The 115,343-nt window shown below is 38.7% G+C and carries 93 protein-coding genes, 1 tRNA gene, 1 other RNA gene and 1 pseudogene (1 of these 96 cut by a window edge); 51 read left to right on the forward strand and 45 right to left on the reverse strand.

The window, feature by feature from the left end:
* Nucleotides 1-141: 141 nt before the first annotated feature.
* The 17 genes from ZPR_RS16340 (at nt 142) to ZPR_RS16415 (ending at nt 18,924) form a co-directional block, all read left to right on the forward strand.
* Nucleotides 142-414: a DUF4134 domain-containing protein gene (locus tag ZPR_RS16340; protein ID WP_233421434.1), complete on the forward strand. Its 273-nt coding sequence runs from the start codon at nt 142-144 to the stop codon at nt 412-414.
* 12 nt (nt 415-426) lie between these two features.
* Nucleotides 427-855, forward strand: a complete 429-nt coding sequence (locus tag ZPR_RS16345) for a hypothetical protein (RefSeq protein WP_013072859.1) — start codon at nt 427-429, stop codon at nt 853-855.
* 86 nt (nt 856-941) lie between these two features.
* A complete protein-coding gene (locus tag ZPR_RS16350) occupies nt 942-6,464 on the forward strand; it encodes an Eco57I restriction-modification methylase domain-containing protein (RefSeq protein ID WP_041579026.1) in 5,523 nt (1,840 codons plus the stop codon).
* Nucleotides 6,465-6,482: 18 nt separating this feature from the next.
* A complete protein-coding gene (locus ZPR_RS16355; protein WP_013072861.1) occupies nt 6,483-6,797 on the forward strand; it encodes a DUF4133 domain-containing protein in 315 nt (104 codons plus the stop codon).
* Nucleotides 6,798-6,831: 34 nt separating this feature from the next.
* A complete protein-coding gene (locus tag ZPR_RS16360; protein WP_013072862.1) occupies nt 6,832-9,300 on the forward strand; it encodes a TraG family conjugative transposon ATPase in 2,469 nt (822 codons plus the stop codon).
* A gap of 6 nt (nt 9,301-9,306) precedes the next feature.
* Nucleotides 9,307-9,996: a hypothetical protein gene (locus ZPR_RS16365; protein ID WP_013072863.1), complete on the forward strand. Its 690-nt coding sequence runs from the start codon at nt 9,307-9,309 to the stop codon at nt 9,994-9,996.
* A gap of 8 nt (nt 9,997-10,004) precedes the next feature.
* The gene (locus tag ZPR_RS16370; protein ID WP_041579027.1) at nt 10,005-10,661 is read left to right on the forward strand and encodes a hypothetical protein; all 657 of its coding nucleotides are present in this window, start codon (nt 10,005-10,007) and stop codon (nt 10,659-10,661) included.
* Nucleotides 10,658-11,290, forward strand: coding sequence for a tellurite resistance TerB family protein (locus ZPR_RS16375; protein ID WP_013072865.1), 633 nt, complete (start codon nt 10,658-10,660; stop codon nt 11,288-11,290). The genes ZPR_RS16370 and ZPR_RS16375 overlap by 4 nt, the downstream gene beginning before the upstream one ends.
* 20 nt (nt 11,291-11,310) lie before the next feature.
* A complete protein-coding gene (gene traJ, locus ZPR_RS16380) occupies nt 11,311-12,525 on the forward strand; it encodes a conjugative transposon protein TraJ (protein ID WP_041579028.1) in 1,215 nt (404 codons plus the stop codon).
* Nucleotides 12,526-12,555: 30 nt separating this feature from the next.
* Nucleotides 12,556-13,167, forward strand: coding sequence for a conjugative transposon protein TraK (gene traK, locus ZPR_RS16385; protein ID WP_233421316.1), 612 nt, complete (start codon nt 12,556-12,558; stop codon nt 13,165-13,167).
* A 71-nt stretch (nt 13,168-13,238) separates the two neighbouring features.
* The gene (locus ZPR_RS16390) at nt 13,239-13,718 is read left to right on the forward strand and encodes a hypothetical protein (protein ID WP_013072868.1); all 480 of its coding nucleotides are present in this window, start codon (nt 13,239-13,241) and stop codon (nt 13,716-13,718) included.
* A 2-nt stretch (nt 13,719-13,720) separates the two neighbouring features.
* Nucleotides 13,721-15,022 (forward strand): conjugative transposon protein TraM, encoded by a 1,302-nt coding sequence (traM, locus tag ZPR_RS16395; RefSeq protein WP_013072869.1) that lies wholly within the window; start codon nt 13,721-13,723, stop codon nt 15,020-15,022.
* Between the two features lie 23 nt (nt 15,023-15,045).
* On the forward strand, nt 15,046-15,921 hold the full coding sequence (gene traN / locus ZPR_RS16400) for a conjugative transposon protein TraN (RefSeq protein WP_013072870.1): 876 nt from the start codon (nt 15,046-15,048) through the stop codon (nt 15,919-15,921).
* A 17-nt stretch (nt 15,922-15,938) separates the two neighbouring features.
* Complete coding sequence (locus ZPR_RS16405) at nt 15,939-16,739, forward strand: hypothetical protein (protein WP_013072871.1); 801 nt, start codon at nt 15,939-15,941, stop codon at nt 16,737-16,739.
* Between the two features lie 5 nt (nt 16,740-16,744).
* Nucleotides 16,745-17,038 carry a hypothetical protein gene (locus ZPR_RS16410; RefSeq protein ID WP_041579029.1) on the forward strand — a complete coding sequence of 98 codons (294 nt, stop codon included), beginning with the start codon at nt 16,745-16,747 and terminating at the stop codon, nt 17,036-17,038.
* Between the two features lie 66 nt (nt 17,039-17,104).
* The gene (locus ZPR_RS23465; RefSeq protein ID WP_013072872.1) at nt 17,105-17,263 is read left to right on the forward strand and encodes a hypothetical protein; all 159 of its coding nucleotides are present in this window, start codon (nt 17,105-17,107) and stop codon (nt 17,261-17,263) included.
* Nucleotides 17,264-17,325: 62 nt separating this feature from the next.
* Entirely contained in the window at nt 17,326-18,924 is a 1,599-nt protein-coding gene (locus tag ZPR_RS16415) for a recombinase family protein (protein WP_013072873.1), read from the forward strand.
* Nucleotides 18,925-19,227: 303 nt separating this feature from the next.
* Here the strand turns inward: ZPR_RS16415 and ZPR_RS16420 are convergent, their stop codons facing one another.
* Genes ZPR_RS16420 through ZPR_RS16455 form a run of 7 tightly spaced genes read right to left on the reverse strand, consistent with a single transcriptional unit; the run spans nt 19,228 to nt 30,484 of the window.
* Entirely contained in the window at nt 19,228-20,850 is a 1,623-nt protein-coding gene (locus ZPR_RS16420; protein ID WP_041579030.1) for a sulfatase family protein, read from the reverse strand.
* An 11-nt stretch (nt 20,851-20,861) separates the two neighbouring features.
* A complete protein-coding gene (locus ZPR_RS23060; RefSeq protein WP_148211757.1) occupies nt 20,862-23,078 on the reverse strand; it encodes a glycosyl hydrolase in 2,217 nt (738 codons plus the stop codon).
* An 11-nt stretch (nt 23,079-23,089) separates the two neighbouring features.
* The gene (locus tag ZPR_RS16435) at nt 23,090-24,577 is read right to left on the reverse strand and encodes a glycoside hydrolase family 30 protein (RefSeq protein WP_041579031.1); all 1,488 of its coding nucleotides are present in this window, start codon (nt 24,575-24,577) and stop codon (nt 23,090-23,092) included.
* An 11-nt stretch (nt 24,578-24,588) separates the two neighbouring features.
* Nucleotides 24,589-26,250, reverse strand: coding sequence for a carboxylesterase/lipase family protein (locus ZPR_RS16440; RefSeq protein WP_013072877.1), 1,662 nt, complete (start codon nt 26,248-26,250; stop codon nt 24,589-24,591).
* A gap of 1 nt (nt 26,251) precedes the next feature.
* Entirely contained in the window at nt 26,252-27,457 is a 1,206-nt protein-coding gene (locus ZPR_RS16445; protein ID WP_013072878.1) for an AGE family epimerase/isomerase, read from the reverse strand.
* Nucleotides 27,457-28,650 (reverse strand): glycoside hydrolase family 130 protein, encoded by a 1,194-nt coding sequence (locus ZPR_RS16450; protein WP_013072879.1) that lies wholly within the window; start codon nt 28,648-28,650, stop codon nt 27,457-27,459. The genes ZPR_RS16445 and ZPR_RS16450 overlap by 1 nt, the downstream gene beginning before the upstream one ends.
* Before the next feature lie 13 nt (nt 28,651-28,663).
* A complete protein-coding gene (locus tag ZPR_RS16455) occupies nt 28,664-30,484 on the reverse strand; it encodes a sodium:solute symporter family protein (protein ID WP_013072880.1) in 1,821 nt (606 codons plus the stop codon).
* 289 nt (nt 30,485-30,773) lie between these two features.
* Here ZPR_RS16455 and ZPR_RS16460 point away from each other — a divergent pair, with 289 nt between their 5' ends.
* A complete protein-coding gene (locus ZPR_RS16460) occupies nt 30,774-31,646 on the forward strand; it encodes a helix-turn-helix domain-containing protein (protein WP_013072881.1) in 873 nt (290 codons plus the stop codon).
* Nucleotides 31,647-31,702: 56 nt separating this feature from the next.
* Here ZPR_RS16460 and ZPR_RS16465 read toward each other — a convergent pair whose 3' ends face one another.
* The 7 genes from ZPR_RS16465 to ZPR_RS16495 all read right to left on the reverse strand — a co-directional run bounded on the left by ZPR_RS16465 (nt 31,703) and on the right by ZPR_RS16495 (nt 44,828).
* Nucleotides 31,703-33,298, reverse strand: a complete 1,596-nt coding sequence (locus ZPR_RS16465; RefSeq protein ID WP_013072882.1) for a DUF5060 domain-containing protein — start codon at nt 33,296-33,298, stop codon at nt 31,703-31,705.
* 108 nt (nt 33,299-33,406) lie between these two features.
* Entirely contained in the window at nt 33,407-34,552 is a 1,146-nt protein-coding gene (locus ZPR_RS16470) for a PKD domain-containing protein (protein WP_013072883.1), read from the reverse strand.
* 21 nt (nt 34,553-34,573) lie between these two features.
* Nucleotides 34,574-35,110, reverse strand: coding sequence for a DUF1735 domain-containing protein (locus ZPR_RS16475; protein ID WP_148211759.1), 537 nt, complete (start codon nt 35,108-35,110; stop codon nt 34,574-34,576).
* A gap of 55 nt (nt 35,111-35,165) precedes the next feature.
* Complete coding sequence (locus tag ZPR_RS16480) at nt 35,166-36,851, reverse strand: RagB/SusD family nutrient uptake outer membrane protein (RefSeq protein WP_013072885.1); 1,686 nt, start codon at nt 36,849-36,851, stop codon at nt 35,166-35,168.
* Between the two features lie 16 nt (nt 36,852-36,867).
* Complete coding sequence (locus ZPR_RS16485) at nt 36,868-39,747, reverse strand: SusC/RagA family TonB-linked outer membrane protein (protein ID WP_013072886.1); 2,880 nt, start codon at nt 39,745-39,747, stop codon at nt 36,868-36,870.
* A 27-nt stretch (nt 39,748-39,774) separates the two neighbouring features.
* Entirely contained in the window at nt 39,775-41,592 is a 1,818-nt protein-coding gene (locus ZPR_RS16490; RefSeq protein ID WP_187288239.1) for a RagB/SusD family nutrient uptake outer membrane protein, read from the reverse strand.
* A gap of 20 nt (nt 41,593-41,612) precedes the next feature.
* A complete protein-coding gene (locus ZPR_RS16495; RefSeq protein ID WP_013072888.1) occupies nt 41,613-44,828 on the reverse strand; it encodes a SusC/RagA family TonB-linked outer membrane protein in 3,216 nt (1,071 codons plus the stop codon).
* A gap of 634 nt (nt 44,829-45,462) precedes the next feature.
* Between ZPR_RS16495 and ZPR_RS16500 the strand changes: the two genes are divergently transcribed.
* The 5 genes and pseudogenes from ZPR_RS16500 to ZPR_RS16520 all read left to right on the forward strand — a co-directional run.
* Complete coding sequence (locus ZPR_RS16500; RefSeq protein ID WP_041579033.1) at nt 45,463-45,684, forward strand: hypothetical protein; 222 nt, start codon at nt 45,463-45,465, stop codon at nt 45,682-45,684.
* A 242-nt stretch (nt 45,685-45,926) separates the two neighbouring features.
* Nucleotides 45,927-46,469: a gluconate 2-dehydrogenase subunit 3 family protein gene (locus ZPR_RS16505; protein ID WP_013072890.1), complete on the forward strand. Its 543-nt coding sequence runs from the start codon at nt 45,927-45,929 to the stop codon at nt 46,467-46,469.
* A gap of 2 nt (nt 46,470-46,471) precedes the next feature.
* Complete coding sequence (locus ZPR_RS16510) at nt 46,472-48,184, forward strand: GMC oxidoreductase (RefSeq protein ID WP_013072891.1); 1,713 nt, start codon at nt 46,472-46,474, stop codon at nt 48,182-48,184.
* A 32-nt stretch (nt 48,185-48,216) separates the two neighbouring features.
* The gene (locus ZPR_RS16515) at nt 48,217-49,044 is read left to right on the forward strand and encodes a sugar phosphate isomerase/epimerase family protein (protein WP_148211760.1); all 828 of its coding nucleotides are present in this window, start codon (nt 48,217-48,219) and stop codon (nt 49,042-49,044) included.
* A gap of 326 nt (nt 49,045-49,370) precedes the next feature.
* Nucleotides 49,371-49,893 (forward strand): annotated as a pseudogene (locus tag ZPR_RS16520) (IS256 family transposase); the annotation flags it as partial.
* A 772-nt stretch (nt 49,894-50,665) separates the two neighbouring features.
* On the opposite strand, the gene ZPR_RS16525 reads toward ZPR_RS16520, so the two are convergent.
* A protein-coding gene (locus ZPR_RS16525; protein ID WP_086026153.1) for an IS3 family transposase occupies nt 50,666-51,870 on the reverse strand; the annotation gives its coding sequence in 2 pieces (ribosomal slippage) (nt 50,666-51,591 and nt 51,591-51,870; 1,206 coding nt in all).
* Nucleotides 51,871-51,999: 129 nt separating this feature from the next.
* Here ZPR_RS16525 and traN (ZPR_RS16535) point away from each other — a divergent pair.
* From traN (ZPR_RS16535) to ZPR_RS23065, 5 genes are all read left to right on the forward strand, one after another.
* Entirely contained in the window at nt 52,000-52,869 is an 870-nt protein-coding gene (gene traN / locus ZPR_RS16535) for a conjugative transposon protein TraN (RefSeq protein ID WP_013072894.1), read from the forward strand.
* Between the two features lie 17 nt (nt 52,870-52,886).
* Entirely contained in the window at nt 52,887-53,687 is an 801-nt protein-coding gene (locus ZPR_RS16540) for a hypothetical protein (protein WP_013072895.1), read from the forward strand.
* A 5-nt stretch (nt 53,688-53,692) separates the two neighbouring features.
* Complete coding sequence (locus ZPR_RS16545) at nt 53,693-53,986, forward strand: hypothetical protein (protein WP_013072896.1); 294 nt, start codon at nt 53,693-53,695, stop codon at nt 53,984-53,986.
* Nucleotides 53,987-54,052: 66 nt separating this feature from the next.
* Nucleotides 54,053-54,211 carry a hypothetical protein gene (locus ZPR_RS23470; RefSeq protein WP_013072897.1) on the forward strand — a complete coding sequence of 53 codons (159 nt, stop codon included), beginning with the start codon at nt 54,053-54,055 and terminating at the stop codon, nt 54,209-54,211.
* A 62-nt stretch (nt 54,212-54,273) separates the two neighbouring features.
* Nucleotides 54,274-55,833: a recombinase family protein gene (locus tag ZPR_RS23065; RefSeq protein WP_013072898.1), complete on the forward strand. Its 1,560-nt coding sequence runs from the start codon at nt 54,274-54,276 to the stop codon at nt 55,831-55,833.
* Here ZPR_RS23065 and ZPR_RS16550 read toward each other — a convergent pair.
* The 3 genes from ZPR_RS16550 to ZPR_RS16560 form a co-directional block, all read right to left on the reverse strand.
* A tRNA-Arg gene (locus ZPR_RS16550) sits at nt 55,787-55,860 on the reverse strand. The genes ZPR_RS23065 and ZPR_RS16550 overlap by 47 nt on opposite strands.
* Before the next feature lie 3 nt (nt 55,861-55,863).
* Complete coding sequence (locus ZPR_RS16555) at nt 55,864-56,100, reverse strand: GIY-YIG nuclease family protein (protein ID WP_013072899.1); 237 nt, start codon at nt 56,098-56,100, stop codon at nt 55,864-55,866.
* A 122-nt stretch (nt 56,101-56,222) separates the two neighbouring features.
* Complete coding sequence (locus tag ZPR_RS16560) at nt 56,223-56,669, reverse strand: GatB/YqeY domain-containing protein (RefSeq protein ID WP_041580072.1); 447 nt, start codon at nt 56,667-56,669, stop codon at nt 56,223-56,225.
* A 117-nt stretch (nt 56,670-56,786) separates the two neighbouring features.
* Between ZPR_RS16560 and ZPR_RS23765 the strand changes: the two genes are divergently transcribed.
* From ZPR_RS23765 to ZPR_RS16570, 3 genes are all read left to right on the forward strand, one after another.
* A complete protein-coding gene (locus ZPR_RS23765; RefSeq protein ID WP_233421317.1) occupies nt 56,787-57,305 on the forward strand; it encodes an alpha/beta hydrolase in 519 nt (172 codons plus the stop codon).
* 118 nt (nt 57,306-57,423) lie between these two features.
* Nucleotides 57,424-57,684 carry a hypothetical protein gene (locus tag ZPR_RS23770; protein ID WP_013072902.1) on the forward strand — a complete coding sequence of 87 codons (261 nt, stop codon included), beginning with the start codon at nt 57,424-57,426 and terminating at the stop codon, nt 57,682-57,684.
* Nucleotides 57,685-57,700: 16 nt separating this feature from the next.
* Nucleotides 57,701-60,316, forward strand: a complete 2,616-nt coding sequence (locus tag ZPR_RS16570) for a glycoside hydrolase family 2 (protein ID WP_041579034.1) — start codon at nt 57,701-57,703, stop codon at nt 60,314-60,316.
* A gap of 164 nt (nt 60,317-60,480) precedes the next feature.
* Here ZPR_RS16570 and bglX read toward each other — a convergent pair whose 3' ends face one another.
* The 7 genes from bglX to ZPR_RS16605 all read right to left on the reverse strand — a co-directional run bounded on the left by bglX (nt 60,481) and on the right by ZPR_RS16605 (nt 74,157).
* The gene (bglX, locus tag ZPR_RS16575) at nt 60,481-62,775 is read right to left on the reverse strand and encodes a beta-glucosidase BglX (RefSeq protein ID WP_013072904.1); all 2,295 of its coding nucleotides are present in this window, start codon (nt 62,773-62,775) and stop codon (nt 60,481-60,483) included.
* A gap of 28 nt (nt 62,776-62,803) precedes the next feature.
* Nucleotides 62,804-64,438 carry a sulfatase family protein gene (locus ZPR_RS16580; RefSeq protein ID WP_013072905.1) on the reverse strand — a complete coding sequence of 545 codons (1,635 nt, stop codon included), beginning with the start codon at nt 64,436-64,438 and terminating at the stop codon, nt 62,804-62,806.
* Nucleotides 64,438-65,169: a carboxylesterase family protein gene (locus ZPR_RS16585; protein WP_013072906.1), complete on the reverse strand. Its 732-nt coding sequence runs from the start codon at nt 65,167-65,169 to the stop codon at nt 64,438-64,440. Before ZPR_RS16585 ends, ZPR_RS16580 begins: the two co-directional genes overlap by 1 nt.
* A gap of 42 nt (nt 65,170-65,211) precedes the next feature.
* Complete coding sequence (locus ZPR_RS16590; RefSeq protein WP_013072907.1) at nt 65,212-66,597, reverse strand: glucoamylase family protein; 1,386 nt, start codon at nt 66,595-66,597, stop codon at nt 65,212-65,214.
* 68 nt (nt 66,598-66,665) lie between these two features.
* Entirely contained in the window at nt 66,666-68,144 is a 1,479-nt protein-coding gene (locus tag ZPR_RS16595; protein ID WP_013072908.1) for a RagB/SusD family nutrient uptake outer membrane protein, read from the reverse strand.
* Between the two features lie 12 nt (nt 68,145-68,156).
* Nucleotides 68,157-71,165: a SusC/RagA family TonB-linked outer membrane protein gene (locus tag ZPR_RS16600; RefSeq protein ID WP_013072909.1), complete on the reverse strand. Its 3,009-nt coding sequence runs from the start codon at nt 71,163-71,165 to the stop codon at nt 68,157-68,159.
* A 223-nt stretch (nt 71,166-71,388) separates the two neighbouring features.
* On the reverse strand, nt 71,389-74,157 hold the full coding sequence (locus ZPR_RS16605; RefSeq protein ID WP_013072910.1) for a sensor/regulator hybrid: 2,769 nt from the start codon (nt 74,155-74,157) through the stop codon (nt 71,389-71,391).
* Nucleotides 74,158-74,277: 120 nt separating this feature from the next.
* Here ZPR_RS16605 and ZPR_RS16610 point away from each other — a divergent pair, with 120 nt between their 5' ends.
* From ZPR_RS16610 to ZPR_RS16625, 4 genes are all read left to right on the forward strand, one after another.
* Complete coding sequence (locus tag ZPR_RS16610; protein WP_041579035.1) at nt 74,278-75,549, forward strand: putative DNA modification/repair radical SAM protein; 1,272 nt, start codon at nt 74,278-74,280, stop codon at nt 75,547-75,549.
* Complete coding sequence (locus ZPR_RS16615; protein ID WP_013072912.1) at nt 75,539-76,306, forward strand: TIGR03915 family putative DNA repair protein; 768 nt, start codon at nt 75,539-75,541, stop codon at nt 76,304-76,306. Before ZPR_RS16610 ends, ZPR_RS16615 begins: the two co-directional genes overlap by 11 nt.
* 96 nt (nt 76,307-76,402) lie before the next feature.
* On the forward strand, nt 76,403-76,591 hold the full coding sequence (locus tag ZPR_RS16620; protein ID WP_233421318.1) for a hypothetical protein: 189 nt from the start codon (nt 76,403-76,405) through the stop codon (nt 76,589-76,591).
* A gap of 86 nt (nt 76,592-76,677) precedes the next feature.
* Nucleotides 76,678-76,920 carry a hypothetical protein gene (locus ZPR_RS16625; protein ID WP_013072914.1) on the forward strand — a complete coding sequence of 81 codons (243 nt, stop codon included), beginning with the start codon at nt 76,678-76,680 and terminating at the stop codon, nt 76,918-76,920.
* A gap of 61 nt (nt 76,921-76,981) precedes the next feature.
* Here ZPR_RS16625 and ZPR_RS16630 read toward each other — a convergent pair whose 3' ends face one another.
* The 14 genes from ZPR_RS16630 to ZPR_RS16695 form a co-directional block, all read right to left on the reverse strand.
* Nucleotides 76,982-77,959: a polyprenyl synthetase family protein gene (locus ZPR_RS16630; RefSeq protein WP_041579036.1), complete on the reverse strand. Its 978-nt coding sequence runs from the start codon at nt 77,957-77,959 to the stop codon at nt 76,982-76,984.
* 42 nt (nt 77,960-78,001) lie between these two features.
* A complete protein-coding gene (gene rlmN / locus ZPR_RS16635) occupies nt 78,002-79,048 on the reverse strand; it encodes a dual-specificity RNA methyltransferase RlmN (RefSeq protein ID WP_013072916.1) in 1,047 nt (348 codons plus the stop codon).
* A gap of 102 nt (nt 79,049-79,150) precedes the next feature.
* The gene (queA, locus tag ZPR_RS16640; RefSeq protein ID WP_041580076.1) at nt 79,151-80,200 is read right to left on the reverse strand and encodes a tRNA preQ1(34) S-adenosylmethionine ribosyltransferase-isomerase QueA; all 1,050 of its coding nucleotides are present in this window, start codon (nt 80,198-80,200) and stop codon (nt 79,151-79,153) included.
* A 356-nt stretch (nt 80,201-80,556) separates the two neighbouring features.
* Entirely contained in the window at nt 80,557-81,780 is a 1,224-nt protein-coding gene (gene aroA / locus ZPR_RS16645; protein ID WP_013072918.1) for a 3-phosphoshikimate 1-carboxyvinyltransferase, read from the reverse strand.
* A 20-nt stretch (nt 81,781-81,800) separates the two neighbouring features.
* Nucleotides 81,801-82,064 carry a hypothetical protein gene (locus ZPR_RS16650; RefSeq protein WP_013072919.1) on the reverse strand — a complete coding sequence of 88 codons (264 nt, stop codon included), beginning with the start codon at nt 82,062-82,064 and terminating at the stop codon, nt 81,801-81,803.
* A 1-nt stretch (nt 82,065) separates the two neighbouring features.
* A complete protein-coding gene (locus tag ZPR_RS16655; protein WP_041579037.1) occupies nt 82,066-82,392 on the reverse strand; it encodes a nucleotide pyrophosphohydrolase in 327 nt (108 codons plus the stop codon).
* Nucleotides 82,393-82,445: 53 nt separating this feature from the next.
* Nucleotides 82,446-84,362, reverse strand: coding sequence for a transglutaminase domain-containing protein (locus ZPR_RS16660; protein ID WP_013072921.1), 1,917 nt, complete (start codon nt 84,360-84,362; stop codon nt 82,446-82,448).
* Nucleotides 84,363-84,374: 12 nt separating this feature from the next.
* Nucleotides 84,375-86,285: a DUF3857 domain-containing protein gene (locus tag ZPR_RS16665; protein ID WP_013072922.1), complete on the reverse strand. Its 1,911-nt coding sequence runs from the start codon at nt 86,283-86,285 to the stop codon at nt 84,375-84,377.
* Between the two features lie 50 nt (nt 86,286-86,335).
* On the reverse strand, nt 86,336-86,788 hold the full coding sequence (gene dtd, locus ZPR_RS16670) for a D-aminoacyl-tRNA deacylase (protein WP_013072923.1): 453 nt from the start codon (nt 86,786-86,788) through the stop codon (nt 86,336-86,338).
* Nucleotides 86,785-87,732, reverse strand: coding sequence for a ribosome small subunit-dependent GTPase A (rsgA, locus tag ZPR_RS16675; protein WP_013072924.1), 948 nt, complete (start codon nt 87,730-87,732; stop codon nt 86,785-86,787). The genes dtd and rsgA overlap by 4 nt, the downstream gene beginning before the upstream one ends.
* A 92-nt stretch (nt 87,733-87,824) precedes the next feature.
* A complete protein-coding gene (locus ZPR_RS16680; protein WP_013072925.1) occupies nt 87,825-88,907 on the reverse strand; it encodes a bifunctional 3-deoxy-7-phosphoheptulonate synthase/chorismate mutase type II in 1,083 nt (360 codons plus the stop codon).
* A gap of 12 nt (nt 88,908-88,919) precedes the next feature.
* Nucleotides 88,920-89,768: a prephenate dehydrogenase gene (locus tag ZPR_RS16685; RefSeq protein ID WP_013072926.1), complete on the reverse strand. Its 849-nt coding sequence runs from the start codon at nt 89,766-89,768 to the stop codon at nt 88,920-88,922.
* The gene (locus tag ZPR_RS16690; protein WP_013072927.1) at nt 89,765-90,910 is read right to left on the reverse strand and encodes a pyridoxal phosphate-dependent aminotransferase; all 1,146 of its coding nucleotides are present in this window, start codon (nt 90,908-90,910) and stop codon (nt 89,765-89,767) included. The genes ZPR_RS16685 and ZPR_RS16690 overlap by 4 nt, the downstream gene beginning before the upstream one ends.
* Nucleotides 90,911-90,912: 2 nt before the next feature.
* Nucleotides 90,913-91,737 carry a prephenate dehydratase gene (locus ZPR_RS16695; protein WP_013072928.1) on the reverse strand — a complete coding sequence of 275 codons (825 nt, stop codon included), beginning with the start codon at nt 91,735-91,737 and terminating at the stop codon, nt 90,913-90,915.
* 795 nt (nt 91,738-92,532) lie between these two features.
* Between ZPR_RS16695 and kdsA the strand changes: the two genes are divergently transcribed.
* From kdsA to ZPR_RS16755, 12 genes are all read left to right on the forward strand, one after another.
* Nucleotides 92,533-93,351: a 3-deoxy-8-phosphooctulonate synthase gene (kdsA, locus tag ZPR_RS16700; protein ID WP_013072929.1), complete on the forward strand. Its 819-nt coding sequence runs from the start codon at nt 92,533-92,535 to the stop codon at nt 93,349-93,351.
* A gap of 241 nt (nt 93,352-93,592) precedes the next feature.
* Nucleotides 93,593-95,512, forward strand: a complete 1,920-nt coding sequence (locus tag ZPR_RS22660) for a TlpA disulfide reductase family protein (RefSeq protein WP_013072930.1) — start codon at nt 93,593-93,595, stop codon at nt 95,510-95,512.
* Nucleotides 95,513-95,677: 165 nt separating this feature from the next.
* Complete coding sequence (locus ZPR_RS16710) at nt 95,678-96,832, forward strand: hypothetical protein (protein ID WP_013072931.1); 1,155 nt, start codon at nt 95,678-95,680, stop codon at nt 96,830-96,832.
* A 142-nt stretch (nt 96,833-96,974) separates the two neighbouring features.
* Nucleotides 96,975-98,135 carry a hypothetical protein gene (locus ZPR_RS16715; protein WP_049771472.1) on the forward strand — a complete coding sequence of 387 codons (1,161 nt, stop codon included), beginning with the start codon at nt 96,975-96,977 and terminating at the stop codon, nt 98,133-98,135.
* A gap of 17 nt (nt 98,136-98,152) precedes the next feature.
* Complete coding sequence (locus ZPR_RS16720; protein WP_013072933.1) at nt 98,153-99,769, forward strand: BCCT family transporter; 1,617 nt, start codon at nt 98,153-98,155, stop codon at nt 99,767-99,769.
* A 1-nt stretch (nt 99,770) separates the two neighbouring features.
* The gene (locus ZPR_RS16725; RefSeq protein WP_013072934.1) at nt 99,771-100,628 is read left to right on the forward strand and encodes a universal stress protein; all 858 of its coding nucleotides are present in this window, start codon (nt 99,771-99,773) and stop codon (nt 100,626-100,628) included.
* Nucleotides 100,629-100,761: 133 nt separating this feature from the next.
* On the forward strand, nt 100,762-101,376 hold the full coding sequence (locus tag ZPR_RS16730; protein WP_013072935.1) for a hypothetical protein: 615 nt from the start codon (nt 100,762-100,764) through the stop codon (nt 101,374-101,376).
* A 21-nt stretch (nt 101,377-101,397) separates the two neighbouring features.
* Nucleotides 101,398-101,703 carry a winged helix-turn-helix domain-containing protein gene (locus ZPR_RS16735; protein WP_041579038.1) on the forward strand — a complete coding sequence of 102 codons (306 nt, stop codon included), beginning with the start codon at nt 101,398-101,400 and terminating at the stop codon, nt 101,701-101,703.
* Nucleotides 101,704-101,751: 48 nt separating this feature from the next.
* The gene (locus ZPR_RS16740) at nt 101,752-102,069 is read left to right on the forward strand and encodes a hypothetical protein (RefSeq protein WP_013072937.1); all 318 of its coding nucleotides are present in this window, start codon (nt 101,752-101,754) and stop codon (nt 102,067-102,069) included.
* Nucleotides 102,060-102,833 carry an oxygenase MpaB family protein gene (locus tag ZPR_RS16745; RefSeq protein ID WP_013072938.1) on the forward strand — a complete coding sequence of 258 codons (774 nt, stop codon included), beginning with the start codon at nt 102,060-102,062 and terminating at the stop codon, nt 102,831-102,833. The genes ZPR_RS16740 and ZPR_RS16745 overlap by 10 nt, the downstream gene beginning before the upstream one ends.
* A 66-nt stretch (nt 102,834-102,899) precedes the next feature.
* Nucleotides 102,900-103,400, forward strand: coding sequence for a hypothetical protein (locus ZPR_RS16750; RefSeq protein WP_013072939.1), 501 nt, complete (start codon nt 102,900-102,902; stop codon nt 103,398-103,400).
* On the forward strand, nt 103,397-103,906 hold the full coding sequence (locus tag ZPR_RS16755; RefSeq protein ID WP_013072940.1) for a hypothetical protein: 510 nt from the start codon (nt 103,397-103,399) through the stop codon (nt 103,904-103,906). The genes ZPR_RS16750 and ZPR_RS16755 overlap by 4 nt, the downstream gene beginning before the upstream one ends.
* Before the next feature lie 368 nt (nt 103,907-104,274).
* Here ZPR_RS16755 and ZPR_RS16760 read toward each other — a convergent pair whose 3' ends face one another.
* From ZPR_RS16760 to ZPR_RS16770, 3 genes are all read right to left on the reverse strand, one after another.
* Nucleotides 104,275-105,099, reverse strand: a complete 825-nt coding sequence (locus ZPR_RS16760) for an endonuclease/exonuclease/phosphatase family protein (RefSeq protein WP_041579039.1) — start codon at nt 105,097-105,099, stop codon at nt 104,275-104,277.
* Nucleotides 105,100-105,233: 134 nt separating this feature from the next.
* Nucleotides 105,234-107,252, reverse strand: a complete 2,019-nt coding sequence (locus ZPR_RS16765) for a M13 family metallopeptidase (RefSeq protein WP_041579040.1) — start codon at nt 107,250-107,252, stop codon at nt 105,234-105,236.
* 72 nt (nt 107,253-107,324) lie between these two features.
* Entirely contained in the window at nt 107,325-108,524 is a 1,200-nt protein-coding gene (locus ZPR_RS16770; RefSeq protein WP_013072943.1) for an NAD(P)-dependent oxidoreductase, read from the reverse strand.
* Nucleotides 108,525-109,036: 512 nt separating this feature from the next.
* Between ZPR_RS16770 and ssrA the strand changes: the two genes are divergently transcribed.
* The 3 genes from ssrA (at nt 109,037) to ZPR_RS23950 (ending at nt 110,998) form a co-directional block, all read left to right on the forward strand.
* Nucleotides 109,037-109,439, forward strand: a transfer-messenger RNA (tmRNA) gene (ssrA, locus tag ZPR_RS23075).
* 249 nt (nt 109,440-109,688) lie between these two features.
* Nucleotides 109,689-110,276, forward strand: coding sequence for a phage integrase SAM-like domain and Arm DNA-binding domain-containing protein (locus ZPR_RS23945; RefSeq protein WP_083759788.1), 588 nt, complete (start codon nt 109,689-109,691; stop codon nt 110,274-110,276).
* 23 nt (nt 110,277-110,299) lie between these two features.
* Entirely contained in the window at nt 110,300-110,998 is a 699-nt protein-coding gene (locus ZPR_RS23950; RefSeq protein ID WP_013072946.1) for a site-specific integrase, read from the forward strand.
* Nucleotides 110,999-111,004: 6 nt separating this feature from the next.
* Here ZPR_RS23950 and ZPR_RS16780 read toward each other — a convergent pair whose 3' ends face one another.
* Nucleotides 111,005-111,463, reverse strand: a complete 459-nt coding sequence (locus ZPR_RS16780; RefSeq protein WP_041579041.1) for a hypothetical protein — start codon at nt 111,461-111,463, stop codon at nt 111,005-111,007.
* A 111-nt stretch (nt 111,464-111,574) separates the two neighbouring features.
* On the opposite strand from ZPR_RS16780, the gene ZPR_RS16790 reads away from it, so the two are divergent.
* Nucleotides 111,575-112,734 (forward strand): IS3 family transposase gene (locus tag ZPR_RS16790; protein WP_086026154.1). Its coding sequence is split into 2 segments (ribosomal slippage): nt 111,575-111,815 and nt 111,815-112,734, totalling 1,161 coding nucleotides; the frame shifts between segments, so codons are not numbered across the junction.
* Between the two features lie 214 nt (nt 112,735-112,948).
* Here the strand turns inward: ZPR_RS16790 and ZPR_RS16795 are convergent.
* Nucleotides 112,949-114,442 carry a calcineurin-like phosphoesterase C-terminal domain-containing protein gene (locus ZPR_RS16795; RefSeq protein ID WP_187288240.1) on the reverse strand — a complete coding sequence of 498 codons (1,494 nt, stop codon included), beginning with the start codon at nt 114,440-114,442 and terminating at the stop codon, nt 112,949-112,951.
* Between the two features lie 62 nt (nt 114,443-114,504).
* A protein-coding gene (locus ZPR_RS16800) for a hypothetical protein (protein WP_013072950.1) crosses the window boundary here: on the reverse strand, nt 114,505-115,343 show its 3' portion. The gene runs 607 nt beyond the window's last position; 839 of the gene's 1,446 nt are visible here — the last part of the coding sequence; its start codon lies off the right edge, out of view; its stop codon occupies nt 114,505-114,507.

Below are 115,343 nucleotides of genomic sequence, written 5' to 3' on the forward strand. Positions count from 1 at the left end.
AAAAGATGGGTAGGTGACGGCGAAAGCGTTCCGCTTTTTTTAAAAATTTTAAGTGTAACCTAAATATGATGAATGATGAAAATGTGCAGCAAGAAAACAACAAAGTTTAACGGAAAAAAGGTGATCACCATTTGTGCCGCTATGGCATTATTAACCATTCAATACAGTGCCTATGCTCAGGATGGTATTGAGGGAATCAACGAAGCCAACACCAAAGTACGCAGCTACTTTGCCGCAGGCACCAACCTGATGTATGCCGTGGGAGCTATCCTTGGCTTAATTGGGGCAGTCAAGGTGTATCAAAAATGGAATAATGGCGATCAGGATACCGGCAAAGTGGCTGCCGCCTGGTTTGGCAGTTGTATTTTCCTGGTGGTTGTGGCTACCGTGATCCAGTCATTCTTCGGTATCTAAAATCCCTGAAGTATGCAGACACAATTAAAAGAAAAGTTGTGGGCGTTTATCGTCCACAACAATCCTGAATTGATGTTCAATTTGCAGGAAGACTATTCGGTGACCACTTATCTGGATTCAAAAGTAAAGGACATTATGCCTTTGGCGGAACAATTACTTTCTGAAAACCGACCCGTGTATGTTGTGGAAGAATTATGTCTGGAGCAGATGACTGAAGAGCTTAAACCTTCCCGTTACCACTACCTCCTTTCCATACTTGAAGAAGAATTTTCTGCCGACTATGAGCGGTTACGGGAAAGCGGCACGCTCACCTATGAAGTCGTCAACCTGATTGTTTACTGCAAGGACATCTTTGACGGATACGGATTTAATACAGTAAATGAAGACGACAGGCAATTGAGATATACTGTTATTGGTCAGATACACGAGTATCTCAATTAACTACTGAGAAGGAAAAAGCCGGTCATCAGCAGAAGGTGACGGCTTTACAGCCATAAAGGAATTGTGAGAATGAAAAATGTGTGGATATGGCTTACAATATTTCAGAAAAACTACAGGACAACATCAGGGCGATCCGAATCGCCCTGAGCCATCAAGACGGAAAGGAACTAAGTCCAGATGAAGTATCGAACCTGAAAAAATTCTCAGGTTTTGGAGGGATCAAGGCTATCCTATACCCTTATGGTACACAGGAAGAATGGTCAGCCAATGGGGCTACCAAAGAAGACCTGAAACACCACGCAGGTATTATGGATCTGCATGACCTGTTGAAAGAGAATTATGGTGAAACTCAATATAGGAATATCATTTCTTCCTTACGTAATAGTGTGCTGACCGCCTTTTATACCCCGCAGGTAGTTCCCGAAACTTTATATACTGTCCTTGCAGCCCAAAACCTGCAACCCAAACGCTTGTATGAACCTTCGGCAGGTTCCGGTGTTTTTATCAGTGAAGCGGTAAGGGCTTTTCCTGAATTGGAACAGATTACCGCCGTAGAGAAAGATACCCTTTCAGGATTGGTACTCTCTGCTATCAACGGTACGCTTACTGTTCCGGCAGAAACCCATATCACCGGTTTTGAAGAAGCTCCTGTTGCGGACAATTCCAGCTATGACCTTATCGTCAGCAACATTCCGTTCGGCAATTTTTCGGTATATGATGAGGTTTATCCCGATAAAGCACTCTCGGGAAAAATACACAATTACTTTTTTGCAAAAGGCTTGGACAAACTGGCTGATGGTGGTCTCATGGCTTATATTACCACGGATGCTTTCCTAAATAGCCCATCCAATCAAAAAGCGAGGGAATACCTATTCGAAAAAGCAGATTTTATAAGCCTGTCCGTTATGCCTGATAACCTGATGAAGGATACCGGAAATACCGAAGCTCCCAACCACCTGCTGATTGTTCAAAAGAATGCAACAAAAGAGACCCTGTCCGAAGAAGAAGCCTTACTGATAACTACCGTACCATTAGAGAATGAATACGGAACTTACCATAGCAATAGCTATATTCAACAGCATCGGGACATTATTACGGGCAATATCCTCCAACCGGGTAAAAATCAATACGGACAGGCACACGAAACCGTATGGCAGCAAGGCGACCTCAATGCCATTCGTGAAAAACTTGGACAGACTCTTACCGAAGGTTTTAATACCCGTTTGAATCGGGAACGATATTTCCAAAGTCAATCCCTGCCAAAAGAAAAACAGGAATTTGGTGGCAGGAAGCTCACCTATCTTCCGATGCCCGAAAATAAAGCAGAAACCGTTTCGGTACAGTTAGGGCTTTTTGATACCGCTCCGGCAGAACAGATTAACCGTGCCATAGCCTATATCAATCCTTTGGATGCCACCGTGGTTCGAAAAGAAAGTGCACGGATGATCAGTACGATTCGCACTACTGATAAACCTACGCACGAGAGTATTGTACTCTTGGCAGCCAAACAACAAAAATCCAATCGCTATCTGTATAAACTCTATTCCAATGTCAGGGAGATTGATCATTTCTCCGCCAATTGGATGGATGCACGCTTATTGGGGCATGAACTGCAAAACCTGTCCGGGGAGTTACAAGGATTTGCCCATACGTTTACCTATGAGGGCGACCAAACCTTAGAAGGGATATTTCAATTAAACGGGCAGGCAGCACGTCCCTTTACCGATATACAAGCCTTTCATAAAGAAGGTACACTGATCGTTTATCAGGGACAAGTAGGAACACTTTCCGAAATTGACAATGATTTTAAAAATGCGGTGTTCCAACCCCTGGGGATGCAAACCGACAAACATTTCTATGAACGCTATACCAGCCTTCGGGATCAGTACCTGGAAATCTCCGAAAAAGAAAACACAGGAACTTCGGTTCCCCAAACCGAACGGGATGAGTTGAACCAGCGTTATGACCGGTTCATTTCCCAATACGGGCAGTTAAATAGCCAGGGTAACCGCAGGCGAATACTGGAAGATACCGCTTTCGGTTTGACCATGTTATTCTCCCTGGAACGCAGGGAAGGTGAACGCTTTGTCAAGTCCGATATGTTCACCGGCACTGCTCAGGCATCCACAAAACGCTTTGTCACCGATGACCCGATTGAAGCTCTGGCACATAGCCTGAATGATACAGGAAAGGTGGATGTCGGCTTTATTAGCGCGGCTATGGGATTGGAAGAACCGGAAACCGTTGCGCGTTTGGGCGAACATATTTACCTGAACCCGGTAAGCAAAGATTGGGAAACCGCAGATCAGTTCCTGAGTGGTAACGTGGTGGAAAAATTACGCCAAGCAAAACAACAAACGGATACCGAAAATGATACCCCACAAGCACAGCGAAGCCTGGCCGCTTTGGAAAAAGTTCAACCCGAACGCATCCCTTTCGAACTATTGGATTTTAATCTGGGGGAACGCTGGATTCCCGTGAGCTATTACGAACGTTTTGCAGCAGAACTTTTTGAACAACATACGGATATCAATTATTTTCCTTCCCTGGATGCCTTTAAGGTGACCACCGGGATGAATACCAAAGTAGCCCGGGAATTTGCCGTCACCCCGAAAAGCCGACGGACGACCTACGGCTATACCTTGCTCGAACATGCTTTGGAAAATACAACACCGTTTTTCACCTATGAGGTATTCGTTGGGGATGGCAAAAGCATACGGGTTCCCGATAACGAAGCCATTCAACTGGCACACCAAAAGATCGACCAGATACGACATGGCTTTATAGACTGGCTCAAGGAACTGCCGGATACCGATAAAAAGCATCTCGAAAACCTTTATAACGATACCTTCAATTGTTATGTATTACGGGAGTTTGACGGTAGTCACCTGAACTTTCCAGGACTGGACAAAAAGGCTTTGGGCATTGAAGATTTGTACAGCAGTCAAAAAAATGCCGCCTGGCGCATCATCCAGAACCGGGGCGCACTCATCGATCACGAGGTGGGATTGGGGAAAACCCTTACCATGATCGTTTCCGCCCAGGAAATGAAACGGCTCGGTATTGTCCAAAAACCGATGATCCTTGCCCTGAAAGCCAATGTCAATCAAATTGCAGAAACCTATCGCAAAGCCTATCCCCATGCCAGGATATTGTCCCCGGGGCAAAATGATTTCACCCCAGCTAAAAGGCTGCGCTTATTCCACGAAATCAAAAACAACAACTGGGATTGTATCATCCTGACCCATGACCAGTTCGGTAAAATACCACAGTCTCCGGACATGCAGCAACAGATCTTCCAGACGGAACTGGATCACATCGAGCGTGACCTGAATACCGTAAGGGAGTTGGGCGGGGCAATTTCCAAAAAGATGCTCAAAGGGCTGGAAATCCGCAAAAACAACCTCGAAGGAAAATTAAAAACGGTACTCAAAGACATTGAAGAAAAGAAAGATACGGGCATCAACTTTAAGGAAATGGGTGTTGACCATTTGTTTGTGGACGAATCCCATAAATTCAAAAACCTGACCTTTACCACACGTCATAACCGAGTGGCCGGACTGGGGAATATGGCGGGGAGCCAAAAGGCACTCAACATGCTTTTTGCCGTGCGCACCTTGCAGGAACGCTTCAATTCCGATCTCTGTGTGACCTTCTTATCAGGCACACCGATTTCCAACAGCCTGACGGAAATGTACCTTCTTTTTAAATACCTGCGACCTAAAGAAATGGAACGTCAGCGTATTGAAAATTTTGACGGCTGGGCAGCGGTATTTGCCCGTAAAACCACGGACTTTGAGTTTAGTGTCACCAATGAGATCATTGCCAAAGAACGCTTCCGTCATTTTATCAAAGTCCCTGAACTGGCTTTGTTCTATAACGAGATTACCGATTACAAAACCGCCAGGCACATCAACCTGGATAAACCGGAACTGAGTGAAACCCTGGTCAATATTCCGCCTACACCGCAGCAATCGGTGTTTATAAAAAACCTAATGCAATTTGCCAAGACCGGGAATGGAGAACTGATCGGGCGTGGCAGGCTGACCCCCGAAGAAGATAAAGGGCGTATGCTTATAGCAACCAATTACGCCAAGAAAATGGCAGCCGATATGCGATTGGTAGATGACTGGAAATACGGAGACCATCCGGATAACAAGGTGAATACCGCAGCAAGAAAGATCGCTGAAATATATACCAATACCCAACCTCATAAAGGGACGCAGATTGTTTTTTCAGATATCGGTACCCCGAAACCGGATCGGTTTAATATTTATGATACCCTGAAGGAAAAACTGGTGAGGGATTTCCACATCCCTGCCACGGAAGTCACTTTTATTCACGACTGGACGGATCGCAAGAAACCGGAACTCTTCCGTAAGATGAACTGGGGTGAAATCCGCATCCTAATCGGAAGTACGGAAAAAGCGGGAACCGGTTTAAATGTACAGGAACGTGTGGTGGCGATGCATCACCTGGATATTCCCTGGAAGCCTTCGGAACTGGAACAACGCAACGGCCGTGGGGCACGACAGGGTAACCGTATTGCCAAAGAACATTACGGCAATCAGGTACAGAATTATGTCTATGCCGTGGAGCAATCGCTGGACAATTACAAATTCAACCTGCTTAAAAACAAGCAGACCTTCATTTCACAAATGAAGAACAGTGAACTCAATGTCCGTACCATTGATGAAGGAGCGGTGGATGAAAAAAGCGGTATGAACTTCTCCGAATACATTGCCATCCTTTCCGGAGACACTTCCCTCTTAGAGAAAAGCAAACTGGAAAAGAAAGTGGCGGTGATGGAAAGCCTGAAACATTCCTACTTTAGGGAACTCACCCGTCATAAATACCAGTTGGAAAAACTGCAAAACGATCATGCTTCCACGGAAAAAATACTCGGAAAGCTCTCTGCCGATGCAGCCGTGTATAAAGACCGTCTCCAGATGACCAAAGAAGGTACGAAAGCCAACCCCATTCAATTGGACGGAATAACGGTTCGGGACAGTGAAGCTATTGGTAAACATATTATCCAGTTGTATCAAAACTGGAAGCCAAAAGCCGGGCAGCACGAAGAAAAATTTGGCAACCTATACGGTTTTCAGTTATACATCCGCAGGCAACAGGAAGCCTACGAAGAAAACGGACTCTTTGAATACCGGTATTCCAATAGTTTCTATGCGCAAAGGGAAGCTGAGGGGATCAAATACACCTACAATAACGGGTTGCCCAATACGGATAATCCGAAGCTGGCAGCACGGCATTTTTTAAATGCCATTGACCGGGTGGAGCATCTTAAAGAGCGGTATAAGCGGAACCTTTCCGACCTGAAAAACGAGCTTCCCAAGATTGAAAAACTAACCGCCAAACCTTTTACAAAGGAGAGTGAACTGCGGGAGCTGAAAACGGAACTTGCCAATCTGGAGCGACAGATCGCTATTAAAATTCAGGAAAACCAGTTAAAGCAACAGCAACCCAATGAACCGGATGAAGAACAAACCCCGGTTATCAAACTCGGGGAACATCAAACAAACGGGCATGCCGTCAAAGAATCTGTAGTAGCTGCTTCAGCATCCGAGCGTCCCCGTAGCAGGATGCGATTGTAACATTAAAAAAAGAAACATATGGCAAATAGTGTATATCAGGTTAATAAAGGAATTAACCGCAGTATCGAATTTAAGGGATTAAAAGCCCAGTATATCTGGTATTTGGGTGGCGGTGTGGTGGGATTGCTCATCGTATTTGCCATCATGTATATCATCGGCCTGCCCACACTGGTATGTATCGGTGTTATTCTCGGCTCAGGCACCTTGCTGGTGATGAAGATCTACCGGATGAGCCATCAATACGGGGAACACGGACTTATGAAAACCCTGGCACGAAAACAGGTTCCCAAAGCAATCCACTCTAGGAGCCGCAGGGCTTTTTTAAAACGATAAAAAAATAAGTAACAACTCGGTAAATACTATAAGAATGGAAAAAATGTTGAATGATCTATTACCGATTATGGATGTGGAACACGACTGCATCCTGAGCAAACAAGGCGATGTCACCGTAGTGTTTAAAGCAGACCTGCCGGAGATATTTACCCTTTCCGATCAGGAATACGAAGCTTTTCATCAGGCCTGGGTAAAAGCCATTAAGGTATTGCCCAAATTCAGTGTACTGTATAAACAGGACTGGTTTTTGCAAACCGGGCATCAGCCTGATTTCACCAAAACGGATACCAGCTTTTTAAGCCGGGCAAGTGAGCAGTTTTTTAATGAACGTCCCTTTCTGGATCATAGCTGTTATATCCTGCTGACCAAAAAACCGAATAATCGCAAAACCGCAACTTCTGCCTATTCCAGCCTGCTACGCAGAAGCATCGTACCGGAAGAAACGCTGAAGCCCTCCTTGTTACAGGATTTTCTGGACGCTGCCGGTCAGTTCAAACGTATCATCGAAGACAGCGGCTTTGTAAAACTGACCCGGTTACGGAAAAAGGAACTGTGGAGCGGTAAACGCACAATGGGTATCATTGAAAAGTACTGCTACCTGTCCGAGCGTGCTGATAGCTACCTTATGGGAGATATCAATTTCCAAGAAGGCTTACAGGTGGGCTCCAAACATTGCCAACTTTATACCTTGGGGGATGCTGCCGACCTGCCGGCACTTTGTGGCAGTCGTATCAATTACGATAAGTACAGTACGGACAAAACCAAATTCAGTATCGGTTTTGCCTCTACGCTGGGTCAATTACTGCCCTGTAATCACATTTACAATCAGTACCTCTTTATCGAGGATGCCCAGAAAACGATCACTAAATTGGAATCCAAAAGATTACGGTTGCAATCCCTGTCTGCTTACAGCAGGGAAAATATGATTGCCCGTGATGCGACCAATGATTTTTTAAATGAAGCCATCAGTCAGCAACGCCTTCCGGTAAAAGCCCATTTTAATGTATTGGTATGGATGGAAGATAAGGAAGAACTCAAAGACCTGAAAAACAAAGTATCCTCCGCACTGGCACAAATGGATGCGGTTGCCAAACAAGAAACCATAGGTGCCCCTCAGATATTTTGGGCAGGCATTCCCGGCAATGCCGCTGATTTTCCGATGAACGATACCTTCGACACCTTTGTCGAACAGGCTACTTGTTTTCTGAACCTGGAAACGGGCTACCGTACTTCCTTAAGTCCCGTCGGGATTCGTTTGGGAGATCGGATGACAGGCAAACCTGTGCATGTAGACATTAGCGATGAACCTATGAACATGGGAATTTGCACCAACCGGAACAAATTTATATTGGGTCCCTCCGGGAGCGGAAAATCCTTTTTTACCAACCATATGGTACGCAGCTATTACGAGCAGGGAACCCATATTGTTCTGGTGGATGTAGGACATAGCTATAAAGGCTTGTGTGATATGGTAAACGGCTACTATTTTACCTATAGTGAAGAAAACCCGATCCGTTTCAACCCCTTCTTTATCGGGGAGGGCGACAATCTGGACACGGAAAAGAAAGAAAGTATCAAAACACTGCTGCTCGCCCTTTGGAAAAAGGATGATGAAGCCTTTAAACGCAGTGAGTATGTAGCGCTTTCCAATGCCATTACCGGGTATTACCAGCACCTTGAGAAGAATCCATCGGTGTTTCCTTGTTTCAATAGCTTTTATGAATTCCTGCGGGATGAGTATGTAACGGTACTTCAACAGGATCGGGTAAAAGACCGGGATTTTGATATGGATAATTTCCTGTATGTACTCCGCCCGTATTATCTGGGCGGGGAATTTGACTACCTGCTCAATGCTACGGAAAACCTGAACCTTTTACAGGAACGCTTTATCGTATTTGAACTGGACAATATCAAAGATCATCCCATCCTCTTCCCGGTAGTGACCATCATTATCATGGAAGTCTTCATCAACAAGATGCGTAAAATGAAAGGCATCCGTAAGATGATCTTAATTGAAGAAGCCTGGAAAGCCCTGATGAAAGAAGGCTTTGCGGAATACATCAAATACCTCTTTAAAACGGTACGGAAATTCTTTGGTGAGGCTATCGTGGTGACCCAGGAGGTGGAGGACATTATTTCTTCCCCCGTGGTCAAGCAGGCAATCATCAATAACAGCGATTGCAAAATACTGCTAGACCAGAGCAAGTACCAAAACAAATTTGATCAGATACAGGAACTTTTAGGATTGACGGAAAAAGAAAAAGCCCTCGTGTTGTCGGTCAATAAAGCCAATGACCCTGCCCGAAAATACAAAGAGGTCTTTATCAGTCTGGGTGGAATGCTCAGCAAGGTATACCGCACCGAAGTGAGTGTGGAAGAATACCTGGCGTATACGACCGAGCAGACCGAAAAGGTAAAACTGATGGAATATGCGGCAAAATTTGGCGGGGACATCCGCAAGGGCATTGCCGCAATGGCGGAAGATCTAAAACTTAAAAAATGATGAACCATGAAAAAATATGCAAGAATGTTACTGCTTGTCCTTTGTATCTCCTTTACGGTACTACCGGTACAACAGGCGAATGCCACCCCGATAGCCATACTGGAAATCATCAAGGCAGGCATCAAAAAAGTAATCAAAGCCGTGGATTTAAAAATCCAGCGTTTACAGAACAAGACCATCTGGTTACAGAACGCCCAGAAGACCTTGGAAAACACGCTTTCCAAACTCAAACTGGATGAAATTTCCGAGTGGACGGAAAAACAAAAAGAGCAATACCGGGAGTATTACGAAGAGCTGGCTAAGGTAAAGGCAATTATTTCTTATTACCAGCGTATCCGGGATATTACCCAAAAACAGGTTCGGCTGGTCAATGAATACCAACATGCCTGGCAGCTCATTCAGCAGGATGACCACTTTACCTCACATGAGATTGAATATATGTCAGAAGTCTACTCCGGCATCCTGGAAGAGAGCCTGAACAACATCGACCAGATCACCCTAATCGTCCAATCCTTTACTACCACTATGAGTGATGCCAAAAGGTTAGAGATTATCAATAATGCTGCCGATCAGGTCGATACCAATTATGATGACCTGATGCGCTTTAATCAGCAAAATGTATTGCTGAGCCTTTCCCGGGCAAAGACCTCCATTGAAGTACAAACCGTGAAAAAATTATATGGACTTCCTCAATAACACGAACTATGAGAAAGATAATTTTAATAGGACTCATGCTGTTTCTGGCAGCAGGAACCGTTCAGGCACAGACTTTTTCAGAGTGGTTCCGCCAGAAAAAGACACAGAAGAAATACCTGCTTCAGCAGATTGCCGCTTTACAGGTATATATCGGATATGCTCAAAAAGGCTACCGTATTGCCAAAGAAGGTTTGACCACCATCGGAGGGTTTACCAAAGGGGAATTCGACCTGCACAGTGATTTTATAAATTCCTTAAGTACAGTCAACCCTGAAATCAAACATTATGCAAAGGTCGCAGACATCATTGCCCTTCAAATACGCATTGTAGAGGATTACGGGCAAACCTACGGACAGCTTGACAATAGCGATGCTTTTACCGAAGCAGAACTCAGCTATATCGGGCGGGTTTTTACCCGGCTCTTGGAGGATTGTGAACAGGTACTGGATGAACTTATTGCAATAACTACGGATGCCGAGTTGCAAATGGAAGATAATGAGCGTATGAATCGCATCGACAAACTTTACTTGCGGATGCAGGACAATTACACCTTCTCCCAAAGTTTCGGCAATGAAGCCAAGGTCATGGCAGCCGTTCGGATCAGGGAATTCCATGAAGTACAATACGGCAAAACACTCAGGAACCTTCAAAACGAAAACCCATGAAAAAAACAGGAATACTTATAGGACTTGTGATCTGCGGGCTCTTCTGCTCGTTTAGGGCATCAGCGCAATCCGCAGAGATACAACAGCTCTTGCTCAATGTAGAAAAACTGACCCAGTTCAAACAGATATTGAGCGATATGAAAAAAGGCTATCAGATATTGGAAGGGGGTTACAATACCATCAAGGATATATCGGAAGGGAACTTTAGCCTACACAAAGCTTTTCTGGACGGGCTGATGGAAGTAAGCCCCACCGTTCGCAACTACAAACGTGTGGGCGATATTGTGAATTATCAGGTGATACTGGTCAGGGAATACCGGAATGCGCATGACCGATTTCAAAGTGACGGGAATTTCAATCCGCAGGAACTGGCGTATCTCGGACAGGTGTATGATAACCTCTTTGATGAAAGCCTGCGAAATCTCGATGAATTACTGGTCATCATTACGGCAGGTAAAGCCCGTATGAGTGATGATGAACGTTTACAGGCCATTGACCGGATCTATGCCGATATGCAGGACAAACTAATGTTCCTCAGACACTTTAATAATAATACGACCATTCTTGCGGTGCAAAGGGCAAAAGAAAGAAATGATGCCCGCACCATTCGCAATATATATATGGTATAAACAACTAAAAATCAAAAATTATGGCAACATATAGAAAAACCGCATGGCTCGCGGTTATAGGACTCCTATTGCCTTTTATGGTTAGTGCACAGGGCATTGCCGGTGAGATAAGCGGCTTGCATAGCGTATTAGAACAACTTTATGATGAAATGATGCCACTGTGCAGTCAGCTTATCGGCGTGGGACAGGCACTGGCGGGATTTGCCGCCATGTGGTATATCGCTTCCAGGGTCTGGGGACATTTGTCAAGAGCGGAACCTATCGACTTTTACCCGCTTTTTCGCCCGTTTGTCATCGGGTTTTGTGTGCTGATATTCCCTTCCGTTCTGGGATTGATCAACGGGATCATGAAACCCACGGTGACCGCTACCGCTTCGATGGTGGAAGGCTCCGACAGGGCAATTGCGGTGCTTTTGGAAAAGAAGGAAGAAGCTATCAAAAAAACGGATGTATGGCAGATGTATGTAGGTGAAAGCGGTGACGGTGACCGGGACAGGTGGTATAAATACACCCATGATAATGCCAGTTCTTCCGATGAAGGCTTTTTTGAAGGGATTGGCAACGACATCAAGTTTGCCATGTCCAAAGCCTCTTACAATTTCCGCAATTCGGTCAAGGAATGGATGAGTGAAGTACTTCGAGTGCTTTTTGAAGCCGCAGCCTTATGTATCGATACGCTACGCACCTTTCAGTTAATAGTGCTTGCCATTTTGGGGCCGCTGGTATTTGGGATTGCCGTCTTTGATGGGTTTCAGCATACCCTGACCGTTTGGATTGCCCGATATATCAATATTTTTCTCTGGCTTCCGGTAGCCAATATTTTCGGGAGCATTATCGGAAAAATCCAGGAGAAAATGCTGGAAATGGACATTGCCCAGGTACAGGATTACGGGGATACTTTTTTCAGCCGGACGGATATGGCGTATCTGGTCTTTATGATTATTGACATTGTGGGATACTTTACCGTGCCTTCGGTAGCCAATTACATTGTCCATGCAGGAGGTGGTGGTGCTTTGGGACAGAAAGTCACCAGTATCTTCAGCAGTTCCTCCAGAGCGGTTATGGGAGCAGCTACAGGCGGAGCCAGCATGGCGGCGGATGCAATGGGTAATGCTGCAAGTCGTATTTCCCAGAGTATGGCCAGCAATGGTACAACCAATCCTTATTTCAAGGATGGCAATTCGGATGGCGGTGGCTCCGGCTATATGAATGACAAACTCAAAGGTAATTCTTAACCCCAAAAAGGAGAAATCATGTTTAAAAAAATGAAAAATATCGATACGGCTTTTCGGCATATCCGGGGATTTACCATGCTCATTATTGCAGGCTCAGTGCTATTATCCTGCTTTGCCCTATATAAGAGTTTTAGTCTGGTATCCGAAATGCAGGACAGGATTTACATTCTTGCCAATGGCAAGGCACTGGAAGCCTATTCCGCCGGACGTAAGGACAATATCCCAGTGGAAGCACGGGATCATGTGAAAACCTTCCACCAATTGTTCTTTACCCTTGACCCGGATGATAAAGCAATTGAAACGAATATCACTAAAGCTTTATACCTGGCGGATGGCAGTGCCAAACGGATTTATGATGACCTGAAGGAGAACGGATATTATGCCGGGCTTATTTCCGGAAATGTTAACCAGACCATCCATGTGGATAGCGTGGCGGTGGACATCAATAAATACCCGTATAGATTTCGGTGCTATGCTACCCAGCGTATCGTCCGTCCCACCAGTATCACTACCCGCAGCCTGATTACCGAAGGGGCGTTGCGTAATGTGTCCCGCAGTGATAACAATCCGCATGGCTTTCTGATAGAACGCTGGGCAACCATCGCCAACAAGGATTTGAAAACGACCGCCAGACGGTATTAAGCCCATAATGGACATTTATTCAAAATTAATACAAACAAAGTCAATTGAGTGGCTTATAAAACTTTGTACAAATGAAACAAAACGTAAAACAGAAAAAAGAGGCTCCTAAAGACGGACTCTTAATCCTGGGGTTATTTGCCTTATACAAATGGCTGCAAAAGGCATGGGCACAATGGATGTCGAATAAGACAAAGCGTATTTCCAAGCGGGCAGTAACCATAGCACTGGTCATTTTTATAAGCCTTACAAGCAGTTACTGTATCTATCTCGGGGCACACGCCATCACAGGGAAAAGTAAGGGCAATGCCTTTACACTAACCCCGATCAAACGTCCCCGGCATCTTTCGGAATCCGGGACTATAGAATCACCAATCCCACCGGTATCCAAACAGGATTACAGGCGCATCCAAAAGTTCCGGTGGTATATGGATAGCCTTGCCCGAAGTCCATCGGGCAGAAAGATCTATGACAGTATTATAGCAACCCGTCCGGGACTGATGGATTCGGTTCGCTATATCGAAAAAGAATATCAAAACTTTAAAAATCAATAACCATGGAAAAACAGGTAATAACACCAAAAATGAAAAGACAGCGCAAGTTCCTATTGGTATTGCCGCTACTCGTACTTCCTTTCACCACCCTGATATTTTGGGTATTGGGAGGTGGACAGGTGCAGGAACTACAGGCACAGGAAACTCCACAGAACGGGTTTAACCTTCACCTGCCGGAAGCAAAACTGACCGATGACAAGCAAATGGATAAGATGAGCTATTACAACCGGGCAGAACAAGATTCGGCAAAATTCAGGGAACTCCGTAAAAATGATCCGAACTATAAAAACAGTGTGATTTCAGATATGGATGATGTATTACCCCAACAGGAAGTAAAACCCGGTCAACTATCTTCCGGTGGACTGAAAACTTCCCTGTACGGAAGCGGTCAAGGCAACGATCCGAATACGGATAAAATTTACAAAAAGCTGGAAGCTTTGAACAGGGAATTGAACAAACCTGTGGAACGAACCCAGCTTCCTGAAGATTCCCCGAAACAGGAAACAAAAACCAATTATGGTAATACATCGGTGAGTTCCAGTGATGTGGACAGGCTGGAAGAAATGATGCACACCATGACCCAGCCGGAAGCACCTGACCCGGAACTGGAACAGCTCAACAGCATGCTGGAAAAGATTCTGGATGTACAGCATCCCGAGCGGGTTCAGGAGAAATTAAAACAACTATCGGAGGCTCGCAGGGAACAACTGTACGGAGTATCCACTAAGCAGGAAGATGATAGTATTTCCCTGATGCAAACCGGACATTTTGTTACTCCTACGGCAAATGGATTTTATTCCCTGAACGATGACCAAATTGCTGAACAGCCGGAAAATGCCATTCAGGCGGTTATTCACGAATCACAGACCGTAGTGAACGGATCTACCGTAAAGCTTCGCCTGGTCAATGATGTGTTCATTAACGGGGTACATATTCCCAAAGACAACTTTGTGTTTGGAATTGCTTCCCTTAGCGGGGAAAGGCTGCATATCAAGATCAACAGCATTAGAAGCGGTAATTCCCTTTTCCCGGTAGAACTCTCCGTGTACGATATGGATGGATTGGACGGGGTTTACATTCCCGGCGCCATTACCCGGGATGTCGCCAAACAATCGGCTGACCGCTCCATGCAAAACATTGGACTAACCTCCCTTGATCCTTCCTGGCAGGCACAGGCCGCAGGTGCCGGTATAGAAACGGCTAAATCACTGTTCAGTAAAAAAGTAAAACTGATAAAAGTAAGCCTGAAAGCGGGCTATCAGGTATTGCTCCGTGATGAGAAACAAAAACAAATCAATAAGTAATAACCATTTAAAATTCCATAAAGATGAAAAAGATAAATGCACATATAGTGATGGGATTTTTCCTGTTCCTTTTCGGATTGAATGTAAATGCTCAGAGCATCGCTAAGCTTGAGCCCAAATCCATCGCTCCCTATCCTTTGGAGATTACCTATTTTAAAACGACCAATATTATATTTCCAAGTGCCATTGTGGGTGTGGACAGGGGTAGTAAAGATGTGTTGGCGCAAAAAGCTAAAGGAGCTGCCAATATTCTACAGCTCAAAGCGGCAAGGGACAGTTTCCCGGAGACCAACCTGACGGTAATTACCGCAGACGGAAAATTAAATTCCTTTGTGATTAACTATACCCTAAAGCCTTCCGTATTAAATGTTTCCATGAAGGAAAGGGATAACAAAAACAGTATTTTCCTTTCACCCGGATCGGTTAATGAGGTTGAAGTCACTACTTATGCTACACATGCCTTGTATTCCAAATACAAAGGGCATAAGGTAAAGCGCAGCAAATATGGTATCCGCTTCGGATTGAACGGCATATTCATTCGGGACAACCTGATGTACCTGAGGTTAACCATTACCAACACATCCAATATCAGCTATGATATTGACCAATTGCGTTTTTTTATCCGTGACCAGAAAAAGGCTAAACGTACAGCTTCACAGGAAATCGAGATTACCCCGGTACACATCCAAAATAAGATAACAAAAATTGACGGTCAGTCTTCACAGACCTTGGTAGTTGCCGTTCCCAAGTTTACCATTCCCGATAAGAAATATTTCGCTATTCAATTGTTTGAAGCAAACGGGGGAAGGCATATCGAACTCAGTGTAAAAAACAGGACGATTATTAAAGCGGCAGTACTTCCCACATTGCAAATCAACAGGAAGTACACCTATCAATAACTTTTAAATCAATTATCATGAATCAGAAGAATTTAGAATACCTGAAAGATCAGATTAAATATACCGGTTTCGGGGAAGGTTTTGAAGCTCCCTTAAAACGAATGATGGAGATAGAAAAGCCAGCCTTTAAGCTGGTACATGAAACGCAATTTGGTACCGATAAGGTGGAAGCCCGAATGAATTTTAGCAAATCCAAGCAAACGGATATGTATTTCTTTAACTCCTATCAGGTGAGTGTACAAAAGGAAAATAATCCCGATGAAGCGATGAAACAAACCTTCTATATCAACAAAGGGAATAACATTACCCTCAAAGAAGCCTACAACTTAATGGAAGGCCGGTCGGTCAATAAGGATTTGACCAACAAGGAGGGGCAACTCTACAATGCCTGGTTACAGATGGATTTTAAACAGAGTGATGACAATGGAAATTTCAAAATACAGCAGTATCATCAAAACTATGGGTATGATCTGGAAGCAACACTCTCCAAACATCCTATTAAAGAACTGGAGAACGAAACCTATAAATCCAACCTAATCGATTCCCTGAAAAAGGGAAACCTGCAATCGGCAACTTTTCAAAAGGAAGGTTCGGAGCAGAAACAGTACATCGAGGCGAATCCCCGGTTTAAGACCATCAATATCTATGACAGCAATATGCAACGGGTGGATAACCGCCAGTCCAAGACGGAAAAACAATCGGAAGCACAAAGCCGCTCTGCTAAACAGAAGCATAAAGGCCAGGAGCAGCCAATTAACGACGAGGCTCCGGACATACCGAAGGCTAAGAAGAAAAGAAAGAGACCCACCATAACCTAAATGATATGGAAGAGTTAAAGCCTTTATCTGATTTTTTTACGGCTATTGAGCAAGATGGCCGTATCAGTATTACACATATAGGGATATATGCTGCCCTGTTAGAGTACAGGGCAAAGATGGGCAATAGCAATCCGATAGTGGCATTCAGTTATGACATTATGAAGATTGCAAAAATATCATCTGCCATGACGTATCATAAATGTGTAAAGGATCTCAATGCCTACGGGTATATACGGTATGAACCCTCATTCAATAAAAACAAGGGGAGTAAAATTTACTTTCCCGAAAGCGATGGGTAGAGAATAAATTAATATTTCGGTACAAAGCCCTTCGGGGCTTTTGCTGTTTTAAAGCGGAGGTGTAAGATGAAAAATGAAGTAAAGAGAATTCCGCCGGAAAAAGCAATAGCACTATTGAAAGAAGACGGTATAGAAGTAACAGCGGAACAAGTGAAAGTCATCCTGGATTTTATGTATGAGATCGCGGATATTGTTGTAGATCAGTATCTGGCAAAACCTGTCTGAATTTCGTATATTTATAAACGGAATCAGGCTGTTAGATGGAACAACCTTAATACTTTGGAACGATGAAAATTGCAGATTTATATATACGGGTAAGCACGGATGAACAGGCCGACAAAGGCTACTCACAGCGGGATCAGGAAGAGCGTTTGCGAAAGTATTGTGAAATCAACCATATTCAGGTACGAAAAGTGATTTATGAGGATCATTCGGCGAAAACCTTTAAACGTCCTTCCTGGACAAAACTGCTAAATATCCTTCGTAAATCTAGAGGGCAGTCCGATTTGATATTGTTTACCAAATGGGACAGGTTCAGCCGGAATGCAGGAGATGCTTATCAGATGATCGGCACTTTGAGAAGATTGGGGGTAGAACCGCAGGCAGTAGAACAACCACTTGATTTATCAATCCCTGAAAATAAAATGATGCTCGCCTTTTATCTGGCTGCTCCTGAAGTGGAAAATGACAGAAGAGCTCTAAATACCTTTCATGGGATGCGAAGGGCTAAAAAAGAAGGACGCTGGATGGGCCTTGCTCCAATCGGTTATAAAAACAAAATTGATGAGAGTGGTAGAAAATATATTGCGCCAAGGAAAGTCCAGAGTGACATAATGAAATGGGTATTCAAAGAATTGGCAAAAAACACTTTTAGCACCGAACAAATATGGAAAACAGCTAGAGAAAAAGGGCTTAAATGCAGTAAAAATAATTTCTGGACAGCTATCCGTAATCCTATGTATTGCGGTAAAATATTTATTCCTAAATACAAAGATGAAGAAAGTCAACTGGTGATGGGGCAACACGAACCCTTGATATCTGAAGCTTTGTTCTATGATGTTCAGGATGTGCTCGACGGTCGTAAAAAAATAATGCGGACTAAAATAAAAGTAGATGACCGCTATCCCTTACGCGGTTTTGTCGTTTGTCCAGACTGCGGGCGTATGTTAACTAGTAGTAAATCCAAAGGGCGTTCCAAATATTACTATTACTACCATTGCTCCGGTGGCTGTAAATTCAGACAAAAAGCGGAGTATATGAACGATAGGATGGTTTCTGAAATCGAGAAATATGTGTATTCCATCCCTAGGCTCAACCTATTTAAAGAAGTCATTACTTCCGTATATAAATCAAAAACCAGAGACAGGATCGGAAATATACAACAACTCAAAATCCGTTTACAGGATGAAAATAATAAACTGAGTAAAGCCAGGGAACTGCTTTTATGTGGTGATATTGAAGCGGATGATTACCGAATTATGAAAGCGGATGCCGATAAAAAAATAAACAGGCTGGAAGCCAAACTCACAAGTTCGATTACAGACACGCAAAACGTGGAACCCCTGTGGGATAAGGCTATCAGCAATCTATCCAAGCTTAATATTCTCTATCAATCTGGGAATACTATACAGAAAAGAAAGATCATTGGTTCGGTCTTTCCTGAAAATCTGACTTTTGACGGATTTGAATATCGAACCACCCGAGTTAATGAAGCAATCAAGTATATCACACTGATAAACAAAGACTTAAAAGGAAATAAAAAAGGGACAAATTCATCATTTTTGAATTTGTCCCATCAAGTGACCCCGGAGGGATTTAAACCTTTTCACGATCTTCCCAGTAATAACTGTCTGTTCAGCTGTTTTAATTTTATAGGTAACCTTTAAGCTATCCTTAAATTTAAACTTGTATAGTTCTGATTAACTTCAACACTATAAAAATAAGATGAATAATTCTTATTAAAACGTTTAAATTGAATAAAAGGTCTCGAAACAAACAAAAGGAATGGATTTAATTATTTGTCTTGTATAAAATTTAAAATCCCATATAAATGTTCCAACTGAGCCTGGATGGAGGTTCAAAACCGTATAGTCCCCGTCATATTGTACCTTGAAAGAAGTATTTCTGAACTTAATTCTTCCATTTGCTTCCTAAGAAAGATCTTCAAAAGGTCTTGTTTTGATCCCCTCCTATTCCATATAATTTCTGGAGTAGACATTTTCTTTTTTATCACTTATCACACCAAAGTTTTTTTCGGTTATTCTTCGATAATCATCCAAATCATTGTTGGGATCATATTTTTGCTGTAGTAAACTTAGTTGTTTTTTTAAATCCACGAGCACATCCTTATATGCCGGGTTTCCTACCAGGTTTTTAATTTGTTCTGGATCGTTTTGGAGATCATAAAGCTCCCATTTATCCATATTATAATAAAAATGAGCAAGGGTGTAGCGCTGCGTCCTTATTCCAAAATGGGGTTGTACATGATGCCAAAACGGGAATTCATAATAATGATAGTAATGTTCATTCTTCCAACTCTTGGGATTTTCTCCCTTCAGGAGCTGGGCAAAACTTCTCCCCTGCATTTTATGATCCTCTTTAATATTTGCTAATTCCATCAGCGTAGGAGCAATATCAATATTTGAGATTATATTACCATTCTGGCTACCAGGCTTTATATGTCCTGGATATTTTACTAAAAATGGCATGGTTAGCGATTCCTCATAGATAAACCTTTTGTCAAAAAAACCATGTTCTCCTAAATAAAAACCTTGATCAGAAGTAAGAATAATTATGGTATTTTCAGAGCGCTTAGTACTTTCTAAATAATCCAGAAGCTTTCCGATATTGTCATCTATGGATCGTACACATGCCAAATAATCCTTGATGAATTTTTGATAGCGCCAGCGCCTCCCTTCCTGATAAGTCATTTTTTCCGGCTGAACAATCTCCTCTTTTCCAGCTCCATAAAATTCCCAAGCTATTTTTTCTTCTCCTTTCAAAGTATCCGGAGTCTTAAATTTTAAATCTCCCCGGGTGAGGTAGTCCATTGTCATCTCTGTATCCCCGGCAGTCTCTTCTCTACCTTTGTAAAGATCATTGAAGGTCTTTGGATAAGGCATTTCAATACTATCCCACAAGTGTTCATATTTTTGATCAGGACGCCAGGGACGATGGGGAGCCTTGTATTGCAATAACATTAAAAATGGCCTTGCGCTGTTTTTTTGCTTATCCAGCCACTCTAGCGCAAAACCTGTTGTTAAATTCGTAGCATATCCTCTTTGCTTGACATCCCTTCCATTTTCATTGTAAACGGGATCCCAATAGGCCCCTTGTTGAACAACAGAATTATGATATTTGAAAGTATCGAAGCCCATGGGCCGTGAACCCAAATGCCATTTCCCAAATAAAGCTGATTCGTAGCTTGCTTTTTGAAATGCCTGGGGAAAAGTCCATTTGGAAGAATCAAATTTTCCACCACTTTCATTCTTATAATATCCATTTACATTACTATAATCCCCTGTTAATATTGCGGCCCGGCTTGGACCACAAATCGCATTTGTACATAACATACGATGGAAAAGCATCCCACCCTCTGCTATCCTATCTATATTGGGGGTGGGAGCAATATCCTTATATATTCCTCCATAAGCGCTAATGGCTTGTATAGTCAGGTCATCTGCCATTATGTAGATGATGTTTGGTCCTTTTTGAAGCTGTGTTTGTTCTTCCTGCTTACAAGAGAATCCCAAAGAGGTAAATAGAGCTATGACTACATATAAGAGAAATTTTTTACAGTTTATAAGATCCATATTTCGTTTTTTCAGGGGCTCACTACACTAATATCCTTTGGCATAGTATACATATCCGGCAGATCATCTTCAAACAGTGTATCTGGATCATTATAGAATTTTAAGAAATCTGCCGCGGACACGTCAGATGGATAGGGACCAAAAGCATGGCTTGTTTTTTCATTTCGCCAGGCTACTACCATTGTACAGTTCTGTCCCTGGAAAGCGGGAAGAACGCTATTTGTCCAGTAGTCAGCTGTATGGTTATTCTCCAACCCTGTTTCTGAAACCGCAACGGGTTTTTGAAGGATGGTTGAAAGTTGTGATAATGCCTTCACATTATCCACAAAGGCAGCCGTATTTCTCCCGTGGTAGCAATCCATTGCCAGGATGTCTACATACCTGTCACCAGGCCAGCGATAAAGCAATCTCCCCTGGGGATCATTATATACTTCATCCATTTGAGGAGAGATTGCATAAATCACATTATGCACCCCTTTTTCATCTCTAAGATAAACTATGATAAACTTCCAGAAATCTATAAATTCTTCCTTACTCGTGGCTTTACTACCCCACCAGTTCCATGACTGTGTATGTTCATGAAGAGGCCTGAAAATTACCGGAATCGGAACCCCATTTTCATCCTTCATGGCATGAAAAGCTTCTGCTACCTTATCCAGCCTTCTTTTGTATTTAATATTCATGGGACTGCCTTCAGTAAGAATTTGATCCACCACCCTGGTATTATCCCACGCAGTGCCTACCGGATATTGAGCATCTTCTGATTTCGTCAAAGGGTTGTTCTGGTGCCAGACCAGCATACTTACTCCTCCTCTTTTATATACTTCCTTTATAAATTCAATTTTCGTGTCTTTGATGTTATGCATATCCAGGCTGTAAACCGCCGGATGTGCTCCAGTAATATTCTTAACATCACTCCTGCCGGGATCACCTCTCCAACCTACTCCATAAGAAGGATAGTCATGGTGTCCAAACATCACACCTTGTTGCTGAATCTTCCATAGATTGGCATACAAGGCTTTTGTACGAACGGTGGCCTTTCGATCAACCATTTTAAGCTGGAGATCATTTTCCTGAAACAATTCTTTTGAAAAATCCCTTAGTTGGTTTCTCCAGAATTGCCATTCATGACCATATTGTCCTTCATGGAATTCAGCTTGAATTCCATTGTTTTGCAGTAGTGAAACAAAATTCTTGTGCCCCTGATACCTGGGATCTTTGCTTCCACATGCAATCCACAATATTTCCAACTGATCATTTATGGATGTCGAGTTATCAAATAATTCCGGGACATAGGTATCAATTTTAATTTCGGGATCACTAAGGATCCCAGCACTGAAATCACCAACATAAGAGAATTTATCCGGATTTCTTAATCCTATGACTACCGATTGCCCCCCACCCATAGATAGTCCGGCAATGGCTCTGTCCTTTTTGTTCTTACTCACATGGTATCTTTTCTCAACCAGGGGAATGACATCGCTTAGCAATTCGTCCTCCAGGTTCTTTATACCTTCCGGGGTGCTGCCACTGGACCAGGAACCATCAATGAGTCCATTTGTCATCACTATAAGCATAGGTTTGGCCTGACCTTTATGGATAAGGTTATCCAAAATTACATCGGCACGGCCATCATTTACCCAGCTACTTTCATTGTCACCTCCCCCATGACGAAGGTATAACACCGGGAATTCCTTACCCGAAAGCTCCTGGTATAACCTCGGCACATAAACATACATCTTTCGGGTACGATTTAAGGCGGTCGATCTGTAAGTAATAATATCTACTTCTCCATGGGGCACATCCTGAAGTTGATCAAATCGCGATGGAGTTCCAAGAACCTCTACGAGACTACCATAGACATTGGTTCCCACCTTTACCTCCGGGTTTACGGGATCCAGTTTTTTAATATGACCATCCACTAAAAAATTATATTGGTAAATACCTGGCTCCTTCTTGTCAATTGTCACTGTCCAATTTCCACTTTTGTCCTTATTCATCTGCTTTTTTTCAACATCCCATTCTCCAAAAAGCACAGCTACTTGTTTTGCATCAGGTTCATTGAGCCTAAAAGTAATGCTGTTATCCTGGTGAACCACCGGTGAAAATTTCTCCGCGGCAGGTTTCCACCAGCCCTCCGTACTAAAGGTTTTTTCCTGGGCATAACTTTGGAAAATCCCTAAGGTGAGCACAGAGATGACAAATATTTTAAGTATATTATTTTTCATAAGAGTCTTTTTTATAAGTTCCATGAATATGTGCCCACAGATCCCGGATCGAGCTCCAGTAAAGCATAGGCGCCTTTATATTGTACCTTAAAGGAATACCTGTCACGGCTGGTATTGGCAACAATCAGTACAATTCTATTATCAGGGGTTTTAAAAGCCACATTTGGTAACAGGTCACTGTTCTCCCGGATTCCTGTCCTGTATACCATAGGACGTTGTTCATCCTGATAAAGAAAGATACTGGGTTCATCGCCCTGGGTAGAATAAATTCTCCTGGAGCCAGGACTTACGAGCTTTGAGGCATGAGCGACTGCATAATAGGCGATATTCCGGGATACATCGTTCCCGTCTATGGTTATTGCTCCCTGGCACATGGAACAGCCTCCATTATCGGTATGAGGATCATTTAGAGGGTCTGCCGCAAGGTTCCACAGGATGATATTTCGACTCCAGTTATTTGTTCCGTCTATAATCAGTCTTTTTACCGGCTCCGTGATTTCGATTGCTTCACTTTGAGGATTTTCTGTTACCATCTGCTCGGTAAAATAAATATTTTTATCAGGACGGGCGCGGTGAACCATTGACATGCTCTCCATGTTACCGCGATAATTATGAAAACCTGAACCGTCGATAAATCTGCTTGCTGCAGTATCGCGGAGGATGCTCAACGGGTAATCCGGACGATCTGTATTATGATCGAAAATGACTATCTTAGTGTTGATATTGTTTTTTTCAAATGCCGGTCCGAGGTGATTTTTTATAAAATTTGCCTGTTCAAACCAGAACCATGACATACTCGGGGTATTACGGGAATTCATAGGTTCATTCTGAACGGTAATCGCATCAATGGGAATACCCTGCTTATCCATTTCCTGGATATACTTCACAAAGTATTTTGCGTATACCTCATAACAATTCTCCTTTAATTTCCCTCCCCGGATATTGCCATTTGTCTTCATCCAAACAGGCGCTGACCAAGGAGACCCCATGATCTTTATTCTGGGATTTATAGCCAGAATTTCCTTCATAACAGGGACAACATCCTTTAAATCCTGGTCAAGGGAAAACTTATCGAGCTCATAATCCGTTTCCCCTTCTTCAAGATCGTTATATGAAAAGGTGAAACTGTTAAGGTCGGATGAACCAATACTAAGCCTTACATAGCTAATCCCGATATCCTCTGGCCCGGTACCATATAATTCCTTTAAAATTTTCGTGCGCTCCCTGGGATCCATTTTCATTAGATGTTCTGCACTTCCCCCGGTAACCGCAAACCCAAAACCATCAATAGTCTGCATTCCTTGTTCCGGATCTATGATAATAGCGGGATACCTCGAATTATTATTTGAAAAATAAACAGGTTCTTTCTCCTTCTGAAAAAGCATACTGCGATCCTGATTGGTTATCCAGGATGCGATCTTCCTTTTTTCCTGGTCGTTTTGCGCAAAGGTATATTGCCACACCTGAAGACATAGTATAAGAACTAATATTTTTTTCATTTCTATAAATTTTAGGAATTAGATAATGCTGCCCTGGCTTGTTGATCAGAATTGTTGCTTACCGAACATTTATTGTTTAAGATCATAGTCTCCACATCTTTAGCGGTGTATCTTGGCCATAATGGTAGAGCATCACAATTGGGATCTCCTGTTCGCATAAAAGACAGCAAAGATTTGGACATTTTCTGTGATAACTGTCGTGGAATGGCACCCCCGCCGGTATGTGTGATCATCAGGTCCGTGTTAAGGAGCCAGAAACTTATATCAATACAGTGAAAAGCCCGGTGACGACCGTCAAACAAAGGAGACTCCCATCCAAACCAGGCTAAATAAACCGGGCTTTCCTGTTTTAACTTGGCATTTGCTGCTTCTATACCGCTTTGGCGATTGGAAACTATAAGGGCCCAGATTTCTATGGGACGTGCTTCTGGAAAGTTTTTTGAAAAGGCCCGGACTACTTCTTGTGTATGATCACCGTAGCGATCCCTTAATTTTTCGACGATTCCTTCCAGGCTAATGTTTTCCAGTTCCGGGTTATCCCGGTTCGGGTTCCATTCATGAAAGGTTGAACAAAATAATAAAGGGATATCCGGTTGATCTGCGTTTGCTGAAAAATATTCTCCCTTTGGAATGGAGATATCGTTCGCAATAGGTCCGAATCCACCCCTTACAAGACCTAAATCACCTTCCTCCAGTTCTAACTGATTGGCAGCTTTATAAGCGAGGTTGAGATATTCCTTCCAGGGCATGTTTTGAAGTTTCTCTATGTTATTATTCTCAAGACCAGCTTCCTTTAAAATGTACTGCCCAAGTTTCTCGGTATATCCGACATCCAGTCCATGAGTGGCCGAACCACTAAGGGCTACACCTTTGTGAACTAATCCCCTGGCCATTGGCATGCTTGCAATATTGCACACTTTTGCTCCACCTCCGGACTGTCCCATAATCGTAACATTTTCGGGATCACCTCCAAAGGCGGAAATATTTTCATTCACCCACCTGAGTGCCGCAACGATATCTAGCATGCCTACATTTCCTGAGTCCTTAAATTTTCCATCAATTCCAGCCAGGTTGGTAAAGCCAAGAGGCCCCAACCGGTGATTTATGGAACAGTAAACAATATCTCCCTCCCGAGCGATATTTTCCCCGTCATAGCCATCCTGTTCTATCCCATTGCCCCTTGAAAAACCTCCCCCGTGCAACCATACGAGTACCGGTCGCTTTGCTGAATCGAGCTTTGGGGTCCAAATATTGAGACGCAGACAATCTTCACTGAGCACATCATAGTTCCAATGATCCACAAATGCTGAATAGGATTCCGGGCTCCTATCATAAATATCCTGTGGAGCCGAATTGCCATAAAAAACAGCCGGTCTGACATCCTCCCAGGGTTCAGGCGGCTGGGGAGGCATAAACCTGTTTTTTCCGGAGGTATCAGCACCATAGGGTATCCCCCTAAAGACATTTATCCCCCTTAACACGAAACCTTTCACCTTTCCATAAGCAGTTGGAGCAACAGCTATATCTTCCCCTATAAACAACTGCTGGCCTTCCATCGCTGTATCCTTGTCCTTCTTCTTTTCGTGCCCGATGTGTCCTAAAGGGGAGAACATACCCACTCCACATGCGGCCATGCCCATGCCTGTTTTACCAAAAAAATTCCTGCGATCCATACTATTCAGTTTGTTTTTTATAATGTTCTAATAATACAATTAAGGCTCTGGAATTGTGGTAAGGACACTTCCACATCCCTAACTTGTCCTCTTCCTTGTAAGGGTTCATGTTTTTATCAATACGAAAAAACCATTCCCCATTATCTTTATCAATCTGATGCTTTAGAATAAATTCCCAAATATCCTTCAGTGCATTTTCAAACCGGGCATCCTTATCTATTTCGTAAGCATATAACAGGCCAACCATGGCTTCGGCCTGAGGCCACCAGTGACGATCCTCATCTATAACTCCAGTTCTTCTATCCAGCTCATTGAGGACACCCTTTTTAGGGATATAGGCTTTTTGCAGAAAGCATTTTGCTACGGTCACACAAGCCTCGGATGTTTTTCTCAGCATTGCCGGTTCGTTTATGGCTTTAGCAGCCTCCACCAGTAGCCATGCCGCCTCTATGTCATGGCCAAAGGAGACCGTGGAACTCTGTAAATTCCATTTTGTATCAAAGAAAAGCTCATAATGGTTGTCTTCATTTAAAAACTTTGTGTGAAAGAGATGAATCAGTTTCCTGAGTGCCTGCAAAACCCGTGGATCCTTCCATACTTTGCTTAATTCGGTATAAGCCTCCAGAATATGAAGATGGGTATTCATCGTTTTTGAGCTATTCATATCTTTCTTGCTTAACCTCATATCCTCTATTGGAGACCAATCTTCAGCAAAGGCTTCCAGGTAACCGTCAGCCTCTGAATCATATGCGTGCTCTTCGAGCATTTCAAACAATTCTTTTGCCCAGGATAAGGCTTCTACCTTCCCAGTGTATAAATAAAACCTAGAGAGTCCGTATATAGTAAAAGCCTGAGCATAAACCTGTTTTCGTTTATGAAATGGATTTCCTTTATAACCGAGTTCCCAGAACACCCCGCCAAATGCCTGATCCCTGAAATATTTTTCCAGATAATGGAAGGATCTTTCTGCATATGTTCTTAAACTGCTATCATTTTTATACATCCCAACAGCGGAAAACGACCATAAAATACGTGTATTGAGAATTACTCCTTTTGAAGCCTCGGGGATTACCTGATTAGAGTGGTCACGCCGGCCAATGAAACCGCCGTATTGTTCATCAACGGCATTGTTTTTCCAATATTCCGTAATATTTTGTAGCTCGTCCTCCAGGGTTTTAAACATCTTTGTAGATTCCAGGGCATTCATTAATACAGACCTTTGTTTTTTTCTATCAGGTTAAAAATATTATTGACGGAACCAGCAGATTTGTAAGTATCCTGGGGGGTGTTCATAACATAATCCACCAATCTTTCAACCGACGAAACTGCCAGGTGAATACGGGTATCTGAAGATGCATAATAAATAAATACTTCTCCATTGTTCTCTATCCACCCATTGGCAAAGAGTACGTTGGGAACATCTCCCACAGTCTCTTCATAATTAGGAGCCATAAAGTATCCTGCAGGCTGGTAGGTGATTTTAGAAATATCCTTCAGCGAGGTCATGAACATATAAAGGGTGTATCGCAATCCTCCCGCTGTGTTTCTTACTCCATGAGCGAGGTGAAGCCAGCCTTGTTTGGTTTTTATTGGCGCAGGTCCAAGCCCGTTTTTAAGTTCAAAAACGGTATGGTAAATTTTGGGGTTAATGATAGTTTCATTCTGAACTTCAGGAAACTCCATATCATCTATGTATCCCAACCCGATTCCCCCTCCTTTACCCACGGTAATAAATCCATCTTGTGGTCTGGTATAAACTGCATATTTCCCATCCACGAATTCCGGATGCATCACCACGTTGCGCTGTTGACCGGATGTACTGATAAGATCTGGCAGCCTTTCCCAGGTTTCAAGGTCCTTAGTGCGCACTATTCCGGCATTTGCTACTGCAGAGCTGGTATTGGTCTTTGGTGCAGAGGGATCTTTCCGCTCGGTACAGAATATCCCATAAATCCAGCCGTCTTCATGTTGAGTCAGCCGCATGTCATAAACATTCACATCAGGATCTTCCAGCTGCGGTAACTTTACCGGTTCATTCCAGAATTTAAAGTTGTTTATCCCATCGGGACTTTCTGCTACGGCGAAAAAAGATTTCCTGTCACTACCTTCTACCCTTACCATGAGCAAATACCTGTTATTGTACTTTATAGCTCCGGGATTAAATGTTGCGTTGATCCCTATTCGTTCCATCGCAAAAGGATTAGCAGCTTCATCAAGGTCATACTTCCAGTGGGGCGGAACGTGATCAGCCGTCAGGATAGGGTATTTGTATCGCTGATATACTCCATTACTGCGGTTGAGAGGAAAATTTTTGCGATTAATAAGAGAATTGTATTCACCAAATATAGTTTCATGGGTAGCAATTGGCACCTTGTCATCACTTTTTTTCTTTATTTTCATGTTAACCTTTTGTTTAATATTTTAATTTATTCCACCAGTTCTTTTTTAATATGACCACGCATACCGCCAATATTGCGATAGAAATCAGCAGGTTGATATTTTTGTGCATAATCAGGTACAGGGGGATCACCACAAGTATGGTCTGCCCTATCACCCCTATAAATACATTGAACATATCTCTTTTGAAATCCTTGTTTCCCTCAAAAGAGGGATCTTCCTTTAGGATCATATCCCGCACCGGACCCCAGAAACCCCATGGCATGGTCTTCTGATAAAAATTCACCAGGACCGCTTTCCTTGTAGGCGCCGCACGATAGGTCCCGATAATACATCCGGCAAGAGAAGAAAAAAGAATCAACGGAAAATAATACAGGTCGAGAGTATCCAGGAAAAGTGGGAGAATCAGGGCGGGAAGTATACCCGCGAGCATCCCCCAGAAGTACCCCTCTCCATTGAACCTCCACCAGTGCCATTTCAATACATTTGAGACTACATAGCTACCGTAGAGTGCAGACACGATCCATTGAAGTACCGTATTGACATCCTGCACAAAAAAACCGAGAACAATACTTATTAAAACAGTAACTATTCCGATGGAATAACTAACGGTCTTTATTTTCTCTGCACTGGCGTCAGGATTTTTGTATCTTAAATAAATATCGTTAACCAGATAAGCCTGGGCAGCATTGAGAGTTCCTGCGAAAGTGGACATGAATGCAGCCAAAAGACCAGCCAGTAACAGTCCCATAAGACCCACAGGTACGAATTGAAGTATCGCAGATGGCAAGATTTGTTCAAAATCTATAACCCCGGCAGTAGAAAGGTTTAACTTATCGTAAAACAGAACAGCCAGTACCGAAAATCCTCCGACCATTAAGTACCTGGTGGGAATAAGGGCAATAATTGCTGCCAGGCTCATTTTAGTTGCTTCCCGGGGCGTTCTCGATGAAAGTATCTTTTGCATATCATAATTAGGGGCTGGACCAGCAATACTGGCCAGGATACCCTTAAATAGCATTAAGGAGAAGAAGATGGAAAACAGGGAGTAACCATCAGATTTTATTTTATCATTTACCTCTTCAATTAATCCACTCCAATCTAAATTTAGTTCTCTTCCGAACCAGGGACTCATCCACCCGTCTGGTACGTTCAATCCGGAATCTCCGACTGCATTCCAGGCAATAACTGCAATCGCTATGGAAGAAATGGTCATTATGCCGTATTGCAGTAAATCCGTCCATACGATTCCGGACATTCCTCCAATAACAGAATAGAAGACAGCGAATAAGGTAAAAATAACACCATAAAAGTGAGGCACATACTGGGCTGGTACCTCAAAAGGAATATATTCCTGGATGCTGTACCAGGGTACAAAAATTTCAACAAACTTGCCTAATCCAATAAACCCGTAGGCCAAAAATCCCAGGCAGCTCAAGATTGCAAAAAAAACGATAATAGAATGGGCCAGCTTGCCCCCACGGCCATTGTCAAACCTAAAAATCATCCATTCTGCCCCTGTTGTGACATTTGATCTTCTTAGCCAGGCCGCCAGGTAAATCATTAAAAAAACCTGATTGAACACCGGCCATAACCAGGGTATCCATATACTCTTAAATCCATAAATAAAGGTAAGGGTGACCAGCCACATAGTGCCTGAAATATCAAACATCCCTGAAGCATTGGATAATCCCAGGAGATACCAGGGCAACTTGTTTCCTCCCAACAGGTAATCTTCTTTACTTTTCTGGGCCTTCTTTTTTAAGGCAAGACCAATAACTATTGTCCCTAAGAGATAGACTAAAATGATGCTTATATCAAGAATGTGAAGTTTCATTTAAAAAGTTCTAAGTCGATTTTAAATATTCATTTTTATTAATAATACAAGTCAATAACATTATATATATCACTGATTTACGTACATTTTCAATACCTTATCCAATAAAAAGGAATAAATATTATATTAATCTGAAAAAATATTTTATAATTAAATTATTAATATTAATTTTATATTAAATAATGAGAATTATTCATATAAAGCACATCAAAATTAATAACATCCAAAAATAATAGTTCTCTACTCATTAAATTGATATAATCTTTTCAATTACTGATAATATTCTTTCATGAACAATCTAGCCCATAGGGAAATTACCCCTTTATCTCTGCAAGACAGTTTTCTGGTATTCGACCGGATTAAAAGTGAATTTGACTTTCCTTTACATTTTCATCCTGAGTTCGAGATTAATTTTATTGCTAATGGCAGGGGAGTCAAACGAATCATTGGAGATCATTTCCATGAAATTGATGATTACGAGCTGGTACTTGTCGGATCAAATTTAATTCATGGATGGGAACTCCATCACTGCAGGAATAAGGATATACACGAAATAACCATCCAGTTCCATAATGATCTGCTAGATGAAAAACTCCTTAACAGGCATATTATGGCTCCTATAAAAAATTTATTTCAAAGGTCATCAAGAGGAATTTTGTTTTCCCAGGAAACAGCAAAAAACATTGCACCACGTATAAAGAAAATCTCCAAAATAAATGGAATAGATTACTTCTTCGAATTAGTTTCTATCCTTTATGATCTTGCCATATCAAGAAATCAGCGACTGCTTTCTACAAACTCTTCGGAGCTTGAAAATTTCGATAATAGCGATAAGATCAAAACGGTATACGATTATATCCAGGAACATTTTGGAGAAAAAGTGACCCTTAAAGAAATCTCTGATCTTATAAATATGAGTGAAGTTTCTTTTAATAGGTTTTTAAAAAAACGAACAGGAAAGACTTTTATAGAATTTTTAAACGATACAAGGATTGGCTATGCTTCAAGGTGGTTAATTGATAAGGATTTAAGTATAGCCGAAATTGCCTATATGAGCGGTTTTAATAATATAGCAAATTTTAACCGGGTGTTTAAAAAATGTAAAGCCTGCACACCTACCCAGTACAGGAATGAATTCAGTGGCATAAAGAGGATACTGTAAAAAGGTGAACCGACAGTTTTGCAGGTTCACCTTTTACATATTATTACTAAAATAAGTTAATCAAAGTCTATGATAAGCAGGATTTCTTTGCCCGCATCCAAAGACTTACCTGCGGCAACTTCGATCCCTTCCCTTGTTTTCTCCTGGCTGAATTCTAAATTAAGGGGATGAAAAGATTGCACCTCATAACTTGCATCTCTTAACTCGGGAACCTCAACATGATAATTCAGAGCTTTATCTAAGGGGTTGTATAAATAAATAAATATTTTATTACCACATTTGACCCCAAATGACTCCAGCTGGTTCCCCGTTTTAAAACTAACCTTTTCGAATTTCCCGTTGCCGGCTTTTAGCATCATATCGTTGATCTTGCTGACTCCTCTAAAATAGGAAGTCATTCCCCGCTCATCAAAATACTCCCACCACCAGGAAAGCGGCAGAATGGGCGTAGATGTGAACATCCCATACCATAATCCTCTTTTAAAATCCGAATCCATTTCTTCGGGGAATTCATCAAAATTTTTAGACCAGTCCCATTCGTAGCTGAACTCTCCAATGACATATGGTTTCCCAAACCTCTTTTCATAATCTATTATTTCCCCAGGAATATCTTTTGTTCTATTATAAATATGCTTTTGGTTAATGTCAATGGCCGGTAAGGAATTTAGACCTTCAAGGTCTCTATGGGAGATACTGGTGGTAATAATATGATTATAAGGATCAATTTTATCAATGTAATTACTCATCTCTTCATGCCAGTCTACAATAGTTTTGGCATCGATAGGATTGTCCCTGTTTCGGTATTGTACATTATCTATTTCATTGAAAAGTTCCCAGGCCGCAATACTGGTACTGTACCCCCACCTGGCAATAATATATCGCAACCTGTTTTTATAACGCTGTCTGGATTTCGGATTGACAAAAAAATCAGCGGTTGATTCTGCAAATCCTCCATCTTCTTTACTGTAGTTCCCGGGTCCGAGAGTTAGCATCATATGAAGATCAAGCTTCTTTGAAAGATCCACCAGGCTGTCAAGTTTGGCAACCGCACTGGGGTTATAATAAGCATCTGATGCCGTGTACCTGGAATTGTTAAAGTTATCTTTCCAATCCAATGGTAAATTCCAGCTACATATCCATGTCCTAAAGAAATTCCCTCCATTTCTGGAGAGCTCTCCCAGTAAATAGTTATAATTATATTTTTTCTTTTCGTGCAGTTCATGAAAAAATTTAGAGTCGTCGTTGGTTCTTGATTCCCAACCGATATTTTCACCTATCCCCCGAAAGGGATCGCCGTTGTCATAGCGCAAGATCCAGTTATTTTCAGCATGTAAGAAGCCTTTATTCTCTGAATTTTCAACAGTAAACTCATTTTCATCAAAAACCATTTCCTCCCCTTTCTTTGAAACCACAAGGTGGTAGGTATACCTGCCAATTTCCTGAGGCGCAAATCGTGCCTCCCATTCAGAGGCCTCACCACTTTCACCGGAGACATAGAAGCATGGCAGCAGGATTTCTTTTCCAGAGGGAGATTGCATTTTAATATCTACAGCAATATCTTCGGCCAGGTAAGGATTTTCCCATTGCTCATTCAGCGAAATGTTGAAATCTGTTCTTTCATACAACATAGGTTGGGCTGTTTTTAATTTCACGGATTTAATACTCGAGGCACACCCCGTTATCATTAAGACTAGTATTAAAAAACCAGATCGTGCATGTGTTTTCATATTTTCCAGATAATCTTTAAAAAATTATTCACTTTATTCAACTCGTATGAATTTGACTTCATCTACTAAAATATCCCCGTTGGAATAGCCAGACCAGGTTCCAACCTGGATTCCTATGTATAATTTTCCGGTTTCCGTGGCTGTATATATTCCTCCTGTAGATGCTCCAAGCCCATATCCTCCATTTGCCTGTACAGCCTGGTAAAGATCTCCGTCTACCGGTCCCATCCATCCGTGCCAGGTGTTAAGAGCCAGAAAATGATTAGTATCTGGATTTGAAACATCTTCAATCCAGGTATTGGGATCTTTGGAAATATAAAACTGAATATAGGTTTGATAGGCTCCTTCGGGTGCTTTCACTTTAGCCTCCAGGCGATATTTACCACCTGCAGTTACATTTACTTCCTGATAAATTAACTGATTTACGGAATTATCCTGGGGAGCCGTAAAATTATTAAATCTTAAACTGGCACCCTCGCCTTCCTCAGGACCATCCCCGGTATATCCGAATTCTGGCGGATTTGAATTTTGACTGGACCAGTTTGTCCAAAACGCTTTTGCTGAATTTTCCATATCCGAGCCTTCTAAAAGATTGATTTCTTCTTCATAAACATCGATAGTCTTGATAAGCACCTTAGTATCTCCCAGTAAACCGACAACGGTAAGACTCACCTCATAAGAACCTTCAGCGGGAAACTCGTGTGTCAGAACCATTGCCGTTTCGTGTGCACTTCCATCCCCAAAATCCCATGAAAACGAGGCTGCATTTTGTGAACCTGAAGCATCGAACCTTCTAATTAATTTAAATTCATTTTCAACGCTAAAAGCAGCTGAAGAGGGTCCGGCTACGAATAGCTCTTTACTCATTGAATCTGAATATCCTGCAGCACTTCTGGCATTCAGCGTTACGTTGTAGGTGCCTGCATTTGCATAGATATGTGTTGGTGAATTCTCTGATGAGGAACCACCATCGCCAAATTCCCAGTAGTAGGAGTCTCCATCTTCCGATAGGTTGGTAAAATTAACTTCCAGTGATCCAGATGAACCGGAGAAATCTGCACTTGGCTCAGCACCTTCCACAATTTCATTTTCAAATACCTCGTCTTCCTGGCAGGCATTACATACCACTAAAATACCCATCAGACCGGTAAAATAGAGCTTCTTGATAATAGCTTTCATTTTGGTAAATTTTTAATTTGTTCATTCTAAACCAGACAAAAACGGCCTGATTGCCTCTACATCAATTATAACAACAGTACTTGCATACTCCTCAAGGATCTCATAGCCTTTCGGGTTGGACAATCCTACAGTTACAATGGCCTTTTTCCCTGCATATGCTTCCTCTTTTAACGCCTGTGCATCAATTGAGAGATAAAAAGCAGCGCTTGACTCCCCTGCTTCCACAGAGACGGTTTCGGGTAGCTCATAAAGTCCTTCCGGAAGTACAATCCCATTTTCTATAAGTCCCTGCTCACTGATGTAGGCAGTGGTATCGGTGCGTGATATTATATCGACACTATAGGCCTTTGCAGGAACTTTTCCTGACCTGATCACCCCTAAAACAATATCTAAACGCTGAGAGGCAGCATCATAATTGAAGTTATAGGTGTTTTCTCCTCCCCCGGAGGGGACCTGGTAATCGGCATTTAACCCCCCTGATGTTGTAGCCTGAGGCATGTACAGGTAAGCATAACCATAATCTTCATCAGCATCATTACCCTCACATGATGCCAGCAAAAGGCCGATTAGAAAAAAAAACAAAGTCTTTACTGTAATATTCATAATATTATTTTTAATATCCATCATTTTGAATTATTGTCCCACCGGAATTTACTATTTCAGCCCTGGAGAAAGGCAATCGGTAATTCCGTTCGTTAAAGCGCCTATCCGCGACATCTATTACCTGATAGACATAATTCCCGGAACCTGTTTTTGAAACTTTAACTCCCTCTACCGGTTGATTCAGTACGGTTTCAGCATCTTTCCACCTCAAAAGATCCCAGTAGCGATGACCTTCAAAGGCTAATTCGATTCTTCTTTCATGTTTTACAACATCTCGAAATGCTTCAACGGAAACCGCAGTGATATCCGGAAGCTGCGCACTCGCCCGATCCCGGATCATTTCAAGTGCCTGCCTGGCGCTCAATGCATACCCGGCGGGAACGACATCCGGTCCATAGGCTTCATTCATGGCTTCTGCATAATTCAACAAAATTTCTGCATAACGGTATTCCACCCACTGGTTCTGCACTGTGGAACCTTGTACGAGATTAACATTGTCTGTAAGGAACTTTTTTAAATAATATCCTGTTCTACTGGTATTGGGTTGATCCATATCATCAATTCCTCCGTCTGATTGGTCTATCACTCTACCATTCCATTCACTACCATTTGTCACTATAGAGGCTTTTAACCTTGGATCTCTGTTTTTATAGGGATCTGCAGGATCCGGTTCTGCAGTATACTCATAGGAGCTTACCAGATTTTGTGTTGGAGTGATACCACTTGCACCGCCAGGGGTGGCAATGGGATAGTTATTTGCTTCTACCAGATTATTGGGATCACGTCTTATGGCATAAATAGTTTCAGGGCTGTTCAAGGGTGTATTACCAGTAAAATAGTTATAATACCCTCCCTGGTCGAGACTGTAATTCAGTATGTCAGAGTTAATGATATCATTAGCTGCCTCAGCGGCTTTTTTCCACTTTTCAATATCATTTTCAGGGTTATTCAGGGGGCTGGCGGCGTACAGGAGAGCTCTGGATTTGATGGCCAATGCAGCGCCCAGGGAAAATCGTCCATCCTGATTTGAAAAATTCGTGCTATTCCAGTTCAGCTGTAAGGAATCTTTGTAAGAATCAATTTCCTGTACGATATAATCTACCACTTCATCATATGGGGTTCGGGCAATGAATTCATTTTCTTCTCCAAAAGTAAGGTCCACTACAGGTACCCCACCATACATCTTCAAGAGTTCCGTGTAGTAATAAGCCCGTGCCACATGAGCCTCTGCCCTGTACCATTTCAAAAACTTAAGATCCCGCTGATAGTTAACCGCATCCGTTATGGTATCCCTGTTTAAAGACAAAAGTTCCTTGCCGTCTTCCGAATAATCCAGATAGAAATTTGCGGCTCTTATTCCTTCATAATAATTTTTGTATAAATAAGAAATAGGATTAATATTTTCATTTATAGTTCCATTATTGAAATAATTCACATTTGCCGAGTAGGAAGTCTGTTGTGCTTCATCACTGGCAGCAGCAAAGAGGTTGTTATCAATTACTGAAAAGCCGTAGGTCATGGGAGCATAAAATGCGTTTCCGAAAGTCCATAGGGTTTCTCTGTCCGAAGCAGCTGCTTCCGGAGTCTTGAAGGTGTCTATTTTGGTATCCAGAAATTCCTCTTCACATGCAGTGCAAAGGATGATAAGGACTAACCAAAAATAATTGCTGGTTTTGCGTAAAGATATATTGTTCATTCTCCTTTCTATTTAATTAAAAACTAACCGTAATTCCAGATACAATGCTCTTAAGTCCGGGGTACCCCGAAGTCGTTTCAGGATCGATATTATAATTTTTCAACAGACTGCTCCAGGTCACCAGGTTGGTAGCACTTACATAAATGCTTAACTGAGACAGGTTCAGCTTATCCAGTAAATTTTGTGAATTGAAACTATATGCCAGTTCAATGTTCCTAAGCCGTAGATAATCTGCACTTTTTATCCAGTAGGAACTATTTTGATAATTATTGTTGTTTTCCCGGGTGGTCAGACGCGGATAAGTTGCTGTTGCACGGGTGTCAATTCCCTGTTCCGGATAATATGCCCAGGCACCTTCTGCTATTTCATGAATGTTCCCATTGTTGACGAAAGCAACTGTTTCACTCCAGTTATTTAAAAGATTGAAAGAAGCCCCATGCACTCCCTGGAATAGAACATTCAGTTCCAAACCTTTAAATCCGAGGTTGCCTCCAAATGAATAAACCATCTCCGGGAAAGGAGATTTTCCTATAGCCGTGAAATCAGTTTGGTCTATAAAACCATCATCATCCAAATCCATGTACCGTACATCCCCGGGCTGAACCAGGCCAAAGGCGGGTTGTGGAATATTAGCCTTAAGGCTTCCATCTGCATTAAAATCATTAAGTTGATACAAGCCCTCTGCTTTTAGACCTATTGGGGTTCCAAAAGATCTTCCCGTTTGGGCATTGTAAGGATAGGCGGGGGCTAATTCTGCCATATAATCTATAGTATTTTTACTGTAGGAAAGCATGCCGTTCAAGGCGTAGGTGAATTCTCCTATCTTATCCTTATAAACAGCTGTGGCTTCAAGGCCTTTATTTGTCATTTTCCCGATGTTACTGTAGTAGTAATTATTACCATAATAGTTTGGTATCGAATTATCTACCGTTAGAATATCACTCCTCTTATCGAGAAAAATATCTATACTGGCTTCAAGTTTATTCCAGATATCCATATCCAGCCCAACGTTATACTTCAGACTGGTTTCTGCAAAAACATCCCTGTTGGGAATAAAAAGAGGTGCCAGTGTATTTTGCCAGGTTGGCGTGGAATTGCCTGTATAAAAAGATCCGGTACTGCTTCCATTGTAATATTGCTGGTATAAATAACGACCATTAGAAGAAAAATTACCCAAAGCTCCGGTAGCGTCGCTATCGGCACCACCTAATTTCCCTACAGAGGCTCTTAGCTTTAACAGGGATATATTATCCCCAGAGAGAAAGTTTTCATTTGATATCAGCCATGCAGCGGAAACAGCAGGATAAAAACCCCAGCGATTTTTTGGCGCATACGCATCATTACCAAAATAGGAAAAGGCAGCTGCCAAAATATACCTGTTATCGTAATCATATTTGAACTTCCCATTCAGGTTGAGATAATGGTATTTATATCCAAAAAGTCCATCTGCCTTATAATCGGAACTGTGAAAGCCTATAGCAGCATTTATATCGCTTTTATCAAAGCTGTTTTTATATCCAATAGTAACTTTCGCCTGTTTCCAATCTTCCATGCCGGCAGAACCGTATCCACTTGCAACAATTGAAGAGGGTTGATCTGTGGTAGTTAGCTCCCCATCCTGATATCTTCCATAATTACGGGTTTTACTATAGGTGCTTAATGCGTACGAATTAAAAGAAAAAGCCTCTTCTGCGTATAACCCGTCCAGAATAAAATCAAGATTTTCCCGTAAAGAAAAATTCCCCTGAAGAATCCTTCCCTGAGAAGAAAACCATCCCAGACCGATCGATGATGCCACCGGGTTATTGGGAAATAGATTTGTACCTGAAAAATATCTTAAATCTTCATTATCGTATACAGGATAAATATTGGAAGGATACCGCGACAGATCTTCAAAAAGATCTGAAGTCTGGTAATTTGGTCTTTTTTGCTTTTGTAAACGCCCTCCTATATCTACTTTGGCATCAAAAATTGAAAATAATTTAAAATCAAGATTTGCCCGTAAGCCCATTCTATAGAATCTATTATTCGAGGTAGTATCTGTATTTGTTGCATTGTAAAGACCTTCTTTATTTGCATAATCAAAAATTACAGTATACTTCGCATTTTCATCACCTCCATCAAAGACCACATCCCCTGAATAGTAGGTCCCTGTCTGGCTTATGGTTTGATCATACCAGTCAACATTTGTTCCCTGCCCATTTCTATATCCTTCAATTTCATCCTCATTGTAATATGGAGACCAAAGCATTCCATTATCATTGCTTATAGCTTCATTATAGTACCTGGCATACTGATAGGCATCTAGTGGCTTATTGATATTAATGGCCGTTTGAATACCGGATTTAAAATTTACCTTCATCCTGGATTTGCCTTCTCTTCCCCTTTTGGTAATCACCCATATAATACCATTCGAGCCCCGCATTCCAAAGGGAGCCAATGCCGCCGCATCCTTGAGAACTGAAATACTCTCTATTTCGGCCGGTGAGAGGTAATCAAAATAATTCGCATTTACCTCAAAGCCATCGACAAAAATTTTGATATTATTATACCCCCCTACTCCGTAAGTCCCGTTACCTCTTATTAGTAACTGGGCCCGGTCGTTTCCAGGTTCTCCAGAAGCCTGCGTTACAGTAAGACCTGCCAGGCGACCATATAAGGTATTGGTAATATTCATCGTAGGGATACGCTCCAGTTCGCTACCCTTGACAGTGGAAATAGCGGCAGTACTAGTGCGTTTTTCAACCTTTAATAATGTTCCAGGTATACTATCTGTTTCAGGATAACCAATTTGTAAAGTATCAGCAATCTCCTGGCTATCCTGAGCCCGAACATAAGCAAACGGACCTAATAGTATCGCTATTAAAAAATTTCGAATAAAGAACTTTTTATTCATGATATCTATCTTTCAATTATATTAATATTAATATCCCGGATTCTGGACAATAATTCCTTTGTTGACTTCCGATTGTGGTATGGGTTCGAGGAACATTTTTGGGTTCCAGTAGGCTATATAGGCGTTACTATCCCAGTAATATATCAGTGATGAAGCCAGGTTTTTATTGGAAGCCGTAGGTTCCACTTCAAATTGCATTTCTCTCATCTGTCCTCCTATAATACCATCTCCAATATCTTCAAGCATCCAATGCTTAACATCGTAATAGCGTTGGTTCTCCATATAAAATTCAATTGCCTTTTCTCTTTGAATAATTTTGCGCAATGCACCCTGATTGGTCTCAGTGATAGCCGGTAAGCCCGCTCTATTATGTACCACATTGAGGTTGCTTAGTGCTTGTGAGCTATTGCCCACTTCATTATAAGCTTCAGCTAAATTGAGATAGGTCTCCGCAAGCCTAAAGAGAGGGGGTTCAAACCAGGTTCTTGAGCCCGCCTGGTAGAAAAATTTCACCGAAAATCCACTACCTTTTCCGAATCCACTACCGCTTGGAAATTGAGCTCCATAGTTTCCAAGAGAACGACCCCATCCCTCTACAGAGTAATTAAAATCCCCTGGATTATTAGCTGCATCAAAACCTGGCCCTATATGATCTGCTTTAAAACGTGGCTCCATAGCATCAATTCGAGCTAACCAATCACTTGCCGGCCTTGCCGCATCATCTCCGACCTGTGGCCAGGATTGGTCCGTTCCGTCTTCACGATAGTAGTTGGAAAGAAAATTACTGAGAAGGCCCAGATTATCTGTGTCCCAACGATTTGCAGTCCAATAAGGGGAATAGTTAAGATAATAGCTTAGATAATTGTTCCATTGGTTCGTTTCATCGTACTTATAGGCGAGGATTACCTCTTTATTGCCTGGTGTAGATGTTGCAGTAGCATAATCTTTGAAAGCATTGGGATTAGGTTCTCCGGAACTTCCTCCGGAATTAATCAGCTCAAAACCATTTAACTGTGCCCATTCCAGAACCTTTTCATTAGCTGAAATAGCATCCTGCCAACGGTCTTGATCAGCAGTCCCAAAAGAAATCAGTTCGTTATGATCATAACTTAAATAAGGGGTGGTGGAATTAAACAGTGGTCTTGCAGCATACATAAGAACCCTGGCTTTCATGGCCATAACAGCACCTTTGGTTAAACGTCCTGTTTGATCGGCAGGCCATTCGGAAGGCAAACCTGCGATAGCCTCTTCACATAGTTGTAAAGTATAATCCAGAGTCTCCTGCAGGCTGGCCCGTGCTATATTCAAGTCATCATTTGAAGTCAGACTTTTTGTTACGATAGGAACACCTCCATACCTGTAAAACATTCCCATGTAACGATATGCTATCAACCCGGTACATTCTGCTTTAATAATGGTTTTGGTATTTTCGTCCATATCTGGAACCATGTCTATATTCTCCTTTACCAGAAAGCATTTCCGTATAACATTCCAGTTGTTTCCGAAATTATCGGCTCCTCCACTATCATTGCCATCCAAAGGATTTGGACTTAAACCGGAATCAGAAATTACCCAGGTACCATGCCAGTTATATCCTTTGGAATGGATTCCCGATATTGAAGCCAGAGCCCCATGTCCAATACCGATTCCACTGGGCCAGCCTTGAACCAGAACCGATCGGTAACAATTCATAAGCGCATTTCGTGCATTTATGGCAGAGGAATAAACCTCGTTCAGATCTACGGTTCCGGATGTATTTGGCTTTTCCAGAAATTCTTCTTCACATGAAGACAAAAGTGAAACAAACCCAATCCATAGTAGTACTAATAAACTTCTCCTTATCATAGTTCTCTCGTTTATCATAATTAAAATTGAATATTTACTCCCAGGGTATACAAGGAGGTAAGGGGGTATATATAGGTATTCCCATCTGGAGATTCTGGATCTATCCCTTTGTCACTGAGTTCATTATTGAAAGTAAACAGGTTGTTACCATTAGCGTAAACCCTGAAGGAGTTAATTTTCGCTCTTTCAAAAAATCCTCCCTGGGAGAAAGTATACCCAATCTCTATATTTTTAAGACGTACATAATCATTTGAAACAAGCCAGAAATCGCTAGTCAGCCAGTTATTATCTGAAGAGGTAGCATCAAAAGTTGCCCGAGGATAGGTGATTTCCTCTCCTGCTGCTACCTTTTCAGGAGTCCACCTTCCTTCATACATCCATTCCCATACATTACCAGCCCTTTTATAAAAAGGCAGTGTATAACCTGTGTTTAGGTAGTATGAACCATTATGGGATCCTACCAGTAAAGCACTCAGATCGAATCCTTTATAGTCAACACTGAATCTCAAATTCATGTGATACAACGGATTGTTGGGAAAGCCTATTGGGCTGATGTCTTTATTATCGATCATGCCGTCGCCATTGATATCTACATATTTTATATCCCCAAGAGTTGCCTTATTACTTGTGAAGGTGTTATATGGTCTGTTGGCCAATTCCTCCTGGTTATCAAAAAACCCATCACTTGTCAAACCAAATTTCTGGCCTATACTAAAACCCGTCTGATTCATCCATGGATAGGGATTTGGAGCTTCAGCTCTATAGACGATCTTATTTTTTGCGTAAGTGACATTGCCAGCAATCGAATACCCCACCTCCCCGATTCTGTCATCCCACTTTAAAGAAAGCTCGAAACCTTTATTTTCAGTAATCCCGATATTTGCCGGGGGAACAGAAGAGGATGGAACGCCATATACTGCAGGGATGGTTCCTATAGTAGTTAGAATGTTGTCCCTGCGTTCCTCAAAGTAATCATAGGTAAAATTCAACTTATCTTTGAAAAACCTGGCCTCGATACCAAGGTCATATTTTTTAGCCTTTTCCCAGGTGACAAAGGGATTTCCTAATGTTCCTTCCGTTACTCCGGGATAATAATCATTGGTAGAAGATCCATTGCTATCGCCTAACCAATACCCGCCTTGATTAATATTATAGGTATTGGGAAAATACAGATATCTTCTTCCGGTTCCGGCCAAAAGGTCATTCCCTACAATTCCATAAGAACCTCTTAACTTAAAAAATGTTAAATAATCATTTTCCGGAAAGAAAGGTTCTAAGGAGGGAACCCATCCCACAGAATATGCTGGAAAAAATCCAAAGCGCTCACCTTCGGCAAACTGCTCCGTTCCATTATACCCCAGGTTAAACTCCAACATGTACTTTTCGAGATAGTTGTAAGTCACCCTTCCTACCAATCCCATTATACCTGATGGAGTATTATTTGAATCATTGGGTAAGGTATATTTTGAAGCTTTACCAAGAAAAAGCATACTATAGTTATGATTTTTATAGGAACCATTATAATTTATGCCTGCATCCACGTAAATTTTATTCCAGTTCCCATAACCGTAGGAATTGAAAGTGTTATTATATATGGCGCCTCCAAAGAAATCGAGTTCATTAGGATCGTTTGGATTCCGCTGCACAGTATAGGCCGGCAGGGAAGGCACATAAGTAACATAGCGGTTATAATTGTCCTGATAATTTACAGTCCCATGAATTTTCAAACCTTCCAGTAAATAATCCATAGTATGTTCAACTCTTACCGTGTTATCAAGTAAGGTGTTATACAGGCTGCCAGTTCCGCTGTTCAATAAATTGAATACCGCATTCTGATTTCCTATTTGGCTATCGGTTTTAAGAGCCAGAGGATTTTGAGGGGTACCAGGAACACCAGCATATCCGCTGATCAAATGCCCATTCATGATACCGGGGGTCATAAAAGGATTCCCATCATAGATATATTGCATAATAACCTTATATCTTCCCGACAAATCGTACGGATCAGCATTAGTTCCAGGCCCCTGGGTTTGGCCGAACTGGCCCGCCAGATTAAGTGATATCTTGAGATTTTTTACTACATCAATATCAAAATTTGACCTAAAATTATAACGTCGGAAGTTGGATCCGGTATTGGCCCCGTAATAATCAGTAGCTGATGTTATTCCTTTTTGAGAAAAATAGCCCAGGGACACAAAATAGCGGACTCTCTCCGTACCTCCGTTTATATTAAAATTCAATTGAGTTTGAGGTGCCAAATCTCCAAATTGCTCTGCATATAAATCCCGATTTCCATAGTATACGGCAGGGCTATTTTTTAAAGCGTTTTTTTGTTCCAGGGTCAGATTAGCCATGGCATCAACCTCTTCAGGAGTAAAATCCCTATTGTTCATGAACTTCCATAAGTCATCCTCATTATATATATAAGCTGATAAACCATCAGTACTGGGATAACTGTTCATCTCATTTTCAATACCCTCGTTGCGCATAAGCGCCCATTCATAAGAGGACACTCCTTCCTGTACACTTGTTGCCCTTGTAAGACCGTAATTGGCTGAAAAATTAATTTTCGCTTTTCCTACCCTACCTCTTTTAGTGGTCACAATGATGACCCCATTGGCTCCCCTGATCCCGTAAACTGCAGTGGATGCAGCATCTTTAAGGACACTTATACTTTCTATTTCATTGGGGTCAATGGCATTCAATTCGTCAAATGCTCGCTCTACGGCCTGTTCCACACCATCAATCACAATAAGAGGCGTGGTATTACCATAGGTTGCCAACCCTCTTATTCTAATATTAGTTGAATTTCTCCCAGGCTCGCCACTCGTCTGTAAGCCGGTAATTCCCGCTCCGCTACCAACGAGTGCATTGGTTATATTCCCTACCCTGTTGTTGACGATCTGTTCACCTGAAATTTCTGAGATGGCCCCGGTCACATTGATCTTTTTCTGAGCCCCAAAAGCTGTTATGACCACTTCATTTAAACTCTCGGCTTCAGCTAGAAGCGTAACATGGATAGGCGAAGATGTAGCCATTATTTCCTGAGGGCGAAACCCAACATAGGAAAATACCAGGGTTGTATTTTCATCAGAAACAGAGAGTGAAAAATTCCCATCAAAATCAGTGATCGTTCCTTGATTTTTACCTTTTACCGAAACCGTAGCCCCAGGAATAGGAACACCTTTTTCGTCCTTCACAGTTCCCGTCACCGCAGTTGCTTGTGCATAACTCACTAATGTAAAAAAGCAAAAACAAAAAACTTAATAAGAACCTAAATAGTTTCATCATTATATAGTTGATTAGCATATTCATTACAATATTAGCACTCATAACTATGTTTTTTTAATACTTTTTCATCAAATGGTAATATAAAATAAACATATGGTATTAATGATAATATAAAACGTTATCGTAGAGCTAGCAGCAGGAGTACCTACTTGAGTTTTTCAATAAAGACAAATTATTTAAAAAGGCTTTTGTCAGCTCTAGCTAAACGGTATTTTTAATATTCAACGATAACTGCCGACTTTCCACTTTATCCATTATCCAAATGCTTTCTGGATCCAACAAAAGCAGGCAATGTTGAAAAAACACAGCTCCTTTAATTTCTTCTTTATAGTGCGATAAAAAAATTGACGCCTAAAATAAAGCATCCTTGTATCTTAATGGAGTTTTCAATATTACCTAAAAAATCGGAAAGGGAAATTCTGCTTTAGCTGTTTGAAGAATATAGGTTAAGCCTTTCATAGCTTCTTTTAGCTAAATAGTGGTCCCTAGAAGTTGTTTAACAGCAAGTAAACCAATGAAACGACCTTCCCGTAATGCGGAACGTCATTTGTCATGGCCGTTCCATTTTCCTAACAGGAAGTGAAAAATAAGAGGAAAGCCAATTTTCAACATCAATCACATAAAACCGCTTTGTATTTGGGGGAAATGATCAACGGGAATTCCGGCAGCGTGCAGAAGAAAGGAACGGGAACTGCACATGCTTACCATAAAGTAGGACTGGCCAATTATGGAATCCATGGTAGCATTTTTATAGTGGAACTCCCGGTATCTCCCTCTCCTTCTTCGGTTTTATCTTTTTGATCCTGTATCTTTTATGCAAAATTCTGATTGAATTGTGGTGCCGAGTTACTCTCATCTCCAATTTCCGGATTGTTTGTTAAGCCTTCTAAATTTATATTTTACATCAGTAAACCGCTGATTTAAAATTATTACCATTAGACAAAATTGTATTATTCATTGAGAACATTTAGTTCTATTATTGGATATAAAAATCCGCGTAAAATTTCCCATGAGTTTAGTACAGTCCGATTAAATAAAGAAGCATGAACAGAAGAAACCTTTTAAAAGTAATAGGCATCTCCGCAGTTGGAGTAGCCACTGTTCCTTTATGGTTGAATGCCTGGTCTACAGAAGATCTGCCTCAGGATTCTCTGGAATTAAACGAGGAACAGAAACTTATGTTATCAGAAATTGTTGATACTATAATTCCAGCCGGGGAAATTCCGGGAGCAAAAGACCTTGAAGTGGATAAATTTATACAGGTAATGGTTGCCGCTTGTTTCGAAGAGGACGTGCAAAAGCAATTTTTAGCAGGTTTTAACGACCTGAAATCTCTTGCAAAAGACAAATTTGATCAACCCTTTACAAAACTTTCAGATAAAGAACGTATCACCCTTCTGGAGACAATGTCAGCTTTTGACGACCAGGAAAAGAAATTCAATTTTGTGGCTTTCATAAAAGAACTCACTGTTACTGGATATATGAATACACGATACGTAATGGAAAACCTATTGGAATATGAATTCATACCTGCACGGTTCGATGGAAGTTTCCCTGTGGAGAAAACGGTTTACAGCAATACATAAACATGGCAAACTTAAATTTAAATGCAGCGAAGCAGCAAACCTATGACGCAATAGTAATAGGCTCCGGAATTAGTGGAGGATGGGCTGCAAAAGAATTGACCGAAAAAGGATTAAGAACCCTTGTTCTTGAAAGGGGAAGAAATGTAGAACATATTAAAGATTACCCCACCACCCAACTGCGCCCCTGGGAATTTGAATTGCATGGAAAATTGTCTTTGGAGGTAATTAAGGAAAATCCTATTGTCAGCAAGTGCTATGCTTTCAAGGACGATGCAGACCACTTTTTTGTAAAGGACAAAGAACATCCTTATGTTCAGGAAAAACCATTCGACTGGATAAGAGGATACCAGGTTGGTGGAAAATCTTTACTATGGGCCAGACAAGTACAGCGCTGGAGCGATTTTGATTTTGAAGGACCTGCCCGTGATGGATTCGCTGTAGATTGGCCTATCCGATATAAAGATTTGGCTCCCTGGTATAGTTATGTGGAAAAGTTTGCAGGTGTTTCGGGAAATAGGGACGGACTTAAAGAACTACCTGACGGGGAATTTCTGCGTCCTTACCCTTTAACCAAAGTAGAAAATTATTTTAAAGAGCATGTTGCTGAAAATTATAAGGACCGGCACGTGATCATTGCCCGGTGCGCCCATATTTCTGAACAAAAAGATATACACCGAGAACAAGGCCGTGGCCAATGCCAGAACAGAGTAATATGTCAACGAGGCTGTCCCTACGGCGGATATTTCAGCAGTAATTCCTCAACTATTCCTTGGGCAGCGAAAACGGGAAATCTCACACTACAACCGGATGCTGTAGTAGAATCCCTGATCTATGATGACCAAAAGGAAAAGGTGACCGGCGTTCGTGTAATTGATGCAAAAACTAAAGAAACTTCCGAATATTTCTCTAAAGTTATTTTTGTCAATGCATCTGCTATCAATACTAATTCCATCCTTTTAAATTCTAAATCCAGTCGATTTCCAAACGGGCTTGGCAATGATAGTGGTCTTTTAGGTAAATATGTAGCCTTTCACAATTATCGAGCAAAAATACAAGCTGAATATAATGGTTTTCTTAATTTCACAACGGATGGAAAAAGGCCTACCAGTGGATATATTCCGCGGTTCAGGAATGTTCATAAACAGGAGACAGATTTCCTCAGAGGCTATGCTTCCAGTTTGGGTTCGTACAGAAGAGTGATTTCCAATACCGAAGGTATGGGATCTACTTTAAAAGAAAATTTATTTAATCGTAAATTGGGGCCATGGCAAGTAGGCAACCATATGATGGGAGAGACTATCCCGAAGGAGTCGGGTTGCGTCAGTTTACACAAGTCTGAAACTGATGCATGGGGAATGCCTCTGATCAATTTCTCTGTAGATTATGACGAGAATGATGAAAAAATGATTCAAGATTATTTTGAGCAAATGACCGAAATGTTTGAAAGTGCCGGGTTTACTAACATTAAGACCATGGATAGTCACCAGGCCCCGGGACTGGATATACATGAAATGGGCGGGGTTCGCATGGGAAAGGATCCGAAAACTTCCCTACTCAACCAATGGAACCAAATGCATCATTCTAAAAATGTCTTCGTGACAGATGGCGCCTGTATGACCTCAACTGGAACACAAAATCCATCGTTGACCTATATGGCCCTAACTGCAAGAGCCGTGGATCACGCGGTAAAGGAAATGAACAAAGGAAATTTATAATAATGAGTAATATTAATCTAAACAATAAAAACATGAAAAAGATTCACCTGTTGCTGTTATTACTGATATTAGTAATGCAGCCCATTTCCGCACAACAAAATCCCGAGGGTGAAGACCTCGACTGTAAGTTAGGAGTTCAGGCATATACATTTAAAAATTTTACTTTTTCAGAAGCACTCGACAAGATCAAAAGCATTGATTTAAATTATGTTGAAGCTTATCCTGGACAGAAAATAGGTGGTGGAATAGAAGGCACAATGCATTATGATATGGATGCACAAACCAGAAATAAAGTACAGCAGTTGTTGGATTCAAAAGGGATAGAAGTGGTAGCATATGGCGTGGTCACGGGGAAAAATGAGCAGGATTGGAGAAACCTGTTTGAATTTGCCCAGGATATGGGAATCGGAATCATCAATTCCGAACCTGCACCTGAAGATCTTGATTTGGTGAACAAATTAGCCGGGGAATATGACATTACGGTTGCCCTTCATAATCATCCTCTGCCAAGTACTTACTGGAATCCCGATACAGTACTCAAGGCTGTAAAAGGAAGGGAGAATATTAAAGCCTGCGCAGATGTAGGTCACTGGATACGTTCCGGGATGAATTCTGTTGAGAATTTGAAAAAACTCGAAGGACATATTGCCAGTCTTCACTTCAAAGATCTTAATGAGAAGTCAAAAGAAGCACATGACGTACCCTGGGGAACAGGAATTAGTGATGTGGAAGCATTAGTAGAAGAATTAAAACGGCAAAGTTTCGAGGGGGTCATTTCAGTTGAATATGAGTACAACTGGGACAACTCCCTTCCTGAAATAGAAAAAAGTGTGGAATTCTTTAAGAAAATTGCAAAATAACTTTCTAAATTATCGAAGGTTACCGGAGCTTTATTTTCAAGCTCTTCTTCCTTTTCATGTGGAAGAGAATATTTTAAAAGTTTAGAGACAGTTTCTATAGGTACTTCATTGGAAAGTGTAATGGTTGTAGCAAAAGTATGCCTGGCCCATATGAAAGGTTAAATTCTTCCTGATGTCGCAAAGATCAGCTACCTCATTTATAAAGATTAACCTTAACATTGGTTATAACGGGTAAAAGACTTTGGTTCATTTCAGTCATTGGATGTCCTTAGTATTTACTGATAATCTCTAGCGCCTTATATAATAACGGAATCTTAACTTTCGTTTTGTTTCTTTGTACTGATAACCTCAAAGGCTTTACAGAGGCGATCTTAAGTGTGTATCCAAAAACCCAGGTTCAGCTTTGTATTGTACACCAAATCCGTAATTCGCTGAAGTATATCGCCTCTAAAGATCAAAAAGAGTTTATGAAAGACCTGAAAAAGGTCTATAAAGCCGTCACTAAAGATGTAGCCGAAGATGAGTTATTGAACCTGGAAGAGAAATGGGGTAGTAAATATCCCGTAGTCATTGAAAGCTGGCAGCGCAATTGGGAGCAGCTATCACAGTATTTTCAATACACTGAACCTATTAAAAAAATCTTTTACACCACTAACGCAGTGGAAGGATTCCACCGCCAGATCCGGAAAATCACCAAAACAAAAAGGAGCCTTCACCAATGATATTTTCCTGCTCAAGCTGATTTACCTGGCCACGAAGAATATTGTGAAGAAATTGACAGCTCTCTTGCATAATTGGAGCCTTACAATCCTGAAATTTTATATTAAATTTGGAGACAGGATACCCTAGACCATAAATGCCAATTCCCCTGGGGCTAGCCCCAGGGGAATTGGAACATCAGACAGAGTTTAATTACAGATCCTTAAAAGCACCCCTAACTTTCACTTAATAAATTTCAAATTCCGGATAAGATGGGTTTGGGTTGAAATCAATTTTAGATAAAACCTACCTTCCCCATTTAAACATTGTTTTTATACATTTTTATTTTAAACCGGAATTTTTTAATTAAGTCCTATACGTTTTATTCTCATTACTGCTACCAGTCCGGCAGCTACAGTTATTCATAAAAGCACCAAAATAAACCACCAGTATGGCAGTATCTAAAGAAAGAAGCGTTCCAAAGTCCGCGGCAGGATTTCTAATTGATTTCCGTCCAAATTTTATATATTTCCTTCCCTCACTAATAGCAAATACAAAATCTATAGTAAGTTCCTTTCATCATTAGAAAATGCGATTTTTTACCTTCATTTATTCAGTTTGATTTAAAAATCTTTTCTTTCTTCCAGACCATATCTAAGTGGATTTATCAATCCCAAGAAGTTTTTAATCTTTTAAAATAAGGTTGTTCATTCCAATTATCCCTCAGCACATTTCCCTTCCGTTCCTCCAGGAAAAAGCGCTTCCTTGTAAAAAGTCCCGGACACAACTGCAAAAGCAGCAGCAGATCATTTATGAATAACGTGTCCTTGTACGAAAAGATACTGACTCTTCTCCTACTCCTGCTATGCTTTTCCACTTAAGTCTGGACTTGCAACAAAAAACTGGACAAATAGTTGAATGACTACGCTGCTAGTTTAAGGTTATACATGTCTAATTCAAATTCTCTTATAGTTCTATTTCCTAAAAAGGAATGTCTTCTTCTATTATTATACCAAGTTTCTATCCATCCAAAGATGGATAACTCCGCTTCAGATCTCAACTTATAATTGTGCCTATAAACCCATTCTACCTTTAATGATTTAAAGAACGATTCAGCAATGGCATTATCCCAGCAATTACCTTTTCTGCTCATAGATTGGTTTACTAAGCCATTGTAACTTTTAATTAATGAGGTAAACTTATGGCTGGCATATTGTATACCTCGGTCGGAATGAAAAATTAAAGACTGGGTTAAAGTAGTTTTCTTTATAGCCATATGCCAAGCCTTAATAATAGTGTCTTCTGTACTTAGATTATCGCTTAGAGCCCATCCAACAACTTTGCGGTTAAACAAATCAATAATGACAGTAAGGTATAACCAGCCCTGTTTGGTTTTGATATAGGTTATATCGCTTACCCAAACTTGATCCTGTCGGCTTACTTCAAAGTTTTGGTTTAATAAATTAGGAGCTATGGGGTAATTATGTTGACTATATGTGGTTGCTTTAAACTTACGTTTTCGTTTTGCAAACAAATAATTAGCACTCATAATACGTGCAACTCTAGGCTTTGATATTTTATAGCCTAATGTCTCTAGTTCTGTTTTTATTCTAGGTGAACCATAGCTTTGAAAGCTATCTTTAAATATAGATTTAATAAGCCCAGTTACCTTTTGATTTTCTAACCATAATTTACTTGGTCCCGATTGTAACCAATGGTAATAGCCACTTTTGCTTACTTTCAATATTTTACACATCGTCTCGACAGGAAATCTCATAAGGTGTTGTTTTATAAACCTGTATTTTTCTTGTCGCTCGCGGAGAAGATGCTGATGGCCTTTTTTAAGATGTCTCGTTCTAACTCGGCTTCTTTTAATGCCTTTTTTAATCGGGCTATCTCTTTTTCTTCATCGGTCATTTTAGGATTACCACGGCCAGGGAAACTGTTGTTACCGTAATCTTTTAACTCTCTACGCCAACGGTAAAGTACAGATGGAAATATATCCAAGTCTTCACATACTTGTTTTACATTGCCTTTAGCATAACTTAACTCGACTGCTTTTTGTTTAAATTCTAAGGTGTAATGTTTAGATTTTCTTCTCATAATTGCTAAGGTAATAACTAGCAAAAATATTCTCTCAACTTAGTGTCCGGTCTAATGTAGTAATTCCACCCTGAAAGCAGGCTATCAGGTATTGCTCCGTGATGAAAAACAAAAGCAAATCAATAAGTAATAACTATTTAAAATTCCATAAAGATGAAAAAGATAAATGCATGTATGGTGATGGGATTTTTCCTGTTCCTTTTCGGATTGAATGTAAATGCTCAAAGCATCCTTCAACCCAAATCAATCGCTCCTTATCCTGTGGAGATTACCTATTTTAAAACGACCAATATTATATTTCCAAGCGCCATTGTAGGTGTGGACAGGGGCAGTAAAGATGTGTTGGCACAAAAAGCCATAGGAGCTGCCAATATTCTACAGCTCAAAGCGGCAAGGGACAGTTTTCCGGAGACTAACCTGACGGTAATTACCGCAGACGGGAAATTAAATTCTTTTGTGATTAACTATGACCCCAAGCCATCTGTCTTGAATATTTCCATGAAGGAAAGGGATAACAAAAACAGTATTTTCCTTTCACCAGGATCGGTTAACGAAGCTGAAGTCACTACTTATGCTACACATGCCTTGTATTCCAAATACAAAGGGCGTAAGGTAAAGCACCGTAAATATGGTATACGTTTCGGATTGAACGGGATATTCATTCGGGACAACCTGATGTACCTGCGGTTAACCATTACCAATACCTCCAATATCAGTTATGATATTGACCAATTACGCTTTTTTATCCGTGACCAGAAAAAAGCGAAAAGGACGGCTTCACAGGAAATCGAGATTACTCCGGTACACATCCAAAATAAGGTAACAAAAATTGACGGTCGGTCTTCACAGGCCTTGGTGGTTGCGGTTCCCAAGTTTACCATTCCCGATAAGAAATATTTCGCTATTCAATTGTTTGAAGCAAACGGGGGAAGGCATATCGAACTCAGTGTAAAAAACAGGACGATTATTAAAGCTGTAGTACTTCCCACATTGCAAATCAACAGGAAATACACCTATCAATAACTTTTAAATCAATTATCATGAATCAGAAGAATTTAGAATACCTGAAAGATCAGATTAAATATACCGGTTTCGGGGAAGGCTTTGAAGCTCCCTTAAAGCGGATGATGGAAATAGAAAAGCCAGCTTTTAAGCTGGTACATGAAACCCAATTCGGTATTGATAAGGTGGAAGCCCGAATGAATTTTAGCAAGTCCAAGCAAACGGATATGTATTTCTTCAACTCGTACCAGGTGAGTGTGCAAAAGGAAAACAATCCTGATGAGGCTATGAAACAGACCTTCTATATCAACAAAGGCAATAATATTACGCTGAAAGAAGCCTATAACTTAATGGAAGGCCGGTCGGTTAATAAAGATCTAAATAACAAGGAAGGACAACTCTACAATGCATGGCTACAGATGGATTTTAAACAGAGTGATGACAATGGAAATTTCAAAATACAGCAGTACCATCAAAACTATGGCTATGATCTGGAAGCAACACTCGCTAAACATCCCATTAAAGAACTGGAGAACGAAACCTATAAATCCAATCTGATGGATTCCCTGAAAAAGGGAAACCTGCAATCGGCGACTTTTCAAAAGGAAGGTTCGGAGCAGAAACAGTACATCGAGGCGAATCCACGGTTTAAGACCATCAATATCTATGACAGCAATATGCAACGGGTGGATAATCGTAAGTCCAAGACGGAAAAACAATCGGAAGCACAAAGCCGCTCTGCTAAACAGGAGCATAAAGGTCAGGAGCAGCCGATTGCCGACGAGGCTCCGGATATACCGAAGGCTAAAAAGAAAAGAAAGAGACCCACCATAACCTAAACGATATGGAACAGCTAAAGCCTTTATCTGATTTTTTTACGGCTATTGAGCAGGATGGCCGTATCAGCATTACACATATAGGGATTTATGCTGCCCTGTTGGAGTACCGGGCGCAGATGGGCAATAGCAATCCAATAGTGGCATTTAGTTATGACATTATGAAGATTGCAAAAATATCGTCTGCCATGACCTATCATAAATGTGTAAAGGATCTCAATGCCTACGGGTATATACGGTATGAACCCTCATTTAATAAAAACAGGGGGAGTAAAATTTACTTTCCCGAAAGCGATGGGTAGAGAATGAATTAATTTTTCGGTACAAGGCCCTTCGGGGCTTTTGCTGTTTTAAAGCGGAGGTGCAAGATGGAAAATGAAGTAAAAAGAATTCCGCCGGAAAAGGCAATAGCACTATTAAAAGAAGATGGTATAGAAGTAACAGCGGAACAGGTGAAAGTAATCCTGGATTTTATGTATGAGATCGCGGATATTGTAGTAGATCAGTATCTGGCAAAACCTGCCTGAATTTCGTATATTTATAAACGAAATCAGGCTGTTAGATGGTACAACCTTAAGACACTCAAAAGATGAAAATTGCAGATTTATACATACGGGTAAGCACGGATGAACAGGCCGACAAGGGATACTCACAACGGGATCAGGAAGAGCGTTTGCGCAAGTATTGTGAGATCAACCATATTCAGGTACGAAAAGTGATTTATGAGGATCATTCTGCAAAAACCTTTAAACGTCCTTCCTGGACAAAACTATTGGGCATCCTTCGTAAATCCAGAGGGCAGTCCGATTTGATCTTGTTTACCAAATGGGACAGGTTCAGCCGAAATGCGGGAGATGCTTATCAGATGATCGGTACGTTGAGAAGATTGGGGGTAGAACCGCAGGCAGTAGAGCAACCACTCGACTTATCCATTCCTGAAAATAAAATGATGCTTGCCTTTTATCTGGCTGCTCCTGAAGTGGAAAATGACAGAAGGGCATTGAATGTATTTCATGGGATGCGCCGGGCTAAAAAAGAAGGGCGCTGGATGGGAACGGCACCGATTGGATACATCAATAAAACCAATGAAAGCGGTAAAAAATATATTGCTCCAAGGGAAGTCCAAAGCGATGTTATGAAATGGGCATTCAAAGAGTTGGCAAAAAATATGTTCAGTACCGAGCAGGTTTGGAAAATGGCAAAGGAAAAGGGGCTGAAATGCAGTAAGAATAATTTCTGGACAGCTATCCGTAATCCTATGTATTGCGGTAAAATATTTATTCCTAAATACAAAGATGAAGAAAGTCAATTGGTAATGGGGCAACACGAACCCCTGATATCTGAAGCCTTGTTTTATGATGTACAGGATGTGCTTGACGGTCGTAAAAAAGTGATGCGGGCTAAAATGAAGGTGGATGGTCATTTTCCATTACGTGGATTTGTGATTTGCCCGGATTGCGGACGTATGCTGACCGGTAGCAAGTCGAAAGGGCGTTCCCAGTATTATTACTATTACCATTGCTCTGGTGGCTGTAAATTCAGACACAAGGCTGAAGATATGAATGAAAAGATCGTTTCCGAAATTGGGAAATATGTGTATTCCATTCCTAAGCTGAATCTATTTAAAGAAGTCATTACTTCGGTATATAAAACAAAAACCAGAGACAGGATTGGAAATATACAGCAGTTGAAAATCCGTTTACAGGACGAAAACAATAAACTGAGTAAAGCAAGGGAATTGCTTTTGTGTGGTGATATTGAAGCGGATGATTACCGAATGATGAAAGCGGATGCCGATAAAAAAATAAACAGGCTGGAAGCTAAACTGACAAGCACGATAACCGACACTCAAAACGTAGAACCCCTGTGGGACAAGGCGATCAGCAATCTTTCACAGTTGGGCTACTTGTATGAAACCGGGACGATTACACAAAAAAGAAAGATCATTGGTTCGGTCTTTCCTGAAAATCTGACTTTTGACGGATTTGAATATCGAACCACCCGGGTTAATGAAGCAATCAAGTATATCACACTGATTGACAAAGATTTAAATGGAAATAAAAATGGGACAAACTCATCATTTTTGAATTTGTCCCATCAAGTGACCCCGGCAGGATTCAAACCTGCAACCCTCAGAGCCGAAATCTGATATTCTATTCAGTTGAACTACGGGGCCATTTTACAATATTTCTTTTAAAAACTCTCTCCCAGAACCAGACTTTAGATATTTCTCATAATATCTAGCTTTTTCACGAGAATCAAAACTTTTAGTTAATACTAATTCCCAAGGTTTAAACCCTTTTGTCGATCTATTCTCCCCTTGGTTATGCTGGTTTAATCTTTTTTCTACATTTTGAGTCAGCCCTTTATAAAGACGTCCATCTTTTAAACTACGCAAAACATAAACATAATACATTCATTTATGAACTTATAACTTGTCCTACCGAAACCTGCCTGCCGGCAGGCAGGTCTGATATTCTATTCAGTTGAACTACGGGGCCTTTTTCAGTTTAAGAAAGGACTGAACACCTTATTTTTTTATGCTAATTTCTTTTTTACAATTAAAGAAATAGTTTTTCCATCTGCTTTACCGGCAAGTTCCTGAGAGGCTACTCCCATCACTTTCCCCATATCTTTCATACCATCTGCTCCGGTTTTAGCAATAATCTCCTCTACCTTAGCCTCAATTTCCGCTTCGCTTAACTGCTCTGGTAAGAACTGAGAAATAACTTCAGCCTGTTGCTCTTCCGGCACTGCCAAGTCTTCTCTATTTTGTTCTCTATATACCTGTGCACTGTCTTTACGCTGCTTCACCAACTTCTGTACGATCTTTAACTCCTGATCTTCAGTTAATTCTTGCTGACTATTTTCAGTTTTTGCTAAAAGAATCGCTCCTTTTACCGCTCTTAAAGCCTCCAAAGCTGCTGAATCTTTTGCCTTCATCGCAGCTTTCATCTGAGTCATTACGTCTTTTTCTAAGCTCATCGTAATAAATTTGAAGTGCGAAGATAAAATTTTAAAATCGAAAAAACCACTTAAAATTCTTTCAAAATTAGCTATTTTCAAACTCTAACAAACTACAAGCTTATTATGTATCTAAATATGAAAAGAATCTTGTTTGCCTTCATACTGTTGTTAGGCCTGCAAGTTTCTGCGCAACAACATTTTACTGAAAGCATTTACAAAAACAAAGATCAAAAAACTTTAACCTACGCCGAAAAAGAAGGCCAAAAGCTTTACCTTGATATTTATGAACCGGAAAATTCTTTTAAAAACCGACCTGTTTTTATTTTTATGCATGGGGGCGGTTTTGGCTTTGGGAGCCCCCGTAATGATGATGAAGTGCAATTGGCAAAAACGGCAGCCAGTTATGGCTATGTAGCTGTACAAATTTCGTATCGCCTAACTCGAAAAGATCAGTCTTTTGGTTGCGATTTTGAGGCTGAAGGCAAAATAAATACGTTTAAACTGGCTGCTGAAGATTTTTTGGATGCCGTAAGTTTTATAATCGATAATAAAGAGCAATTTAATATCGACCCTGAAAAAATTATAATCGGCGGTAGTAGTGCTGGTGCTGAAGCGGTTTTAAGCGCTGCTTTTAATCAGGATTTATTAATTTAAAGATACCGCTAAATACGATAATATTAATTTTCAGGGAATTTTATCGCTCGCCGGAGCAATTGTCGATAAGCGCTATATCACTAAAGTTAATGTGGTACCAAGCATATTTTTCCACGGAATGGCAGACAATGTGGTGCCTTATGCTACGGCACCTCATCATTTTTGTAAAAAAGATGAACCCGGATATCTAATTTTAGATGGGTCGCGCAGCATTGCAGATCGCTTAAAAGAACTGGACACGCCATATATGATATATAGTTTTACCGGAGCCCGTCACGAAATTTCAAGCATTCCTTTTCCTTATTTAAAAGAAGTTTTTCAATATTTTGATGATGTATTTTTGAATAAAGTGCATCAGCAGATAGAAATCGTGAGATAGATCAAATTGTAAATTTATGAGATATTTTTTAATAGCTTTTCTAGCTTTCCTTTTGTCTGGAAACCACTTCTTAATGGCTCAACGTGAAGATCAATTGCTGAATAAAAATTGGAATTTTTCTTTAGACCGTGATCAGGAAATAACAGAAGTTTCTATCCCTCACACCTGGAACGCAAAGGATGCTTTTACAGAAGGTTCCCAATATTATCGTGGCAAAGGCACATATTCCAGACAGCTAAAAATTCCGAAAAAATGGCAACAAAAAAGCATTTTTCTAAAATTTGAAGGCAGCAACCAGCTTACACGTGTTTTTGTAAACGAGCAACTGCTGGGCGAACATATTGGTGGTTATACGGGCTTTATTTTTGATATCACCAGCGCCATACATGCTGGTGAAGAAAACATACTACGGGTAGAAGTTGATAATACGCATAACAATGATATTCCTCCTTTAGATGCTGATTTTAATTTTTACGGCGGAATATATCGTGATGTCTCCCTTATCGTTACCGGGCCGGTGCATTTTAATCTCGCCAGTGAATCTTTAGGAAATTTGCTTATTAAAACCCCTGAAGTAAATCTTGAAGAAGCCGAAATTTCGATAGAAAGTACTCTTGTAAATGATGCTAAAACTTCCAAAAAAATTAGCCTGGAACTATCGATTTTCGATCCTACTGGAAAGAAAATAAAAACCCTTAGAAAAATCACCAATTTGGGATCGGGAACGTCTAAAAGCATTCCTATTATGCATCGCATTACTTCGCCACAACTATGGTCGCCAGATCATCCAAATTTATACCGCGTGGAAGCAAAAATCTATGATGCTAAAACCAATATGACACTGGATAAACAGACTTCAAATTTTGGATTACGATGGTTTAGTGTGGATGCCGAAGAGGGTTTTATACTAAATGGGAAGCCCATCAAATTAATAGGAGCCAATCGTCATCAAGACGTTACCGGCCTAGGCAATGCACTACCAAACGATCAGCATCATTCAGATTATAAAACAATCAAAGAAATGGGCGCTAATGTGATACGTACCGCGCATTATCCACAGGATCCCGAAGTTTATAAAACCTGCGACGAGCTTGGATTACTGGTTTGGAGTGAAGTGCCTGTTATTAACGACGTTACCAACAGTGAAGCTTATCATCAAAATGCACTACAAATGCAGCGGGAGCAAATCCTTCAGTTTTATAATCATCCTTCAGTGGTGATTTGGGGTTATATGAATGAGATTTTTATACAGCTCATCTTTAATCCAAAAGAAACCGAAGCAGAAACCCAAGATAAAATCCAAACCACTGTCGCTTTGGCTAAAAAACTGGAGATGGAAACCAAGCGACTGGATCCAAATCGATTAACGGTGATGGCCCTTCACGAAAACGAAATTTATAATGAAACCGGAATTGCAGATATCCCGGATGTTATTGGTTGGAATCTTTATTTTGGATGGTATTCTCCCGGCCTCGATAGCTTTGGGAAATTTCTGGACGATCAGCATAGTCGCTATCCTAACCGGCCCTTATTTATTTCTGAATACGGCCCGGGAAGCGATACCAGGCTTCAAACCAACCAGCCCAAACCCTGGGATTATTCTGAAGCTTACCAGCTTAAATTGCATAAAAGTTATATCAACCAGGTAGAAGAACGTGATTTTGTTTTTGGAATGACGGCATGGAATTTTGCGGATTTTGGTTCAGATATCCGTCAGGATTCACGTCCCTTTATTAATCAAAAAGGACTGGTAAATATGGATCGTAGCAAAAAAGATATCTATTACTATTATCAGGCAAGGTTGCTAGAGGAACCATTTATTTATATCGCGGGAGAAAATAATGAAACACGTTATATTCAAAACAAAAAGGATACAGTTGAAGTTGTAGTATTTTCTAATGCGGAAAAGGTACAGTTAAGCACTAAAACTCAAAATTTAGAAGCAGCTGTAAAGAATGGTATTGCACGTTTTTATATGGAATTAACCGAAGGTGAGCATCAACTAATAGCAAAGACAGAAGACCCCAATCCGGTTTCCTTTACTCGTAACCTCAAAGTGAAAAACAGAAGTCACCTGCTTGAAAAACTTAACAAAGAAGCACTTCGTGTAAATGTAGGTACGCACGTATATTTTAAAGATGAAAGCAACAATGATATCTGGATAAGTGACCAGCACTACCAAAAAGGCAGTTTTGGATATGTTGATGGTGAGGTTTATCTCAAAAATGCTGGAAAATTTCAGGGCACAGCTTCTGCTATTTCTGGAACTGAAAATGATCCTTTATACCAAACGATGCGGGAAGGCTTAAGCGCTTATAAATTTGATGTACAAAAAGGCCAGTATAAAATCACCTTATTACTTACCGAACCAGAGTATAATGTGAGCACAGAGAATATTTATAATTTAAATGAAGTTAGAGCAAAAGCGATAGAAGGCTTAAGAAGTTTTGACATCTCGATTAACAATACTCTTTACAAAAAAGATCTGAATCTTGCGCGTGATTATGGTCCACTAAAAGCGGTAAAACTTTCTTTTGAAGCCGAAGCCAGAAATGATGAAGGGATTAATATTCAGTTTTCTCCAAATGCAGGCAAGGCGCTCCTTTCTGGTATTCAAATTGAAAAATTATAATAAAGAATTGTAACTAAATACTTCAGTTTTAGAATAGCTTGTAATTATTTTCGGGATAGTAGATTCATGTTTAAACCACTATACAAATAAGCTTATAAATAAAAAAGCTCCTGCCAGGCAGAAGCTTTTTTATTTTCCATATCAATTCAAGATTGATAATAAATCTATTCTTTCAACATAAAGCTATTTTCAAATTCAGCATCCGAGCTTCCGGCGATAAAAAATTCAAATTCTCCAGGCTCAGCTACATATTCTAAACTACTGTTATAAAACTTCAAATCTTCCGCACTAATTTCAAAAGTTACGGTCTTAGATTCGCCTTTTTTCAGCATAATTTTTTCAAAACCTATGAGCTGCTTCATCGGTGGCGTAATGCTTCTCACTTTATCATGAATGTATAATTGTACCACTTCTTCACCATCATAATCACCTGTATTTGTAATTATCGCACTTAAAGTGAGAGTTCCATCCATTTTTAATTCATCTGCACTGGCTTTTACATCACTGTACTCAAACTCGGTATAACTTAGCCCATAACCAAAAGGATATAAAGGTGAATTTGGAGTATCTAAAAATTCAGATTTAAACTTTTGGAAACCTTCTACTTCTCCCGGTCTACCGGTTCTTTTCATTGCATAGTACACTGGTACCTGCCCGACATTTCGTGGCCACGATGCGGTAATTTTTCCTGAAGGATTATAATCTCCGAAAATAACATCTGCAATAGCATTTCCTGCTTCAACACCAGGATGCCAAACCTGAAGAATATCGATATTCATTTCTGACTCCTCTGAAATATTTAGAGGACGGCCACTCATTAAAACCAGTGCCATTGGCTTACCGGTTTTAGCTAATTCTCTAATCAGTTTTTTCTGACTTTCAGGAATCAACAAATTGGTTCTACTCGCTGCTTCACCACTCATCTCAGTCGCTTCACCAACAACGGCAACGATTACATCCGATTTTTTAGCTACTTTCAAGGCTTCTTCCAACATTTTTTCTGGAGAAGTTTCGCTTATCTCAGCACGCGGTCCAAATACATTGATATTTTCAGCTAATTGCGCATCATCTGTAATATTCGCGCCCTGGGCATAAGTCACTTTTGCTTTTGGTGCTACATTTTTAACACCTTGTAGAACAGGAACAGAAAGTTGTGGATTACCTGTTGGCGCCCATGTTCCTAACATATTATTCTTATTATTCGCTAAAGGACCGATAAGAGCAATTTTAGCATTTTTCTTAAGTGGAAAAACACCGGCATCTTTCTTTAACAACACAAAAGAATGCGCCGCTACTTTTCTGGAAAAAGTCCTGTTTTCTTCAGAAAGAATATCCTTTTCAGGTCGGCTTTCATCTAAATATTTATAAGGATCATCAAAAAGACCAAGCTTATATTTTGCTTCTAAAATTCGACGTGCGGCAGTTGTAATTTCTGCTTCGGTAACTTTTCCTTCATCCAAGGATTTTTTAAGGGTTTTTAAATAACCTTCACCAACCATATCCATGTCTAAGCCGGCTTTTAATGCCAAAGCTGAAACGGCCTGAAGATCTCCCATACCATGAGCGATCATTTCGTTTAAAGAGGTATAATCTGAAGTTACAAAACCTTCAAACCCCCAGCGGTCACGAAGTAAATCGGTTAATAACCATTTATTCCCTGTTGCCGGCACACCATCTACATCGTTAAAAGAACTCATTACACTCTCTGCCCCGGCATCGATAGCGGCTTTGTAAGGTGGTAGATATTCATTAAACATTTTTACCCTACTCATATCTGTCGTATTATAGTCACGACCAGCTTCTGAAGCTCCGTATAATGCAAAGTGCTTTACGGTTGCAATCATGGTATTTTCTTTAGCAAGATCATCACCCTGATAGCCCTCTACCATGGCTTTTGCGATTTGAGAACCTAAATAAGGATCTTCTCCTGCGCCTTCAGCAATTCTTCCCCATCTTGGATCGCGAGCGATATCTACCATTGGTGAAAAGTTCCAGTTTATCCCGTCTGCGGTAGCTTCCTGAGCAGCAATTTCAGCAGTTTTTTTAATCATTTCCATATCCCAGCTTGCTGCAGTTCCTAACGGAATTGGAAATGTGGTTTTATAGCCATGGATCACATCAGAACCGATAAGCAATGGAATTCCCATTCGCGTATCATTCACGGCATAATCCTGGGCTACTCTAATCTTTTCGGGACCGGAAACACCAAACAGTCCGCCTACTTCACCATTTTTAATTTTTTGTTGCACATTATCGCTCACCACTGCACCAGTAGCAACACCTCCACCGGGAGTAAGCAGGTTAAGCTGACCAATCTTTTCTTCAATGGTCATTTCAGCTAAAACCTCATCGACTTTAGCATCCATTTTAGACTTATCTGTTTGCGCCTGAAGGTTTTTTGTTGGGGCAAAAAAGCATCCTGTGATTAGCGAAAATGTGATTAAACTTTTCTTTATCATGTATATATATTTAGGGTTGAACTAACTGTTATTCTATAGGCTTGCCACGCATTCTTTCGAAATTTTTGTAAGCATTTTCTATACTCTTTTCTGAAGCCTGCTCAAATTCTTTTTCGGTAACATTATAATACTGCTGAACAGAATCCAGTTTTTGCTTCATCATTTTAATTTCTTCCTGATATTTGGGATTATCAATCAGGTTATTTTTTTCGTTTGGATCTTCCTGAAGATCATAAAATTCCCAGGCATCATTATCATCATAAAAGTGCATGATCTTATAACGATCTGTTTTAATTCCGTAATGACGTTTTACCATGTGAAAGGCCGGCCAATCATAATAATGATAGTAAATCGCATCACGATCCAGTTCCTTTTTATTTCCGTAAACCACTTCTTTAAAAGAGATTCCCTGCATATCTTTTGGAATTTCAATTCCTGCTACCTCTAAAAACGTAGGTGCAAAATCAAGATTTTGGGTCATGACATTTACTTCAGATTGCTGCGGAATTTTCCCAGGAAGCTGCATTAGTAAAGGCATTCTAAATGAAGGCTCGTACATAAATCGTTTATCAAACCATCCATTTTCACCTAAATAAAAGCCTTGATCTGAAGTATACACTACCAGTGTATTTTCATCTAATCCCTGGGCTTCCAGATAATCTAAAATCTTCCCAACACCCTCATCTACAGAAGCTATGGTTGCCATATAATCTTTTAAATAACGCTGCCCTTTATATCTGGCCAAAGCTTCCCCATGTAAATCCTGTTCCCAAAACGCATCATTTTCCGGTCGGTAAGCTGCATTCCATTGTTTACGCTGCTCGGCAGTCATACGATCAAAATCGTTTGTCCATGGATTACTTGCTAACTCATCTGTACCTTTAGCCCTGCTCATTTTAAGATCATGACCTTCGTACATATCTTTATAGATCGTCATAAGCTGTTCTTCCGCTGCTTCCTGGTTTTCAAAATTCGGGAAATAAGAATCTGGCAAAGGAAACTGAATAGAATCATACTTATTCACGTGGCGTAGCGCCGGCATCCAGTTACGATGTGGTGCTTTATGTTGTACCATTAAGAAAAAGGGCTTTGATGTATCGCGTTGTTTTAACCAATTCAAGGAATAGTCTGTGATCAAATCTGTTGCGTAACCTTCAACTCTGGCGGTATCATTTTCGGTAATAAAATCGGGATTATAATATTTCCCCTGATCCTCTAAAATTTTCCAGTAATCAAAACCGGCAGGTTTTCCAGACAAATGCCATTTCCCGATCACAGCCGTTTGGTAACCATTATTTCTAAAGATTTTAGGCATGGTTTGCTGGGTATTATCAAACTGCTCTCCATTCATCCTAAATCCGTTTTCATGGCTATGCTTGCCGGTTAAGATAACTGCTCTACTAGGTCCACAAAGGGAATTTGTATTATAGTTTTGGCGAAAAATCGCTCCGTTTTTAGCCAGTCGGTCGATATTAGGAGTTGGTGCCAGTTTTCCAATCTCACTTCCGTAAGCGCTAATGGCTTTAACAGCATGATCATCGGCCATAATAAAGACGATATTAGGCTTTTTAGCAGCCGAATTTTCTTCACCAGTAGTTTTCTTTTCTTCTTTACAGGAAAAAAAGCTGATCAGAATAACAAAATATAAGCACTTTAGTTTCATCATTTCTGTTTTTTCTGACTTAGTAACCAAGAATACAATTCGGGATTGTTATAGGTTTCTGTCCAGCTGTTGTGATTCGCAAAAGAATAAATAGTAAATTTTACATTTTCGTTTCCTATTTGTCTTAACGCCATCACCATTTTATTGCTGTTCTCTGGTAAGACTACATTATCCATCGCACCATGAAATACCCAAATAGGCATGTTTCTAAGGTGTTGCGCATTACGGTAAATTGGCCTGTAAATCGCACCACATACAGGGGCCATCGCTGCAAAAAGTTCTGGGTACTTACCACCGGTTGCCCAGGTACCGTAGCCGCCCATACTTAAACCAGTTAGATATACACGGTTTGGATCGATTCGTTCTTCTTTAATAATTTTCTTTACCAATGCAGCAACTTCATCGGGTTGCCAGTAGGTTTCAGCTGGACATTGCGGAGCTAAAATGACAGCGTCAATCTGGTTACCATCTTCTAAATACTGAAATGGGCCGTTTACTTTTACCTTCTGAAGGTCTGTTCCCCTTTCTCCCGCGCCATGAAGAAATACGATTAAAGGATAATCTTCCTTCGATTTTTTATAGGTTTCAGGTTTATAAAGCAGATATCCCATATCTACAGGAATCTCTACTTTTTCTTTAAACTGATTTTCTGAAATATCTGCAGTTTGTGCTTCCGCCGCAATTCCGAAAAACAGAAAAAATCCTGCCAATACAATATTCGGTATTTTCATATTCAATTTTTTAAAGTTTTCTATAATCGGATTGCCATTCCATTATCTATTGAAATCGAGTTTTTCCAGTCCTTTTTGAACTTCAGGAGCACTCATAAATAAGTCCCAAATAAGTCCGCTTCGATAATTTTCGATCATCACTATGATAGGCCCCTGATCGATCGCTAAATATCTTTCCGCTACCCAATCACCCGCGTCTAAACTAAAAGCATCGTAAAAACCAGCAGGTCCCCAAAGCAAATCATGCTGATCTTCGTAAAAATACCTAATCGCTCTTAAGGATTCTTCTGGCGTATAGGGAATAGAACTTACGGCTGCGGTTGGAGAAACCACTCCACGATCGTCATCTGGTGAATGTGCAGCATAGCCTACACTACCATCTTCATTTTTGGTATAACTGGCGGTTAATCCCCAGCTATTTTCACTATAGGTCTTAGAATTATTAGGATTTTCCTGTGCATATTCATAATTGATCTTGCTATGGTTTACGTTTAAATCCCAATAGTTGGCATAGCGGTCACTAAGTCCTTTAGGATTTAATCCTAAATACGAATAATGTGCCCAAAATAATGGCCCAGCTTTGTCACCAACCGTGTTATATTTTAAAATTAGCGGAATTCCGTATGCTTTTTTATCAGTGGTAATATTACCGCCCCTGGCCCATCCCTGGTGATAAACTTCAGGTTTAATGGCATGTCGTGGAGAACTGGCAGCCATGATATAAGTAATAAGGCATTCGTTGTAGCCTTCAATCATAAAGTTTTTTTCGAATTCATAGTCTGGTGACCAGTGCCAAAAGATTCCGTTTTTATTGTTAGTGTACCAGTCCCAATCAATATTCTGCCACAATTTATCGAATTTAGCAGCTACGGCTTTTTCTTCTTCATTACCATCTTGTAAATACTGGCGCACAACAATAAACCCCTGGGCTAAAAATGAGGTTTCTACAATATCGCCTCCATTATCTTTACTGTCTGAGCCAAATTCTTGGGTACCGGCAGTCCTACCATTGATCCAGTGTGGAAAAGCCCCATGATATTTTGGTGTTTCTTCTAGAAAAGTAGCTATTTTATCTAGTCGCTGTACGGCCTCATCTCTTGGTATAAAGCCTCTTTCTATTCCGGCTATAATGGCCATTAAACCAAATCCAGATCCACCTGTAGTAACGATGTCTGGATCATTTTTTGCGTAATCTCCGTTTGGATGATAGCGCTCCCTGGCCATTCCACTATTAGGTTCAGCAAAATCCCAGAAATATTTTAAAGCTTGTTTCTGAACGGTATCCAGTAAGGCTTCTTCACTCAGTTTATTGGAATCCTGAGTTAATTCTTTTGTTGAGTCTTCTGATTTATTTTTTGAAAAGTCGTTGCATGCGGTAAATGCAAAAACTAAAAAAAGAAGATATATAAGGTGTTTATTTAGATTCATCGGTTAAGCTTGAATTAAAAAAGGTGTTTCAGAAAGCTCCCGAAACACCTTTTCAATAGAATAATTTATTAGTATCCAGGATTTTGTTTTAACAAACCTCCTGAAAGGCTTATTTGATCCTGCGGAATTGGAAAAACTTCGTTTTTACCAGACTGAAAACCGAGAGGACCAAAAACTTCTTGGCCCCTACCCTGGCGAATCACATCAAAAGTTCTATCGAACTCCATGGCTAGTTCCAACCTTCTTTCCTTCCAAATAGTTTGTCTTAATTCTGACTGTGAAGTGGTAGTTATAGCTGGTAATTCTACTCTTGACCTAACTTGGTTCAAACTTTCAAGAGCTGCATTCGCATTTCCTAATTCATTATTAGCTTCAGCATTCATAAGTAATACTTCAGCATAGCGTAGTAAAATTAAGTTTTTATCTAGTGCATTTGCTGCCACTGGACCAAAATACATTTTTTCACTGTAATAAGGATTGGGAGCATTCTCACTAACTACTGCAGTGATATTCGGATCGTCTTCATAAAGATAATTATCATACATTTCTTCCCCACGGAAAATAACTGTCGCATCTTTACGAATTTCGTCTCCTGCAGCATCAAAAGCGTCTACTAAGCTTTGGGATGGTACATCGAAGCCCCAGCCCCATTGTCCTCGTACGCCATGATGCTCGGCCAGGTTATTAATACCTAGATTTTCTGCAGAATTTCCTTGAACTTCGAAAATCGATTCTACTGTATTTTCATGATCTATTCTCCAAAGCTCTTCGTAATTTGGATGCAGTGCAAACTCTCCTGAAGCTATAACCTCATTTGTAAGATTTAATACTTCTTGCCAGTTGCCCTGATACATCTGTGCTTTCGCCAATAGCGTTTGCGCAGCTCCTTTGCCAATCCTTCCTACCTGAGGTGGATTTACTGGTAGAAATTCAGATGCGTAAGTAAGATCTTCTACTATAAAATCGTAAACTTCTTGCTTAGTATTTCTTACCAATAAAGCTTCCTGATCATTAGGGTCGGTATCCTCAGTAATTATGGGTACACCACCAAAAACTCTTACTAATGTGAAATAATGATAAGCTCTAAAGAAACGAAACTCTGCCTCATAGGCAGGTATGCTATTCTCACCCAAATCATTAGCAGGATTATTAACAATATTGATCCCCGTATTTGCTGTGGCAACGCCTTTATAATTAGCTCCCCACAAACCGGCTACGGAAACATCTGTAGCATCATGAGTAAAATTATCTAATTTATTTTTATCTGAGCCAGTATCCCCTGGAGCACTTCCTTTATCCGCATCGTCTGATGGGATACTAAAGACTCCCGAAAAAGAAAAAGAATGCTGACTATAATCTTGTAGATGCGAGTAAGAAGCTACTATTGCCTTATTAACATTGGCTCCCTGAAAATAACCACTTCCAGTAGTAGCCTGCCCCTCTGGTTTTACCTCTAAATAATCATCTGTACACGAAACCACTGTCATCGCAGAAACTACGAAAACAACTTTGGCTAAAATTTTATAATGAGTTCTCAAATTTTTCATAGTTTAATGTTTTTAAAAATCAATATTTAATCCAAGTAAGAACTTACCAGTTGTAGGATAAGCATTTAGTTCTAACCCACTGTCCAATACTCCTCTAGGAAGTTCAGGGTTAAATCCACTGTATTTAGTAAAAGTTAGCGGGTTTTGGGCTACAGCATAAATTCTCAAACGGGATAAATTTATATATTCTACAATTTTATCACTGAAGTTATAACCTAACGTAATATTGTTTACTCTAAGGAAATCACCATCTTCTAAATAATAATCAGATGGAAGTGGTACTTCGTTAAAAGCTCTTGGACCTGCAGAGGCCTCAGTTGGCACTACATTACGTTCTGCAAATAAATCGGCATCGATGTTTTCACCACTAAAGCGCTGTGCTCTTAAACCATTAAATACTTTATTCCCAACATTACCAAATAATGAAGTAGAAAAATCTACTTGCTTATAGGTAAATCCAAGATTAATACCATAATAAAAATCTGGTTGGTACGATCCCATATATTGTCTGTCGGCCTGGGAAATTGTTCCATCACCATTAGTATCTACATATCTAAAATCACCAACAGAAGCAGCAGGCTGTGCACTATTACCTATTTCTTCCTGAGATTCAAAAATACCATCAGTTTTATAAAGCCAAAAAGTTCCTAATTGATTTCCCTCTACAGTTCTGGTAACTATTTTCCCATTTTGTAAATCTCCACTATCAATAAAAGGAGTTGCATTTGCTACAACAGGATTAATTTTGGTAAGTTCATTTTCGTTCTTAGTAATATTGAAACCAATATTATAGCTAAAATCACCGCTTTCTGATTCATCCGACCAATTTAAACCAAATTCTATACCTTTATTTTCAATACTTCCTGCATTGGTTACGAAGTTATCATCACCTGAAGTTTGTGGTAGCGCTAAAGGAAAAAGAATATCTTCAGTAGTCTTCTTATAATAAGTTACTTCCCCTCTCAACTTACCTTGGATTAATCCAAACTCAACACCTAGGTCCAATTCTTTTGTAGTTTCCCATTTAAGGTTTTCATCATATTGCTGAATAGACGATCCTCCAATGGCTACACCAGATGGAAAAGGATATGCTGAAAAATCTATTAGCTGAAGGAATAAACCAGAATTTATACGATCATTTCCTACTAAACCATAACTACCTCTAACTTTTAAATTGCTAATGAAATTTTGATTGCTGAAGAAATTTTCATTATCAATATTCCAAGCAACACCAAAAGATGGGTAGTATTTTATACGCTGAGATTCTGCAAATTTTGATGACCCTTCTCTACGTATGGTGGCGTTAAAAACATAGCGTTTATCAAAATTATATAGTAATCGCGAGAAATAAGCAAGACGCGTGGACTTGTCACCACTATTTTCAACTTTTTGTCCTTCTTGCTCTCCAACATTCAAATACAAAAGATTATCCGATGGTGGCACTCCTCTTCTTGAACCTTGTAAAAACTCTGAAGAGAAACGCTCTGCTGTTAATCCTAATGTTAGATTTATATCATGCTTTCCAAACTTCTTATCGAAAGTTAAAAAGTTATCCCAGTTAAAACGCTCTTCATCTACATCGCGAACAGTTAATTGCTGATTTTGATTATTTATCTGGACTCCACTTTCATTTTCCACATTATAGCTTGCACCATAAGATCTAATCTTTTGTCTTAAAACATTAACCCCTAAACTAGAGCGGAAAGACAACCAATCTACAACATCAAGCTCCCCCCAAACATTACCAAGAATCCTAACCTGCTCATTTACAGATTGATTATTCTCAATTTCTGCTATTGGATTTCCAACATTATTTAAGTTAGTAGTTTGATAATTACCCTGAGCATTTCTTACTGATAAAAAAGGTGCTTGTTTATATGCACTAGTAAAAGCACCGTAAGGAACACCATCTATTGCATAAGCCGATGTTGAAGGCGCAAAACCTCTCTCTCTAGCCAAGCTCAAATTGTGCCCTATACGCAAATTTTCATCGAGGTGATATGTATTATTTAAACGAACTGTTAAACGCTCGTATTTATTATTTTTTAAAATTCCCTCTTCATCCATATAATTGGTAGAAACAAAATAATCGATATCGTCTTTACTCCCTGAAACAGATAAATTATAGTTCTGGAAAAATCCATCTCTTGTAATTTCATCCATCCAGTTGGTCGTCTTTAAATTACCAATTTCAGCTTCACTAAAAGCCGGATCATTGCCTCCTCTTACTAAAGCCTCATTGGTATATCTTGCGTATTCCTGAGCATTAGCCATATCTACTCCATTTACAAGAGTATTTATACCCGTCTTAGTGGAAAGAGAGATGTTCATTTTTCCCTTACCTGATTTCGTGGTGATTAAAACGACACCATTTGCCCCTCTCGCACCATAAATGGCCGTTGAAGAAGCGTCTTTTAAAACGTCAAAACTTTCGATGTCTGAGTTTGCTATACCACTGATATCTTGTGTAATTACACCATCAACAACATATAATGGATCTGCACCTCCAAGAACAGAAATCGACCCTCTAATCCTTACATTACCCACGGATCCTGGCGATCCGTCATTGATTACCTGAACTCCGGCAAGTTTACCTTGAGCGGCCTGCAGTGCTGAAGTCGTTGGTGAGTCATTGATTTCTTCTCCTTTAAGGTTACTTATAGTTCCCGCAAGATCACGAGATTCAGCCTTACCATAACCAATAACAACGACCTCGCTCAATGCGGCAGCTTCTTCCTGCAATGTAATGTTGTATTCATTTGAAGAACCAACAGTAATCTCTTTAGGTTGAAACCCTAAAAAGGTAACCTTAAAAATATCGCCTTCTTCAACACCTTCTAACGTGTAATTACCGTCGAAATCTGTTACGGTAAAAATTTCTTTACCCTGAACTTTTAATTGTGCACCAGGTAAAGGTACCGCGGTACTATCGGAAACAGTACCACTAATAGTTTTGGTCTCTTGTGCCATACCTATATAGGATAGAAGCATGACAAAAACAGTAATTAATTTAAATTTCATACAGTTTAGTATTTACTTAATTTTAGCGAAATATACAGGTAGATTGTATTTTAACGCAAACGATATAGTACACATCCTATACATCAATTAAAAAGAAGATTTAAAAAACTTATTATCAGTTATTTAAAAAATATTTGAAGTAAAATAAAATACCGTAAAAATGACTATGATGTAGTATTGATGTAGTACTAAATTCTAAGAAATGACGGTTTTTTTTAAAATTTTAGAATTTCTTAATAAGAAAATTTGTCAGATTCTCGGTTTTATCCAAATCCATTTTTTTACGAAGACGGTAACGATGAACTTCCACTCCCCGAACAGAAATCCCCATTAGTGGTGCAATTTCTTTTGAAGTAAGATTCATTCTAAGGTACGAACAAAGTTTTAAATCTTTGCTTGTTAAATTGGGATAGGCATCTAAAACATCTTTGAAAAAATCTTCATGGATTTCATTAAAATTAGTTTCGAAGACCTGCCATTCATCTTTGCTTTTTACGGCACCATTAATCTTATTCATAATATGTTTTAAGCGATATTCATTAATTTTGGCTTTATCTTTATTGAGCTCCCCCTGAATTTCCATCAACACTTCATTTTTCTTTGCGGCCATCATGGTAGTGTTAGCAAGTTCTTTTCGTTTCATATCAATTTCATCCATAAGGCGTTCCCGCTCTAAACGGACTATGCGTTCTTTATGCTCTTTTTCAAATTTTTGCTCAATAATCAGTTGATGTTTTTTCAGTCGTCTTCGGTTATACAGAAAAATTAGCCCTACTCCACTAATGAACAATAGCATATAGATTCCCTTCATCCAAAAAGACAAATACCATGGTGGTAATACTGTAAATTCAAATGTTTTAAAGTCTTTGCCATTGGTGCCAAAAGGATATATTTCAAGACTATAATCTCCATAATCTAAGTTCTGAAAAATCAACTCTCCATTTTCTACAATCCCGCTAACGGTATCATTACCCACCAAACGATAAGCGATATTTCTAGAATCTGAAAATGGAAGCCCCAAATCCAAAGTAACCAAACTGGCATGCTTATGTGGAATATTTGGTTTTTCCATCAAGCTATATGTCTTATTTGCATCTTGAAAGCCGGCAACAAAAGGTTCTGCTATAAATAATTGATGCTGTTCTTTCATTAATGCAGCCAGATCTACACGGGCAAAACCATCTTTAAGACATATATAGTAAATAGAGTCTGAAACCGCAGTCATCTGCTCATATCCCTTCACTAAGCGATTTTCAAGACGCCAGGCAGGTAAGCTAAACTCTTGATCCTTTAAATTTGTAAAAAATAGATCATCACTCTGAGTATTTATAAACCAGTACTTACTATCATGCTCTTCAAGAAGTTTAAATCCTTTTAAATCTCGAAGTTCTTCAAAAACTTCGAGACGATCTTTAAATACATTATAGCGGTACCAGTTTTGATTAGAGTACACAGCGATTTGATTGTTAATACTATAAATCTGAGAATTAAAATGTTTCAAGCTATCTAAGCTTGGGACATCCTGTACTCGAACTGCTTTATTGAGTTTCTCTGAAAACTGAACTCTATAAATTCCTTCGTAAGGATGGGCTGCCCATAAAACATTCTCATTCTCAAAAACCATTTTCTTAACCGGGAAGCCTATATTATCAATCTTATAGAACGAAGAATCGGTTACCACACCAATCCCGGTATAAGTACCTACCAAAATCTGATTTTTTGGCGACAATGTGGTATGAAAACTTCCGGTAGAATTGTCCAAAATTTTAAGTTTATTATTTAAAATCTCAAAAGTTGAAGAATTACTATTACTGATAACCTTATCCCCAATCTTCGCCAAATTCCAGGAATGTCCTTCTCCACCTTCTATCAAACGCAATCCCGACTCATCTAAAAAATAAACCCCGGTATTACTAGCCAGGTATATCTTATTTGATTCTTTAATTAAATCGTAAACAGCTCCCAGTTCCCCCGTGGTATTTGTATAAAATTTAATAGGGGAATCTATATCCATTCTGTCTATACCATTATCTAAGCCCAGCCATAATTGACCTTTAAAAACATCTAAAGCCAGAACAGTATTATTTTGCAAGCCGTTGGATCTGTTAAACACCTGGATTCCTTCGTTATTTCTATTCCATTTTAGAAAACCATTTTTTAAAGTTCCGATGATAAGATTCTCATGATCGAGACTTAAAATTTTATTTAATTCAGATTTTTCGATAGCATCATTAAGGTTACCTGGCATTAAATTGAATTCATCATTCTTTTTATCTAAATAAAAAATTTGTTCTCTGGTACCCGCAATTAATTGATCGTTATGGACCTCTAAATCAGCGATAGTATTCCCAGTCAATTTTGAGGAAGGCTCAAAAAATTGTAGTTTATCAGCATGGTTTAAAAAAAAGATTCCATCTCGACCTTTAGCTACCCAAAGCTTATTTTGAAAAACCTTCATCCCTGTAAAAACACCGTTGGAAATTTTGATTATTTTATCCCCATCGTACTTATACAAAGCTCCAAAAGATCGAAAATAAATACTGTCGTTATAGGCCATGATTCCCCAAAACTCCTCGTCCCCTAACGCTATATCCTTAAATAAAGGATTTAAGGAATGATATGAATATCCCCCCATATCATTTCTTTCCCAATACCCGAATTCTCGATAAGATCCTGTAAAAATTTTGCCTTTATAAGCATAGACTGAACGAATAATGGCACCAGAATTTAAACTGAATAATTTCCAGGTCTGTCCGTTAAAAATTAACAGGCCTCTATTGTTTGCAACGTAAATCATACCCGTTTCATCTATAGAAATATCCCAATTTTGGCTGGCAGCATCATAGGCTATAGATGAATAGTTTTGTATAGGTGGATTTAGTTGTTGAGCAGTAGAACAAAAAGAATGAAAAATACTAATTATTAGTACGATACAGCAAATAGTACTTCTAATATAGAAACCATTTGTGCAGGTAAAAAATTTTGCTTTCATACTTCAAAAATACAATATTTTATTACTTCTGAAATCATTCTTATAAAAACTCAAGTTTAATATTGGATTTAATCCGTTTTATAGGAATATTTCCTATTTTTGAAGAAATTGATTTTTGGAATGAATTACGATAGAATAAAAGAAAAACTAGAAATTCTGGCCGATGCTGCAAAATATGATGTCTCTTGCTCAAGTAGTGGCAGCAACCGAAAAAATAAGAATAATGGTCTTGGAGATTCTTCCGGTATGGGTATTTGCCACAGCTATAGCGAAGATGGACGCTGCATTTCACTCTTAAAAATATTACTGACGAATCATTGTATTTATGATTGTGCTTACTGTGTAACTAGAAGAACTAATGATATTAAGCGGGCTGCCTTTAAAGTACAGGAAGTAGTAGACCTGACCATAAATTTTTATCGCCGCAATTATATAGAAGGACTTTTTTTAAGCTCTGGTATTTTTAAAAATGCCGATTATACGATGGAACGTTTAATCAAAGTCGCCAAAAAGCTAAGAGAAGAAGAAAATTTTAATGGCTATATTCATTTAAAATCGATTCCTGGTGCGAGTGATGAACTAATGAGAGAAGCTGGATTATACGCAGATCGCCTAAGCGTTAATATAGAAGTTCCTACAGTATCAGGTTTAAAGCTGCTGGCTCCGGAAAAAAAGCATGAAGATTTCACAAAACCAATGGAGAAGGTTAAAAATGAAATTATTCAGTTTAAGCAAGAAAAAAAGTTTCTAAAAAGTACGCCTAAATATGCTCCGGCCGGGCAAAGCACTCAAATGATCGTAGGAGCCACCGGAGAAAGCGATAGGGATATTATGTACTCTGCCAATTATTATTATAAGCAATATAATATGAAAAGGGTATATTACTCTGGCTACGTTCCCATTTCTACAGATCCAAGGCTTCCTTCTATTACCTCACAGGTACCAATGCTACGGGAAAATAGATTATACCAAACAGATTGGCTATTACGATTTTATGGTTTTGATATTCGGGAATTGCTTAATAACCACCATCCAAACCTTGATTTAGATATCGATCCTAAATTAAGCTGGGCCCTTAGGAATCAGCATTTATTTCCCATCAATATCAATTTAGCAGATAAAACTATGCTGGCCAGAGTGCCTGGTTTAGGAATGCGATCAGTTCATAAAATCATCCAGGCAAGAAAATATAGAAACTTGAATTGGGAACATTTAAAAGCCATTGGTGTCGCTTTAAATCGCGCTAAATACTTTATCGTTTGTAATTCCAGGTTATGGGAGAAGAAAGACTGGACTGCAGATCAGATAAAATCAAAAATATTAAAAACAAGCTCCGGAAAATTCAGGAAAGATTATTCAAACCAATTAAACCTGTTTGAACATGCCGTCTAGAATATTAATATATGATGGTACCTTTAAAGGGCTACTCACTTGCATCTTCCAGATTTATGAGGAACGCTTAAACGATTTCACAATTCATCCGGAAGGGTATAATCAAACCGATTTTTTTGCTAAGCATGAAGTGGTGGTTACAGATTTAGAAAAATCGGCGCGCGTTTTAAAAAGTTTTAAAAATTATACTTCAAAAAAAGCCGTGCATCGTATTTATCGTGCCTTTTTATCTGAAATTCCGGGAGTAGAACTTCTAATTGTTGAATTTTTTAGACATGTTTTTAGGCACAAATCAGACCTTTCTGATGATTTTTCATACCCACCAGTTCTAAAAATCGCTCAAATAGAAAGAAAAGTAGGAAGAGAAAAGCACCGAATGGAAGCTTTTATAAGATTTGAATTGCTAAAAGATGGAATTTTTTTCACAAAAGTTGCCCCAGATTTTAACGTTTTACCCTTAATTTTAAAACATTTTAAGAACAGATATGCCGATCAAAAGTGGGTGATTTATGATGAAAAACGACAATTTGGACTCTTCTACGATCTAAAAAAAGTAGTCACAATCAGCATAAATTTTGAAAAAAAATCAAAAAACAACCCTGATGTTCTACATGAAAACGAAATAAGCTTCCAAAAATTATGGAAATCATATTTTGAATCGACTAACATAAAATCACGTAAAAACACCAAATTGCACCTTCAACATGTACCAAAGCGTTATTGGAAATATTTAACGGAAAAGACTATATTCATGTAATGAAAATTAGTTTACATTTGTTCGTTCAACTAATTAAACATTATAACGATGAAAAAATTATTTTTATTATTTGCTGTAGCAACAATGACGGTTTCTATGTATTCTTGTAGAGAAACTACTGAAGAAAACGCAGAAGAGAACATGGAACAAATGGGTGAAGACGTAGAGAATAGCGTTGATGAAGCTGCTGATGAAACTGAGGAGGCAATGGATAAAGCTGGCGACAAGATCGAAGAAGCAGGTCAGGAAGTTGAAGACGAAGTAGAGAACAACGACGACATGTAATTCTCTCTTCCCTCGGGAAAAAATCTAAAAGCCACTCGTCGTAGTGGCTTTTTTTAGCTTAACATAAAATCAAAAACTAAATAATCATGAAAAAATTAATCTTATCTGTATTTGTTGTAGCATTCGCTTTTACTTTTCAATCGTGTAGAGAATCCACTGGTGAAAAAACAGAAGAAGCTGTAGAAGCCATAGGTGAGGATATCGAAAATAATGTAGAGCAGGCTGGTGAAAAAATAGAAGAAGGCGCTAATAAAGTAAAAGAAGAAGTTGATGAAGAGATTCATGAAACCGATGATGTAAATGGCGAAGAAGCCAATGATGATATATAAATTAGCGAGAGCGAATTATATGCCTGTTATAAATAAAAGAGGCTGCAAATTTTGCAGCCTTTTATTTTTTCCTTTCGATCACATAATTCACCATTAATTCTAAGGATTCTTTATACCGGGATTCTGGATATTCATCAAGTATTTTCAAAGCTTCTTGTTGGAAGAGAATCATTTGCGAACTCGCATATTCCAAACCTCCCTTATCCTTCACAAAAGCAATAACTTCTTTTACCCGTTTCTTATCCTTATTATGATTTTTAACCGAATTGATTATCCAGGCTTTTTCTTTTTTATCGGAATGATTAAGTGCATAAATTAAAGGCAAAGTCATTTTTTGCTCTTTAATATCGATCCCAGTGGGCTTTCCTATCTTTTCTTCGCCATAATCAAAAAGATCGTCTTTGATCTGGAAGGCCATTCCAATAAGCTCACCAAACCGACGCATGTTTTCTACATCACCTGAGTCTGGTTTTACCGATGCAGCCCCCAAACTACAGCAGGCTGCAATAAGCGTAGCTGTTTTTTGACGGATAATATCGTAGTAGACCTCTTCGGTAATATCTAAACGACGAGCCTTTTCTATTTGAAGCAATTCTCCTTCGCTCATCTCTCTTACCGCTACCGAGATAATCTTTAATAAATCGAAATCATTGTTGTCGATAGATAATAAAAGTCCTTTAGAAAGTAAGTAATCCCCAACGAGCACCGCAATCTTATTTTTCCAAAGTGCATTAATACTAAAAAATCCTCTCCTGCGGTTACTATCATCCACAACATCATCATGAACCAGCGTAGCTGTGTGAATAAGTTCGATGACTGAAGCACCTCGATAGGTTCGCTCGTTTACTTTTCCATCTGAAACCATCTTTGCGACCAAAAAGACAAACATAGGTCGCATTTGCTTCCCTTTTCGATTTACGATATAATGGGTAATTCGATTTAAAAGGGCCACTTTAGAAGACATGGATTGGAAGAACTTTTTTTCGAAAAGTTCCATTTCTCTTTCAACCGGAAGTTTTATTTGAGAGATTATCTTCATAAAGTCCGCAAAGATAGCTTAATTCACCAAATTGAAGATAAATTATGAGGCCGATTTATTGGCTAATTGCCCACAAGCAGCATCTATATCCTTCCCGCGAGATCGTCTTACCGTAACTGTAATGCCATTTTGCTCTAACAACTGCTGATACATAGCTGTTGCCTGCGAAGATGCCTGCTGAAAATCCCCATCATCGATAGGATTGTATTCAATTAAATTTACTTTACAAGGCACGAATTTACAGAATCTCACTAAAGCCATCGCATCCTTACGGGTGTCATTTACATCCTTCCAAACGATATACTCGTAGGTAATACGACTTTTGGTTTTGGAATACCAGTATTCTAAAGCCTCACGCAAATCTTCTAAAGGAAATGTTTCATTAAAAGGCATAATCCTGGTACGAACTTCATCAGTAGCGGCATGAAGCGAAACCGCTAATTTTATTTTAGCTTCGTCGTCTGCGAGCTTTTTAATCATTTTAGGCACACCAGAGGTAGAAATGGTAATACGCTTTGCAGACATGCCTAAACCTTCGTCTGAAGTGATCTTTTCTACCGCTTTCATCACATTATTGTAATTCATAAGCGGCTCTCCCATGCCCATAAACACAATATTGCTTAAAGGACGATCAAAATACAATCGACTTTCATTATCAATCGCCACTACCTGATCGTAAATTTCATCTGGATTAAGATTTCGCATACGCTTTAAACGTGCTGTAGCGCAAAACTGGCAATCTAAGCTACATCCTACCTGAGAAGAAACACAGGCTGTTGTCCTGGTTGGTGTAGGAATAAGAACAGATTCTACCGTAAGATTGTCATGTAGTTTTACCGCATTCTTAATAGTCCCGTCGCTACTTCGTTGCATTTGATCTACACGAATATGATTGATCACAAAATTCTCAGCAAGCATGGCACGGGTTTGCTTAGAAATGTTAGTCATTTCGTCAAAATCATGAGCTCCCTTACTCCAAAGCCATTCATAAACCTGTGATCCTCTAAAGGATTTATCACCGTGCTCCACGAAAAACTCCTGAAGTTGCTTTTTGGTTAAAGCTCGTATATCTTTTTTCTTATTCTCCACAACACAAAATTACAAAGATTTTGAGGATATATTCATACCTCTTAAAATGCAAAAGGCCACAACTTTATGCGATTGTGGCCTTTTAACTTTTGTTCTAATTTCTTATAAGATTAACATGGCATCACCATAAGTATAGAATCTATATTTTTCTTTTACCGCCTCTTCGTAAGCTCTCATCATAAAATCATGACCCGCAAAAGCAGAAATCATCATCAATAACGTAGATTTTGGGGTATGGAAATTCGTCACCATACAGTTTGCTATACTAAAATCGTAAGGAGGAAAGATAAATTTATTGGTCCATCCACCAAACTCATTTAAAGTTTGATTTGACGAAACTGAACTTTCTAAAACTCTCATTACCGTAGTACCAACTGCACAAACCTTACGTTTCTCTGTTTTTGCTTTATTGATGGTATGTACCGCATCGCCTTTTACGAAGGCTTCTTCACTATCCATTTTATGTTTGCTAAGATCTTCTACCTCAACCGGGCTAAAAGTTCCTAAGCCTACATGAAGGGTCACCTCTGCAAAATTAACTCCTTTTATTTCCAAACGTTTCAATAAATGCTTAGAAAAATGAAGTCCTGCTGTAGGCGCAGCTACCGCTCCTTCTTCTTTGGCATAAATTGTTTGATAACGTTCCTGATCTTCAGGCTGTACATCTCTTTTTATATACTTTGGTAGTGGTGTTTCTCCTAGTTCTTTAAGCTTTCTTCTAAAATCTTCATAAGATCCATCATAAAGAAAACGCAAAGTTCTACCTCTAGAGGTGGTATTATCAATAACTTCGGCTACTAAACTTTCGTCATCACCAAAATAAAGCTTATTACCAATTCTGATTTTTCGTGCAGGGTCTACTAAAACATCCCAAAGTTTGGTTTCTGCATTTAATTCTCTCAATAAGAACACTTCAATCCTAGCACCTGTTTTTTCTTTATTACCATACAAACGAGCAGGAAAAACCTTGGTATTATTAAGAACCATCACATCTTCAGGATCAAAATAATCAATAAGATCTTTAAATTGTTTGTGCTCTATCGTTTGCTCTTTTCGGTTAAGAACCATTAGGCGCGCTTCATCTCTGTTTTCAGCTGGATATTCGGCAAGTAATTCCGGCGGAAGTTCGAAATTGAAGTTTGAAAGTTTCATTCCCATATTTGAATTTTTAAAGGCTGCAAATATACGACCTCAAAACAGGCGTTGTCAAGTAATTAACCGATTATTTAGCTTTGTATTGAAATTTATTCATTTTTAAGCTATAAAATACTAATAGACTTCCCTATTATCGGATGATATTTTTCTCCGCTCAACGCGAAAACTTCCGGATCGGTAATCTCAAGCATTTTAATTTTATATCAGGAAACAATCATTTTCTACGTTTAAAATCCCGCCAAAAGTTTCGATTTGTACGCTCTCTTTTTGAAGCGTTCCGTAAGAAAATAAATAAGGCGTTTATTGAATTTTCAAATTTTATAATCAGCTTCTATAAATTCTAACGAAATTTATTAATCTTTAATTACTTCAAAATTTAGCTTTTCTAAATCTGAATAAAAATCTGGATAACTCTTCGAAACGACCATAGCATCTGCTATTATTACTGGAACTTTTAAAGCTATAGGTGCAAATGCCATAGCCATACGATGATCGTTATAGGTCTCGATTTCTACATTTTCTTTTAAAATTGCAGATGGCTTTAGCTCCAAATGCTCGTCAGAGATCACTACTTCCCCTCCTAATTTTTCGATTTCGTTTTTTAATGCCACCAATCGATCGGTTTCCTTGATCTTGAGTGTATGGAGCCCGGTTAGTTTGCATGCGGTTCCCAAACCAAGACAAGTTACGGCAATAGTTTGTGCGATATCGGGAGAATTCCTAAGATCTTCACTAATACTTGCTGGTTTAGAACATTTCGATTTTTTTAGCGTAATACTGTTTTCTTCGAAACTTGTTTCTACACCAAATTGCTGATAGATTGTTGCTAAACAGGAATCCCCCTGTAAGCTTTCTTTTCTGTAATTCGACAATCTAATCTCAGCTTCTTCTGCGAGTGCCGCTATACTATAAAAGTAGGAAGCAGAGCTCCAATCTGATTCTACCGGAATCGTTTTTGGAGAAACCGCAGCACATGCTTCAATCCTAATGATATTATCCTCGAAACTTCCCTGAATACCTGAGCGCTGAAGCATTTCTAATGTCATCAGGATATACGGAGTACTGGTCACCTGCCCTTCCAGGTTAATGGTTAATCCCTCAGGAAGCGAAGCTCCAATAAGCATTAATGCTGAAATATACTGGCTGCTAATATTAGCCTGAAGGCTTACAGCATTGGCCTGAAGCTTTTTACCCTGTATTCGTATTGGAGGGTAACCTTCATTCCTTTCATAAGAAATATCAGCCCCCATAGATCGAAGCGCTTCTACCAGTAATTTAACAGGTCGCTCCTGCATGCGCGGGCTACCGGTTAATACTGTTTCTCTTCCTTCCTGAACCGCAAAATAAGCTGTAAGAAAACGCATGGCAGTACCGGCATGATGGATATCTACCTCAACTTCATTAGAAGTCAAAGCTTTTTTCATCACCTGGGTATCATCACTATTCGAAAGATTGGAAATCTCAAGGTTCTTAAACAGCGATTCTATAATTAATAATCGGTTTGATTCGCTTTTAGATCCTGTTATTTGCAGCGCTCCTTTCACAGTTTCCTGTGAGTGCTTAAGTTTAAATTTCATGGAAGAGAAAATTGATAATATTATTTTTTTAGTTGCTCCTTTTCTTTTCTTCGGAACTGGCCGTACGATACAATCATACCATATACGATCATTCCCAAGACCTGACCCACAACAAAAGTAATCATTTTCCCGTCTGCCATCCTATCCTGATAATATTCTTTAAAAGCCAGCCCTCCATAATCAATGACCATCATGACGATATTGTAAATAAGAACAAATAAAAAGCCTAAAATAGCAACAGACTTCCAATACTTTTTACTGGACATAATTTCTTTAAACTTCATCTTACTTTAGCTTTTCGTTATTATGATGCCTGTTGTGATCTCTTTTAGTTTTAAGATCTAGTTTTTTATCGAAAGCTTCCTGTAAATCTACTCCGGTTTGATTAGCAAGACAAAGCACTACAAACACCACATCGGCGAGCTCCTCGCCAAGATCTTTTGCTTTATCGCTTTCTTTTTCACTTTGCTCGCCATATCTGCGCGCAATAATACGCGCAACTTCACCAACCTCTTCGGTGAGTTGCGCCATATTAGTCAATTCATTAAAATATCTTACGCCGTGCTCTTTGATCCAATCATCAACGGCCTTCTGTGAGTTCTGTAGATTCATTTCTGTCTTCAATTTTAGACAAAACTATAGCTTCTGAATGTTTACTCACAATTTCATCGAAAAAGTTTTTTTAAATATTCATAATCCGAACATGCGTAAATGGATTTATTTAAATCTATCGAGGTTTCAATTCGTAGGAAGTTTGCACTCTGGGAAATGATGTATTTAAAATTCGCACCATCCTCATTCATTTTTACCATAGCACTCTCTGGTAATGACTCTACTTTATAACCTTTAGGAACCATAATATTGACGGTACTACCATATTTCATTGGGTAATTTAAATAAATGGGATAGGTTCGCTCTTCAGCCTTAAAAGGATTCTCATCCTCAGCCAAAAATAATAGCGGATTTATATATAATTTATCTCCAATGGCTTCGACCCCGTTATGAATTTCAAATTGATAAATCTCTTTAATATCGCTCCCTATTTGGTGCTCATTTTCTTTGGTTAAAGCTGAAATCAAAATATCACCTTTCCCCTCCTGAAGCATTTCTATATAATTATCCTGATTAATCCCACGATATTTATCTCGATGATTTTTTGCCGCCAATCTGTTATATACACCAGTACACTTTCCTTTTATTTTTAGATCTTCGGTGATCTGAAAGTTGAGATAATCCCACTTTGAAGACTTATAATTTGGTAATAAATACACCCAATCTGATTTTCCATCATCCTGAATAATTCTACCCTGCCAGTTCCTGGCGCGATCTGGTAGTTCTCCAGGTGCTGCATTTTTATCTGTGGCATCCAAAAGAATGATTTGTTCCCCTAATTGTACGCCCACGATCACGTAATTAAATCCAGAGCGTGTGGGAAAAACAGGAACCCCGTTACTTTTAGTGCTTAACAAAACAGGATAGGCCTGCAAACCAGCGTAACGGAGCATAGCCGTAAGCAGTAAGTTTATATCTCCAGTATTCCCGGTACCCTCTTTATAGGCCTTTCTAATTCCGTTTTCCGCCGTATAACCAATATAGTCATTCCACGCGATTTTACTTTTCACGAAGTTATATATAAGAATCAGCTTTTCTTCGGGATTCGCTGCTTCTGCTAATACCCCATCAATATCATCCTTGAAGAAATTACTTTTTCTTAGCTCTGTAGCATAGCCCCCTTCATCATAAATAGATTTAGACACATCATCCCAGGTATGGCTAAAATATTCCATAGGTTGATTAGGAAACTTGGTGTATTGTAACTCCCATTTTATCCTTGCAGCATAATTATCTAGGTAATCCACATACACTTCTTCTTTTAGCGCCGGGATATCTTCTTTTGCAATAGTATATACCTTCTGCAAATAATTTGTGCTTTGCGCATGCATATTAAAAGGTTCACTCGTTTGCGTTACGGGAACAAAAAGTGAGGCCAGCTGATTGTAATGTGATACAAAACCAAAAAATTCCGGAATTTCAACTTTAACTTCTATCTTTTTTATCGGGATCGTCGTTTGAAGCTCTGTGTCATCCAAAGAGGTTAAAAACGGACTACTTTTCTCGTATTCATATTCAATAACGCTACCTGGTTTTAGGGATGGCATCGTGAATTTAACAGCTTTTCGGTATTTAGAAACCTCTTCATCAAAAATTTCATCTTTTCTTAATTTTTCTTCAACAAGTTGATCTCCTTCAAGATTATAGGTATAGCCTTTAATGCCGTAAATTTTCTCATCATCACTACCGTTTATATAGGAATTTAAATTCACGGTCGCCCAATCGAACCCATCTTCATTATAAAGCTTAATTCTATAATGATATTTTGTTATTAGCGCAAAACCGGTATTTGAATTATATTCATAGAACGTGTATTGTTTTTTATACAATATCGCAGCGTCTGCATCTTTGTTTGTAGGATGTGCTGTTTCCTGAACCTCTTCTTTAGAGACCTTACCAAATTTGTAATTTTGTGCCTGCGCTGTACCTCCTATTAAGAGCAAGGCAATGAGATAAAATTTTAAATGCATAGTAGATAGTTTTTAGCCGTTTTTAACTAAAACAGCTTTTTGATTGCTTAACATGTTGATCTTGTTTAAAAACGCTCTAAAATCTTCGTATTTATCTGCTGGCCAATGTCCCTGGTTTACACTTAAAGAGCGCTTAACCACAAGAGTTCCCGGATGCTCGTTAGATTCTTTAACAGAGAGTTTAAAACTTCCAAAATCGGTATCTATGCTAATTGCTTCGGGTAGGGCCTCCACCGCATAACCTTCAGGAATTTTAAAATTAAATTGATCTTTATTAGTAAATCCACGTAAAATCTCAATAGGATAAAGTCTGTTTTCGTTACGTGATACTATATCTATTTCGGGCTCAATAAAATTAAGCGGCAGTAAGATCCTTTTACCTGCAGTGGTGTAAAATTTTTTACCGCTAAAAACTAATTCTTCTGAAAAACTAGCGTGCTCTTTATCGTTTTCAAACTTTAAATTATCAAAATGAATACCCTGTAAGTTTCCAAAAACCTCTTTATAATATAGGTTTTTATCTTTCTCTTTTTGTGTTTGTATATGATAATTATTCCCGTAGGAAATGCCTTTGCTTTGCTTTTTTATACTGGCGGTAAAAATATCTTCAGAAAGGCCTATATCACATAGGGTTTCTTCAAGATTTATGGCACACTCATAGTTTGGGGTTTTCACAATTTCTCCACCTTCCTCTTTTATGAGTAATACATGACGATTATCTGTAAAATCTCCCAAATAATTAAATGGTAAGGACTGGCTGGTACATTCCAGCCAAACATCATTTTCTGCGATTCCCGGCACATTTAAAATAACATGGTTTCCCTGCATTGAGGCAAACTCAGGATCAATATCTTTTTGTTCTTCACCGGCATAAACCACTGCATAGTTTGATTGAATACCCTGCGAAGCCAGTAAAGCTTTCATATAATTGGTTAGGCCTTTACAATCTCCATACCCCAAACGATCTACTTCAGTCGCTAAAATTGGCTCCCAGCCACCAATACCTAATTGCACACTAATGTAGCGGGTTTTACCCTGCATATACTCATAAATGAGTTTAGCTTTCTCGTAATCGCTCTCAGCGTCTTTTACCAGTTCTGAAATCTCGGCTTTTGTAACCGCATTTAACGCATCCCTGCCTTTAATAAGGTTTTCGTATTGCCACTTCCCAAATTCTTTCCAGTTATTGGCAGTCCCCTCTACCCCCATCAAACTAAACCTGTCCAGAGCGACTTTTACTTTTGGGGTCATGTCTGAAATCTGGGGACTATACGGCTCATATTTATAGGCCGGAATATGACTTACTTTATAGGATAACTCGAATTGGGTATTATTCTTTTCGAGTTTAATACTATCTAAATTAGACTCCAGATAACGTAGTGGTATATGCTTTGGATTTTTTAACTGGTATGAACCGGATTCCATACTTACAAAGTAACCATCAACTGGCTGAAAAGGCTGAATAAAAACAGTGGTAGACATTTGCACTTCACTCTCGTAAACCACCGTATAAGGATAACTCATAGGAGAATAATCCAGATAGCTCACTCTGTTATCTGAATATAAATTAGAAGAGCCTACCGCACTTTGATCTTTAAAATCCCGCTGTTTATACTTCTTGATCTCTGTGCCTTTGTTATCGTAAACGTAAGCAGATTGTGACTTTATCTTGGCATCACCATCATCGTAAAAGTCATAGGCATGGACATAACGATCGCCGTATTTATTAAGTACGGTAACTACTCGTTTGGTAGTAACCGTCATTTTATCTACATCCTCAACCTCAATTAAAATAGTCTCATCCCTGATAACCGCATTAGCATGTTCGGTAAGTTCTTTTTTTAGAATGATACTTTGGTAAGAATCCTGAGCATAACCAAGGATTCCACTTAGGAGCATAAAGCCTAATAAAAAAGATTTCATTGCAAAACTGATGATATTCGTTTTGCAATATATTAAAATTTTAAGAATTTTTAACTTTTATTTTTAGAATCCATTAAGATAGTTACTGGTCCATCATTTAGCAGTGCTACCTTCATATCAGCACCAAATTTACCCGTTCCTACTTTTTTGCCCAGCTGTTTCTCAAAGCTTGCAATAAATTCCTCATATAACGGAATCGCCATATCCGGCTTTGCCGCTTTAATATAACTTGGGCGATTCCCCTTTTTAGTACTTGCATGTAAGGTAAACTGGCTTACAATGATGGCATCACCTTTTACATCTAAAAGCGAGTTATTCATCACCTCGTCTTCATCATTAAAGATACGCATATTCACAATCTTTCTACAAAGCCATTCTATATCTTCTGAAGTATCATCAGCTTCTATGCCTACTAATAACAAAAGGCCTAAACCAATTTCAGCATTTACCTTATTTTCTATGCTTACAGAAGCATTGGTTACCCGCTGCAAAACTACTCTCATTTCTTATAATTATCCATTCTATAAGGCTCGTCCTCGCCTTCGATGATTTGCAAATAACTTTTATAACGCGACCACGGAATTTCCCCTTCTTCTAAAGCATCTTTTACCGCACATTTTGGTTCATTAAGATGCAGGCAATTATGAAATTTACAATCTTGTTTTAATTCAAAAAACTCAGGAAAATAATTACCTAATTCTTCTTTTTCGATATCTACCACTCCAAATCCTTTAATTCCCGGAGTATCTATAATTCTGGCATCAAAACTAAGGTCGAACATTTCAGCAAAAGTAGTGGTATGCTGACCTTGTTTATGTTGCTCAGAAATCTCGAGGGTTTTTAAGTTTAAAGAAGGCTCCAGCGCATTGATCAATGTAGATTTACCCGTACCACTATGCCCTGAAAACATAGAGGTTTTACCCAACATCATTTCTTTTACCTTATCTACATTTTTACCGCTTTTTGCCGAGATGCCTATGCATTCATATCCAATATCACGATACAGCTTAGCCAGAAATTTTATTTCTAAAAGCTCATCTTCGTTATAGATATCGATTTTATTAAAAAGAAGTACAGCTTTTACATGATAGGCCTCTGCCGTAACTAAAAATCGATCGATAAATGTGGTAAAAGTGGGAGGATTATTTAGCGTTACCATAAGAAAAACCTGATCGATATTGGCCGCGATAATATGCGTTTGTTTAGACAGGTTCACTGAACGCCGAATAATATAATTATCACGGTCTTTAATCTTTTTGATGACCCCCTGAGTTTGTCCTGAAATTTCTTCAAGATCAATCTCTACCTGATCGCCTACCGCAACAGGATTGGTACTTTTAATTCCTTTTATTCGGAATTTCCCTTTGATACGGCAATCATAGAATTCACCATTCTCTGCCTTTACCTGATACCAACTGCCCGTAGATTTATAAACCGTTCCTTTCATTTACATCTTTTCCCTAATTAAATACCTCGCAAAATTACACAATTTCACGAGGTATTATCTTATTTTGGAAAATCAAGAAATCATTTCAATGCTTAGCTGTCTAAAATTGCCTGCTGATGATTAATTGATTCCTGGTGAACTGCTTTAAATAATTTTAAAACAAACTCTTCACTTAGTCCGTGTTGCTCACCTTCAAGCACCATCTTACCAAGGATTTCATTCCAACGTTTGGTTTGAAGAATCGCTACGTTTTGTGACTTTTTCACGTGACCGATATCTTCAGAAATTTTCATACGCTTGGCTAAAAGCTCGATTAACTGATTATCGGCAATATCGATTTTAGCCCTAAGATTCTGTAATTTATTTTGGTATTCTTCACTTTCAGAAACCTCTTTTCTGATCTTAAGATCTTTCATGATCTGCACCAAAGTTGCCGGTGTAATTTGCTGTTTAGCATCACTCCATGCATTATCCGGATCCCAGTGAGTCTCTACCATTAATCCGTCAAAATTAAGATCTAAAGCAGTTTGACAAAGATCAAAAATAATATCACGACGTCCTGCTATATGAGAAGGATCTAAAATTAAAGGAAGATCCGGGAATTTATTTTGTAACTCGATTGCAATTTGCCATTCGGGATTGTTACGGTATTTCGATTTTTCGTAGCTGGAGAATCCTCTGTGAATTACCCCTAGATTTTTGATATCTGCAGTATACATACGCTCAACCGCACCTAGCCACAAAGCTAAATCTGGGTTTACAGGATTTTTAATTAATACCGGCTTATCGGTTCCTTTTAGCGCATCTGCAATTTCCTGAATAATAAAAGGAGAAACCGTAGTTCTTGCTCCAATCCAAAGAATATCAACATCGTGTTTTAAAGCCAACTCAACGTGATGCGGATTTGCAACCTCGGTAGTTGTTAACATTCCGGTTTCTTCTTTGGCCTTTTGCAACCATTTTAAACCTAAAGCACCAACGCCTTCAAAATTCCCAGGTCTTGTTCTTGGTTTCCAGATTCCGGCACGTAAAACTGTCGCATCGGTATCTTTTAACTGATGAGCGATTTTTAGCACCTGCTCTTCGGTCTCTGCACTACATGGTCCTGCGATGACCAAGGGATGATCTAATCCGAATGCATCTAACCAGTTTCTTAATTCTTTCTTGTTTTCCATGATTAAAAAATTTTAGCTAATTCCGTTTAAAATTGATTTTATATGATTTGTACGTTCCATTTCGTTGTACACTTCACCAAACTCATCGTTGGCGATTAAGTCTCTAAAAGCGGTTAAATTATGAATATATTCATTTAGCGTTTCCAGCACGTTTTCTTTATTCTGCTGAAAAATGGGCGACCACATCGCCGGCGAGCTTTTTGCCAGCCTTACCGTTGATGCAAAACCACTTCCCGCCAAATCAAAAATATCCCGCTCGTTCTTCTCTTTTTCAAGGACTGTTTTCCCTAACATAAACGAGCTAATATGTGATAAATGCGATACATATGCAATATGACGATCATGAGATTCTGGATCCATATACCGAATACGCATTCCTATTTTCCTGAAAATTTCCATACCTCGCTCCTGAAGTTTAAAAGCGGTCTTTTCTACTTCACATACGATATTGGTCTTTTCTTTATATAAATCTTTTATAGCTGCAGAGGGACCAGAAAACTCGGTTCCTGCAATAGGATGAGACGATAAATAATTTCTTCGTTTTGGATGATCTTTTACCGCTTCACACAATTTGAATTTTGTAGAACCGGCATCGATTACCAACGTATGGTCTCCGGCATTGTCTAAAGCTTCTTTTAGAACTTTAATACTAATATCTACAGGCACCGCTACAATTGCAACATCACTATCGGCCAGATCTTCCATCGTTCCGGCAGCATCGATAAAACCAATCTCTAGAGCTTCTTTTACATGTGCTTCACTCTTATCGATACCAAAAATGGTACTTTCAGGAAAGGATTCTTTTATTGCCAACGCAAACGAACCACCAATAAGTCCTACTCCAATTACACTTACTTTCATCCTTTAATTCGTTTAATGGCTTCATCTACATTTTTTTCGTCTGTGCAAAGCGAAAAACGAATATAGCCTTCCCCCATATCTCCAAAAATAAAACCGGGAGCGGTAAAAATACTATGGTCATGCAGCAGGTTATCCACAAACTCTTCAGAAGATTTTCCTTCCGGTACTTTACACCATATAAACATCCCAGCCTGTTCTTTTCCTGGCTTGCAACCCAAAGCTGCAGCTAATTCCAGAATTTTAGCTCGTCGGCTTTTATAAATCGCATTCATAGCATCAAACCAGTTTTTTTCCAATTCCAATGCTGCAGTAGCACCAGCCTGCACGGGATAAAACATCCCACTATCCATATTGGTTTTCACCTTTAATACAGTGTCGATATTTTTAGCGCTTCCATTTAACATTCCTACACGCCAACCCGCCATATTAAAGCTCTTGCTTAAACTATTCAGCTCTAATGCTACTTCTTTAGCGCCTGCAATTTTTAAAATACTTTTAGGATGTTCGTTTAGAATAAAGCTATACGGATTATCATTAACGATAAGAATCTGATGTTTTTTACCAAAGGCTACCAATTGCTCAAAAACCTCCTCTGTAGCTGAGGCTCCGGTTGGCATATGCGGATAATTAACCCACATAATTTTCACCTTACTTAAATCCTTCTGTTCTAACTCCTCGAAATTCGGCAACCAATTCCCTTCCTCATTCAGATTATAAAAAATCGCCTTTGCACCAACCAATTTTGAAACCGACGTATAGGTTGGATAGCCTGGGTTAGGGATCAGCACCTCATCGCCTTCATTTAAATAAGCCATAGAAATATGCAAAATCCCTTCTTTACTTCCCATTAACGGAATAATCTCGGTTTCGGGATCTAAGGATACCTGATAATACTTTTGATAGAAACCGGCGACCGCATTCCTAAATTCGGCAGTACCTTTATACGGCTGATATTGATGTGCACCATTTTGAGTTAACCCCTTATTTAAGGCAGCAATCACCTGTTTTGGTGGTGGTAAATCCGGACTACCAATTCCTAAATTGATAATGGGCTTACCTGCGGCCTGTAAGGCACGAACTTCTCTTAACTTTGAAGAGAAATAGTACTCTTTTACATGTTCTAACCTATTGGCTGGTATCATTATTAAACGTTGTTTTTATATGTTCCAAAAATTCTTAATTGTTCGGTCATCATTCTTAACACTTCCATAGCTTTAGAAAACCTTTCGTAATCATCGAATGTTACATCGATAAAAAAACTGTACTTCCAGGGAGTTTCAATAATTGGCATACTTTGGATCTTCGTCATGTTCAGCTCAAAATCTCTCATGATGTTCAATACAGAAACCAAACTACCGGTGCGACTTTCTAATTCAAACTTCAATGAAGCTTTATCAATCTTCTCTCCGTTAGGCTCTTTCTTCGTTTTACTGATGATTAAAAACCGGGTGGCATTACTCTTTTTTGTATGAATATCTGCAGCCAAAATATCCAAGCCAAAAATAGCAGCCGCTGCCGTACTGGCTACCGCAGCCACGTGCTTAGATTGCTTTTCTGAGATTCTTCTGGCAACCTCTGCAGTATCGGCATCTTCAATAAGTTTTATATAAGGATATTTTTTAAAAAACTCTTTACACTGCAGTAAAGCCATTGGGTGAGAGTATACTTTCTTAATCTGGTCGATTTTCTGTCCTTTAAGCGCCATCATATTCATGGCGATTGGGATATAATGCTCTCCTATTACATGTAGATTATTTTCATCGATCAATGCGTAATTGGGAAGGATAGAGCCGGCTATAGAATTTTCTATCGCCATTACGGCTTCCTGGGTTTCATCATTTACCAAACGTTGTACCAGTTCCTGAAAAGACATGCACTCTTTTACCTGTACATCTTCCCCGTAATATTGCTGGGCGACCAAATGATGAAAGGACCCCTGGATCCCCTGTATTCCTATAACTTTTTTCATTCCAAAATTGACGTAAAAAAAAAGTCCCGATTTTTAGATCGAGACTTTTATATAATATTGTTTGCTTAATTACATACCATTCCCGATCTCTAATCCTTAAAAAAGAAATAAAAATAAAAGAATGCGTTCCAAGTAATTAAGTTGTTCATCTGTTCGTTATTACGTCGACTAAAGTATAATTATATTTTAATATGAAGAAAGCATTTTTTAATATTTTTTATAATAAATGTACTTTTTACGAATCTTTTGATATTTCAGTAATTTCAGAAGAAAGTTTGCAGTAAAGCTATTTTGAGAAAGTCTGTTTTTGGATAATTAATAACGCTAATCGCTTTTTATAGCATATAAAAACTAAAAAAAGAGAATTTTAGAGCTTAAAAATCAAAAATTATATTCGTTATAAAGGATTCAAATTCCAATATCACGCTTCTAAGAGATACATTTAGATTTTTTTTCTTATTTCCAGCCGCCTAAAGAGCTATTAAGTTCGGAACATACCCCCCTAAGATCACCTCTATAAAATATAAAATCATGCTGAGCTCAACACCTTATTTATAATCACTTTAGTCTACACAAGCTTTAGCATCTTTAATAAGTCTGATAAACAAATTATTTATTTAATCTATTTACTTCTTTCCTTTATGCATAAACAATCTCCCGGAAAGTCTCTACTATTCTTAATGCTTTTACCATATCCTCATTAGCTTAGGAAATATAGAAAACCTTAAATCCAGATTACACATTACATTATTGCAAAAACAGAATATGCTGTACCTTTGCCATAAATAAAAACTCATGAAATTAGAAAATATACCACAGATACATCATGCCAATTCTGATAATTTTTTTCTTTTAGCAGGCCCATGTGCTATTGAAGGTGAAGAAATGGCTTTAAGGATTGCAGAAAAAGTTGTTGAAATTACCGATAAACTAAAAATCCCTTATGTCTTTAAAGGAAGTTTTAAAAAAGCAAACCGATCAAGGATCGATAGCTTTACGGGAATTGGCGATGAAAAGGCTTTAAAAATACTTAGAAAAGTTTCCGAAACTTTTAAAGTACCTACGATTACCGATATTCATGAAATTAACGATGCCAAACTAGCAGCAGAATATGTAGATATCCTGCAAATACCTGCATTTTTGGTTCGGCAAACAGATCTTGTAGTTGCTGCCGCTGAAACCGGGAAAACAGTGAACCTTAAAAAAGGACAGTTTATGAGTCCCGAATCTATGAAACACGCGGTAACAAAGGTAACAGATTGTGATAACGAACAGGTGATGGTTACCGATCGCGGTACCATGTTTGGGTATAAAGACATGATTGTTGATTTTAGAGGAATTCCCACTATGCGCGAATTTGCGCCTACCGTTTTAGATGTCACCCATAGCTTACAACAGCCCAATCAAAGCAGTGGTGTAACCGGTGGCAGACCCGATATGATAGAAACCATCGCCAGAGCCGGAGTGGTAAATAATGTAGATGGATTATTTATCGAAACTCATTTTGATCCTGCTAATGCTAAAAGTGATGGTGCCAATATGCTCGATCTAAAATATTTAGAACAATTAATGACCAATCTTGTGGCCATCCGCCAAACTATAAATTCCTTTTAATAAGCTTTATAAAATTACTATAAGCTCCTAAATATAAATTTTCCATTTAGGAGCTTTAGGTTTTGATAATCCCGACGCTATTTTTTCAGATTTATGCATTTTAAAAGAATAATTTTATTCAAAATTTATAAAAAATGTTAAATCAATAATCTATATTAAAACATCAACTCATTTTAACTATTTTCATATATAATAACCACTATCTTTTAAATAAAGAGGATAAAAAAACATCAATCAGAATATGAAGAAAATACTATTACCCACATTAGCTGTAGTTAGCGCATTAATTTCGTGCGAAAGCGAACCCGAGGATAAGGGAAAAGATATAGGCGCTTTACATATAAGCAAAGAATTTCCAAAACCAGGCGATGAAATCAAAATTACTTATGCTTCAGGAGATAGTATCCCTTCCAGTGAAGATGAAAAAGTAAAAGGAATAATAAACTTCATTACAGATACTGGTGTGTATCCCGAAGATATTGAACTCAAGGATTCGGCTACGATGTACATGTCCAATATCAAAATTCCGGATTCTGTAAAGGCGATTTCTTTTCAGTTTAAACAATACAATATAGATGAGAATAACGATAAAGAAGGTTATGTGCTTCCGCTTTACGATGAAGAAGGTAATGCACTAACAGGAAGTGCTGCACAAATTGCAAATCTTTATAGCCAGGGAGATCGTTATGGAAATATAGAAATTCCTAAAGATTCCATCATTTCTAAATTTGAGGCTGACTTTAAAAAAGATGCTTCTTTAGAGGGAAAATGGGCTGGAAATTATATTAACCTTATAAAATCTGATAAGGAAAAGGCCACTGCTTTTGTCGAAAAACAAATGGCAACTGCTTTTGCCAATGATTCTTTAAGTGAAGAGGATTATATGCGTTTGTATCGCATGAATGCCATGATTGAAAATAAAAAAATTGCTGACTCTTTAAGAAATTTGATCCCGGAAAAGTTTCCGCAAGGATCTTTAGCAACTTCCAGTTATTATCAAAAAGTTTACGAGGCTAAAGGTTCTGCCGAAAAAGAAAAAGTTTTTCAGGATTACGAAGACAAGATTGGTAAGGAGAACATGTATAGGAATTACATGCTTTCCATGTTAGCCAGCGAGTTTGCTGCAGATGGCCATATAGAGAAAGCAAAGGAATATGCTTCAAAAATTTCTGAGAAAGGAAGAGAAGCTTCGGCATATAATAGCATTGCCTGGAAATTAGCTGAAGAGGGCAAGGATCTTGGAAAAGCACAGGAGATTTCTAAAAAGTCCCTTGATCTTATTGAAAATATAGACCCTAAAGAAGATAAACCAAAAACTCAAACTGCTTCACAATATAAAAGCAACTTAGACTACATGAAAGTTATGTATGAGGATACTTATGCAACGATCATGTATAAGCAAGGCGACCTTAAAGAAGCGATAAAATATCAGGAAATGGCAGCAAACTCCAAAACTGCCGATGCCGAGATTACTGAAAAGTATATCCAATATTTAGTGGAAGATAAGCAATACGAGACTGCAAAAGAAAAAGCTGCCAGTTTTATAGCTAAAAATAAAGGTTCTCAAAAGTTAAACGAATATTACAAAGAAGCTTACACCGCTGTTGGTGATACTGCCGGATTTGAAAAAGAATTTGCCATGCTTGAAGAAAAAGGTCACCAAAAAGCAAAAAGCGATATCAAAAAAATGATGATCGATGAAGATGCCAGTCAGTTTACCCTAAAAGATCTTGAAGGCAAAAAGGTTAGCCTAGAAGAATTAAAAGGAAAAACCGTAATTCTTGATTTTTGGGCTACCTGGTGTGGGCCCTGTAAAATGTCATTCCCGGGAATGCAAAAAGCGGTGGTAGCCCATAAAGACAATCCAAATGTAGAATTCTTATTTATCGATACCTGGGAAAGCCAGACCCCTGATGTACGCATGAAAGAAGTAAGCGAATTTATCGATGCTAATGATTATGATTTTCATGTGTTAATGGATGAAAAAGTAGGAGATGGTAATTCTTTTAAAGTTGTAGAAGACTATGGTGTTTCAGGAATCCCAACAAAGTTTGTATTAGGACCTGATGGCCGAATTAAATTTAAATCTGTAGGTTGGAACGGTAACACCGATAAATTAGCAGAGGAACTTGCGATTATGATTCAGCTTACACAATCCTAAACTCAACTAATATTTAGTCTAATTCTGTTTTTGTTTATAATTTTTATTTAAGCCTTCTATCTAGATAGAAGGCTTTTTTCTTTTTAAATGTTTAATTAATTATTAAAATTTTAGCATTTTAAACAAATTGATAATTATTCATAGTACCTTAAAAAAAAGTATCTTATGAATAAACCATTACTTAAAAAGCACTTTTTACTATTTCTTGTTTTCGGCAGCCTGCTGCCATATCATAACTTTGCTCAGAAAAAAAACGAAGATGAACCAAAATTAACTATTGGGGGAGCTTTGCGTTTTAATTATAATCTTTCTTCCTGGAAACCAGAAATGCAGGAAAGAGGTGGTGATTTTGGTTTTGATGTTTTTAGACTTGCTGTAAATGGTGCTTATAAAAACTTATATATCAATGCTGAATATCGGCTATATTCAGAAGCTTTTGGGGGCGGTTTTTTAAAACAGGGATGGCTAGGTTATAAATTAGATGACAAGCGTGAAATACAAATGGGACTGGTACAGGTTCCCTTTGGTATAGAACGCTACAATTCTCATAACTGGTTTCTGAACCTCCCTTATTATGTTGGTTTAGAAGACGACTATGATATGGGAATTCGATATTCATATATGGGCGATATGTTTGAATATCATGCCGGATTCTTTAAAAATGCTGAAGAACTCACTTTTGGCAATAATTCTCCTGCCTCCCCACACCGGTACTCCTATGATGTTGTTGGTAATAACAAGGAGGTAAATCAAATCAACGGAAAAATTTTATATAAACCTCGTCTAGATAATATGCATAAAATTGGACTCTCTGCTGCCTATGGAGGCCTTTACAATATCGAAACCACACAAACCGGCGATCATTATGCACTGGCCGTTCATTATGAATATAAATCTGATGACTGGTTTATAAAAGCACAAGCGACGAAAGCAGCATTTAATCCAGAGAATGCTGCAGGCAACACTCGAAATATCATCCAGATGGGAGCCTATGGAACTCCATACGAGGTTGCCTCAAATTTTGAAATCTATAATTTTGGAATTTCCCACTTGTTCTATATTAACAGGGATTTTGTAGAGAAAATAGAAATCTATAATGATTTTGGTTATATGCATAAGCGTATTGATGATTTTGGAGACTCCTATATGAATGTTTTAGGCGTTTTAATTAATTCAGGGCCCGTTAGTACCTATATTGATTATGCTGCCGGATATAATCATTCCTGGCTGGGCGGAGATTTTGATAATGAATTTTCTACAGGGGATCCCAACGCAAAATGGGAAGCAAGATTTAATATTAATATTGGATATTATTTTTAAATCTGCATTAAAACCCACATGTATAATGATTAATTTAAACGAGATTATTTAAATTACTCCTAAAGGTGAATTAAGACTTTATTAATTTTTAGGATTTGGAGATAGATTTTTATTGTTTCGCGATCCTCATTAAAATTACTGAATGAAAAAAACTTTACTAGTTCGATCTTACAAATTAATTTTAAGTACTGCGCTTCTATTTTTCGTCTTTCCAGTTTTGGCACAAGATGCGGAAAATGAAGAAAAACCCAAACTAAAATTAGGCGGTGCATTACGTTTTAATTACAATTTATCCAGTTGGAAAGATGGACAAAAAGATCGTGGCGGTGATTTTGGCTATGATATGTTTAGGGTTAATGCAGAAGGCTCTTATAAAAGAATCTTTTTAAATGTAGAATATCGATTATATTCTGAAGCCTTTGGAGGTGGTTTTCTAAAGCAGGGATGGATGGGTTATAAAATTAATAAAGAAGACCAGATACAGGTTGGATTAACTCAGGTTCCATTTGGACTTCAGCAATACAACTCCCACAATTGGTTCTTCAACCTCACCTATTATGTTGGCCTGGAAGACGATCATGATATGGGAATAAAATACATCCACGATTCAGATAGAATTCAATATCAACTGGCTTTCTTTAAAAATGCCGAAGAATTACAATTTGGTAGCACTACAGAAACCGATCCTTCAAGATATTCTTACGATATTACCGGGCGCAATAAAGAAATTAATCAGTTTAACGGAAAGTTTATTTACAAACTGGGTAAAGATAGACAACATCAATTAGGAACATCTGTGCAATACGGTGGTATTTATAATCTGGATACAAAAGAAACGGGCAACCACCACGGTTTTGCCCTGCATTATGAATATTTGGGTGAAAAATGGAACGTAAAAGCTCAGGGAATGATCATAGATCATAATCTTAAAACTCCCGATACCATTAGTGATAAGGTACTTCAATTTGGAGCCTATGGCGCTAATTACGGCCTTGCGGCCAAATTTAATATGTATTCATTAGCGGTTAGCCGAAGCATTCCTGTTGAAATAGGCCCTATATCAAATTTGGAATTCTATAATGATTTTGGTTTTATGGATAAAGCCGAAAAAGATTTTGAAGATTCTTATATGAATGTTACCGGTGTGTTGATCACTGCCGGAAATGTGTACACCTACATCGACTACGCGGCCGGATATAATCACTCCTGGCTTGGTGGTAATTTTGTAGACGATTTCTCGGTGGGAAACCCAGATGCAAAATGGGAAGCCCGCTTTAATATAAACATAGGATATTATTTTTAAACAACTAAAAAATTAGTATGGCAGAAAAAGTTACCAGAAGCGACGAGAAAAAATCTATTTTTGGATTAGAGGTTAACGGCCCGGTATTTTTCTCTTCGTCCATTATCATTATCGCAAGTATTATTTTAACGCTGATTTACGAGAAACAATCAGAAAAAGTATTTGAAAACGTACAGAACTATATTGCCAATAACGGGGGGTGGTTTTTTGTATTGGTCGTAAATATTTTTCTAGGATTTATGATCTATTTAGCGTTTAGTAAATTCGGGGAACTAAGAATTGGCGGACAGAACGCAAAACCAGAATTTAAAACAGCCTCCTGGTTTGCTATGCTATTTAGCGCAGGGATGGGAATTGGTTTATTATTTTGGAGTATTGCTGAACCTATAAACCATTTTAATTCTCCACCGATGGCTGAAGGTGGCACGGTTGAAGCTGCACGTGAAGCGATGAGTTTTACTTTTCTCCACTGGGGTTTTCATGCCTGGGGTATTTACGCTTTGGTTGGTCTTTCTTTAGCATACTTTACCTATACTCGTGGTTTACCACTTACCATTCGATCTGTTTTTTACCCATTTCTGGGCGATAAAATCCATGGTTGGATTGGAAATTTAATCGACATATTCGCCGTTTTAGCGACCCTTTTTGGATTGGCCACTTCTCTTGGTTTTGGGGTGCAACAAATTGCTGCGGGAATAGAACACGTTTTTGGGATCACTAATAATATCACTACGCAAATTATAATTATTGCAGGAATTACGGCTATAGCCACTTTATCTGTAGTTTTAGGCGTTGATAAAGGAGTTAGAATCCTAAGTGAATGGAATATGAGAATCGCCGTTGTACTATTATTAATGGTTTTAGTACTAGGTCCTACTATTTTTATCTTTCAGTCTTTTGTAGAAAACACCGGAAATTATTTTTCTGATTTCTTAAGCATTTCTACATGGACAGAAAGTTTCACGGGTACAAAATGGCAAAACGACTGGACTGTATTTTACTGGGGATGGTGGATTGCATGGTCTCCTTTTGTAGGAACCTTTATCGCTCGTGTTTCTAAAGGTAGAACTATTAGAGAATTTGTTTTAGGAGTCCTTATCGTTCCTTCATTAATCACGTTTTTTTGGATCTCTGCTTTTGGTAGTGCTTCCATACAGCAGGTTTTAGCCGGCGACAATACCATTGTAGAAGCAGTGAATGACGATGTGGCAACAGCTCTCTTTGTATTTTTGGAACAATTTCCATTAGCTACCGCTCTTAATGTGGTAGGAGTTATTCTTATTGCAGGATTTTTTGTTACCTCTTCTGATTCTGGTTCTTTGGTAGTCGATAGTTTAACCTCAGGAGGAAAAATTGATGCTCCTGTGGGCCAACGTATTTTTTGGGCCGTGGCCGAGGGTACCATCGCAGCCGTATTATTAGTGGGTGGCGGTTTACAGGCGCTGCAAACTGCATCGATCGTTACAGGTCTCCCCTTTGCTTTTATTTTACTGGTAATGTGCTATTCGCTCTATCAGGGTCTCAAAGAAGACATGCGCAAACTCAATAAGAAGAAAGAACAGAAACAAAAAGAAAATTACGAGGAGGTCGTGAAAGAAATAGTAAAGAAAAGAAACCTGAAAAAAGCAGATTAAAATGATTAATATTAACACCATACTTGTAGGATTAGATCTTTCTCCTATGGACGATCATCTTATCAAACACGCATCTTTTTTAGCAAAAAAATTAGATATTAAAAAGGTATATTTTACGCACAATGTAAAAAAATATGCAATTTCAGAATTATTTCAGGAGCAATTAAAGGATCTGGATTTAGAACAGATTATCGGGGATGAACTTTCTGAAAAAATTACGAATAGTTTTGATGCCGAAGTGGAATGGGACACACTGATTGCTGAAGACCCCTATACAGAATCGATTTTTAATCATATCGTAAACAAATATTATATCGATATGATTCTTGTGGGGAACAAAATTGATTATGAGGGTGCGGGAGTACTTACGGATAAACTGCTTAGAATGGTAAAATGTCCGCTTTTAATTATCCCTGAAACCAGCACGCCAAAATTGGATACTATTTGGGCAGGTACCGATTTTTCCAGAAGTTGTATGAAAATTTATAATAGTATCGATTATATTCAGGAGAAAATAAACGCCACTATTGTTGCAGCTCACGTTTATCAAATCCCAGCGCAATTTTCTCCATATGTTTCTGCTGATACCATGAAAACGAAACTAAAAAAACATAGCCAGGAACGTTTAGAAAAATTCATAAACCGCCTGCATAAGCCATATGCTATCAAAGAAGAAGTTTTAGACAGTAAAGAGTCTACGATTGCCGAAAAACTTATCGAATGCTCGCAGAACAATAATGCTGATCTTTTAATGGTAGCCGATAAAGGAAGTAATAATATATCTTCTTTGATGTTGGGAAGTGTTACCGATGAGCTTTCGACCGCTAACGCCAAAATCCCAATTTGGGTAGTAAAATAAGCTTTTTTAAAAATGCTTTAAATTATGCAATCTGAACTTTAGCGATTTAATTTCTAACTAAAGAATAAAAATCTAAAATTCAGTTGCATAATTTATTTTTATACATTTACTTTGTTTTTCAAAGTACTTTAAAATGAATAAAGATTATTCGCAGGATTTATCTGAAATTAGGAATTTAATGAACCGCTCTTCGCGGTTTCTTTCTCTTAGCGGGACCTCTGGAATCATGGCCGGGATTTACGCCATTATAGGCGCAGGTATTGCCAAAATATTCTTCTTCCCAACCTTTCCTACTCAGCTGGACTATCAAAATACAGGATATACTCATTCGCAAGTTCTTCCGATTGTAATTGATTTATTGTTGGTCCTGTTGTTAAGTGTAGTCACAGCCTATGTACTTTCGGTCAAAGAAGCGAAGAAAAATAATGAAAAAATATGGGACGAAACAGCCAAACGACTTGTCTTTCATTTTTTGGTTCCATTGCTCACCGGTGGTGCCTATATTCTCTTAAAACTAAACCAGGGTGATTTCGCTTCGGCTGCCGCATTGATGTTAATTTTCTACGGACTCGCTTTACTCAATGCTTCAAAATATACGATTGGTACCATTAAATACTTAGGAATTTCAGAGATTTTGATCGGTTTAATTTGTGCTTGTTTTCCCGGCTATGGTTTTTGGTTTTGGACCATAGGATTCGGACTTTTGCATATTATTTACGGAAGTTTAATGATTATTCAGCAAAAATAATTTCCGAAGAAAACATCCATAGTGAGTATCATAGAAAACATAAACAAACTCTTTGACCATCGCATTCGATTGGGAATCATGTCGGTTTTAATGGTGAACGAAAAAGTAAGTTTTAATCAGCTAAAAGAACTTTTGGAAGTTACCGATGGTAATTTGGCCAGCCATATCAAAGCGCTTGAAAAAGCCGATTATATTGAAGTGCAAAAATCCTTTGTAGATCGCAAACCAAACACCAAATATAAAGCGACCAAGCTTGGGAAATTAGCATTTAAAAAGCATATCGACGCGTTGGAAAATATTATAAAGTCCAAAAATGAATTAAACTAAATTTTTTTATTAATCTACTTTGAAATTCAAAGTGAAAAATCACGTGTTATGACTTTAGAACATCCTATGAAATTAAACTATCGCCTAGCAGGTAAGCGAGCACTCACCGGAGCCGGAATTGCGCTCTTATTATTAGCCGGAATTTTATTAAAAGTTGGCGAAATTGAGAGTTGGGTATATATTCCCATCCTTACTATATCTATCGGTGGCGCGTGCAGTGGTTTATTATATTACTTAGTTCGTGACTTCTTCTTTAAAGATTATAAATACCCAAAATTGGTTAGTATTTTCTGCGGATTTTGCTTCCTTATAATTTTTTGGTTAAGCTTAGTTTTTGCATTAGCGCAGGTAGGACTTTGGGATTAGTTATAAACAAGACATATTTTACAAAAAAAGACTCGATTGTTCGGCAAATTTGGGGCAAAGCAGATACCATCCTGTTTATTTTTGCCGGTACTGCTGCCGAGTTTGCATTAAATAAAGCAGTAGACTGGTTGTACTACACCGGCAGGCTTCCAAAAGATCCTTTAGGTCGCCTCTTCTCTACTGTGAATTACGCCAAAGTGATTGTTTTTGCTGAAGAAAAAGCAGCTTTCCAGGCGATAGATCAAATGAATAAAATTCATGCTAAAATTGAGAAAAATCGAGGTTTTAAAATTCCGGAATGGGCGTATCGTGATGTACTTTTTATGTTAATCGATTATTCCATAAGAGCTTTTGAAGCTTTAGAACGAAAACTGACACTGAAGGAAAAAGAAGAAGTACTAAGCGTATTTCTAAAAGTTGGCCACGGAATGAAAATCGGGGGATTACCAAAGGATTTTGAAGGCTGGAAACAACAGCGCAAAATTCAGCTTCAGGAAAATTTTGAATATAGCGAATTCACAAAAGATCTCTTTCTTCAGTATAAAAAACATTTAGGTGTTGCCCGTTATCGATTATTGCTGGAAGCACAAATTTTAATGGCGCCAAAACGGGTCAAAGAATTACTGAATTTCCGGGAACATTCTGTTCTTATCACTGTAATTCCGCTATACCGACTAAGCGGATCATTTAAAATCGATTACATCCTGAAAGAACTTATTCTGCCTAAAGACTATAAAAACGACATCAAAGCTTTAGATCATTAGGTCATTCATTAATCAAAAAAATTTAATAAAAAACTTTGAATTTCAAAGTACTTTAAAAATATCATTATGCGAAAGCGATTAATTCACTGGCTTTTTGACCAGACGCAGAAAATATACACGCGATGGCTAAAACGCGGTCATATTCCGTGGAATATTAATACTGCCGATTTGCTAAGTTATCCTAAAGAGAGTTTTGGTTATCATCTTGGCCAATTTCTAAATAAAAACAATTTTGAACTGATTGCAAAAGTAGAACGCCATGATGCTTATCACACTCTTTGCGGTTACGGTACTTCTGTTGAAGACGAAATAGCCCTGCAATATTTATGCTTAGGAAACGGAAAGCGAAGTCCCTATATGTTTGGCGCCATCATTTTAGGAACTTTTATTTTGCCCGATTACTTTAGATACTATTACCGATCTTTTAAGATTGGGCGAAATGCGAATACGTTTCATCATTTTGATTTTAAAGAAGTACTTCCGCTAAACTTTGAGGATTTCAGGCAGGCAATATTTAGGCGAGATTATATAAATTCAGCTACCATTTTATCTATTCCGAAGAAATGAAAATAATCGCTAAATTCGAACAATTTCATCTACAGGCAAGACAAAACATCTGGATTGGATATTTTGCTATTTTTTGCCGAATTGCATTAGCAGCCGGTTTTTTACCCTCGGGTTTTGTAAAAATTAACGGCGAACGATTTACGGCTTTAGCCAATAATCACCCAATGGGACATTATTTAGAAGCACTTTTTTATACGGGTTATTACTATACTTTTATTGGTGTGATGCAAATGCTGGCGGCGATTTTGCTTTTAATTCCGCGTACCGCAATGCTAGGCGCTTTGATCTATTTCCCCATTATTCTGAATATCACGGTGCTGTCTTTGGCCGTTCGTTTTGATGGCTCGCTATTTACCGCACCACTTATGCTTACGGCTGTGATTTTTTTGCTGGGTTGGGATTATCATAAACTAAAATATCTGCTTCCGCTAAAGCAGAATAATACTGAAATTTTACTTCCGCAGCAATCCAAAAACAACAAATTTCCTTTCGTATTTTTTGGGTAGCGTATTCATCTATATGATCAGTTTTGTACTTTTTATCACTAATATTTACAGTATTATGCCACGGAATACTTTAGCTGAATGTGCGCGGCAATGTGATAAAACAAAGCATCCCGAAGCTTGTATTAGTTTTTGCGAATGCATTCATAAAAAAGGGAATTCGCTACAAGAGTGTTTAAAGACGTATAAAAAAGATGGATTATAAAAGCTTTTAATTTCAGTTCTTAATCCAAAACTATAGTAAGGCCAAGGGTATCATAAAAATCAATACCAAGAAGCTAAAATATGGTGATTTACGAAGAAGGTACGCCAAGCTAATTATAGCCTGGCGTAATTTTTTGATTTTACCATCAAAATCCTTTTGCGGATCGTTATTCTAATTCAACCATTACCGGTAAATGGTCTGATGGATATTTTAAATCTTTAGAGTCACTCAATACGGCATACTTTTTTACCTGGAATCCATTATTAGATAAGAATACATAATCAATTCTTCGGGTAACAGGCTCAGAAAAATTAAATCCATTATAAGTCCCCTCAGGACCAAAAACAAGATCAGCAGCACCTTTAGCATCGATCATCTGTTCACTTAAATACTGGATACTCTTAGTATCTGGCATTAAATTAAAATCTCCGCTTAAAACCACCGGGTAGTCTTGTGTATTCAATTCGGTTATCTTTTCAAAGATCAGTTTAGCACTTTCTTGTCTGGCTTTTACACCCACGTGATCAAAATGTGTATTAAAATACCAGAATTTTTCACCTGTTTTTTTATTCTCAAAGAGGCCGTATGTACATATTCGTGGTAGCGCGGCGTCCCAGCCTTTTTTAATTTTGGTGGGAGTTTCATTTAGCCAAAAGGTATTATTTTTCAGCACTTTAAATTTTTCTGAATTATAGAAAATCGCACTGTATTCTCCCTTTTTCATACCATCATCACGACCAACCCCAATATGTTTGTAATTTGGCATATGCTCACTAAAATAATCAATTTGAACCTGTAGCGCTTCCTGAACACCAAAAATATCAGGCTCGTAGAACTTAATCTGACTGGTTATCCAGTCCTTTCGATAAGACCAGCTGTTTTCAGCATCATTTTCATTAGCATATTTAATATTGTAAGTCATTAGTTTTACCTGTGAAAACATGCTGGTTAGGCATAAAAGAAGTGTTAGGGTACTTAAGATTTTTTTCATTGTTTAGGTTTAAATTCAAATATCAGAATTACTATTTAGTAATGCAATTAGGTGTTTTATTCCTGCCGCAAGTTAAGGTCTACGAACAGTGCTTACTTCATTTTCTGGTTATGCTTAAGTTAATTTCGATGAAATTACCAGATTACAATCCTATCCTCTTCTGCTACATACAACGAATCTTCAGGCTTAACATCGAAAGCTTCGTAAAAATGAGGATTGTTCATTAAAGGTCCGTTTACCCGCCATAAAGGTGGCGAATGCGGATTATTATTGATCCATAACCGTAGAAATTCATCCTTCATTTTTACCCGCCATATCTTGGCTACGGATAGAAAGAAACGCTGATCTGGCGTAAAATCACCTATTTTAGTGCTATCCTGACCTTCCTTGGTCATTTTAAAAGCATCGTAAGCCACCGCAACACCAGCAATATCGGCGGTATTTTCTCCTACCGTCATCGCGCCTTTAATGTGAAGCGAATCCAACACCGTAAATTCACTGTACTGATCGATGACTTGCTGTATTTTTGATTTAAACTTCTCATAATCGCTATCTGTCCACCAGTTTTTTACGTTCCCTTCTTTATCAAATTGCGCGCCCTGATCGTCGAAGGTATGGGTTAATTCGTGACCAATCACCATTCCTATTCCGCCATAATTTAGGGCATCATCAGCCTCATTATCGAAATACGGGGGTTGTAAAATTCCTGCCGGAAAAACAATTTCGTTTGCTGAAGGATTGTTATATGCTGTGACCGTTGAAGGTGTAGTAAACCATTCTGATTTATCTACCGGCTTTCCTAATTTTTCCAGGTTACGTTGATAGGCGGCTGAAGAAGCAGAAACGATATTTTCAAAATATTTATTGCTATCGATAGTTACGTTATTATACTCCTTCCAGTGATCTGGATACCCTATTTTTTTAGTGATCGCAGCCAACTTTTCTTTGGCTTTTAGTTTCGTGCTATCACTCATCCATTCTAATTTATCGATTCTTGCCGCATAAGCTTTCTGTACATTATCAACCAATTGCTGCATACGTTCTTTGGCCTCTTCAGGAAAATATTTCTTTACGTATAACTGTCCTAAAGCTTCCCCAAGATAATCATCTACGGCACTGGCCATTATTTCTCCTCTTGTTTTTTGAACTGCCTGGCCAGAGATTACTTTACTGTATTCAAAAGCTGCATCCACAAATGGCTTACTTAAATTATCAGCATAATTCTGCAATGTGTGTGCTTTTAAATACACCTTCCAATCTTCCAGAGGAACAGTTTTTAAAAGTGAATTAAGTTGATCATAATATTCCGGTTGCCCAACATCTATAGAATCGGTTTGAGCATTGAGATCATCTAAAACAGCAGACCAAGCAATATTAGGATGCTTTTCATCAAGATCACTCACCGCCATCTTATTATAATTGGCTTTTACATCTCGACGTTCTATACGAGTTCTATGCGACTGGGCGATCTGCTTATCGATATCATATACCAAATCAGCTTTTTCTTTCGCTTCAGCTTCACTACTTCCGGTAAGTCGAAATAGTGATGAAAGATACTTCTTATAGGCTTGCTGAATCGCTACAGTCTCTGTATCTTCACTAAAATAATAATCCCGATCTGGCAAGCCAATTCCTGTTTGATTGGCATGCGCAATATTCATCTGACTATTTTTATCATCAGGTCCTACATAAAAGCTTAAAATTGAACCATTTCCAACCATCATATTATTGGTTACAAAATGCATCAAAGAAGGAATATCTTTGATTTTATCAATATCATTTAGAACGGGTTTTACGGGCTTAAAACCTCTTTTATTAATGGTTGCCGTATCCATGCCCGAAGCATAAAAATCACCTACTTTTTGAGCAATACTTCCTTTAGTATTTTCACTTTTTGATACGCTGTCTAAAATACCTTGTAACCGAAGTCGCTGTGGGTAGTTCATAAACATGTAGGCACCTGCTCCGGCCTGCGTTGCAGGGATTGAAACCGTGTCATACCATTTAGCATTTACATACCTAAAGAAATTATCTCCTGGCTTCAAATTATGATCGACCCCGGTAATTTCTTTAAATTCTTTTTCGGCCGTTTCTTCCTTTTTACAAGAGGCCAGGGAAAGTAAACCTAGAAGTATTACAATTGTTTTTCTCATTTTGCTTAAGCGCATAGTGGTTAAAATAATCTAGTGACAAGATACAATATTGGTTAAAAACAATTTTGATTTTTAGCTTACAAAATCCTGTAAATAACCGTACCTAGAAGTTAACTTCCCATTTTTGGTCATTCTCGCGCGTTCTAAAATTCCATTTTTATCATCATTAAAAAATGCTGGCAGGACTTTGTTTAAAAACATTTCTCCAAAACCTTCACTGGCATCCCTGGGCAATTCGCAAGGTAAATTATCTACCGCCATTACGGTTATGGCCTTAGGATCTTTATAATTTGTTTCTTTGCCGGTTTTAGGATCGTAACCATAAATAGGATCGGCAATAGTTGAAGCCCTTATGGTACTTGGGATAGGGCCGGCGATATCACAGGAAATATCGGCGATATATTTTATGTTGAAATTAGGTGTTTTGGCATCCTCTTTTGTAAAAAATACCGGAGCGCCCTGGCCGTAAAAATGCCCTGCGATAAAAAAGTCGCTAACTACAGCAAAACGCCAAAAATCTGATTCGTATAATTCGGGATTAATAAAGAATTCTGAGATACTACCCACTGCGCCATCTTTACGTTTGTTATAATCCAATACGTCGATATGGCAATAAACCGGTTCTCCAAATTCTGAAGCTAAATAATCGGGAACCTCAACTTGTTTGATCTTTAAATGATCTAATATTTCTTTGGCTCCACGAGCTACTTTCCCACTACCGGTAAGTACTATTTTTAAATTTGGGACTTTAATTTTATCCAATTGCGCCAACATCGCGTTTAAATCTGGAAGATCATCAGCTTTTGGTAAACTATAAAATTCATTTTTTAATCCAATGGCTCGAAATCCATTATAAGCTCCTACCAGTCCTGCATATCTTCCAAAACCAATCAGTCGCATTCCGCTTTCACTGGTGATCACCTCGTGGTCAAAAAGCTCAATATTTTTATCCAAAATCGCCTTTAGGAGGTCGCGATTATAAGGTTGCTTTTTAATGGTATGAGAGAAGAAAAAGTATTTTTTATTCGGAATCAGACTTTTAATCGGCACTTCCTTTACCCCAATCATCACATCGCAGTCGCTAATATCTTGTGAAACCTGAAATCCTTCATTTTGATATTCTTCATCTCTAAATATCCTAATATCCGACTGCTGCACTTTAAAATGTGCTTCGGGGAATTGGTTTTTGGCTTGTTTTAGATGTTTTGGAGAAAAAACCACGCGACGATCTGGTGGTGTTTTTTCTTCCCGAATGATGGCAAATTTTAGCATAGCATGGTATAGGTTTTGTATAATTTAAGATATATTTTAATAAACTTTAAATATAAGCGTTTGCAGAAACAGCTAACAAATTTTAGATTTGCGCTCTGTTTTTTGAACTATTCAATTTAGATAAATGAAATTTAAATCTGAAGGCGTTTTAACATCTTAGGAAAAAGCGCTAAAATTTTTAAATCCCGATTATCGAGTAAACTACCTTGGCGCAAGCCCACGAAATAATTATTAGAAAATTATTTTTATTTTCGAGGCAAGTCTTGGTGTATTTAATCCCGATTATCGGGTAAAGATATAAATTTAATAGTACCTTTGCATGCCTTGTTGTTTTGTAAACACTAGGTTGAATTTAATGTTCTTTGTTTGATTGGATTTCGATTTTGCGTTAGGGATAGCAGCGGTTAGCTTTTTGTGAGGTTACGAGCAAAAACTAAAAGCAAATAGCCCGCCGTTTGGTCGTTAGAACAAACGGAACGTCCAAAGACAAAGTGCAATGTTCTTTAAATATTGGGGTCGACTTGGTTTTGACAGCGAGTCTAATTGAGTTGTAAGCACGCCGAGCGCTGGGATATAGCTCGTAAATCTCATATTTCACACTTTTTTAAACGGCGAGAATAACTACGCCTTGGCTGCGTAACCGAATCACAGTAGGTTTTGCTTAGTCCCTACAAGGTAGGGAGCCGAGATGTCTCGTGGAAGCCTTGATTTACGGCGTCCACACCAGAGGCACCGATAAAGTAAATATAGAAGCTGCAGGGCCTTGATGCAGTTTTGAAATTTAATTGAGGATACGGAAAAGATTAGGTAGTTTTCAGCCAGATTTTTTCCCGACAATTCAAGCGAAAACTAAGCGTGTAGAAAGCTTCTGAATTGCTTGTTTGGACGAGGGTTCGAACCCCTCCGACTCCACTTTTTGAGCATCAAACTCAATCAAAAACCCCGGAATCCCAGGATTTACGGGGTTTTTTATTTTTTGGAATATCATTTAATATCAAATAATAGCGCACTTTTGATTACCAATCTGGTTACCAATTTTCTGATGAAAAATTGGTAACCAGAAAGCCCTAAAAAAAACTGTATTTCAAACGTTTACAAAATATTAAAGTTTTAAATTCTATTGATTTTTTTGGTAGTTTAAAGGTTCATTTTAATACCAAAAATATGAGCACTTCCTACCAACTTAGTTTTTACCTCAGAAAAAGCAGAACTAACAAGACTTCAGAAAGCGATATTTATTTACGCATATCAGTAAATAATAAACGATCTGCATTAAGTATCAATCGTAAAGTAGATCCGAGGAAATGGCATCCAAAATCTGAGAAGATGATGGGGAAAAGTGTGGAAGCCACCGAACTCAATAATTTTATCAATGTGCTTAGGAATAAGATAAAAAATATACATCAAACCTTTATTGAAAATAATCTAACCATTTCTGCTAAAAGTATAATTGACGAATTTAAAGGAGTTAACAAAAAACAGCCTAAAATGACGTTACAGGCATTTAAAGAGCATAACGAGCAAATGGATCGTCTTTCCGGTAAAAGTATTTCTAAAAGCACCGCAAAGCGCTACTGGACCTGTTATAATCATGTTGAACAATTTATCGATGAAGAATACAGGAAAGATGATTTTCCTATGAATAGCATCAATCATCATTTTATATCTAAATTCGAATATTTTTTAAAAACTAAGAGAGCGTGTAATCATAATTCTGCTTTGAAATATGTTAATAACTTTAAAAAATCGTAAGGATTGCTTTAGCCAATCAATGGATGGAGAGGGATCCTTTTTATAACTATAAGGTGCAATTTGAAACAGTAGAGCGTGAATTCCTAAATGAAGAAGAAATCCAAAAGCTTATTGATAAAGAGTTACATCTGGATCGCCTAAAGCTAGTTAGGGATATGTTTATTTTCAGCTGTTTTACCGGTCTGGCTTATTCCGATGTTAAAAAGCTCAGTAACTCAGATATTACCATTGGTATCGATGGCGAAAAATGGATTCGAACAAAAAGAACTAAAACAAAAACCTTGAGCAGTATCCCTATTCTTCCTGTAGCCGAGGAAATATTGGATCGCTATAAAAATCATCCGGAAGTTAAGAACAGTGATTTTATCTTACCCGTTTTAAGCAACCAGAAATCGAATGCATTTTTGAAAGAAATTGCATTGATGTGTGATATCAAAAAACCACTCACCACTCATGTTGCCAGACATACTTTTGCAACAACCATTACTTTAACCAATGGGGTACCAATAGAATCTGTTAGTAAAATGTTGGGGCATAAAGATCTTAGAACTACACAGCATTATGCTAAAATTGTTGATCGTAAGATTAGTGAAGACATGCAGAATTTAAAAGCCAAACTTGAAGCTAAGAAAATTTCAAATAAAAGCAATTTGAAAAACAAGAATTCTAAGAATTTATATCGTCTAAGTAAATTAAAAATAACCGTTCTAAAACCCCAATAATTAAAGTTATTCGACTTTTTCTTTTTTAAAAAAGAAAAAGTCGAATAAACCAATTTGAATCGGTAATAAAACCTTAAATATTGTATTAGTCTTAGCCAGTGCATTTCTGAAGTCTTCAAGATTCCCCCCATCCTGTAAGATATACAATGGAATGATAAAAATCACTATACTCAATCCAAGAAGGTAGATTAAACTACTAATATAAGCTAAACGAAAATAAATAATATCTTTTAATAAATAGTTACTTAATTTATGTTTAAAAAATGAACTACCTGTGATTAAAGAGTAAATACCGCCTAAGTATATTCCAATAAACATCCAAATAGGTTCTGTACAATGCTTAAAATATCCAAAAAATGATTTTTGAAATGTAAAAATGAGGATAATACTTCCCCATATAAACCATAGTATTACCAATTTTCTTTGATACTTAAAAAAAGGTAGATTAGTTTTTAAATGGCTCATATTCTGACTCTTTAAAGGGTTCAAACTTTGTCATTTTTAAAAGTGGAGTAGCTACCTTTATTGGGACACAAAATTTAAGACCTTTTGTTATAAAACAAATATCTTAGAAACATGAAAAAACGCTATTACAGTCCCGAATTAAAGGAGCAGGCAGTTCGATTAAGCTACCAGCGGGAAAATATTAAAGAATTAGCTGACGAATTAGGCATAGAAGTCCAAAGGATCTATAAATGGCGCAAGGCAGCCCAAACAACTACCTTACCTAAGCCGGAAAGGCCCATACCCGATGATACGCTAGAGATTAAAAGGTTACGCAAAGCCCTTAAAGAAAAAGAACTTGAACTCGAAATATTAAAAAAGGCCGTACACATCTTCTCCAAGAGCGATGGGAAATCTATGGATTTATAGCTAGTTATAGACATTTATATTCTATCGAGAAAATGTGTAAGGTTTTTAAAGTAAGTAGGAGTAGTTTTTATAGATGGTACACGGCCGGTCCATCAAAACGAGTATTGGAATATAGCTTGTTTACAGATTTGATTAAAAAGGAATTTGACTTGAGTAAACATCGGTATGGTGCTACTAGAATAGCAGCACAACTAAAACGTAAAGGGTACGGTATATCCAGAGGAAGAGTAGCTAAAATTATGAAAGCGAACCACTGGTTTAGTAAACATAAAAAGAAATTTAGAGTAACTACAGATTCCAATCATGGTTATGTTGTTTGTAGAAATTTACTCAACAGAGACTTTAATCCCGGTAGGTTAAATGCAACTTGGGTAAGTGATATTACTTATATTCCAACCCATCAAGGCTGGTTGTACCTAACCACTATTATTGATTTATTTGACAGACAAGTAATTGGTTGGTCATTGAGTACAAACTTGCACACCGACCAAACCATTATTCCTGCATGGAAAATGGCTGTAAGTAAACGCAAAATAAACATGGATTTAATTTTTCATTCAGACAGAGGTATACAATATGCTTCAAAAACATTTAGAACAATTATAAAATCTAATCCTTTGGTAACCCGATCTATGAGTAGAAAGGGAAATTGTTGGGATAATTCTGTGGCTGAGTCTTTCTTTAAAACCTTAAAAGTAGAACTTATTTACGATGATAATTTTAAAACTATAGAACAGGCTAAAACCAGTATTTTTGAATACATTGAAATATGGTATAACAGAAAACGATTACACTCTTATTTGGGATATAAAACCCCTTGTGAAATGGAACAAGAATTTTATCAATTTAATAATGTAGCATAAGTCTTAAAAATAGTGTCCCACTTTTTGTTGCTAGTCCATGCTTATTTTTGAAGGAAATGATGGACAAATCATTAGTTTATCCGCCGGGATAAAATATAATAAACCAGGTATCTGTTTTGGCCCCTATACAAGCCGATTTATTCTTTGAAAGAACAGTATAATATGTTAAAAGACTTATGTTTTAAGGAGATACAAATAAAAGTCTGGTTTAAGATCATTCTCTAAAATCACGAAAATTAATGGAATACTTAAAAGGTTCAAGAAATGGATCTTCCATCTCAATGGTAAGCAAATTGAAATCTTTAAAATTCAAATCAGACATATCCATACTCCATATATGGGAAGAAGGTGTGTTAAGATAAGGCGATTTCTGACTCAGCTTATTTGGATATAACTCTTTATCCTGCCATAATTTGATACGGTTTATATAAGGATCCAGCTTGTTTTCTTTTTCCATATATCCCATAAATTGGTCTTTAACGAAGACCTTAATTTTTGTTTTATCCGATCCAGCATAAAAATTAAGGATAAATTTATTGCTTAGAGTATCTATGGTATTGGCAATGTAATTATTATCTAAAGATCCGAACCAGGTATTCATTTGTCTGCCGGGATCTAGTCCTATTGCTTTATACCTTAATTTATATGTATTATCCGAGACCGAAACCTTAAAATAACCTCTTGGTGCGCCATCTTTCATAAGAGCTAACGGAAGGGCTTCCCAGTTCTTCTGACCGGTCCACCAGTTTCCTGAAACAGCACCGCATACGACTTCCTGAATATCTGATCTGCCATCGCGTTGATAAAAGTGACGACTAATACTATGGGTATGTCCGCTAAGCACTAAAACCTCATGGTCAATAGTAAGCAAATCCAAAAGTTCATTTTTATTTTTCATCCAGCGTAATGGGATGTGCTGGTTGATAATAATCAATTGATTTTTTTTAAGCACCTTATCAAGAACCTCTTTAACAAAAGAGATGGTTTCCGCCTTATAAATTCCTTTATAGCCATATTTTCCAACCGGATAAATTGAGTTTAAGGTAATAAAAAGAACGTTCCCTCTTTCAAATGCATAATTTTTAGGACCAAAATCAGCCTCAAAAGGTTTATCCTGTAGCTCATGTAAGGCACCATGCTTCCAATCATGATTTCCATAGACTACTCTATATGGTTTGGAAATGCTATTCATGGATTCTAGCAGAGGATGAAAGATTTCTGTATTATCATTTACTAAATCTCCAAGATACATTCCAAAATCAAAGTCATCTCTATTGGCTATTTCACGAAAAAAGCTGACATCAGCCATATTTATTTCTTCTCTGGAACCTACCTGTAGATCGCCAATAGCCAGAAAATTAAAATTATCGTTTATTGATTCCTTCTGAAGTTCAAAATTTATCTGTTCTCCATCCTTTGGAATAGATCGATACCATGAGGTATTCTCCATTTTATAGCCACCGGGAACTATGACAAAAAAAGGGGATTCTGATGATATTTTCGCATTAAAATTTCCGGATTTATCTGTTTTAAAAAGATGTTCACCATCAGATAAATAGATTCCGGCTATTCCCCTGGACTTTCTTTTTTGCCGATCACTATTCTCTTTGAGGTATACTTTTCCACTTATACTACGATAATGCTGAGCAATTAGTGCATTAACACTAAATCCAAAGAAAAATATTAAAATGCATAGTTTTTTAATCATGGCCATTATACTAGAATATAAAAAGGCGGAAAAAATCCGCCTTTTTATATCATTACATTAAATTACTGATTATCCGGAGAATCATATTTATGCAAATAAAGTTGATTACCTACTGTATAAGCAGCATATCCAATTCCATTTGCGGCGTATTCCAATTCTAAATCACCGGCTTCATTATTAGATAATACCATCGGAGAAGCCCAGTTGTTCACTTCATCATCAAATGCTAATGTTGTTGGGTTATCTGATGCATTTCTATATAAAATCATCGGGTTATCATAAGCATCAACAGCGATATCAAATGATCGGTAAGAAGCATCTGGAAGAACATCTCCTAAAATTGACCAAGAATTACTTGCTGCTGTGTACTTTTTCACTTTTACCTGATAATCAGTTCCTGCAGCCGCATCAGTTTCTGCATAAGCTAAATAAACATTCCCTTTAGTATCCACGTCCATAGAGATCCAGTTGTATCTAACTATATTTTCAGGAGCCTCTTTCATTTGATCTGCCAGTGTCGTCCAGTTTCCGTTTTCATATTTAAATACAGAGACACTTTGCAAATCTCCGAAATTTAAAGACGCTAGATATATTGTTCCATTAGCAAATATTGCATCCAATTCGACTGCATCATTATTTGCTCCAGTAATACCTATTTCGTTCCATGATGTTCCATCGAATGATTTTAACTTAATCTTTCTTTCACGATTAATATAAAAATTGTAAAGAGTACCATCTTCACTCGTCACTACCCTTGTCTTATCACTTCTTTCTCCATCAGCAATACCGGGTTGACCTACATAATTCCAGGAATTCTCTGTATATTCCATTAAAGAAACTTGATAAGGATCAACAGCATAATCACCAAAAGCTATGAAAGGAGTTCCATCGGGAGATAAAG

Origin of the sequence: Zunongwangia profunda SM-A87, assembly GCF_000023465.1 — a bacterium.
GTDB classification, from domain to species: domain Bacteria; phylum Bacteroidota; class Bacteroidia; order Flavobacteriales; family Flavobacteriaceae; genus Zunongwangia; species Zunongwangia profunda.

What these genes read in the sequence shown, in the direction of transcription:
- ZPR_RS16340 (WP_233421434.1), top strand. Translation starts at nt 142, where the DNA reads ATGGCATTATTAACCATTCAATACAGTGCCTATGCTCAGGATGGTATT.
- ZPR_RS16345 (WP_013072859.1), top strand. Translation starts at nt 427, where the DNA reads ATGCAGACACAATTAAAAGAAAAGTTGTGGGCGTTTATCGTCCACAAC.
- ZPR_RS16350 (WP_041579026.1), top strand. Translation starts at nt 942, where the DNA reads ATGGCTTACAATATTTCAGAAAAACTACAGGACAACATCAGGGCGATC.
- ZPR_RS16355 (WP_013072861.1), top strand. Translation starts at nt 6,483, where the DNA reads ATGGCAAATAGTGTATATCAGGTTAATAAAGGAATTAACCGCAGTATC.
- ZPR_RS16360 (WP_013072862.1), top strand. Translation starts at nt 6,832, where the DNA reads ATGGAAAAAATGTTGAATGATCTATTACCGATTATGGATGTGGAACAC.
- ZPR_RS16365 (WP_013072863.1), top strand. Translation starts at nt 9,307, where the DNA reads ATGAAAAAATATGCAAGAATGTTACTGCTTGTCCTTTGTATCTCCTTT.
- ZPR_RS16370 (WP_041579027.1), top strand. Translation starts at nt 10,005, where the DNA reads ATGAGAAAGATAATTTTAATAGGACTCATGCTGTTTCTGGCAGCAGGA.
- ZPR_RS16375 (WP_013072865.1), top strand. Translation starts at nt 10,658, where the DNA reads ATGAAAAAAACAGGAATACTTATAGGACTTGTGATCTGCGGGCTCTTC.
- traJ (WP_041579028.1), top strand. Translation starts at nt 11,311, where the DNA reads ATGGCAACATATAGAAAAACCGCATGGCTCGCGGTTATAGGACTCCTA.
- traK (WP_233421316.1), top strand. Translation starts at nt 12,556, where the DNA reads ATGAAAAATATCGATACGGCTTTTCGGCATATCCGGGGATTTACCATG.
- ZPR_RS16390 (WP_013072868.1), top strand. Translation starts at nt 13,239, where the DNA reads ATGAAACAAAACGTAAAACAGAAAAAAGAGGCTCCTAAAGACGGACTC.
- traM (WP_013072869.1), top strand. Translation starts at nt 13,721, where the DNA reads ATGGAAAAACAGGTAATAACACCAAAAATGAAAAGACAGCGCAAGTTC.
- traN (WP_013072870.1), top strand. Translation starts at nt 15,046, where the DNA reads ATGAAAAAGATAAATGCACATATAGTGATGGGATTTTTCCTGTTCCTT.
- ZPR_RS16405 (WP_013072871.1), top strand. Translation starts at nt 15,939, where the DNA reads ATGAATCAGAAGAATTTAGAATACCTGAAAGATCAGATTAAATATACC.
- ZPR_RS16410 (WP_041579029.1), top strand. Translation starts at nt 16,745, where the DNA reads ATGGAAGAGTTAAAGCCTTTATCTGATTTTTTTACGGCTATTGAGCAA.
- ZPR_RS23465 (WP_013072872.1), top strand. Translation starts at nt 17,105, where the DNA reads ATGAAAAATGAAGTAAAGAGAATTCCGCCGGAAAAAGCAATAGCACTA.
- ZPR_RS16415 (WP_013072873.1), top strand. Translation starts at nt 17,326, where the DNA reads ATGAAAATTGCAGATTTATATATACGGGTAAGCACGGATGAACAGGCC.
- ZPR_RS16420 (WP_041579030.1), bottom strand. Translation starts at nt 20,850, where the DNA reads ATGGATCTTATAAACTGTAAAAAATTTCTCTTATATGTAGTCATAGCT.
- ZPR_RS23060 (WP_148211757.1), bottom strand. Translation starts at nt 23,078, where the DNA reads ATGAAAAATAATATACTTAAAATATTTGTCATCTCTGTGCTCACCTTA.
- ZPR_RS16435 (WP_041579031.1), bottom strand. Translation starts at nt 24,577, where the DNA reads ATGAAAAAAATATTAGTTCTTATACTATGTCTTCAGGTGTGGCAATAT.
- ZPR_RS16440 (WP_013072877.1), bottom strand. Translation starts at nt 26,250, where the DNA reads ATGGATCGCAGGAATTTTTTTGGTAAAACAGGCATGGGCATGGCCGCA.
- ZPR_RS16445 (WP_013072878.1), bottom strand. Translation starts at nt 27,457, where the DNA reads ATGAATGCCCTGGAATCTACAAAGATGTTTAAAACCCTGGAGGACGAG.
- ZPR_RS16450 (WP_013072879.1), bottom strand. Translation starts at nt 28,650, where the DNA reads ATGAAAATAAAGAAAAAAAGTGATGACAAGGTGCCAATTGCTACCCAT.
- ZPR_RS16455 (WP_013072880.1), bottom strand. Translation starts at nt 30,484, where the DNA reads ATGAAACTTCACATTCTTGATATAAGCATCATTTTAGTCTATCTCTTA.
- ZPR_RS16460 (WP_013072881.1), top strand. Translation starts at nt 30,774, where the DNA reads ATGAACAATCTAGCCCATAGGGAAATTACCCCTTTATCTCTGCAAGAC.
- ZPR_RS16470 (WP_013072883.1), bottom strand. Translation starts at nt 34,552, where the DNA reads ATGAAAGCTATTATCAAGAAGCTCTATTTTACCGGTCTGATGGGTATT.
- ZPR_RS16480 (WP_013072885.1), bottom strand. Translation starts at nt 36,851, where the DNA reads ATGAACAATATATCTTTACGCAAAACCAGCAATTATTTTTGGTTAGTC.
- ZPR_RS16485 (WP_013072886.1), bottom strand. Translation starts at nt 39,747, where the DNA reads ATGAATAAAAAGTTCTTTATTCGAAATTTTTTAATAGCGATACTATTA.
- ZPR_RS16490 (WP_187288239.1), bottom strand. Translation starts at nt 41,592, where the DNA reads ATGATAAGGAGAAGTTTATTAGTACTACTATGGATTGGGTTTGTTTCA.
- ZPR_RS16505 (WP_013072890.1), top strand. Translation starts at nt 45,927, where the DNA reads ATGAACAGAAGAAACCTTTTAAAAGTAATAGGCATCTCCGCAGTTGGA.
- ZPR_RS16510 (WP_013072891.1), top strand. Translation starts at nt 46,472, where the DNA reads ATGGCAAACTTAAATTTAAATGCAGCGAAGCAGCAAACCTATGACGCA.
- ZPR_RS16515 (WP_148211760.1), top strand. Translation starts at nt 48,217, where the DNA reads ATGAAAAAGATTCACCTGTTGCTGTTATTACTGATATTAGTAATGCAG.
- traN (WP_013072894.1), top strand. Translation starts at nt 52,000, where the DNA reads ATGAAAAAGATAAATGCATGTATGGTGATGGGATTTTTCCTGTTCCTT.
- ZPR_RS16540 (WP_013072895.1), top strand. Translation starts at nt 52,887, where the DNA reads ATGAATCAGAAGAATTTAGAATACCTGAAAGATCAGATTAAATATACC.
- ZPR_RS16545 (WP_013072896.1), top strand. Translation starts at nt 53,693, where the DNA reads ATGGAACAGCTAAAGCCTTTATCTGATTTTTTTACGGCTATTGAGCAG.
- ZPR_RS23470 (WP_013072897.1), top strand. Translation starts at nt 54,053, where the DNA reads ATGGAAAATGAAGTAAAAAGAATTCCGCCGGAAAAGGCAATAGCACTA.
- ZPR_RS23065 (WP_013072898.1), top strand. Translation starts at nt 54,274, where the DNA reads ATGAAAATTGCAGATTTATACATACGGGTAAGCACGGATGAACAGGCC.
- ZPR_RS16555 (WP_013072899.1), bottom strand. Translation starts at nt 56,100, where the DNA reads ATGTATTATGTTTATGTTTTGCGTAGTTTAAAAGATGGACGTCTTTAT.
- ZPR_RS16560 (WP_041580072.1), bottom strand. Translation starts at nt 56,669, where the DNA reads ATGAGCTTAGAAAAAGACGTAATGACTCAGATGAAAGCTGCGATGAAG.
- ZPR_RS23765 (WP_233421317.1), top strand. Translation starts at nt 56,787, where the DNA reads ATGAAAAGAATCTTGTTTGCCTTCATACTGTTGTTAGGCCTGCAAGTT.
- ZPR_RS23770 (WP_013072902.1), top strand. Translation starts at nt 57,424, where the DNA reads ATGGCAGACAATGTGGTGCCTTATGCTACGGCACCTCATCATTTTTGT.
- ZPR_RS16570 (WP_041579034.1), top strand. Translation starts at nt 57,701, where the DNA reads ATGAGATATTTTTTAATAGCTTTTCTAGCTTTCCTTTTGTCTGGAAAC.
- bglX (WP_013072904.1), bottom strand. Translation starts at nt 62,775, where the DNA reads ATGATAAAGAAAAGTTTAATCACATTTTCGCTAATCACAGGATGCTTT.
- ZPR_RS16580 (WP_013072905.1), bottom strand. Translation starts at nt 64,438, where the DNA reads ATGAAACTAAAGTGCTTATATTTTGTTATTCTGATCAGCTTTTTTTCC.
- ZPR_RS16585 (WP_013072906.1), bottom strand. Translation starts at nt 65,169, where the DNA reads ATGAAAATACCGAATATTGTATTGGCAGGATTTTTTCTGTTTTTCGGA.
- ZPR_RS16590 (WP_013072907.1), bottom strand. Translation starts at nt 66,597, where the DNA reads ATGAATCTAAATAAACACCTTATATATCTTCTTTTTTTAGTTTTTGCA.
- ZPR_RS16595 (WP_013072908.1), bottom strand. Translation starts at nt 68,144, where the DNA reads ATGAAAAATTTGAGAACTCATTATAAAATTTTAGCCAAAGTTGTTTTC.
- ZPR_RS16600 (WP_013072909.1), bottom strand. Translation starts at nt 71,165, where the DNA reads ATGAAATTTAAATTAATTACTGTTTTTGTCATGCTTCTATCCTATATA.
- ZPR_RS16605 (WP_013072910.1), bottom strand. Translation starts at nt 74,157, where the DNA reads ATGAAAGCAAAATTTTTTACCTGCACAAATGGTTTCTATATTAGAAGT.
- ZPR_RS16610 (WP_041579035.1), top strand. Translation starts at nt 74,278, where the DNA reads ATGAATTACGATAGAATAAAAGAAAAACTAGAAATTCTGGCCGATGCT.
- ZPR_RS16615 (WP_013072912.1), top strand. Translation starts at nt 75,539, where the DNA reads ATGCCGTCTAGAATATTAATATATGATGGTACCTTTAAAGGGCTACTC.
- ZPR_RS16620 (WP_233421318.1), top strand. Translation starts at nt 76,403, where the DNA reads ATGTATTCTTGTAGAGAAACTACTGAAGAAAACGCAGAAGAGAACATG.
- ZPR_RS16625 (WP_013072914.1), top strand. Translation starts at nt 76,678, where the DNA reads ATGAAAAAATTAATCTTATCTGTATTTGTTGTAGCATTCGCTTTTACT.
- ZPR_RS16630 (WP_041579036.1), bottom strand. Translation starts at nt 77,959, where the DNA reads ATGAAGATAATCTCTCAAATAAAACTTCCGGTTGAAAGAGAAATGGAA.
- queA (WP_041580076.1), bottom strand. Translation starts at nt 80,200, where the DNA reads ATGAAACTTTCAAACTTCAATTTCGAACTTCCGCCGGAATTACTTGCC.
- aroA (WP_013072918.1), bottom strand. Translation starts at nt 81,780, where the DNA reads ATGAAATTTAAACTTAAGCACTCACAGGAAACTGTGAAAGGAGCGCTG.
- ZPR_RS16650 (WP_013072919.1), bottom strand. Translation starts at nt 82,064, where the DNA reads ATGAAGTTTAAAGAAATTATGTCCAGTAAAAAGTATTGGAAGTCTGTT.
- ZPR_RS16655 (WP_041579037.1), bottom strand. Translation starts at nt 82,392, where the DNA reads ATGAATCTACAGAACTCACAGAAGGCCGTTGATGATTGGATCAAAGAG.
- ZPR_RS16660 (WP_013072921.1), bottom strand. Translation starts at nt 84,362, where the DNA reads ATGCATTTAAAATTTTATCTCATTGCCTTGCTCTTAATAGGAGGTACA.
- ZPR_RS16665 (WP_013072922.1), bottom strand. Translation starts at nt 86,285, where the DNA reads ATGAAATCTTTTTTATTAGGCTTTATGCTCCTAAGTGGAATCCTTGGT.
- dtd (WP_013072923.1), bottom strand. Translation starts at nt 86,788, where the DNA reads ATGAGAGTAGTTTTGCAGCGGGTAACCAATGCTTCTGTAAGCATAGAA.
- rsgA (WP_013072924.1), bottom strand. Translation starts at nt 87,732, where the DNA reads ATGAAAGGAACGGTTTATAAATCTACGGGCAGTTGGTATCAGGTAAAG.
- ZPR_RS16680 (WP_013072925.1), bottom strand. Translation starts at nt 88,907, where the DNA reads ATGGAAAACAAGAAAGAATTAAGAAACTGGTTAGATGCATTCGGATTA.
- ZPR_RS16685 (WP_013072926.1), bottom strand. Translation starts at nt 89,768, where the DNA reads ATGAAAGTAAGTGTAATTGGAGTAGGACTTATTGGTGGTTCGTTTGCG.
- ZPR_RS16690 (WP_013072927.1), bottom strand. Translation starts at nt 90,910, where the DNA reads ATGATACCAGCCAATAGGTTAGAACATGTAAAAGAGTACTATTTCTCT.
- ZPR_RS16695 (WP_013072928.1), bottom strand. Translation starts at nt 91,737, where the DNA reads ATGAAAAAAGTTATAGGAATACAGGGGATCCAGGGGTCCTTTCATCAT.
- kdsA (WP_013072929.1), top strand. Translation starts at nt 92,533, where the DNA reads ATGAAATTAGAAAATATACCACAGATACATCATGCCAATTCTGATAAT.
- ZPR_RS22660 (WP_013072930.1), top strand. Translation starts at nt 93,593, where the DNA reads ATGAAGAAAATACTATTACCCACATTAGCTGTAGTTAGCGCATTAATT.
- ZPR_RS16710 (WP_013072931.1), top strand. Translation starts at nt 95,678, where the DNA reads ATGAATAAACCATTACTTAAAAAGCACTTTTTACTATTTCTTGTTTTC.
- ZPR_RS16715 (WP_049771472.1), top strand. Translation starts at nt 96,975, where the DNA reads ATGAAAAAAACTTTACTAGTTCGATCTTACAAATTAATTTTAAGTACT.
- ZPR_RS16720 (WP_013072933.1), top strand. Translation starts at nt 98,153, where the DNA reads ATGGCAGAAAAAGTTACCAGAAGCGACGAGAAAAAATCTATTTTTGGA.
- ZPR_RS16725 (WP_013072934.1), top strand. Translation starts at nt 99,771, where the DNA reads ATGATTAATATTAACACCATACTTGTAGGATTAGATCTTTCTCCTATG.
- ZPR_RS16730 (WP_013072935.1), top strand. Translation starts at nt 100,762, where the DNA reads ATGAATAAAGATTATTCGCAGGATTTATCTGAAATTAGGAATTTAATG.
- ZPR_RS16740 (WP_013072937.1), top strand. Translation starts at nt 101,752, where the DNA reads ATGACTTTAGAACATCCTATGAAATTAAACTATCGCCTAGCAGGTAAG.
- ZPR_RS16750 (WP_013072939.1), top strand. Translation starts at nt 102,900, where the DNA reads ATGCGAAAGCGATTAATTCACTGGCTTTTTGACCAGACGCAGAAAATA.
- ZPR_RS16755 (WP_013072940.1), top strand. Translation starts at nt 103,397, where the DNA reads ATGAAAATAATCGCTAAATTCGAACAATTTCATCTACAGGCAAGACAA.
- ZPR_RS16760 (WP_041579039.1), bottom strand. Translation starts at nt 105,099, where the DNA reads ATGAAAAAAATCTTAAGTACCCTAACACTTCTTTTATGCCTAACCAGC.
- ZPR_RS16765 (WP_041579040.1), bottom strand. Translation starts at nt 107,252, where the DNA reads ATGAGAAAAACAATTGTAATACTTCTAGGTTTACTTTCCCTGGCCTCT.
- ZPR_RS16770 (WP_013072943.1), bottom strand. Translation starts at nt 108,524, where the DNA reads ATGCTAAAATTTGCCATCATTCGGGAAGAAAAAACACCACCAGATCGT.
- ZPR_RS23945 (WP_083759788.1), top strand. Translation starts at nt 109,689, where the DNA reads ATGAGCACTTCCTACCAACTTAGTTTTTACCTCAGAAAAAGCAGAACT.
- ZPR_RS23950 (WP_013072946.1), top strand. Translation starts at nt 110,300, where the DNA reads ATGGAGAGGGATCCTTTTTATAACTATAAGGTGCAATTTGAAACAGTA.
- ZPR_RS16780 (WP_041579041.1), bottom strand. Translation starts at nt 111,463, where the DNA reads ATGAGCCATTTAAAAACTAATCTACCTTTTTTTAAGTATCAAAGAAAA.
- ZPR_RS16795 (WP_187288240.1), bottom strand. Translation starts at nt 114,442, where the DNA reads ATGATTAAAAAACTATGCATTTTAATATTTTTCTTTGGATTTAGTGTT.